The following is a 110198-nucleotide window of genomic DNA, read 5'->3' as shown; positions in this document are numbered from 1 at the left end:
CACTGCCGCGCCAGCGCAAAGCCCAACGCTTCGCACTCAACGTGCTCATCGGTTTTCTGCCGGCCGTGGTGCTGGGCCTGCTGTTCGGCAAGGCCATCAAGGCGCACCTCTTCACGCCCACGGTGGTGGCCAGCACCTTCATCATCGGCGGCTTCATCATCCTGTGGGCCGAGAAGCGCCCACCCGGCGCCGTGCGCGTCGAACATGTGGACGACATGACGCCGCTGGATGCGCTCAAGGTGGGACTGGTGCAGTGCTTCGCCATGATCCCCGGCACCAGTCGCAGCGGCTCCACCATCATTGGCGGCATGCTGCTGGGCCTGTCGCGCAAGGCGGCGACCGATTTCTCTTTCTTCCTGGCCATTCCGACGTTGATCGGCGCGGGCGTCTACAGCCTCTACAAGGAGCGCGCACTGCTGTCCGTGGCGGACATTCCGATGTTCGCGGTGGGCCTGGTGTTCTCCTTTGTGAGCGCCTGGCTGTGCGTGCGCTGGCTGCTGCGCTACATCTCCACCCACAGCTTCATTCCCTTCGCCTGGTACCGCATCGTGTTCGGCCTGATCGTGCTGGGCACGGCCTGGAGCGGGCTGGTGGTGTGGGCGGATTGAACGGCGCGGGGCGGGTTATCGCGCCTCGGCTTCGACAAGCTCAGCCCGAACGGTTGTGGGGCGCATAAGCCGGTGTAGCGCGCTTCCATGAGTCTTCACATGAAGTGCCAATAAAAAAGCCACCGGTTGCAGGCCGGTGGCTTTTGTCCTTTGGAGCACCGCGCAGTGCTCGTCGACCCGACGCGCCCGGGGGTCGAGCAGGTCCTCAGAGCAGGTTGCGCAGCGTGGCCTCGATGGCGGCTGCCGTCGCGATCGGCTTTTCCATCGGAAAGAGGTGCGTGCCGTCCAGCATGCTGATGCGCCCGCGCGTCAGGCGCAGCGTCGCGGCCATGCCGGCGCGCTTCATCTCCACCGACTGGCGCCCGCCGATGAAGGCGCAGGGGCATTGCAGGGGCCGGCGGCGCAGCAGGCTGCCAATGTTGTCGGGCAGGTTGTCGTAGATCGCCGTCTCGACGTCGCGGTCGAAGGCCAGGGCGCGCGCATCGCCGTGAACGAAGGTGCCGTGGTCGATGTAGTCGTGCAGCACCTGCGGATGCCAGCGCGCGAAGGCCTTCTTGTGGCGGAAGTGCTCGAACACGGCCTCGCGGTCTTCCCAGCTGTCGCGGCGCTTGCGGCTGACCATTCCGGGCGACACCCGGCGCATCAGCGGCGTGCGCTTGACCAGTCCCAGTGTGCCGGCGCGCCAGCCGTCGATGATGGGCGAATCGATCATCACCACGCCTCGCGCCAGCAGCGGATGCTGCGAGGCGCACATCACGCTCAGGATGCCGCCCAGTGAATGGCCGACCAGGAACGGGGCGGTGCCCGCTCCATCGGCGATGGGCGCGGCGAACTCGGCGAGTTGCTCGACCAGGTGGGGCCAGTTGTTGGTGACCGGAAAGCGCGGGTCGTGCCCGAACTTCTCGATGGCGTGCACGGCGAAGCCGCGGGCACGCAGGCTGTCGAGCATCACCCGGTAGGTGCTCGCCGGAAAGCTGTTGCCGTGCGAGAAGACGATGGGCGGCAGCGTGGCTGCGGCGGAAGACGGGGGCGCTGAAGCAGGCACGGAAGAGTGCAACTCAGATCAGCTTCTCGTCCCGCGTCGAGATCTTGCGCAGCGCGCCGTGGCGGCCGGCCGGCATCTTCAGCGGGTGCGCGGTGTGGTCATCGTTCCAGACCGGGTCTTCGAGACTGTCGAATACCTCTCGCAGCTTGCGGCCCCAGCCGTCGCGGATCATGCGGAAGTAGGGGTTGTCGGCGTCGATGCAGATCACCTTGTCGGTCTGCAGGCGGTTGGCTTCGTACACCACCAGGTCCAGCGGCAGACCCACCGACAGGTTGGACTTCATGGTCGAGTCCATCGACACCAGCGCGCACTTGGCGGCCTCGTCCAGCGGCGTGTCGGGCGTAAGCACGCGGTCGAGCACCGGCTTGCCGTACTTAGCCTCGCCGATCTGGAAGTAGGGTGTCTCGGGCGTGGCCTCGATGAAGTTGCCGGCTGAATAGACGAGGAAGAGCCGCATGCCCTCGCCCTTGACTTGGCCGCCCAGGATGAAGCTCACGTTGAAGTCCACGCCGGCCGCCTTCAGTGCCTCGCCGTCGCGGTCGTACACATGGCGCACGGCCGAGCCAAGCACGCGTGCGGCGTCGAACATGCTCTTGGCGTTCCAGATGGTGATGGGCGGGCCTTCGCGGCCGCGCTCCTCCAGCTCTTCGATCTGCAGGATCTCGCGCACCGACTGCGAGATCGACAGGTTGCCGGCCGATAGCAGCACCATCACCCGGTCGCCGGGCTGCTCGTAGACGATGGTCTTGCGGAAAGTGCTGATGTGGTCCACACCGGCGTTGGTGCGGGAGTCCGACAGGAAGACCAGGCCGGCGTTGAGTTTGATGCCTACGCAGTACGTCATGATGATGCGCGGTCGGCGGGCGGGCCGCGGAGGCTTCAGTCCCGACGCTCGCGTTGGTGCAGCTTTTTGAGTGTGTAGAGCGCTTCGAGCGCCTCCCGGGGGCTCATCGCATCGGGGTCGAGCGTGGCCAGCGCGGATTCTACGGGGCTCTCCTGCGGCGTCTGGGCTGCGGGCGGCGGCGCGAACAGGTCCACCTGGGCCTGCGCCTGCGTCTGCTGCGACTCCAGGGCTTCCAGCGCGCCGCGGGCATGGTGAAGCACCGCCGCCGGCATGCCGGCCAGCCGCGCCACCTGGATGCCGTAACTGCGGCTGGCGGGGCCGGGCTGCATCTCGTGCAGGAAGACGATGTCGCGGCCGCTCTCGGTCGCGCTCACGTGCATGTTGAGCGCGGCGCGGTGCGTGGCCGGAAACTCCGTCAGCTCGAAATAGTGCGTGGCGAAGAGGGTGAAGGACTTGGCCTTGTCGTGCAGATGCGCCGCGATGCCCGCCGCCAGCGCCAGGCCGTCGAAGGTGCTGGTGCCGCGGCCGATCTCGTCCATGAGCACCAGCGAATGCGGCGTGGCGCTGTGCAGGATCTGCGCAGCCTCGGTCATCTCCAGCATGAAGGTGGACTGGGCATTGGCCAGGTCGTCGGCCGCGCCGATGCGGGTGTGGATGGCGTCGATGGGCCCGAGCCGGCAGCTCGCGGCCGGCACGCAGGAGCCGATGGAGGCCAGCAGCACGATGATCGCCACCTGCCGCATGTAGGTCGACTTACCGCCCATGTTCGGGCCGGTGATGACCTGCATGCGCTGGCTGGGCCCCAGGCGCGTGTCGTTGGCGATGAACGCGCCGCTGGATTTTTCGGCCAGGCGTGCCTCCACCACGGGATGGCGGCCCTGCTCGATCTCGATGCAGGGATGGGCCACGAAGCTGGGCGCGTTCCAGTTCAGCATGTGCGCCCGCTCGGCCAGGGCCGCGAGGGCGTCGAGCGAGGCCAGCGCGGCGGCCACACGCGTGAGGGCCGGCACATGTGGCTGCATCTGATCGAGCAGCTGCTCGTAGAGCCACTTCTCGCGCGCCAGGGCGCGGTCTTGCGCCGACAGGGCCTTGTCCTCGAAGGCCTTGAGTTCGGGCGTGATGAAGCGCTCGGCGTTCTTCAGCGTCTGGCGGCGGCGGTAGTGCTCGGGCACGCGCGACAGGGCGCTCTGCGTGATCTCGATGTAGAAGCCATGCACGCGGTTGAACTGCACTCGCAGGTTGGCGATGCCGGTCAGGGCGCGCTCGCGCGTCTCCAGCTCCAGCAGGAAGCCGTCGCAGTTCTCGCCGATGGCGCGCAGCTCGTCCAGCTCGGCGTCGAAGCCGGTGGCGATCACGCCGCCTTCGCGGATCAGCGCGGCGGGTTCCGGCTGGATGGCACGCGCCAGCAGCTCAGCGCAGCCCGGTGGCGGCACCAGCTCTTCGGCGAAGTAGCCCAGCAGCGGCGCGCCCTTCGGCAGCAGCGGCCCCAGGCGCTCGCACTTGGTGAGCGCCAGTTGCAGCGCGACCAGCTCGCGTGGCCGCACCTGGCGCAGCGCGACGCGCGCGGCGATGCGCTCCACGTCGCTGGTGTTCTTGAGTTGTTCGCGCAGCAGCTTCCAGGGCGCGGCGGTCTCACCGGGCGCCGGCGCGCGAAGGGCGCCGACGGCGCCCAGTCGGGCCTGGGCCTCGGCCCGGTCGCGGCGCGGCGCCAGCAGCCAGCGCTTGAGCATGCGGCTGCCCATGCCGGTCATGCAGCTGTCCAGCAGCGAGAAGAGGGTGGGCGATTCCTCGCCGCGAAGCGTCTGCACCAATTCGAGGTTGCGCCGCGTGGTGGCGGGCAGCTCGATCAGCTCGCCATCGCGCTCGACGGCCAGACGCTGCAGGTGCGACAACGTGCGGCCCTGCGTGTGTTCGGCATAGCCCAGCAGTGCGGCGGCGGCGGCATGGGCCTGGCCCAGCGAGTCGGCGCCCCAGGCCGCCAAGCTGGCAGCGCCCAATTGCTCGCGCAGCTTGCGCTCGCCCAGGCCGGGGTCGAACTGCCAGGCCGGCCGCACCGACAGCGTGAAGCCGCCCGGCTCGCGCTGCAGCTTCAGGCGCTGCTCGAAGGCGGGCGTGACCTCGGCGCTGTAGAGCAACTCGCTCGGGCCCACCCGCTGCAGCCAGCCTTCGAGCGCATCGGCTTCGCATTCGGCCAGGTGCACCTCGGCGCCGGTGACGCTGAGCCAGGCCAGGCCGCAGGCGTTGCGAGGGCCGGCATGCACCGCCATCAGGATGGCATCGCTCTTGTCGGCCAGCAGTTCGGCGTCTGTGAGCGTGCCGGGTGTGACCACGCGCACCACCTTGCGCTCGACCGGCCCCTTGGCGGCGCCGACCTCGCCCACCTGTTCGCAGATCGCGACCGACTCACCCAGCTTGATGAGGCGCGCGAGGTAGGTGTCGACCGAGTGGAAGGGCACGCCGGCCATGACCACCGGCGAGCCCGCCGACTGGCCGCGTGTGGTGAGCGTGATGTCGAGCAGTCGCGCGGCCTTCTCGGCATCGGCGTAGAACAGCTCGTAGAAGTCGCCCATTCGGTAGAAGAGCAGTGTCTCGGGATGGTCGGCCTTGAGGCGCAGGTACTGCGCCATCATGGGCGTGTGATGCAAAAAGTCCGGTGTCGTAGATGCTTGATCTTGCGGGCTTTTTTCTTGCAAGTGCTTGTCGGTATTCACAAAGGTCCGGGTTCGATGTCGCCGACTCACGCTAACCGCACTCATCCGCGCTTCACTACACTTGGGCAAACGGCGTAGGTTTTAGCCCTGGTTTTTCAAAAGCTACACCAGGTGGTGCGGCGAGCCTCCGGGAAATCTACGCCAAGGATTTCCCATGCCGTTCGATGCGCGCGAGGCAAAGCTGCTGCAGCCTGGCCAGACGATTATCGTGCCCGAGTCTCCAGGCCTGCGCCTGGCGGCCAGCACCTCGCGGCGGTCCTGGGTGTACCGCTACAAGGCTGCCGATGGCCGGATGCGGCAACTGACCATCGGCCAGTGGCCGGCGATGACGCTGGCCAAGGCCCAGGCGCTCTGGGAAGACCTGCGAGCCGGCCGCAAAGGGGGAGTCGATCCCGTCGACGCCAAGAAGGCCGCGAGGGCGGCCGCGGCCGCGCCAAAGCGCCGCGCTGCTGGCTATCCAGTGCGGCAGTTGGTGCAGGACTACTTGGGTGGCCACATTGACGTCCACCGCAAGCCGAAAGGGCGTGCAGAGGTCCGGCGCCTGCTCGAAGGCTACCTAGGCGCAATCGACGACCACCAGGCCGCCACGCTCAAGCGAGCCGACGCATTCAGCCTGCTTGAGGGCTTGGCCAAGACGCCGGTGCTCGCCGGCCAGATTCGGCAAGAACTGGGCGCGGCATGGGACTACGCGCTCGACGCCGGCAGACTGCCCGAGGAAACGCCCAACTGGTGGCGTCTCATCATGCGCGGCCGCCTGCGCAGCAAAGGCAAGCTGGTACAGGGGGAGCGCATCACTGCCAAGCGGGTGCTCAGCGACGTCGAGCTCGGCCTGCTACTGCGCTGGCTGCCCAACTTCACCAGCCTGATCGACGACGGCCTAACGCTCTACCTGTGGACCGGTGCGCGAGGCGCCGAGATCGTGGCCATGGAGGCCAGGGAGATCTCCGAGGAAAACGACGGCCTATGGTGGACGGTGCCTAAGGCCAAGACAAAGACCAGCCGCATCGAGCACGCCACAGATCTACGCGTACCGCTGGTTGGCCGGGCCGAGGCAGTCGTCCGCCGGCGGCTGGCCAACACGCCGAGCGGTTACCTGTTTCCGAAACGGCCGCCGGCGGAAGGGCCGGTCGACCAGAAGGTGATGGGCGTGGCGGTCTGGTACCACATGCCTTACTCGAAGACGCGGCCGGACGTCCTGCGGCCGCGTTTGCCGGTGGAGCACTGGGCGCCCCACGATTTACGCCGCACCGTTCGTACCCAGTTGGCGGCGATGGGCTGCCCTGATGCGGTGGCGGAGGCTGTACTGGGCCATCTCCCGCCCGGCATCCAAGGTGTTTACAACCGCCACTCTTATGACGTCGAACGCCGCATTTGGTTGGAGAAATGGTCCGCTAGACTTGAGGAGCTCGCACAGCAATAGGGTATCGGAGTTATGCCAGAAAATCCACACGCGACATTCTTAGACAGAGATTTAGCGGAGGCCGATGTCAAAGCTTACTACTCTGCTCAGGTCGATATGCTGGAGCAGCTGGTCAATTATGGATCGAATCTAGTGCCAAGAGCGTTAGCTTCGTGTCCCGCTACGGATAAACACATTCTCATTTGCGGTACGTTGCTGAAGCAGGTTGTAATGATGCTAGACGCAGCGCATGTGCTTATTTCGCGCTGCTGCTGCGATGCGGCGTTCGTTCCGCTTCGAGCCGCTTTTGAAGCCTCCCTTTATCTCGAATGGATGATTGCTGATACTACGGACGAAATCGCGTCGGCATATCAGGTTGCGCAATGGAGAGAGCAGCGGATCTGGGCGGAACGAGTTATTCCTTCTACAGAGGAAGCTCAAGAATACAGAAGGGCGTTTGCCTCTTGGGTCGATGAGGGGCCCGTGGTCACTGACGCGCAGCTTGAACAGCAGGCATCCGAAGCCATTGCAATGCTTGATCAGCATCTTGCTTCAGAAAAATACGCTCCGATAAATATCAAATTCCAACAAGCCAAAGATAAGCGAGGGGTTGAGACCGATTGGTTTAAAGTCGCGGGTGCGCCCTCTATCGCGGCAATCGCGAAAAGAATAAACAAGCGTGAAAAATACTCGTTTTTCTATGGGAAGGCGTCAAAGCTGGTCCACGCAAGGGACATGAGCACTGCCGTCATTGTTGAAGCGACGCGCGTGCGATTGACGCCAATAAGAAATATTAAGAGCTTTAATGAGTTGTTTATATATTTCACTTCGGTCGCGTTCGATAGTTATTTTGCAATACTGAAAGAATACAGGTCTGGAGAGATCGCCGCGTTCAGAAAACAGTACACGACTGATTGGCGGCCGGCAATGCTCTCAATACCTTCAATTAATTTCAGTTTTCGCGATCCTGGTTAACTTTTCTTCGGCAAGTGTTGGAAGGAGGCGGCAGATCCGCGACTGGTCTACTTTCCGCCCACTCCATCACCTCTCGAAGCAGATAGCCGACGCGCTGCTTGCTCAAGAGCCGCGGTTTGGGGAATCGACCCTGGCGGATCTCTTCTTCGATGGTGCTGCGCGAAAGCGCGGTCGCTTCCGGCAGCTCTTCCTTGCTGAGATAGAAGCGCGGCACGGTCATGTCACCGCTCCTGCAAGTCCCTGCATCACGCGGCCGCCGGTGCAGCGAATCTCGGCTTCGACGCGCACCGCAACTTGGCGGAACTCGCTGTAGCTCAGCTGCTGCAGCTGGAACTCGTGCAAGTCGACGGCCGTGTCGATGCGCTCGATCTCGTCGACGTGCAACTCGGGCGGCAGCCAGGCGCCGCTGACCATGGCGCGCCGCTGGATCTCGCGCAGGGCCACTTCGGCGCCGTGCACGTGCTCGCTGAGGCCGCGCACCACGCCCTGGTGTTCGATGCCCTGGGCCACGTTCATGGCGCTGGCCGCGGTAAACCAGTCCATTTCCGTGGCTACGCCACGGGCGAGTGCGCGCGCGGCCGCGCGCAGCGGGTCGATTGCGCTGGCGATCTCGGGCGGCGTCAGCCGCGTGGCGCCGTTGCGCGCCAAGCGCACCGGGTCGAGCGAGATCCGCCGCGGCCGGCGGGGCTTGCGGCCATGGGTCATTGTTGACCTCCTCGGCCGTTCCATCGAATGGCGGCAGTCGGGCCCGGCCAGCGCGGGCGCAGTGATTGGATGTAGCCAGAGGCGTAGATGCACGGCTCTGCGTGGACTTTGAGCAGTAGGCCCCTCGGGCGAGCGAAGAACCCGTAGAGCGGAACACCGCGCCGGGTCGGTGAAAGAGGCGTGTTCAAGCTAAACCGCCTTCCGATATGCGCGGAACCTGGCGGCTGACGCGCCACGCGGTCCAGGCGCGTCCGGCGACGAAGCCGGCCGAGAAGATGAAGGCCGCGCTGCCGAGCGTTACCAGGGCGAGGAAGGTCTCGGGGCTCACGGCAGCACCTCCAGCTCTTCGGCGCCGAAGGTGGACTCGCAGGCCTCGTGCTTGCCATCGGCCGGGAAGGCGATGACCCAGCCGTCAGCCTGCAGGCGCATTGCCTCACCGGTGCGCCACTCGAATGCCGCGCGCTGCATCGTCAGGCCAGTGCGCAGCACGCGCACCTGGCTGCCCGGCAGGACGTCGGCCAAGTAGGGGTCGATGTGTTCGACCAAGATCATGACCGTGTCGCTCGACCGCGGCCCATACACAAGTTGCACGCGGCCATCGTTGGTGGTGCCCGTGATTCGGCCGACCCTTCCACGGACATTGCGACGCAGTACGTCTATGTCGCGCACGCGCACCAGGTCGCCGATTTGAAAGACGCGTGGCGATAGGACCTTCTCTGTGGTCGGGAAGGGCCACGCCTGCGTCAGCTTCAATGTGGGGTGCGCGGCGTCCGGCGCGGCGAGTGCCGCGCCTTCCTCTTCTGCCGCGGCCGCGGCCGCCTGGCCATGCGATGCGGCAGCTGCCGCAGCGCCCTCCAGCCCTGCGCCGTCAGGCGCCTGGTTATGACTCCCTTCCGCAGCGCGCAGCGCATCGGCGATGCCGGCACGGGCCTCGGATTCACGGGTCTTTCCAGCACGGGCCTTGCCCCTCGCGGAAGCGGCGGGCGCCGCAGGCGGGGCGGTTGCGGCGGATGCCTTTTGGGCCTTGGCCGCGGCCTTCTCGGCTTTCTTGGCCTCGGCCGCTTCCATGTCGGCGGCGCGGTCCTCGCTTTCCATCTCGCGATGCACGTCGGCCTGTACTGCGGCGAGGTCGACGCCGGCCATGTGGATCAGCTCGAAGAGCGGCGTGCGTGGGCCTTGCTGGGCTTGGGCGTCCTCGTCCCATGCGTCGTAGCCGTCCTCGGCGTCCCAAAGCATCCAGCGCAGGAAGATGGTCGGCAGCTCGGCCTCGGGGGCCATGCGCAGGCGCTCGGTGGCCTGGTCTTCATCGAACTCGTCGCCCAAATCCAGCGCGGGCCCGAACGACGATTCGTTGTAGCCACTGAGTTTGTCGAGCAGAAACGCGCGCAGCAGCTCAGCGGGGATCGCGTCCATCGTCTTGAGCTTGGCATCGGCCGCGGCCAGCACCTGCCGCCGCCACCGCTCTTCATACTCGGGGCGCTCATCGATGGGCTTGCGGCGCTCGACCTTCTTCACTTCTGCCGCATCGGCCTCAGTCTTGGCCGCGCGCTTCGCCGTCCGTGTCAGGCCGTGCTCTGCAATCAGGCTCTTCACCTTGTCGACGGTCAGCACTTCGTGCACGGCGCCCGTCGTCGGATGCTTGACCAGCACGGGCGGCGGGCAGTGCTTGCCCAGCGCTCGGCGCAAGGTGGTGCCGTCGACGTCAAGCTGGTAGTCAGGATGGGCGTCGAGGTCGTAGTGGCCTGCCAGCCACTTCCCGCCGTAGGAGCCGGCTCCGGCCAGCTTCTCAGCCTTGGCCGCCTCGATGACCTTTTTGCCCTCGCGCTGTGCCTCCTCGAACCGCCGGTCATCGTGGTCCTTCTCCTTGGCCCGATAGCACGTCGTGTCGATGCACAGATCCGGGCTGTCGACGTCGGCGAACACGTCGGGCTGCGCGCCGGTGCGCTTGGGGCAGGACATGCAAGCGCCGGCGCCGGCGTTGAGCGTAGCGTCCTTGATGTCGAACTTCGTGCGCTTGAGCGACAGCATCACATTCGTCTGCACCCACTGCTGCAGCTCGACCTTGCTCATGGGCGAGCCGTACCGCTCTTCCCCCGTGGCCTGGCCCAGCGCTTTGATCTGCAGCTTGTCGTTCGGGATGCGCGCCACGATGAGGGCCTTGCTGAAGTCCAGCTTGCCTTTGCGCAGCGCCTCGCGTCCGGCGGGGTTCAGGTCCAGCAGCTTGAGGCGCTGGTACACGTAGCTGCGCGAGCGGTCCACGCGCTCGCCGATCTCTTCCTTGGGCACGTGCGCCTGCTCGACCAGGCGGTGGTAGGCCTCGGCCTCCTCCAGCTCGCTGAGGCCCTTGCGCTGCAGGTTCTCGACGATCTGGATCTCCAGCACCTCGGTGTCGTCGAGCACGCGCACCATAGCCGGGATGGTCTTCAGCTCGGCGAGGCGGGCAGCACGCCAGCGGCGCTCGCCGGCGACGATCTCCCAGCCCGGGCGGGGCCGGCCAGCGTCCCTGCGGGCCGTCTCGTCCAGCCGGTTGGCCGGCAGCACGCGCACGATGATCGGCTCCAGCACGCCCAGCCGGCGCACGCTGGAGACCAGCTCCAGCATCTCGGGCTCGGTCTCGTCGATGTGCCGGTTGGTGAGGCTGGGCACGATTTGATCGACTGGCAGCTCAGCCGGTGCGCCGGCGTCTGCGGCCGCGGCGGTGCGCGGAGTGGACTTGGCCTTCATGAGCTGCATGCAGGCCTTGCAGTGCCGCTGCAGGCCATCGGCGTTGCTGGCGTTCTTGCTGAACTCGTCGACCGGCTTGGCCGTCTTGCAGGCCGTGCACGTCTTCGAGTCGACGGGGGTGGCGATCTCAGCCATTGGCGGCTCCTTCCTGGTGGGCCTGCAGGTCGGCCTGCAGCTGGGCCAGGGCCTGGCCGGCGCGCTCGTAAGCGCGCACGGCCTCGGCCAGGCTGGTGTTGAGGGTGGTGATGGAGGCGGCAATAGCTGCCGCGTGGGGCGTCATCGCCTCGGGCGGCCGATCCTGCGCGACTCGGTCAGGCATGGGAGAGAGCGCAGCTGCAGGCGATGCCGCGACTGTCTCGGTGGGTGGCGTCCATCCCGGCAGGGCCAACACCAGGTTGTCGCCGACACGGTGGCGCATCAGCGCGCCGCCGAGGAGCGCGGCCTTGCAGATCGCGGTGAGGTGCCCGGCATTGGCGCCGGTCATGGCTGCGGCCGCGGAGTACGTCACGCACCCGCCGTTTGCGCGAAGGTGCTGCACGATGACGTGCGGCACGCTGCCATGCCGCGGCGTGTAGGCCGTGATGCCGCGGCCCTTGATCGGCGTCAGTGACCGCGGCGCGCCGGCAGCCTGCGCGCCGGCTTCGGGCTTGCTGTTGGTCGTGCTGCGGCCCTGCTTGAACACCTGGCCCGGCACGGTGGCCACCGGGGGGGGCGCTTGCTCGGCAACGGGCAGGGGCGAGGGGATCGGCGGCGGAGAAAGAGGAATCGGCGCGGCCGTCGCGCCCTCGGGCACGGCCACGCTCGTGACAGCTCGCGAGGGCAGCGGCATGGCGGGCAGCGGCGCCGCCAACTCGGCGCGCATCTCCGCGCGCGACAGGCGACGATCACCCATGCGGCTCGGAATGCTCATCGCGTCATAGGCACCCGGGCGCGCGCTCTGGCGCGCCAGGTCCTCGCCCGTGTACGTGCCGGTGGGGACGTAGCGGCTCATCGCGCAGTCTCCAGCTCCATGAACGCATCGAACACCAGGCGCTGCAGGTGGGCGATGTCATGGCTGTTGGAGAGCACGACGCTGGGGTGGAAGGCGCTGCCGTCCGTCGCGCTGACGTGATGGCCTTCGGTCGTGGTGCTGGCCTCGATGCCCGGGCGCGTCACCTGCCAGATCCTGCCGCCGGCGCCGTGGATGCAATCGGCTTCGTTCGCGAAGCGGCAGTCCGTCACCACCATGCGGTCGTGGCCCGCGCGGGCCAAACCGGCCAGGCGCGCGGCCAGCTGCCGGGTCCAGTAGTTGGCTGACTGGCGCCGCCGGTACTCGGTGCCCCACCACTGCATCACCTGGCGCGGCGTGCGTGCCTGCTCGAGCCATGCCTGGGCCAGCATCCCGCGGCCGTCGCGATGCTCACTGCCGATGGTCAACGCCACCGCCCCGACGAACCCCAGCGGCGCCCGTGCCATCGCGAGCGCCGGCGTGGGCAGGTGCTTGGTTCTGGGGTCCGACAGCGTGGCCATGTCCACGTCGAAGGCCTCGGCCACCTCGGCGCGCAGCGCGTCGCCGAAGGCCAGCTTGACGAAACCCAGGTGCGTCACCAGCAGGTCGGCGACGGTATCTTTGCCCACGCCAGCGAAGCCGGTGAGCGCGATGATGTGCTGTTTGCGGGCCACGTCAGGCCTCCTTCGTATGGATGGTCTGCACGCGCGGAAAGATCACGCGCGTGCCAGCCCAGGGGGTGGTCAAGGTGATGTGCGTGCCCTTGCGCAATGCGCGGGCGCGCTCTTCTGCCAGTGCCAGGGTGGTCTCGGTGTAGACCTGCTCGGCGTGGTAGTGGTGGCCTGCCGCGGACAGCGGTTCGATCTCCAGGCACAGCACCGGCACGGTGTGCTGACCATCGCCGGCGGGTTTGTGGCGGATCTGCGCATCCTGCGAAAGGCGGCCGCGGATCTCGATGGTCACGGTGCCGTCGCCGAAGAGATCGGCGCCAGGCGCGGACGCGTGGGCAGCGGGGGACGTCAGCTCCATGGCCACATCCGAGCAGTGAGAGCACACACCGACAGCAGCGTGACGAGCACGATCACCATCAGCACCAGCCCGATGGCGATGTCGCACGCACGGCCGCTATTGGGATGGTCGTCGGGGTCGTAGAGGCGGCGGACCTCATCCATGGCCGCGAGGCGTTCGGCCCGCTCCAGCAGCTCGGCGCGCTCGCTGGAGCGCGATTCGGATTGACTCATGCGTGTCTCCTGAAAGCGCGCGTCATGTCGCCATCGACCGCATGGCCACGCCGCAACATGGCCCGCGCGATGGCGGCCTGTTCCTTGATCGATGAGCCGGCCTGGCGGACCTGGCCGAAGTAGCTGTTGCCCGTCGCGTAGAGCTTCCCGGGCGGCAGGGTCTCCAGGCGAGTCAGGGCCGTGCGCAGCGTCCGCGGCCGCGTGGTGCGGCGCCAGGGCTTGATCAGCTGGCCCACGAAGTCGATGCCCCGGCTGACCGGCTGCAGGATCGTCTTGCGGGGGTTCAGCTGCAGCCGAAGCGCGTCCAGCTTGGCCTCGATGCGCGCATGCGCCTCGTTGAGCCATTGGGGGCTGTCGTGCAGCAGCACGAAGTCATCGACGTAGCGCACGTAGTGCGGCGCGCGCAGCTGGTGCTTCACATGCTGGTCAAGCCCGTCCAGCAGTACGTTCGCGAAAAACTGGCTCGACAGGTTGCCGATGGGCAGGCCGCAATGCGCCGGCGCGTTCATCAGCCGCTTGTGCTCAGGCACCAGGGCCAGCTCGTGCGGGCGGGCCCGCAACAGCACGTCCTGCCGCGGGTCGTGCATCAGCACGGTCTGCGTCAGCCACATCCACCACGGCTCGGTCACCTGGCGCTGCAGCGCCGCCAGCAGCACCCGCTTGTCGATGAAGACGAAGAAGTTGGAGAGGTCGCATTTCAGGTAGTGGGCCGGACGGCTCCAGTTGTGCGTGACGCTGCGGACCTGGTGCTCCAGGCGCCGGGCCGCGTAGAGGGTGCCGCGCCCCGGAATGCAGGCGCAGCTGTCGGCCACGAAGCGCGCGTGAAAGCGCGGTGCGATGTGGTTGTAGAGAAGGTGATGCACGACCCGGTCGCGAAACTCGGCCGCCCACACCTCGCGCGGCCGCGGACGGGTCACGACGAAGCAGATCGAGCGGCCAGGCCGGTAGCTGCCGCTGCTCAGTTCCTCGTGCAGCGAGTACAGGTGGTGCTCGGCCCGGGCCTCGAAGGCCTGCGCACTCGCGCTGTTGCGTTTCGTGCGCCTGCAGTCGAGCCAGGCCGTCACAAGCTTGGCGAACAGGTCGGAATCTGCGGACGGCAACGGCGGCCAGCTCGGCCGACTGGTGGTTGTTGTTCTGGTTGCCGTTGTTGAAGTTGCAGTTCCACGCGTACGAGGCGTCATCGCGCTATGGAGGCCGTCCTGCCGAAGGCTTGCGCCGATCAGCGGGGCGGCTGCACCGGACGCACCGCGCGCAGGCGCGGCCGTATCCGTGGCGTGCATGTCGGTGGGCTTGTGGCCCAGCGGCGCGACCAGATTCACCTGGCGCACGGGCATGAGAGTCGTGACCGTCATGCTGCAGGCGCCTTCCTGTCCGCGGACTTGAGCCATCCACCCGCCTGCCGCCCGATGCTCCCGAGCAGCTCCACAGACTCAGCCCAGAGCTTGGGTGAGAGCCGCCGCATGTCGAACACCACGCGCAGCATCACGGTGACGGCGCGCTGCTTGGTGAGCAGCGCCTGCAGGTACTCGGCGCGGTGCTGCTTCTGGGCTGCGTTGGCCAGCGCCATCAGCTCCAGGATGTCGACGCAGTTCTGCGTGATCTTGTCGCCCATCTGCCGCTTGAGTTCGCGCGGCATCTGGACCTGTGCGCGCACTGCCAGGTTGAGCAGCTGCACGCCGGTGCGATAGATGGGGAGATCCGAATGGATGGCCATGGGGCTCAGCTCGAAAGGATCAAAGGACCGAAGGACTCAGCGAATCCTGCGGACGGCAACGGCGGCCAGCGCGGCCGACTGGTGGTAGTAGCTCTGGATGCCGTTGTCGAAGTAGCAGTCCCACGCGTACGAGGCGTCGTCTTCGTGGACCTCGCAGGACCAATGGCTGCGGCCGAGGAGATGCGGCTTGCAGTTGGCAAAGAGCAGGGCCTGTTCCTGCCGCGTGGGCAGTTCGCCGCCCTGGGCTTCGGCCCATGCCCGGGCCTGCTTCCAGCCCACGTCAGTGGCCACGCCGGCCATGAGCATGAGGTGATGCAACACCTGGCCGTCGTCGTCGATGACGGCGCCGGCGTAGCGCTCGCCCTGCTTGAGTGCGATGGAGGCGCCGGCAATCTCCACGACGCGGCTGGACTGCTCGGCCTTGTACTGCTGAACCATGCCCGCGACTTCGTCGAGGCGGGCTTCGATGGCTTGAAGGGTGATGGTCATGGCGTCACGCTCCAAGCATCAAAGGATCGAAGCACTGATCGGAATCTGGCGGACGGCAACGGCGGCCAGCTCGGCCGACTGGTGGCTGGTGCTCTGGTGGCCGTAGGCGAAGTAGCAGCACCACGCGTACGAGGCGCCATCGGGCTCGCTGGTCCAGTGCCAGGTGCGCGGCAGCTGGTCTTTGACGTGGGTGAAGAGCAGCAGCGCCACGGCGCGCGACGGCAGCTCGCCGCCCTGTTCCTTGGCCCACGCCTGCGCAGCGGGCCAGTCCTTGCTGTCGGCGCGGCCGGGCAGCAGCACGACAGCGAAGTGCTGACCGGCCTTGTCGGTGGTCAGGCCGGCGAAGATGCCGCCAGCCAGCGCGGCGCCCAGTGCGGGCAGCACGGTGGGCGCGAGGGTGTTCTCGGACGTGGACATGGGAATCCTTTCAGGGGTTGCGGAGGAAGGGTGTGCACCTGGGTGCACGGGGTGGGAAAGCGGGGGAGCGGTCAGCGCAGCGGGCCACCGAGCGCGAACGCCGGGCCCTCGCGCTCCAGGTCCTCGGCGACCTGGGCGGTGATCGCCAGGGCGTCGGTCTCGTCGGGTAGATCCAGCACATTGGCCACGGCTGGCAGCACGCCAAACAGGATGAAGACCAGCGCACCGATGGCCCAGGAAGGAAGGGCGGCCGGGTTCATCGCTGCTTGTCCCGACGAGCGTGGCGGATGACTAGACTGGCGCCATCACCATCACTGCCGGAGGGCGTCCATGTCAGCTGAAAGCCGAATCGACGAAGCAGACTTTGCGCATGCCGTACGAATCGTGGCGGCGCAGGTTGTGGCTGAGCAGCTGGAGAAGGGAGCAGGGGAGCACTGGCTGGAGACGCGGCTGCTTGCTGCGTACGAGGCGGTGCAGAACGCACGGGCGCAGATTGCGAAGCTGGAGGCAGAGACGCCTGAGCGTTGATGCTGCCGGCCGGGCGCTGATAGCCCCAGGCAGTGATGCCTGCGATGCTGCGCTTGACGTGCTTCCAGCCCTGCTCTTCCAGCCAGAGGCCGACCGCGCGGTCCATGCTGGCTGAGCTGGTGGCGGCGCCGATGCCCAGCGCCCGCGTCACCTGGCCCAAGGTGACGAAGTCCGTGCCCGAATGCACTCCGCCAGCGGGCGCTGCATCCGGAGTCCTGGAAAGCACCTCCCTCAGCGCCGAATCCAATGCGGGGTGCATCCGGTTCTGTCGCTGCATCGGCAGGAAGAGCCGCGCCTCCTGCTCCTCGTTCGGCCAGTACGGCGCCCCGATGCGGTACTGTGCAACGGCCTCGGCGAAAAGCTGATCGCGATTGGCGCGCACCCACTCCACGTCGATATCCGCTACTACGGGCACAGGCCAGAACCGACGATTGCCCGCAGCGTTGAGGTAGTCCGTCGACCCGGTCGTGGCGATGAACACGCATTGCCGCGGCTGCTGCACGAAGTGGCCGCGATACGCCGGACGGTAGGCGTCGGCCGTGCTGGAGATCTGCTGCTTGAGCGCCGCCAGTTCGTGCCCGCGCATCGCAGACAGTTCGGACACCTCATACAGCCAGCAGTCCTTCAAGACCGGCCCCAGCGGCTCGGTGGGGTCGAAGGCCGCATCGGCATACCACGTCGCGCCGGCCAGCGCCTCCACCAGCGTGGACTTGCGCGAGCCAGGCCGGCCCTGCAGCACCACGCAGTAGTCGAATTTGCAGCCGGGGTGCATGGCGCGCTGAACCATGCCCAGCACCAGGTACCGGCCGACCAGGCACAGGTAGTCGTAGGTGTCGGCGCCGACCGAAGCCGGCGTGTGATGCAGAGCCAGGGGGAGCCAGCTATCGAGGCGCGACTGGCCGTCGTGCTGCAGGCCTTGGAGATAGGCCTGCACGGGGGTGCCGGTGTCCACCGGTGCGGTGTTGCGGGCGCTCATGGCGGCGCCTCAGGCCTGGACGGCGTCTTCGAGTCGCTGGGCCTCGGTCACCGGGCAGCCGGTGACGTGGTGGGCCTTGCGCAGGGCGTCCTCGGCATTGGTGGCCTGCAGCTGCACGAAGGGCAGCACGCCGGCCTCGGCCATGGTGGGGGAGCCCAGCTTGTCGAGCGGGGCGTAGAAACAGCGGTAGGTTGTCACTTGGCTCTCCTGCGCACATCGTGTGCGGCGGAGAGAATACTAAGCGGGCCGCTTTATATGGTCAAGCAGGATGCTTGCAAAAAAATACGCGGGCCGCTTCATACGGTTGCCCGGAGTCGATCCGCTCAGAAATGGAAAAGCCGCCTAGTGGCGGCTTGGCGGTGAGCATGACGCACGATCAAAAAACGTGCGCGAACACACGGCGTCCGAGCGGCCGAGGTGCGACGTGGTTTGGGTGTCCATCTGCGGTCGACTGTTCCCGCTCACACATCATGGTCAGCGTCTTGAGCGGCGGAGGTGCCTTGCTCACCAGCTCAGCAAAGTCGGCCGCCCACGTGGCGGTATTCGCCGCGGTCAGCTGCCCGGCCGGAACCGATTCGATGGATCGCACGATGCCGGCCGCACGCTCGGCCATTTCTTTGTGCAGCTGCTTGCGGTCTCCGTAGGAGAAGACGAGTGCCATCAAGCCGATGGCCGAGATGGCTGTGCCAATCCATGAAACCGACTTGCCGACGTAGGGACCAAACAACGATGCGCCAAGCACTAGCGTGAGTGCCTTTGTTGCACGGTCCACTAGGTCGAAGAAGCGCTGGCGCTTGCGGTGGTAGCGCACCTGCACCCAGGATTTGTAGAGGATGTCGCAGCGCTTGTCCCAATCGGAGTCCGCTGCTGTCTTGGCTTCCACTGGTTCCATAGTGGGAGCCATTTTGCTTGCCTATTTGCTTGGTGGTCTAGGAGGTGGCGGCGGAGGCGGCGTGTAGTAAACCCGATCACCCTTGTGATTCGGCGTGATTGGCCGCGATGGCGGCGGCGCAGGCGGCCGCGGCGGGGGCGATGGCGACTTTGGATTACTCATTCGTTTCTCCTCACAACTTCCTGCCGTTCCAGGCCCAAAGGACGCGGCCCAAGATGCTCACCTGGGTGTCCCCCTCCAGCACGTCCACGGTCTTGACTGCTGGGTTGTCGCTGCTGATCTCGTGGCGACCGTTGATGCGCTGGCGCACGCGCTTGATGTAGAGCCGGTCATTGGCGCTAATGACGTAGACGCCGTCCACTTTCACCTCTGCCACGCCCGTATCCACCAGCAGCACGTCGCCGTCCAGAAAGGTGGGTGCCATCGAGTCGCCATAGCCGTGGATGAACCGCAGGGCTTGGAGCTTCGTAGGTTTGAGCGTTCGCAGCGCCCATTCGGGTGAAACGGAAATGCGGCCAACCACCACGTCGTCGGGCAGTTGATCGGAGCCGTCGCCCATGGCGCCAGAGTTGGCCAGCAGTGGCACGACCAGCTCTTCAAAGCCTGGCAGGTAGGCAGGAGAAGGCGTCACGGATAGGGGCGGGGCTGTCGGCGCATCGTCGTGGTCCACATCCATCCATCCTTCCGGCTTAGCACATCCGCCCTCAAGGCGGCGCGCCATCGCGCTACCCATTTCGCGCGGCTTGCCCGACGCCTTGTCGATAGCCTGGTTTCGGACTTGGCTTAGGTAGATGGAAGTGCTGCCGGCCGCCTCTGCGACAGCCTCAAGGGTTCCCCTCTCGCGCACGAGAAGTTCGAGGTTCTCGCGACGAATCGTTCCCACTGTTTTCATGTGTGGATTGCAAGCGAGGCGCTTAGATTGGTGAAGAAGCAGCCTGCTTGCGGCAATAAAGCGGCCCGCTTAAGATCGCGCTATGAACCTCCTCGACTACGTCACGAAGTCGCGCGGCCGACAGAGCGCGATTGCCGCCGCCATCGGCTGTCAGCCGGTGCTCGTCAGTCAGTGGGCCAACGGGGTGCGCCGCGTCCCCGCCGAACGCTGCCCCGCCATCGAGCGGGCGACGGGCGGCGTAGTCCGCTGCGAAGACCTTCGCCCAGACGTCGCATGGGACGTACTGCGAGCGCAGGCAGTTCCGGCGTCGGTTCCCTCGCAGGAGGGCGCCCATGCCTGATAGGTGGCCTAACTCCAGGCGGGACCGAGGCAGCGCAGAGTTTCTTGGAAGGCCTCGATGTTTCGCACGTACATCTCCTCGGCGGGACCTTCGACTGACGGTCCATGAGCCAGTCGCTTCGCCAATTGCGATTCCAGCAGATCCACTATGTGCGGGGCCTCGATGAGTAGAGCGGACACCAGGACTTCTTGGATCAACTGCATCGCTTGCAGCGTTCCCTGCATTTGGAAGGTGAGTTCGGCCAAGCCGGTGAATGCCCGCGTTTCCGCTTCGTTCATGTCTGCCCCTCCAGGGGATGGTTGTTGTGGGACTTCCATTCTGCCCCTGGGGGGTGCAGGCGCCTGCCCATCCATTCAGGAGAAAAGCTATGCGTAAGCGAGTCGCACGTCGACCTTCCACCAAGCCCTCCGAGCGCATCCGACGGAGAGGAGATCGGTTCGGCAGCAAGGAAACCGTGACGTTCATCCACAGGTCTGTGTACCAGCCGGATGTCTGGCCCACAGTCTTTACCAGTTCCGCCGGTCCGAAGCGAACGCAGCGGCCGCAGCTGGGCAAGGTTGCCGCCGCCGAGATCAAGCGGGCGTTGGTAGACGCGGCCGGGCGCAACTCCACGGCGCTCCCGATGCGCTTGGCCGATGAACTGCTGACGGCACTTGCGCTCGTGGATTCGTGCGTGGTCGAAAAAAAGCCCGGCGCTTGAAGTTGGCCTGCGTGCTTCATCTTTTTGCACCCGGCCGCCGCGACATCCGGCGCGCCGTTCAACGTCTCCTCCCTCCTTGTGCCTGGCCGTGGTTGGCGGCCTTGGCGCGACTGGGGCGGCTGGGTGGTTTTCTTCATTCGCTGCTGCATGTCGGCAGTCTCTTTTTTTTGCCCGCCGCGGGCATTCCGAAAGGTTCCGAAAAATTCGGAACGCTTCGGAACCCCGCGTGACAACGACTTAGGAGGAGTCCGTGGAACCCAAGCTGTTCTATGACGATGAGATCGACGCCCTGCGCGCTCATGTGCAGGCCATGGGCGGCACCAAGGAAGTGGCCGCGCGGATCTGGCCCGACAAGACACCGATGGCCGCACAGCGTCAGCTGTCCGACTGCCTCAATGCCAACCGCAGCGAGCGGCTCAGCCCTTCGCAGCTGCTGCTGCTGATGCGATTGGGGCGTGAGCAGGGCGTGCACATCCTGGCCGAGTACCTGATGGGTGAGGCCGGCTACTCGCGCCCAATCCCGCTCGATCCCAAGGACGAGGCTTCGCAGCTGCTCGCGAAGTTCGACGAATGCATGTCGCTGGCCGGACAGCTCGCCACGCGTATGGAGCGCATGCGGGCCTTCGGTGGCCTGAAGGCGGTCGGGTGAGGCCGGCGGGAGAGGTCAGCCAGGCCTTGCTGCAGGCCGCCGCGGCCCTGGCCACCGAGGAACGGGCACCCACGCAGCGCGAGCTGGCGATGAAGGCGCAGGTGGGTTTCACGGCCACGCGCTTGACCATCAAGAACCTCGTGCGTGCGGGCCATCTCGTCAGGGTGCGGGCGCGCGCCGTGGCGTACTGCAACAAGCCAGTGGCCGAATACGCGCCGCCAAGACTTGCGCAGCGGGGCAGCGGGTCGCCCGCTGAGCTGGGCCGCGTGCTGGCCGGCTGGGGCGCTGCGGCGTAGAGGTTCGATGACTTCTCGCGAACCGCTGCCCCCCATCAACTACGGGGCGCTGGGCAAAGCCTTGCTGCCGATGGCCGAGACACTGCTGCCCCAGTGGCTGCCTGGTGGTCATCGGCGGGGGCCAGAGTACGTGTGTGGCTCCGTGGCGGGCGGCAAGGGCCGAAGCTTCTCGGTCAACGTCATCACCGGCAAGTGGAGCGACTTTGCGGCCAACGACAAGAAGCTGACGGGGGGCGATCTGGTCGGCCTGTACGGTGCGATCCATGGACTGGAGAACTGGGAGGCCGCGCTGGAGCTGGCCGACCAGTTCGGGCTGCATGACATTGCCGGCATCGTCAAGCGCGGCAAGGACGTTGCGGCACCGCGGCCACCGCCCTCGGCGCCCGTTGCAACGGCGTCAGCGCAGCCAGACAAGGAGCGATGGACGCCCATCGTGCCGGTGCCGCCTCATGCCGCGCAGCCTACCTTCTGGCATTACGAGCGGAAGAACCCGGTGCACCGTGCGGCCTATCGGGTCGATGGTGACCTGTTCGGCTTTGTGGTGCGCTTCATCGACTCCAGCGGCCGCAAGGTCACGATGCCGTACGTCTACGCCAGCAGTGATCGTGACGGTTCACAAAAGTGGCAGTGGCGGGGGTGGGAGGAACCGCGGCCGCTGTTCTATCCATCAGGCCAGCAGCCGGGGGCCCGCACCGTCATCGTGGTCGAAGGCGAGATCAAGGCCGAAGTGCTCCAGGCGCTGCTGGACGCGCATGCCCCCGGCATCTATTGCGTCGTGTCCTGGCCCAACGGCAGCAAGTCTTGGCGGATGGCCGATTGGTCCTGGCTCGCTGCCAGTACCGTCCTTCTCTGGCCCGACTGCGACAGCAAGCGCGTCCAGCTGACCAAGCAGCAGCGTCAGGAATGTGGGGGCGACGAGGCGCGACTTGCCGAAGCCATGGCACTGCAGCCGTTCATGGCGGCGCGCGAGCAACCAGGCATGGCGGCAATGCTGGGTATCGGTGCGCTGCTGCGTGACACGCACGGCTGCGCCGTCTCCATGCTGCCGTGCGAGCCGCCGGGCGTGCTTCCCGATGGCTGGGACGCGAGGGACGCCATCGAGGTCGACGGCTGGGGCTTCGACGAGGTCATGGCGTTTTTCGCGCGCGCGACAGTGCTGACCGCGTCGACGCCCAGTCCGCCGCCCCCTCCACCCGGCCCACCACCGCCCGCCAGCGACGGCCCCGCTGACGCTGGGGGTGATGATGAAGACGACGGCATTCCGACTTGGCTAGAGCCGTTCTACGATTTCAAGCGCCGCAGCTGGCGGGTATCACGCAGCCTGGTCATCGCGGCGCTCGAGAACGACCCCAAGCTGCAGGGATGCCTCGGCCGCAACTTGCTCTCCAGCCGTATCGACGTTCTCAAGCCTTGGCCGTGGCCGCATGGCGAAGCCGGGGCGCTCAGTCGCGATGCAGACCTGATGCTGGGCGACTACTTCACGTCGCGCTATGGCATCCCCAGCATCTCACGGCCGTCGCTGTATGAGGCCATGGAGACAGTGGCCAGCAAGTGCCGCTTTCACCCCGTGCGCCAGTACCTCGAAGGCCTGCAGCACGATGAGAAGCCACGGCTGGATAGTTGGCTCATCTACGTCATCGGCGAGAAGCCCGAAACCCTGACTGAGTCGATGACGCGCTACTTGCGCCTGGTGGGCCGCTTCTGGCTGCTGGGCATGGTGTACCGCGTGATGCAGCCGGGCTGCAAGTTCGACTACTGCCCGGTGCTGGAAGGAAAGGGCGGCCTGCGGAAGACGACGATGGTGGAGGCGCTCGCATCCACCGACTGGTACAGCGCCACGCCCTTCGACGTCGGCAAGGGTAAAGAAGGCCAGGAGCAGGTGCAGGGCGTGTGGTGCTACGAGCTCGGCGAGCTGGCCGGCTTTGGCAAAGCGGCCATCCAGTTGATCAAGGCGTTCATTTCGGAGAAGGTTGACCGCTACCGGGCGGCCTACGCGCGCGACGTCGAGGCCTTCCCACGCCAGTGCGTCATGGTGGGCACCACCAACGAGAAGACCTACCTGCGCGATCGGACCGGCAACCGGCGTTTCTGGCCGATCCCGGTGCGGCACCAGATCAACACCGACTGGATCGTCCGAAACCGCGACCAGTTGTTCGCCGAGGCCATGGCCTTCTACCGGAAGGGTGAACGGTACGCGCCCACGCCGCAGGAAGAGGCCGAGCTGTTCGTGCCACGGCAGGAGCTGCGCATGGTGGAGACCACCGTGCAGAGCGAGCTGCTGCGCCTGCTGACGCGCGACCCTGACGGTACCGAGTCCGGCAAGGTCATCAACAACCTGGCGGAGTTCGTCACGCTGGGCCAGCTGACCAAGGCGCTCGGCGCCGACCCCGCGAAGAGCGGCGCCGGCCTGGACCGCGAGGTCGCCGGCTGGATGGAGGCCGAAGGCTGGGAGCGGTGCAAGAAGCAGATCAACGGGGTACGTGCCTGGGGCTACCTGCGGCCGAGAGACTGGCCACCGGAAAGCCGCCAGGACGATGAAGAGGAGTTCGTGCAGGCATCGCACGGCAGCCAGGTGGACGCGCCGCGTGCCCCTGCGGCGCCGGCGCCTGCACGCAACCAAGGGCCACATGATCAGTGGGGCGCCGATGACGAGCCATTCTGACCAGCGAGCGGTGCGGCCAGCACCGGAAAAGGTCGTGGCTCGGGAATCGCGCCGCGTGGCAATGACTGCGGGAGGCGAGATTCGCGGCAGTCGTTGCGGCGCGGTAGCGGGGACATCGATGCACGGCCCCATGACCTAGGTGTCCATGTGTCCACGGTGGCCATGGGTTTCCTGCGAGCCCATGGGTACTGCTCTTCCCTCAAAACCGAGGGTTGAGGCTGCTGCATTGCCACCCTGGACCGACTCGCGACCTCGCCCTTACTGCGGGCGCAGGCGCATCGGCGTGCACCCAGGTGCACGCTCGCGCGCGCGGCTGCCCCCGATCTCCCGTATCTATTCCCTGAAAGAGCATGGACACCATGGACACAAGGCCACCAGAAAGACGCAGCCCGGCCCAGGTCGAGCAGCTCAAGACCGAGATCAAGGAGCGGATGCCCGAGGTCTATGCCGCCATCCAGCAGAAGGCCAGGGTGGTCGGCAAGCAGGCATTCGCGTGGGTCACGCTGGGCTTGCGCGGCGAACCGAATTGCTTCTACGCCATCGAGCGCGGCCGGGTCGTGGGCACTCCCTTCGACCAGGCGGTAATGGCCGACGTGGCGGTCGCCATGGTCCAGTTCGGTTGCAGCTTCGTCTGCATCTGGCCCGATGCGCAGAAGGGCAGCGATGGCGCGGCTTGACTGGGTGCACTCGCGGCTGAAGAACTGGGAGCGGTGGCACTGCCAGCAGCGTGCTGGTGGGCTGGGCTTCGCCACGCAGTCGGTGTTCCTGAATGAGTTCCCCGGCGCTGACCGCGTGTCGCGCATCCCCATCGATGAGGTCGAGGCCTCGATTACGAACGATGCTGTCGAGGCGCTGAAGGCACCGCGGCCCGTCCTGTACCAGACGCTGTACCTGGTGTATCCCTTGGGCCTGGGCCCGACCGGTGCGGCGAAGCGCATCGGCTGCCATACGTCCAACATCCATGCGAACCTGGGTGTTGCAGACCGTGTGCTGGCTGCCTGGTTCACTGAGCGGGCCGAGAAGCAAGCTCGCCTTCGGGCTGACGTCCAGGCTGCATACGCGCGGGTCAGGGGTTTTAGTACATAGACGGTTTTGGTAAATTCCGGCAACCCTGTGTGACACCTGAGCGCAAGGAAAGTGAAACCCGCCCGCGGCAACGTTGGCGGGTTTTTTGTTGGTCAAACCCAGCACGCAACCCCACGCGGCCTGCATCCTTGCAGTGCTCTGCGTGATGTGCTGGCCCCAGCGCGCGGTGGGCAAACCGCGCGCCACCGTAACGCCCGCCGGCCACTGACGCTGCGCCTTTCTCCTGCAGCAGCCGGCGGGCGCGCCGGATCACCCCATGCCCTTCGCCGCTCCTCGTCCCTGCTCTCATCCTGGCTGCCGCTCCCTCGCGGTCAAGGACGGTCGGTGCGCTGATCACCAGCGGCAAGCCTGGGCGAAAAAGGCCGGCGCCACGAAGCGCATCACCGGCCGGCGCCTGCAGGCAATGCGCGCCGCGCTGTTCGAGCGCGATCCTCTCTGCGCCAGCTGCAAGGCGGCTGGACTGGTGGTCCTGGCGACCCAGCGCGACCACATCGTGCCGCTCGAAGAGGGCGGCGCAGACGACGCCAGCAATGAGCAGGGCCTCTGCACCCAGTGCCACGACGAAAAGTCGCTTGGGGAGCGCCTGCGGGGCCTCCGAGGGGCATTCCCGAGGGGGTCGCGCGGGTCGGTCGACCCGGGGGTGGGTCGAAAGTCTGGCGCTGCCGGCCGGAAACCGAGCGGTTCCCCGTGAATTTATGGAGAGGGATAACTACCCCCCTGGGGTTTGAGTAGAGGTGGTCATGGAAGATGAACCGAGCTTCTCGGTCGCGCTGCCTGCGGTCGGGAATGCCCGCGCGTCATCGCGCACCGATGTGATTTCCCCCGAGCCGCCGCCCATGCTCAAGCTTTCGAGCGAAGAGCTGGTGCTGTTCGAGCACATTTGCTCCACGCTGCGCGAAGCGGGCGTCGAGCACCTCACGGCGGGCCTGCCCATCGTGATCATCGTGCGCACGTTCGCCGACTGGATCAAGGCGGCCCGGAAGTGCGAAGAGGATGGCCGCACGCAGACCTCCAAGACCGGCTGGGTGACCCCCACGCCGTGGGCGGACGACGAGAAGCGGCTGAAGATGGAGTTGGGCCAATGGCTACCAAAGGCGTGCTTGACCATTCCGTCGCTGGCCCGCGTGCGCAAGGACACGGGCGAACAGGGCAAGCAGGACGACCTGTTCGCCGATCTCGTAAACCACGCCACTGCCTCACCCGGGCTCGTGTCAAGGCACTGACGCCGGCGCACCCGGAGGCCTGGGACGAAGCCTACGGCCTGCCCGTGCTGCGCGGCGAGATCGTCACCGGCCGCCTGGTGTACCTGGCGGTGCGGCGGCACTACGAGGACCTCGTGGCCGGGCCGAAGCGCGGCCTGGTGTTCTCGCCGCCGCACGCGTTGCACGTCATCCAGTTCATCGAACGGTTCTTCGTCCACATCAAGGGCCCGCTCGCTGGCCAGGCCATCCTGCTGGACCCGTGGCAGCAGTTCTGGACGGCGGTGCTGTACGGCTGGCGTTACAAGGACACGGGCCTGCGCCGCTTCAGCAAGGGTTACGAGGAGGTCGCCCGCAAGAACGGCAAGAGCACATGGAAGGGGCCGCAGGGCGCCTACCTCTTCATGATGGACGGCGAGGTCGGCGCCGAGGTCTACGCCATGGCCACCACGCGCGGCCAGGCCATGACCGTGTTCAAGCCGGCCTTCGACAACATGAAGCGCTGGGTGCGCCGCTCGGGGGGCATGGCGCGGTCGCTGCGCATCTATAACGGCCTCAACCAGGAGAAGGCCGAGCTGGACGGCAGCGTGTTCGAGCCGCTGCCGGCCAACGCGGAGAACCAGGACGGCAAGAACCCCTCCGCGGTGCTGTACGACGAGCTGCACGCCGCCCCGTCGCGCGAGGTGTGGGACGTGATGGAGTCGGCCTTCGGCGCCCGGGCGCAGCCCCTGCTCTCGGCGATCACGACGGCAGGCTTCATCCTCGACGGCATCTGCACCGAGGTGCGCGGCTACCTGATCTCAGTGCTGGAGGGCAAGCGTCAGGACGACAGCTTCTTCGGCTACATCTACACGCTGGACCCGGGCGATGACCCCTTCGACGAGCGCGTGTGGCCCAAGGCGAACCCCGGCCTCGGCAGCGCGAAGCGCATGGAGTACATGCGGGGCATGGCGCGCAAGGCTGCGGCATTGCCCGGCGCGAAGGTCAACTTCCTGACCAAGGACCTGAACGTCTGGTGCAACAGCGCCGACGGCTGGTTCGAGCCGGACGTCTGGGACAAGGGCGCCGCGTCCTTCGTGCCGGCAATGCTGCGCAAGCGCCGTTGCTTTGGGGGCCTTGACCTGGCGAGCACGCGCGACCTGACGGCCTTCGTGCTGATCTTCCCGCCGGACGAAGAGGACGGGGAATGGCATGTGCTGGTGTGGACCTGGTGTCCCCAGGCCAAGGTCGACGTTCAGGAGCACGACGACGTTGCGGCCTACAAGCGCTGGGCCGAAGAGGGCTGGCTGACCCCGACGCCCGGTGACGTGACCGACTACGCCCCGGTCAAGGAAGCCATCCTGCAGGCGGTGCAGGACTTCGACGTGGAGTCCATCGGCTTCGACCCGTGGAACGCCCAGCAGCTGTGCAACGCCCTGATGGACGCAGGTGTGCCGCTCGTGGAGATCCCGCAGAACACCGGCGGCATGTACCCGGGCTCCAAGCTGCTGGAGGCACTGGTCTACAGCCGGCGCCTACGGCACTCGGGCAACCCGGTGCTGCGCTACTGCGCGATGAATGTGGCGCTGCTGTTCGACACGAACGGCAACTACCGCCCGGACAAGAAGAAGAGCCAGCAGCGCGGCCGCATCGACTGCGTCGTGGCGCTGGTGATGGCCTTGAGCCGCTTTGTGAAAACGGATGGGGAGCCGGACGTGTCCGGCTTCTTCTCCAACCCTGTGGTGCTGAACCGATGACCAACCGATCCAAGCCGCCGATGCTCGCGCGCATGGCGACGGCCGTGCGCGCGATGGCGGGCGGCGTGAGCGTCGGCGACGTGGCGGGCACGCGCCGCATCCTCGGCGATGCTGGCGGCGGCGCTGGCGTGCGCGTGGACCACCAGTCCATGCTGACGCTGTCGGCCGCGTGGGCCTGCGTGCGGCTCATCTCCGAGACCATCGCCACGCTGCCGCTGGGCATCTATGAGCGCGGGCCGAATGGAAAGCGCGCAGCGCCGCAACACCGGCTCCACTTCATCCTTCACGACCAGCCCAACGTCGACAGCACGGCCTCCGTGTTCTGGGAGGCGGTCGTTGCTGCCATGCTGACGCGTGGCCGTGCCCGTGCCGAGAAGCTCAAGCTGGGCGACCGTGTCGTCGGCCTGCGCTTCCTGGCGCCTTCCCGGTTGAGCGAGTCCAAGCGCCTGGACGGAACGACCGTATGGCGCTACGCCGAGAAGGACGGCCGCCAGCGCATCATTCCCGACGCGGACGTGTGGCGTATCCCGGGCTTCTCGCTGGATGGCGAAGAGGGCGTATCTGTCATCCAGTACGGCTCTGCGGTGTTCGGCGGTGCGCTGGCGGCGGACAAGGCGGCCAACAACGCCTTCCGCACGGGGCGCATGCAATCGCTCTACTACAAGGTCGCCACGTTCCTCACGAAGCCGAACCGGGATTCGTTTCTGGCCCACCTAGAGGAAACGCGACTCAAGGGCGGCATCCCGCTGCTCGAAGGCGGCACCGACATCGGCGACGTCGGCATGTCCGCCGCCGACGCCCAGCTGCTCGAATCCCGCGGCTACAGCGTGGAGGAGGTGTGCCGCTGGTTTCGCGTGCCGCCCTGGATGGTCGGCCACACCGAGAAAACCACCAGCTGGGGCAGCGGCATCGAGCAGCAGATGATCGGCTTCCTCACTTTCACCCTGGGGCCGTGGCTCAAGCGCATCGAGCAGGCCATCAGCAAGGACCTGCTGTCGCCCGCCGAGCGGGTGCGCTTCTACGCCAAGTTTGCCGTCGAGGGCCTCCTGCGCGCCGACACCGCTGCGCGCGCCGCGTTCTACACGGCCATGGTCAACAACGGCATCTTCACCCGCGACGAGATCCGCCAGTTGGAGGACCGCGAGCCCCTGGGCGGTAACGCTGCAGTGCTCACCGTGCAGTCCGCCATGACCACCCTGGACGCCATTGGCCAGGGCACCAACGACTCCCAGCAGGTCCGCGCCGCGTTGCGCGCCTGGCTGGGCCTTCCCGACGAGCCGCAGAAAGGCTGACCCATGAGCTTGAAGACCCTTCCGGGCGCCCCGCAAGGCCGCCCGAGCGCCGGCGTGCGCAGCGAGATCCTGCCGCGTGCCCTCGACCGCTGGCAACCCGGCATCCGGGCCGCCGCCGATGGCGCAGGCGAAGACCGCACCATCAGCATCTACGACGTCATCGGCTACGACTACTGGACCGGCGACGGCGTCACGGCGAAGCGCATCGCCGGCGCGCTGCGCAACCTGGGAAAGGGGCCGGTCACCGTCAACCTCAACAGCCCAGGCGGCGACATGTTCGAGGGCCTGGCCATCTACAACCTTCTGCGCGAGCACGAGGGGGAAGTGACGGTCAAGGTGCTGGGCTTGGCGGCCTCAGCCGGCTCCATCATCGCCATGGCGGGCGACAACGTGCAGGTGGCGCGCGCAGGCTTCTTCATGGTCCACAACAGTTGGGTCATGGCGGCCGGCAACAGGCTCGACCTGCGCGAGATCGCCGACTGGCTGGAGCCCTTCGACGCCGCCATGGCCGACATCTACACGGCCCGCACCGGCCTCAAGACCGACGCCGTTGCCAAGCTGATGGACGCCGAGTCATGGATCGGCGGCAGCGCCGCCGTCGACCAGGGCTTCGCCGACTCGCTGCTGCCCTCCGACCAGGTCGGCAAGGGCGACACCAAGGCCAGCGCCTCGGCCGTGCGCCGGCTGGAGGCCGCGCTGCGCGCCGGCGGCATGCCCAAGTCCGAGGCGATGCGCCTCATCTCCGAATTCAAGTCCAGCCCGGGCGATCCGGCTGGCAGCGGTGAGGGTGATCCCACCGGACGTGTCCAGGGCGACCCGGGCGCTGATGTTCTCGCGGCCCTCCAGGGCTTCTCTCTCTCCCACTGATCTCCTCCAACTGAAAGGAAACCCTCTCCATGCAACGCAAGTTCCTGGCGGTCGCCGTGATCGCCCTCTGTGCCATTGCCATCGGCGCCCAGGCCATGGGCGTCGACGTGCAGGGCGTCGCCCACGCCTTCGTGCTCGCCCACCCCGAGATCGCTCTCGGCCTTGCCGGTGCCGCCTTCATGGGCGACACGCAGAACTTCAACCCGACCGAGATCAAGGCCGCGCTCGACAAGATCAGCGGCCAGGTCAAGGAAGCCGGCGAGAAGGCGCTGGCCGAAGCGGCCAAGGGCATCCAGATGTCCACGGCCAACAAAGAGAAGGTCGACGAGCTGCTCATCAAGCAGGGCGAGCTGCAGGCCCAGCAGCAACAGGTCGAGCAGCTGCTCGCCAAGGTCCAGACCGCTGCCGCCGGCCATCAGCCGCGCCTGTCGCTGGGCCAGCAGTTCGCGGCCGACGAGAAGGTCAAGGCCTTCACCGGCCAGGCCACGCCGCGCGGCCGCGTGGACATGACCGTCAAGGCGGCCATCACCTCGGTGACCACCGACACCGATGGCGCCGCCGGCGACCTGGTGGTGCCGACGCGCCTCGCGGGCATCCTGTCGCTGCCCGAACGCCGCCTCACCGTGCGTGACCTGATCACGCCCGGCCGCATGGATGGCAATGCGCTGGAGTACGTCAAGGAAACGGGCTTCACCAACAACGCCGCGCCCACGGCGGAAGGCGCCAAGAAGCCCGAGTCCACGATGAAGTTCGACCTGGTGTCCACCACGGCCAAGGTCATCGCCCACTTCGTGAAGGCCTCGCGCCAGATCATGGACGACGCCTCGCAGCTGGCCAGCCACATCGACGGTCGCATGATGTACGGCCTGGCCTTCAAGGAAGAGCAGCAGCTGCTCAAGGGCGACGGCACCGGCCAGAACCTGCTGGGCATCATCCCGCAGGCCACGGCCTTTGCGGCGCCCTTCGACCCCGCCGGCACCGAAACCGCCATCGACAACATCCGTCTGGCCTTCCTGCAGGCCGAGCTGGCCGAGTACCCGTCCACCGGCGTGGTGATGAATCCCATCGACTGGGCGCGCATCGAGCTGCTGAAGGACACGACCGGCCGCTACATCATCGGCAACCCGCAGGGCGTCATCGGCGCCACGCTGTGGAATCGCCCGGTGGTGGCCACCCAGGCCATTGACGTGGACAAGTTCCTGGCCGGCGCGTTTCGGCTCGGCGCGCAGGTGTTCGACCGCTGGATGGCGCGCGTCGAGATCGCCACCGAGAACGAAGACGACTTCGTCAAGAACCTGGTGACCATCCTCGCGGAAGAGCGCCTGGCCCTCGCGGTCTACCGCCCCGAGTCCTTCATCTATGGCGACTTCGGCTACGTCACCTGATCCCTGGCCCTACGGCGGCGGCGGGGCGCGAGCCCCGCCCGCCTGCAAGGAAAAACCCATGCTCATCAAGTTCAAAGCCCCCGACCCGCGCGCCGGCACCACGGCCGACATGGACAGCAGCCGCGGCCAGTACTTCATCGACACCGGTGCCGCCGTCCGCGTCAAGGCCGATGGCACCGAAGAGGTCGCGCCGGCCCCCCGAGCCCCGGCTCCGCCTGCCGGCGGCAATGCCAAGCCATCGGATGGCCTCACGGTTGCCGAGATCAAGGAGGCCCTGGCCGCGCGCGAGATCGCCATCCCGGACGGTGTCACCCTCAAGGCTGACCTGGCCGCGATGCTGGACAACGCACCTGCGTCCTGATGCTGCTCGACCTGGCCACCGCCCGCCGTCACCTGCGGGTGGACGACGACTACCCCGAGGCGCAGGTGCTGCCCTACCTGCTCGCGGCGGAGGATGCGGCGCAGCAGTTCCTCAACCGCGCCGTGTACGCCACGCAGCAGCAGCTCGACGATGCCCGTGGCACCGTCACGACGCTGCTGACGGGCGCCGTGGCGACGCGCGAGGCCGCCTACGCTGCGGCCGACGCCCAGGCGGACGAGGATGTGCGCTGCATGCTGCGCGGCCAGGCCGTGCACACGTATGCACAAGCCAAGACCGACGCCCAGCGCATCGCCCTGGGCATCGTGCTCAACGACAGCATCCGCGCGGCCGTGCTGCTCACGCTGGGCCACCTGTTCGAGCACCGCGAGGACGTGGCGGCAGCTCTGCAGGAACTGCCCAAGGGCGCGCGCTCGCTGCTGTGGCCCTACCGCATCGGGCTGGGGGTGTGATGGACATCGGCAAGCTGAAATGCCAGGTGCAACTGCAGCGGCGCGTATCGGCGACGGACGAGGCGGGCCAGCCGATTCACACCTGGCAGGCGCTCGCCACTGTCTGGGCAGATGTTCGTTTCCCTGGCGGCCTCGAAGCCATCCGAGCGGATGCGCAGCTGACTGTCACACGCGCGAGCGTCCGCATCCGGTATCGCACCGATGTTGACGCGGCCTCGTGCCGGCTGCTGTTCAAGGGGGCCGTCTACGACATCCAGGCCGTGCTGCCCGATGAGGCTCATCGCCAGTACCTGGACCTGGTCTGCGAAAGCGGCCAGAACGATGGCTGACCTGACGTTCCGCGCGGATCTGTCCGATCTGGAGGCCGACTTCGACGTCATCGCCGAAGACGCCCTCACCGCGGTGCGTCCATCGGCCCAGGCAGGTGCACAGGTCCTGTACGAAGAGGTTCTGTTGCGCGTGCCGATGAGCCCGAATGGCCACTGGTTCTACGGTACGGCCGCCAAGAAGGCGCCGCCGGGCCAGAAGCGGCAGTTTGCCTACTGGTTCGAGTCGGGGTCGCTTCGGCGCTCCATCTACCAGGCCTATTCCAAGGACCACAGCGGCCCTGCGTTGGCCACATATCACATCAGCTGGCGGCAGGCAGACGCGCCCTACGCCTTCATGGTCGAGTTCGGCACCGCCACCGCGCCCGCGCATCCATTCCTGCGCCCCGCATGGGACGCGAAGAACGTCGCCGCAGCCGAAGCCATGTGGGCCAAGTTCCGAGAGCTGATGAAAGGAGCCATGTCTTGAGCATCGTCGCCACCATCACCAGCACCCTCAGCGGCTTGGTGCCCGCCCCTGGCGCGGAACCGTCCCACCGCTGCTACGCCGACGTCATGCCCGAGTCGTCGAAGGCGCCGGCCGTGCCTGCCATCGTGTTTCAGCGCGTCGGCGGCGGCTCCATCGTGCTGCTGGAGCAGGAAATGCCCGACCTGCGCAACGCGCGCATCCAGATCACCAGTTGGGCCACCACGCGCCTGCTGGCCGAGCAGCTGGCCGACCGCGTCGAGGAAGCCATGCGGCTCTCTCCCGACCTGCAGGCCACGCCTCTCGGCGAGCCCATCGACCGCTACGACAGTGACACCAAGTTGCGCGGCAGCACCCAGGACTTCTCGGTCTGGTTGCCGCGCTGATCCGTTCCCACCCCGCCCCTCCGGGCACCACCCTTCGAGGTTTGCACCATGAGCAAGTTCGCTGTGCCCAACGGCACCATCATCCATCTCTCCACCGCCTTTGGCTCGGCCATCGCCATGACCGACGTCAGCAATGACAACCCGGCCGAGGCCACGCTGGCCGCGGCGCATGGCGTCCTGGCCGACGACTACCTGGAACTCATCTCGGGCTGGTCGGGCATCGATGGTGCGCTCACCAAGGTCGCGGCGGTGGCCACCAACGACGTGACGCTTGGTGGCATCAACACCGACACCGACGAATACCCGGTGGGCCAGGGCGCCGGCTCGGTCCGCAAGATCACCGCCTGGCAGCGCGTGAAGCACGTCATGACGCCCCAGGCCGGTGGCGGCGAGCAGCAGTACTTGACCTTCCAGTTCCTGGAGGACCTGAAGCAGCGGCAGCAGAAGACCTTCAAGAACCCACTGACCTTCACCTTCATGGTGGCCGAGGGCGATTCCGCTGCCCGCGCCGCGCTGGAATCGGCAGACGGTGACACCGACCAGCGCGCCCTGCGCCTCATCCTGCCCAAGGGCATCGGCGAGATCCTGCTCAGCGGCCAGGTGTCGTTCAACAAGATGCCCACGCTGACCGTCAACGAGCTGATCGGCAACGCGGTGAGCGTGGCCGTGACCGCCATCACCCGCATCTGACGCCATGGCCAAGTTCCGACTTAAGGCCGCGCCGACCTTCGACGCGGCCGTCAAGATCCCGCTGCCCGGCGGCGAAGTGGGAGAAATCGTCTTCACCTTTCGCCACCGCACCAAGGCGGAACTCGACGCCTTCATGGCCCGCCTCCAGACGCTGACCGATCCCGAGGCCATCCTGGAGATGGCAAGCGGCTGGGATCTCGAAGAGCCCTTCACCATCGAGAACGTCGTGGTGCTGCTCGACAACCACTATGCGGCGCCCCGCCAGGTGGTCGACGTCTACGTCAGCCAGCTGTTCCAGGCCAAGGAAAAAAACTCCGCGAGCTCGCCCTTGCACTAGTCATGCCCGGACCGACGCCGGAAGCGGCGGCGGTCTGGGGCCTGACGCTCGAAGAGGCGAGCGGAGACCCCTACGACATCTGGCCCGACAACGCGGAGATCTTCCGCGTGTTCGCGGAGATGGAAACCCAGTGGAACGTCGGCTTCGCCGGTGCCACTGGATTGAAGTACGAGAGCCTGCCCATCGTGCTGCGCATGCTGGGCATCCCCCGCGCGACGTGGCCCGACCTGTTCCAGGGCCTGCGCATCATGGAATCGACCGCGCTGCGTTACTACGCGCACGAACGCGAGCAGAACCGCCCCCCTGAAAGCCCCGCATGACCGATCTGAAGAAACAGATGTCGGTCGGCCTGGACGTGTCCGACGTCGAGGCCGGCACCGCTCGTGGCAAGAAGTCGCTGCAGGACTTTGCCACTGCGGCCACCAGCAGTGGCCGGCAGGCCGCGACGGGCGTGGCTCAGGTGGGCAAGGCGACGGACGATGTCTCGCGCAAGGCGGCCCAGGCCGCCAAGGAGACAGAGCAGTCCACCCGGAACATCATCCAGTCCATCCAGCGCAAGATTGCGCAGGAAGAGGCGGGCAGCAGGAGCGCCGCTTCGTATTTCGAGTCCATTGCCCGGCAGCGCAACGCGGACGTGGCGGCCCTGCGCCCCTACCTGGCCCAGCTGGATGCCGTGGTCGAGAAGAACAGGGCAGCGGCCAGTGCGCTCGAGGCCTCCGGCCCGGCCATGCAGCGCGTGGGGGTCTCTGCGGCGCAGACGGCAGCCGCCATGCGCATGGTGCCGGCGCAGTTCACCGACATCGTGGTGGGCTTGCAGGGCGGGCAGGCGCCGCTGACGGTGCTGCTCCAGCAGGGCGGCCAGCTCAAGGACATGTTCGGCGGCATCGGCGCCGCCGCTCGGGGCATCGGCGGCTACGTGCTGAGTCTGGTATCTCCGCTGACGGTGACGGCCGCCGCGGTCGCCGCGCTGACGTTGGCGATCTACCAGGGCTCGCAGGAGAACGGCGCGTATGTCAAGAGCCTGATCCTCACTGGCAACAGCCTGGGCGTCACGAGCAGCCAGCTGCAGGAAGCCGCGCAGCGCGTGAGTTCGGTGGTGGGCACCCAGCACGAGGCCGCCGGCGCGCTTGCCGCCATCGCGGAGTCCGGCAAGATCCCGCGCGACGTGATGGTCGAGGTCGGTTCGGCCGCCGTTGCGATGAACCGCGCCCTCGGCACGGAGATCGGCAAGGCGGTCGAGACCTTCACGAAGCTGGCCGACGAGCCGACCAAGGCCTCCGAGAAACTCAACGAGTCGCAGCACTACCTCACCCAGGCGACCTACGAACGCATTCGTTCGCTGGAAGAGCAGGGCAAGAAGGAGGAGGCCGCCGCGGTCGCCATCTCCAGCTACGCCGAGGTGGCCGTGGGCCGCATGCAGGCCATCGAGCGCCAGGGCGGTGTTCTGAGCCGGATGTGGAACGACATCGCCCGGGACGCCAAGGAGGCCTGGGACATGATGATGGGCCTGGGCCGGCCCAAGACCGCTGGCGAGGCATTGGCGGACGCTCGGCAGCGTGTCCAGAACGTCACCAATCCCAACTACGCGCCGAACGCTGGTGTGTGGGACAGCATGCGTCTGGCGCTGGGTATGGGCTCCACCGTGCAGGCCGAGGCGCGCACTGCGCTGGCCGAGCAGTCCCGCAAGGCACTGCGCGACATGGATGCCGCCTGGGCGCAGGGCGAGAAGGCGCGCGACGAATCAGCCAAGATCGCTGCGACGGACCGCCTTGCAACGCTGGCCAAGGAGATCCAGTCCAACGCCGACAAGCGCAAGAAGGCCATCGAGCAGCTGCAGGCCGACTACAAGCGCCTTGGCGAAGCCGGCTTCCTGAAGGTCACGGGCGGCAAAACCCTTGCCGAAATGATCGACGCCGCGAACGAGAAGTTCAAGGACCCGAAAGAGCCGAAAGGCAAGGCGTACCAGGACGATGCCGCCACTCGCTTTCTGGAGACCCAGCGCCAGGCCGAAGCCGCCCTGCGCGGTCAACTCGCTGGCGAGTCGAAGCTCACCGAAGCGGCGCGCGAGCAGCTCAAGTTCCAGCAGCTGATTGCCGACCTCAAGGACAAGAAGGTCCTCACAGCCGACCAGCGCAGTCTGCTGGCGGCCAAGGATGCCATCGCCCAGCAGCTGCAGCTCAACGTCGAGCTGTCGAACCAGGTCGAGTTCGAGAAGAAGATCGAGGAGATCGTCCGGAAGTCCAAAGAGGAGGCCATCGAGTTCGGTCGCCAGATGCAGGCGATCAACCTCTCGATTGCCGACTCGGCGAAGAACAGGGGCGAGCAGTACGACCGCACGCTCGGCGCCTTCGGCCTGGGGAACCGGGCCCGCGAGGAGGTCGCGGCTCAGAAAGAGATCTACCGCGAGTTCGAGCGTTACCGCCTGGCGGCCACCAAGCAAGCCGCCGAGAAGAATCAGCTGGGCAGCGATGCCTACGCCGACGAGCTGTCCAAGATCAACCAGGCGCAAGAAGATGCGCTGCGCAGTCAGGGCGAGTACTACGCCCGTCTGCGTGAAAAGCAGGGCGACTGGACGCTCGGTGCGCGCGAGGCCTTCGCGAACTACTCCGACTCCGCCAGGAACGTCGCGGAATCCACACGCTCGGCGTTCGAGCGGGCCTTCGGCGGCATGGAAGACGCTCTGGTGTCCTTCGCCACGACGGCCAAGGCGGATTTCAAGGGGCTGGCCAACAGCATCATCGCGGACCTGATTCGCATCCAGGTGCGTGCGGCAATGGCAAGCATCCTCGGCGATGGCAAGGGCGGCGGCTTCAACCTCGCGGGCCTGTTTGGCGCGGCTGTTGGCTCAGCCGCTGGCGGGGGCGGAGGGGCCGGTATCACGGCAGTGATGGGCATGCCCGGAGCCACCTGGGGTGGCGGTGGAGGCATCACGGCTGCTATGGGTATGCCCGCCGCTGCTTGGTCGACGGGCGGCTACACCGGCGCCGGCGGCAAGCTTGAACCCGCCGGCATCGTGCACCGCGGCGAGTACGTCATCAACGCCGACAGCACCTCCAAGATCGGCTTGGCAACGCTGGAGCGCATCAACCGCTACGGCTACGCCGCTGGCGGGCTGGTGGGCGCGTCTGGCCCTGCCGGCAACGGTGCGCCCATGGCGCTCAACCTCATCAACCAGTCGAGCGTACCCATGACCTCTGACAACGTCAGCTTCGACGCGCAGACGCGCACGCTCATCATCCGAGACGCCGTCAGCGCGGCCGCGGCGCAGTGGCTGGACCCCAACAGCCGCATGCGCAAGAACTACGAGCGCGGCTACCGCGCGCCGAAGAACCGGCCATGACCACGCCCCGCATCCCTCGCGGCCTGCGGCTGGTCACGTCGAACTATTCGGCGGGCGACCCCGGCGGCGTCCGGCGTACGGCCGTCGCCGGCGGAGCGCCCCGCTATGCCCAGGACTACGCCCGTGGCACGCAGCAGTTCCGCGCCTCGATGATCCTGACGGCGCCGCAGTACGCGATCTGGACGCTGTTCTACATGCACAAGATCGGCCGCGGCGCCATCGGCTTCGAGATGGACCTGGACAGCGGCCAGGGCGTGCGTGCACACGTCTGCAACATCGTGCCGGGCAGCTACTCGGCGGAGCCGGCCGGTGGGCGCGTCTGGACCATCACCTTCGTGCTGGAGGCCGAGCCGAGCGTCTATGAGTTCGATGAGGAAAGCGCCTCCGACGTGCTGGAGCTGTGGGACGAGGTCGGTCCGGATCTCGATGCGCTGCTGCGGCGCCTGGCCCGCTTTGCGCTCTCTGATACCCGCGTGCTGGAGTTCTGACCCATGTCCCTCGACATCGAGCAGCGCCTGCGCGTGTTCTTCGCGTCGGCGCCTCAGACGGTGCACGCCATCCAGACGGTGGAGCTCTCCCACTCGGCCATGCCGCAGGTGTGGCGGCTGTGGCGCGAGCCGTACGCGGGGCAGATCGCCATCGAGGACGGCACGCTGGTCGACGTGCTGCCGCTCAACCTGCAGGTTGGGCTGGCCGACGTGCAGGGCAACCTGGACCGCAAGTACGACATCCACCTGGACACCACCGATGTGCAGGACCAGTTCCGCGAGTCGATGGCGGCCATTCCGCTGGACACCGACGAGAAGGTGCGCTGCGTGTACCGCGAGTACCTGAGCGACGACCTCACCGCGATCCAGGCCTTTGCGGTGCTGGAGGTGGAAACCGCCAGCTACCAGGTGGGCGCTGCCACGCTGAGCGCGCTCTATCCCCGCTGGAATGTCACCCGCACCGGCATCCTCTACACGACGCGCGACATCCCCATGCTGCGAGCATTCCTATGAACATCGCCACCTACCTCGCTCGCGTGTACCCGGATCCACCGTGCTGGGCGCTCGTCGCCGATGTCTACACGGCCGAGCTGGGCCAGCGCGTCGACGAGTACCGCACCATCAACAACAGCACGCGCGCCGTGGCCAGGGCCTTCCGCTTCGCGCTGCATGCCAGCCAGCACGGTTTTGCGCAGATCGCCGAGCCGCAGGAGTGGTGCGTGGTGCTGATGGGAAAGAGCGCGTCCCTGGGCCTGCACCACGCGGGCGTTTTCGTCGAGGGCAAGGTGCTGCACGCGCTGCCCGAGGGCAACCTGCACCAGGACTTGGCCAGCCTGCAGGACGGTTACCCGCTCATGGAGTTCTGGGCACGATGACCACCACGATCCGGCTCTACGAGCATCCGTTCGCGCCGACCGAGCCGCGCATCTTCCGCGCGGACAGCCTGGCGGAGTGGCTGCTGGCCCACTACGGCGCGAAGCCCCGCTGCGCGCTCCAGTTCTACGCCGGTGAACCCAGCGCCGACGCCGAGGTCGAGCAGACCGCGGAGGCCGTGATGGCGGCGCCGGCGGGCGTCTACACCGTGCTGCAGTCGCCGGGTGACCCGGGGTCGGCGGCTGCGGTTGGCCAGTTCCTGTTCACCGCAGTGGTGGGGCTTGCGGTGCAGGCCATCACGGCCCCGTCGCCGACGATGCCGAACAACGTCAACCGGACGCAGGAGAGCCCCAACAACGCGCTCGGCCAGCGCGAGAACGGCGTGCGGCTTTTGCAGCGCTGGGAAGACATCTACGGCACGGTGCGCGCGGTGCCCAGCCAGCTGATGGCGACCTACCGCAAATACATCGGCAACGAGGAGGTGGAGTTCGGCTACTACTGCATCGGCCGCGGCTACTACGACGTGACCGACGTGCGCGATGCCGACACGCTGCTGAGCTACATCCGTGGCGCCGGCTGCAGGGTCTATGCGCCGTTCACCTCGCCGAATAGCGGCGCGCCTCAGCTGAGCATCGGCGAGGCGATCACCGACCCGGTGCTGACGGTGCGCCGCTCGCAGGAGGTCGACGGCATCACGCTGTTCGCGGCCAACCAACTCCAGCTGGCTCCCAATGCGCTCTACCTGCTGGCCAGGTCGGGCCCGGCGCGCGTTGTGTCGTCGTCCATCGCCGGCGGCACGTACTCGATCCCCGCGTCCAGCTACGACCAGATCCTGCAGCTGCAGCCGCAGCCGAACGTGGGCTCGATCTCGGAGATCGGCCAGACAGTCACCATCGCCGGCGTGCCGGACGAGCCTGTGGTGACCGAGCGCACCGACGCGGTCAAGGTCGACGCGGACACGCGCACCTACACCGTGTTCGGCTTCACGGGCGGCGAGGCCCGGCCTGGCGACTCGATCACCTTCTCCGGCCTGGCCACGCCCGGCAACAACGGCACCTTCACTGTGCAGTCGGCCAGTGGCAGCGATGTGACGGTGGTGGAGGGCGGCCAGACCACGACGACGGGGTTTGAATACGACGTCGACATCACGGTGACGCACCCAGTGCCCAGCTTCAACGGCTCGCGCATCATCCGCGCTGTGGAAGACCAGCGCCTGGAGCTGACCACTGCAGTGTGGGAAGTGGACCGCCTCTTCGAGGTCGATTCGCCCGTCACGATCACAGTGCTCAACGGGCTCACGGACTGGACGGACTGGTTCACCATGCCCGCCACAGACCGGAACCGCGTGTGGGCCAACTTTCTGTGCGCTCAGCTGTACGCGGAGAACGGCGGCAAGTTCGTCACGACCGTGGGGTACGAGGTCCAGGTCGAGCGGCTGGACGGTGCGCTGAATCCTACGGGCCAGGTTGAGACCTTCAGCTCGGCCATGTCCGCGGCCAGCACCGCGCAGCAGGCCGAGACGGTGGAGCACTACACCGGCTGGACGGGCCCAGCGCGCGTTCGGGCCCGGCGCACGACGCCGTTTTTGTACGCCTGGCGCGGCACGCTCGTCGACGAGGTGAAGTGGGTCGACCTTTTTAGCGTCAGCCCCGTGGCCAAGGCGCATTTCGGCGCGATGACCACCGTGCACACGATGACGCAGGCCACGACCCGCGCCACGTCGCTGCGCCGGCGGCAGCTCAATGCCCTGGTGACGCGCCGCATCCCGGTGTGGACCGGCAGCGGCTTCAGCGGTGCTTTCGATGCGGAAGGTCGCCATGTGTCCGGCGAGATCTACGGCACCGGCTACCTGCGCGACGTGCTGGCAGCCGTCTCCCTCGATCCGGTCTTCGGCCGGCGCGCGCTGGCCGAGATCGACATGGCCCAGATCAGCGCGACGGCCGCGCAGGTGGCGGCGATGCATCCCGAGGCGGCGAACTTCAGCTACACCTTCGACAGCGACGAGATCGGCTACGAAGAGGCGGTGTTGATGATCGCCAGGGCTTGCTTCTGCGAGCCGTATCGCCAGAACGGCCGCCTGCGCATCGCCTTCGAGCGGGCGCAGGCGGCGCCGGTCGCGATGTTCTGCCACCGCAACAAAGAGCCCAACGCCGAGACGATCACGCGCACCTTCGCCAACGATGCCGATTACGACGGGATCGAGCTGGTGTACCAGGACCCGGACACCGAGCAGGCAGAGACGATCCGCCTGCCCGTGGGTGGCAACTACTCGAAGCTCAAGAAGATCGAGCGCCCGGGCATCCGCAGCTTCGCGCAGGCCTGGCTGCACGCCTGCCGCGAGGAGCGCAAGCTCAAGGGCATGCGCCAGACGCTGGAGAGCAGCGTGACGGCGGACGGCCGCGCGCTCATCCCGCTGTCGCGCTTCGACTCCGTCGACAACACGGTCTTCAAAAGCTACGACGGCGAGGTGATCGGGCAGGCCGGCCTGGTGCTGACGCTCAGCCGGCCGGTGGTCTTCGAGGCCGGCGAGCAGCACAGCATCCTCCTGCAGCGCCGCGACGGCTCGGTGCAGTCGATCCTGGCCACGCCGGGCCCGACGGCCCGCCAGGTCGTTCTGCAGGCCGTGCCCGACGAGGCGCTGGTGCTGGTGCCCACGCCGGAGGAGGGCATCCGCACCAGCTTCAGCTTCGCCAGCAACAGCACGCGCCTGGCCCAGGCTTGGTTGCTGCAGGAGATGGACCTGAAGGGTGACCCGTACGTCCGCCTGATGGCGGTGAACTACTCGGACAGCTACTACGAGATGGACACGCAGCCCATCCCGAACAAGGAAGCGGTCATCAATTGACCGCGACAACAACGCCACCAGGCCGCTCTTGAGCGGCCTTTTTCATTCTTAAGGACCATATGGCCGGATTGACTTTCCAGACCTTCGACGACGGTGCAAAGGACCTGAAGCACATCGAGGATCTTGCAACGTCGCCATCGCCCACGGCGACTGACCGCAAAGGGCAGACCAAGAAGACATGGGCCGGCATTGAGCAGGACCTGGGTGCTGATTACGCACAAACTGTGACCGGCGCCAACCGTCTCGCAAGTGAGGTCGCAGCGGGGCAGGCCACAGACGCCGCAACGGTTTCACTCTCAACCGTGAACATCAAGGCATCTAAAGCGCAGGCGCTGGCAGATCTGCCGGACGAGGGTGTTGCCACGATTCTTGCGGCAGGCGTGGATGGCCTCACGCGGACGACCACATATGTCAAGCGGGGCGGCCAGCTGGTGCCGGTTCTGGATCCTCTCAGCGGAAGTGAATTCGATGGCCTCATCGGTCAGCGTCCCGGTGGGGGCATTACGAATTTCGTCGCTCAAGACGGTACGACATCCGTCGCAGGCGTCACCAAGGATTCCTTCCAGGCGGCAGCATTCGACGTCGGCGGCAAGCTCTACGGTACACGGCTCCTGCATTCCAGCGAGCCGTTGATCGTGACGGGTGCCGACGGATCCAGTGCGGTCAGGTTCGGGCGGCGGGGCGTGGAAGCCACTTATGCCGCGCTCAGCGAAGTAGAGACAAAAGTGCTGCGCGCCCGCCGTTTCGCCCCCCGGGTAGCACAGGCCTTCCCGGCCGAGATCTGCCACATCATCATGTACGGCCAGTCGCTGTCCATGGGCGAGCGTTCTTTGGTGGGCGCAAGCGCGGCCATCAGCACCACGCAGCCATTCGATAGCCTGATGTTCTCAAGCGGCACCCGCCCTGATGTGTACGGGGACGCGTCTCCCTATGCATCGCTCGTGCCGCTGGTGGAGAGCGTCCGCGTTGGCATTGATGTGGCTGCTGCCGGCATCTCAAACCCAGGCGAAACGCCACTGTCTGGCTGCTGCGACCAGATCAAGCGCGAGCTGCTGGCCGATGGCGTCGCACCGGGCGACTACCCCTTCCAGCTCCTCGGTTCCTGCGCTGGCCGCGGCGGCACCCCGCTGACTGGTCTGGTGAAAGGCACCGCACCCTATGCCCGCCTCATTGCCCAGGTGACGGCAGCCAGAAATCTGGCGACGACGCAAGGCAAGACATACGTGCTGCTAGCCGTCCCATTTCTGCAGGGCGAGAACGGTCCATTCGACCGAACCGAATACAAGAACATGCTCCTGCAGCTCTTCGCGGACATCGACGCCGACGTGAAGGCCATTACCGGCCAAGTGCAGGAAGTCCTGTTCCCGATGTATCAGACCGCGGGCGTCTACAACTTCGGAGCGGCCGGCGCGCAAGCCGACGTCGCCGAGGAGCTGCCAAATGCATTCGTGGCGACTCCCGTGTATCCGCTTCAGACCGTGCTTGCGCCTTGGAACGATGGCGTTCACCTGTCGGCCGAGAGCAGCCGCCTCATGGGTGCTCACATCGGGCGGGCCATCAAGGCGCATGCCATCGACAGCCGGGTCTACACGGGACTTCGTGCCTCCGCCATCCGCCGCGCAGGTCGAATCATCACCATCGACCTCGACGTGCCGGGCAGCAAGGCCGTCATCGAGACCTGTGACACGGCTACTGGCAACCCGCGCCGCGGCTTCGCTGGCTTTGAGTTGGCGGTTGATGGAACGCTTATCGAGTCGGTCTACATGGCATCAGCCAAGCGGATCGTCATCCGCTGCACGGCGGATGTGCCAGTGGGTGCGCGCCTCCTATATGGCCGATTGGGGGGCAACGTCCGGGACGACTCAGGCGATGTCGAAACTGTACTGATCGACGGTATCGCCGTTCCGCTGGACAACTACCTCCAGTGCTTCGACATCACGTTTACCACCTAGGAGTAACGCATGCAGATCATCACTCGTACGCCAACTTTCCAGAACCCTGTCGCGTTCGCGAAGCCACCGTTAGACGTTGCCGCTGCATTCAGCGGCGCCTGGGCGGGCGAGGGCTCGCTCAGCAGGTCGTTGAGTTTGGGAGGCGTGCCTAGTTTTTATGGCGGAGGCCCTGTCGTCTTTGAGGATTTTGGTGTTCGCCTCACAGGCCCGGCTGCGATCAATCTGGCAACGCCAATCGTGACGGCTTCCTATTCCGCGTGCACGGTCTTCAACTCCGATTTCCCTTCCGGCGAATCGTCGGTGCGGCTTCCCGTGTCGACGTGGGACAACGTAGGAGGCTGGAGTGGTCTGATGGTAGCCCCAACGGGCAATGCGTCGATTGGCGTTCGAACAGGAGACACAACCGACGAAACGATTGACACCAACGTGCGCGTTGCGGGTCGCGACATCTTTGCTGCGCTGGTGGTGTCCGGCACCAGCCTGACGTTGTACGTCGGCAATGGCGGTCGCCTGCAAAAGTACCTTTACTCGTCCACGGCGCCGCAGATTGCGCCGCGCGGACCGTTCCGCGTCAACGGCCTGGCTCAGACCAGTGACAAGACCTTCATCAGCCGGGCCGTCGAGGTGTATGCCGGCGCTCTGTCTGAAGCGCAGGTGCTCGGCCGCTACAAGAGCTGGCGGCTCTTCTTCCTCGACAACCTCGATACCCTCATCTGAGGGCGGGCCGATGCACATCAAACATCTGACACCGGAAGTTCTGCGCGGCTTGAGCGCCGCTGCTGTGCCGACGCCCGAGCAGCAGGACCGCCTCGAAGTGCGCCTGCTGACGGCCTTCGTCACGCTGTCCTTCATCAACGACCTGGCCGGTCCCATCACCTACATCTTCCGGCTCGCGCCGTCGATGCTGCACAAGGTGGCGGCGCTGGAGCATGGCCTGCCGGGCGCACACGCCATCGGCTTCGCATTCATCGTGTCGCTGCTGCTGATCGTGCCGCATGCCGTGGCTCTGGCGTTCTTCCCTGGCTCGCTGGCAATCCGCTGGCCTCGCAAGCTGGCCACGCTGGCGGCCGTGATCTCGGCGTTCACCTGGGGCTATCTGGGAGTGTTGTCGCTGCCCCTGCAGACCAGCGGCGCGCTGTTCTGGCTTTACGAGCGCCAGGGCATCGAGAGCGTCGGACTGGCCTTCATCTACGCCATCTCTCTCAACGCGCAGCTGCTGCGCGCCATCTACAAGGCTGTGAACACATGAAGCACCGGCTCTTCGTCAACGTGGCCATGTGCATCTGCTTCTATGCCCTCGCCCGCTTTGCCTCCGCCGCGACCTTCGCGCAGGAGGTCTACATGTGGGACTACGAGAGCCTGGTCACGGCCGCGGTGGGCGGCCTGTTCGGCGGCGTCTTCAAGACCATCTTCACGCTGGCCAACGACAACCGTGCCGTCTTCCTCGTGTTGAAGGAGTCGCGCCGCGACCTGGTCACAGCGCTGCTCGCAGGACTGGCGGTCTACGTGCTCATGATCATGGTGGAGTCCAAGTGGCCCGGCACGGTCACGCGCGAGCTGCGATTCGGCGGCGTTCTGATCGCGGGGTGGATGGGCAATGCCTTCTTCACATGGGTGCGCACTTTGGCCAAGGCCAAGCTGGACCAGCAGGCCGGCCGGCTGCGGGCCGGCGTGCCGCTCGATGAGCCGCCGTCGTCCGCGGTGGTGCCCCTGGCCGACAACCCGCCGCCCACGGCGTCGACGATCAAGGAAGGCTGAGTTCCATGGCTACCGATGATGGGCCCAACGCGGATCGCCGCGTTGGCGAGGATTGCCACGTCCTCAATCACTACTACGAGGCCTGCAGGCTGCGTGCGTACCCGGATCCAGCGTCACCGCTGTTTGCCGCGCTGCGCCGCGCCGGCATCGACCCTTACAACCTGTCCGGGGTTCCGGCTGGCTTCGCCGGCGTCAGCGGCGTGCCGTGGACCATCGGATGGGGCGACACGCAGGACGTGAGACCGGGCCTGGTCATCAGCCAGGCCGATGCGGACGCGCGCTATGCGCGGCGGATCGTGCGCGACTTCGAGCCGGCCGCTCGAGCTGCGGTGCAGGTCGACCTCGACCAGCGGCAATGGGATGCGGTGGTCTCCACGGTCTACAACACGGGCCCGGGCGGCCGCGGCCGCGATGGCATCCTCTTCCTGGCCGATGGCCGGCCGAGCACCTTCCTGCGCAAGCTCAACGCCGGCGATGCACAGGGTGCTGCCGACGAACTGCCGAAGTGGGTCCGAGCTGGTGGCCAGGTGCTCAAGGGCCTGCAGCGGCGCCGGCACGCCACGCGCCTGGTGTTCCTGGGCTTGCCCGCGCGCGACGCTATCGCGGCCGCCGAACTGGCCTTTCCATGACTGCCGCGATGCAGGCGCTTCTGGTGGCTCTGGCCATCAGCGTGGCCGGCAACGCCGGCATGGGTTGGGCTTGGCTGCAGGCGCGCACCGCGGCCACCGAGCTGCGTGGCCAGCGCGATGAAGCGCGAGGCGATGCTTCGGCCTGCAGCGATGCCACGCAGGATCTGCGCGACCTGGCCGACCAGCGCGCTGCGGCCGCGAAGAAGGACCAGGCCGCAGCGGCCGCCAAGGCGCGCGCGCACCAGGCTCTGGCGCAGACGATCCTGTCCACGCCGCCGGCCGTGCCCGGCGATGCGTGCGCGAGCGCCCAGGCGCGCGTCGACGCCTGGTTGAGGGGAAGGGCTGCGCCATGACCCGCGTGCTCTTCCTGGCCCCGCTGACGGCCGCGCTGGTGGCATGCAGCACGGCGCCGTCCACCCGAGTCAGCGTGCCGCTCCCGGTCGAATGCCGGGTACAGGCGCCGCCGCGGCCCGTCATGCCGACCGATGCGCTTCGGTCGGGCGTCGACGTCGACCACTGGGTGCAGGCGGCTCAAGCTGAGCTGCTGCTGCGTGAAGGATACGAATCCGAGCTGGAGGCGGCGTTGGCCGCGTGTACTGCGCCCCTGGGGCGCTAGATCGAGTCGGGCGGCAGCAGCCCGATCCGCTCCATGTACTCCCGAGAGGATCGCATGCGCCAGTCCTCTCGCGCCGCCGGTGCCGGCGGCGCCGGCGGCGCAACCGGGTCGGCTGCCTGCATCTCATCGAAGAGCACGGGCAGACACCACCAGGTCTGCGCAAAACGCTCTCGCCGGATCGTCTTCGGCTCGTACGACGACTCGCGCAGCTCGAAGCCGGTGATCAGCACCCCGCGGTCGATGATCTTGACGACCCTGGCCAGCTGCAGCGGCGGGATTACGAAGCCCTCGCGTGAGTCTGGCCAGCCAAGATAGGCGGACATGCGCTTGCGCGCGGGCCGAGGGTCGAAGTCTCGCTCTTCCATGCGCAGCCGGCCGACGTGGACGTCTGCTGCGATCCACGTCTTGTCCATTCGGGTGCCGCGAAGGCGAAGTCGGTGTACTGCCCACATACTGATAATCCGTACAGTATTCTAGGGCGGTTTCGAGGTTCGGCGGGTGCCTGTCGTGGCGTAGCTTTTGGCGTAGGTCTGCTGACGAGGCGTGCTTTTTCAGAGTAGCGCACGCCCCGCCATCATCGGCGTATGGGCGGAGAAGTCGGCGCTGGCCGGCGGCGGCAGGGCGGTGCTCGGGTCTTGCAATTGCTTGTCGATGTCCAGGGGCCGCGCATGCCTGCTGCCGGATGGCGAATGCGGTGCGCGAGGTCGGCCCGCTGCGGTGCGGGATGACGAAGGGCGTGGATTATCGACCCGGGCGCCCTGTCCTCAGCGCCACAGGTTCGTGCGCGCCAGCTCCACCACCTCGTCCCCACGCCCATTCATGATGGCCTTGAGCAGGTACAGCCCGAAGCCCTTGGCCTGCTCCGCCTCGATCTTGGGCGGCAGCACCAGTTCCTGCTTGGCGGTGACGACGTCCACCAGCGCCGGGCCGTCGTGCGCGAAGGCGGCGGCCAGGGCGCCGTCCAGCTCCGTCGAATCGGTGACGCGGATGCCGCGCACACCCATGGCCGTTGCCATGGCCGCGAAGTCCGGGTTCGCCAAGTCGGTGCCGGTGTCCAGGTAGCCGCCGGACTTCATCTCCATGGCGACGAAGCCCAGGCTGCCGTTGTTGAAGACGATCACCTTCACCGGCAGGCCCAGCTGCACCAGGCTCAGGAAGTCGCCCATCATCATGGTGAAGCCACCATCGCCCGAAAGCGAGACCACCTGCCGTCCGGGCGCTGCCGCCTGCGCGCCCATGGCCTGCAGCATGGCGTTGGCCATGGAGCCGTGGTTGAAGGAGCCGATCAGCCGGCGCCGGCCGTTCATCCTGAGGTATCGCGCGGCCCATACCGTGGGGGTGCCCACATCGGCCGTGAAGACGGCGTCGTCGGCCGCCATGGCGCTCACCCGCTGCGCCACGTACTGCGGATGCAGCGGCCGGCCGGTACCGGCAGGCACGGCCAGGTCGTCCAGGCCTTCGCGCGCCTTCGCGTAGTGGACCAGTGCGCCGTCGAGGAAGCGCCGGTCGTCGTGGTCCTGGAGTCGCGGCAGCAGTGCGGCGATGGTGTCGCCCGCGTCGCCGACCAGGCCCTGCGCCAGCGGCGCCCGGCGGCCCAGGGCGCCGGGGTCGCGGTCGATCTGCACGATGTGCGCATCCTTCGGATAGAAGGCGCGGTACGGAAAGTCGGTGCCCAGCATGAGTAGGGTGTCGGCGTTCTCCATGGCGTGGTAGCCGGAGGCGAAGCCGATCAGGCCGGTCATGCCCACATCGTAGGGGTTGTCCCATTCCACATGTTCCTTGCCGCGCAGTGCATGAACGATGGGCGCCTTGAGCCGCTCGGCCAGAGCCACCACAGCGTCGTGATGGCCGGCGCAGCCGCTGCCGGCCAGAATGGTGATGGCGCGGCTGCCGTTCAGGTGGGCGGCGAGTTCGTCAAGCGCGGCGTCGGGCGGCACGATGCGCGGCCGCGGTGCTAGGGGGACGCGGGGCGCCGCGTCGACCGGCGCAGCGGCCAGCGCCACATCGCCCGGGATCACCAGCACCGCCACGCCCCCACGCCCCACGGCCGTCTGGATCGCGCGGTGCAGCACGGCCGGCATCTGCGCGGGGTTGGAAATCAGCTCCACATAGTCCGCGCATTCGCGGAACAGCTCCTGCGGATGCGTCTCCTGGAAGTAGCCCAGGCCGATCTCGGATGACGGAATGTGCGCCGCGATGGCCAGCACCGGCACCCGGTTGCGCTGGCAATCGAACAGGCCGTTGATCAGGTGCAGGTTGCCGGGCCCGCAACTGCCGGCGCAGACCGCCAGCCGGCCGGTCAGCGCCGCCTCGGCGCCTGCGGCGAAGGCGGCCGATTCCTCGTGCCGCACATGCATCCATTCGATGCGGCCCAGCCGGCGCAGGCTGTCGTTCAGGCCGTTGAGGCTGTCGCCCGTCACGCCCCAGATGCGCTCGACCCCGAGGTCGGCAAGGCTGTGGGCGAGGAGGTCGGCGACGGTGAAGGGCATGGCAGCTCCGGAATCAAGGGTAAATGCGAATGGACGCGCATTCATCCTAAGAATTTGGCCGGGGCGTTGGCGTAGGAACGGAGCGACAGGGGGACTCGATGTCCGCCGCGTGCGGGCACGGCGGCTAGACCCGTGGCGCCGCGGTGCCTCCGCTCCGATGACGCTGGCCGCTGGCGCCTCGCGCGTTCAGGACCAGCCCACGCGCCCCTGCGCTGCATCCGTGATGGCCGCCTTCAGCGCGGCCGCCGCGTCGTCGACCACCTCGAAGCGAAGTCGCACGAGGCTGTCGTGGGTCACCTCCAGAAGAGCAGCACCGGCGTGCGCCAGTTCGCGGCGGACGGTCCCTTCCAGGGCATAGGGCACTTCGCAGCTGAGCGTGACGCGCCGCTGCAGCGGCACGGTCTGCGCGGCCTTCAGCGCCTGCGCGACGGCATCGGTATAGGCGCGGACCAGGCCGCCCGCGCCCAGCTTCACGCCGCCGAAGTAACGCACGACCGTGGCCAGAACGCCTTCGAGCTCATGATGGCGCAGCACCTCCAGCATCGGCCGGCCGGCGGTGCCCGTGGGCTCGCCATCGTCCACGGCAGCGGACTGGCCGCCCGCCATCAAGGCCCAGCAGACGTGGGCCGCATCCGGATGCTGCGCCCGCAGTTGCGCCACGATGGCCTGCGCCGCAGCCCGGTCGGGCACCGCCTGCACGCAGGCCAGGAAGCGGCTTTTGCGTACCAGCAGTTCGAAGGTAGCAGGCGCCGCGATGGAGAAAGGCATGGGAAGGCGGGCGACAGGCTTGGTGACGGGAGGGTCGGCGATGATGCCGCAGGCCGAATGGCGGTCGAGAGGAAAGAGAGAACAACGTGATCGGAAACCTGCTGACGGCCCTGGTGGCCCTCATCCACGTCTACATCCTGGTGCTGGAGATGTTCTTCTGGGATACGCCGCGCGGCCACAAGGCCTTCGGCCTGACGCCGGACTTCGCGCGGGCGACCCGCGTGCTTGCGGCCAACCAGGGGCTCTACAACGGCTTCCTGGCGGCGGGCCTGTCCTGGGGCCTGTGGCTCGGCGCCGCGGGCATCGCGGTCAAGCTGTTCTTTCTGGCCTGCGTGGCGGTGGCAGGGTTGTATGGCGCTGCCACTTCGAGCCGCAAGATCCTGTTCGTGCAGACGGTGCCGGCCCTGCTGGCGATGGCGGCGCTGTTGCTCGGCTGAGACGGGCAGGGTCGGCACTTGCGGTGCTCCCAGTGGCGTGAGGCCCGTTCGCTGCCTCGACTCAGCCCAATGCCATCACCCCCGTTCGCGCAGAGCCTGTCGAAGCGCCAGCGCGGGGCTTCCACAGGCTCAGCCCGAACGGCGTTGCGCGATCACAGGGCAATGGTGGCAGCTGTTCCCTACACGGCTGCTGCCCGCGCGAGCGCCTGCTGCGTCCAGCGGACGATGTCCGCGGCGCCCATCGCCCCGGGCTGGCGGGCGATCTCCCGGCCACCAACGAACAGGGCCAGCGTCGGGATGCTGCGGATGTTGAAGCGTGCGCCCAGCCCAGGCTGCGCCTCGGTGTCGACCTTGGCCAGCCGCACCTGCGGCTCCAGGGTGCGGGCCGCCTGTTCGAAGGCCGGGGCCATCTGCCGGCAGGGGCCGCACCAGGGCGCCCAGAAGTCCACCAGCACCGGCAACTGACCGCGGCCCACGTGGCGCTCGAAGGCGGCGGCATCCAGCGCCACGGGATGGCCGGTGAACAGGGGCTGGTGGCATTGGCCGCAGTCGGGCGCGCTGCCGAGCTGGGCCGTGCGCACGCGGTTGGTGGTCTGGCAGTGCGGGCAGACGACGTGCAGGCTGTCGGCGGGGGTGGTGGTCATGGCGGGGTGTCCTTCCTGCGGCGGCAATGGCGGAGACAAGGCGGAGTCGTGGCGGCACGGGCCGCACAGTCAGGCGCCTGACTGGCCTCCGGCCTTTTCGCCCGATGGGGCGGCACCCCCGCGGGCGCGATCCTGTACGCGGGCGATGGCGGCGCGGGCGCTCTGCTCGGCCGCGAGTGCCGCTTCCAGCGGCGCCCGGCACAGGCCGGCGTGCTGGTAGCGCAGGTTCTCGTAGATGGCCGCTGCGGCGGGCGACGCCTGCAGCAGTGGCTGCAGAACGTCCGTGTCCTGGACCTGGTCCAGCGCGGCGGCCAGCCGCTGCGCCACGAGCCGGTACTGGCCGGCATCGGGGTGGCCGCGCTCCATCCGCTCCAGATCGTGAGCGAGCAGCACGGCATGGGGGGTGTGGGTGCGAGAACTGTTCATGCCCTCGAGTTTTGGGGCGTGCAGGCGCTTTGCAAGAGGCGCCCCCCGCGCTGCTGCAGGCGCGCGGGGCGCCTGCGGCTGTGCCTCAGGCCAACTGCCGCAACGGTTCCCGCACGGCGTCGGCCGATGGGGGGCGCACCACGCGGGCCACTTCCAGGCCGTCCTTGAGGAAGACCAGCGTCGGCCACAGCTTGACGCCGAAGGCCCGGCCCAGCGGCCGGCCACTGCCGTCTTCCACCTTGATGTGGCGCAGGCCTTCGGGCGCCTCGGCCAGGGCTTCGGCAATGGCAGGCTGGGCGCCCTTGCAGATGCCGCACCAGTTGGCGCCGAATTCGAGGACGGTGGGGCCGGTGAGGGCGGCCACCTCGTCCTGGCGCAGGCTTTCGGGTTCGTAGGGTCGTGTCATGGGGCGAGTGTGGCAGCGCTGCGTGGGTGGTGTGTGCGGCCGTGCCGGCGAGCGATGTCGGCCGCGGCGTCGGACGACTTCGGGCGGACGGTGTTCTGGAACGTTGGAACCTTCACGACGCGCTCAGCCGCCGCGCCGCCCCAGCTTGCGGTAGACCGTTGCCCGGCTCACGCCCAGCAGCCGGGCCGCCTCGGCGACGTTGCCCTGGGCCTCGTCGACCGCCTGGCGGATCCACGCGTTCTGTGCCTCCTTCAGCCGCGGGCGCGCGGCGGCGCGCGGGCCGATGCTGCCGCTTCGCGTGGCACGAACCTGGGTTCGCAGACCGCTCCACAGCGGAACTTCCAGTGGCGTAGGGCCGCGACCGGCCGCATCGAAAAGCAGATGCGCCGGTGCAGCGAACACCTCGTCCGCCGGCCAGGGCCCCGTGCCCTGCAGGCCCAGCAGTTGCCGCGCGAGCGCGTTCGCACCAGTGATGCGGCCGTCGACGTCGAGCGCCAGCAGCCCGTCGCCGTCGGCGCCCTCGACCGGGGCCAGGCAGCCGGGCCAGTTCAGCTGCAGCAGCAGCGCATGGGGTTGCGCGCGCAACAGCCGGTTGCCGATGGCCTGGACCGCGTGGCGGGCCAGATGCTGCAGCTCGGGCCGCTCGTCCACCTGCACGCCGGTCAGGTCCAGCATGCCGATGCAGCGGCCCTGGGGGTCGAACAGCGGTGCGCCGGCGCAGGTGTAGACACTGGTGTCGTCGAAGAAGTGCTCGCCGCGGTGCAGCCAGACCGGGGCCTGCTCGGCCAGGGCCGCGCCGATGGCGGTGGTGCCGACGGCGCGCTCCGACAGGTCGACGCCGACGCGCGCGATGTCGGCGATGGCGCGCTCGTCCTGCGCCGGCAGCGTCCCCACTTCGAGCACCATGCCCTGGGCATCGGTCAGCAGCGCGAAGTAGCGGGTGGCGGCAATGGCGCGCGAGAGCCGGTCCATCACCGGCCGGGCCGCCTCGACCAACTGTCGGCTGCCGTCGGTGGCCTGGCGCAGCCGAGGCGCCGAGACGGGCTCGAACTGCACCCGCTCGCCCGGCTGGCGGCCGGCGGCCAGGCAGCGCTGCCAGGAGCGCGTGATCCAGGGTTCGATGGGGGGCGCATGGCGTCCCTGTGTGCCATGCAGCCAGTGCCCACGCGCCAGCGCGATGGCGCCGGCACGGTCGGGCGCGGGACGGACCGATGTCTCCATGGGGGGCTTTCGTGGGGGTGTTCCATTTTGAGAATTTCGGGCCCGACCGTCCATCGCGCTAGGGTTTTGCCTGAGCGCTGCCCCTGGGCGGGCGCGGAACATGCGACGCTTCGGCCCTCGTGCCACCCAGCCATCCCCTCGAATGGAGACAGCCAGCATGCAGGTATCCCTCAGCGTCAACGGCCGCGCCGTCAATCTCGACGCTCCGCCCAACACCCTTCTCGTCACCGCCATCCGCGAGCATCTGCAGCTCACCGGCACCCATGTGGGTTGCGACACCGCGCAGTGCGGTGCGTGCACGGTCCACATGAACGGCCGCGCGGTGAAGTCCTGCAACATCCTGCTGGCCCAGGCGGCCGGCGCCGACATCACCACCATCGAGGGCATCGCCCAGCCCGACGGCACCCTGCATCCCATGCAGGCCGCCTTCAAGGAATGCCATGGCCTGCAATGCGGCTTCTGCACGCCCGGCATGGTGATGAGCGCCATCGACCTGTGCCAGCAGCATCCCGGCGCCGACGAGCAGGAGATCCGGGAGCTGCTCGACGGCAACCTGTGCCGCTGCACCGGCTACCAGAACATCGTCAAGGCCGTGAAGATGGGCGGCCAGGTCATGGCCGAAGGCCAGTCGGCCACCTCATCCGCCACCGCGACGGCTTGAGCGAAAAGGAGTCCGCCATGGGTGCTTCCGACTTTTCCAAGCTGCCGCACATCGGCGAGGCCATCCGCCGCAAGGAAGACCTGCGCTTCCTGACCGGCGCCGGCAACTACACCGGCGACGTGGTGCTGGCCAACCAGGCGCATGCCGTCTTCCTGCGCTCGCCGCATGCGCATGCGGCGATCAAGTCCATCGACATCGCCGCCGCGAAGCAGATGCCGGGCGTGGTCGGCATCTTCACCGGCGCCGACATCGACGGAAAGATGGGCGGCCTGCCCTGCGGCTGGCAGATCAACAACCCCGACGGCTCGCCCATGAAGGAGCCGCCGCATCCCATCCTGGCCATCGGCAAGGTGCGCTACGTGGGCGACCACGTGGCCATGGTGGTGGCCGAGACGGTGGAGCAGGCGCGCAATGCCTCCGAGGCCATCGTGGTCGAGTACGACGTGCTCCCCGCCGTGGTGAGCCTGGTCGACGCGGCCAAGAAGACCGGCCCCGCCATCCATGAGGCCGCGCCCGACAACCAGTGCTACAAGTGGACGCTGGGCGACAAGGCGCAGGTGGATGCAGCCTTCGAGAAGGCCGCGCATGTCACCAAGCTGGACCTGGTCAACAACCGCCTGATCCCCAACCCCATCGAGCCGCGCGTGGCCGTGGCCGGCTACAACCGTGCCGGCGACGAATACGTGCTGTACGTGGCCAACCAGAACCCGCACGTCGAGCGCCTGCTGATGACCGCCTTCGTGCTGGGCCTGCCCGAACACAAGGTGCGCGTGATCGCGCCCGACGTGGGCGGCGGCTTCGGCTCCAAGATCTTCCTGTACGCGGAAGACGTGGCCCTGACCTGGGCCAGCAAGCAGCTCAACCGCAACATCAAGTGGACCGCCGAGCGCTCGGAATGCTTTCTGTCGGACGCCCATGGTCGCGACCATGTGAGCCATGCCGAGATGGCCATGGACAAAGACGGCAAGTTCCTGGCCATGCGGGTGCACACCGACGCCAACCTGGGCGCCTACCTGTCGACCTTCTCGACGGCGGTGCCCACCATCCTGTACGCCACGCTGCTGGCGGGCCAGTACACCACGCCGCAGATCTATGTGGAGGTGGATGCCTGGTTCACCAACACCGCGCCGGTCGATGCCTACCGCGGCGCTGGTCGGCCCGAGGCCACCTACCTGCTCGAACGCCTGGTCACCCGCTGCGGCTGGGAGATCGGTCTGGGGCAGGACGAGATCCGTCGCCGCAACTTCATCCGCGAATGGCCGTACCAGACGCCCGTCGCACTGCAGTACGACGTGGGCGACTACGAGGCCTGCATGAAGCGCGCGCAGGAACTGGCCGAGGTGAGCGGCTTCGACGCCCGCCGCGCCGAGAGCGAGAAAAGCGGCAAGCTGCGCGGCATCGGCTACTCCAGCTACATCGAGGCCTGCGGCCTGGCGCCGTCGAACATCGCCGGGGCGCTGGGCGCGCGGGCGGGCCTGTTCGAGGCCGGCGAGGTGCGGGTGCATCCCACCGGCAGCGTGACGGTGTTCACCGGCTCGCACAGCCACGGCCAGGGCCACGAGACCACGTTCGCACAGGTCGTGGCCGCGCGCCTGGGCATTCCAGTCGAGAACGTGGACATCGTGCACGGCGACACCGGCCGCATTCCCTTCGGCATGGGCACCTACGGCTCGCGCTCGATCAGCGTGGGCGGTGCGGCCATCATGCGGGCGCTCGACAAGATCGAGGCCAAGGCCAAGAAGATCGCCGCCCACCTGATGGAAGCGAGCGATGCCGACATCGACTTCGAAGGCGGCGAATTCAGCGTCAAGGGCACCGACAAGAATATCCCCTTCGGCCAGGTGGCGCTGACGGCCTATGTGCCGCACAACTACCCGCTCGACAAGCTGGAGCCGGGCCTGAACGAAACCGCTTTTTACGACCCCACCAACTTCACCTACCCGGCCGGCACCTACATCTGTGAGGTGGAGATCGACAAGGCCACGGGCGAGGTGCGGGTGGACCGGTTCACCGCGGTGGACGACTTCGGCACCATCATCAACCCCATGATCGTGGAAGGCCAGGTGCAGGGCGGCATCGTGCAGGGCATCGGCCAGGCGCTGCTCGAGAACTGCGTCTACGACAACGAGACCGGCCAGTTGCTCACCGGCAGCTTCATGGACTACGCCATGCCGCGCGCGGCCGACTTCCCCAACTTCAAGCTCGACACCATCTGCACGCCCTGCACCCACAACCCGCTTGGCACCAAGGGTTGCGGCGAGGCCGGCGCCATCGGCTCGCCGCCTGCGGTCATCAACGCCGTGCTGGACGCGCTGGCGCCCATGGGCGTGAAGGAGTTCGACATGCCCGCCACCCCGGCCCGCGTGTGGGAAGCCATGCAGCGCGGCAGCACCACGCCCCAGCAGCAACCGCAGACGCCCTCGCTGGCGGCCAGCACTCAGGGCCGTCCGGCCGCCTGAACCCCCGAAGGAAGGAGCCTTTTCCATGTACGCATTCACCTTCGAACAGCCCGCTGCGCTCGACGACGCACTGGGCCTGGTGGCCGCTGGCGGCAAGCCGCTGGCCGGTGGCCAGACCCTGCTGGCCTCGATGAAGCTGCGCCTGTCGGCCCCCGAGCAACTGGTCGACCTGGGCCGCTGCAAGGAGCTGTCGGGCATCGGCCTGCAGAACGGCGAACTCGTCATCGGCGCCATGACGCGCCATGCCGAAGTGGCCGTGAACCCGCTGGTGCGGGACAACTATCCGGCGCTGGCCGACCTGGCCTCGCGCATCGGCGACCGCCAGGTGCGGGCCATGGGCACGCTGGGCGGCTCGGTGGCCAACAACGACCCGGCCGCCTGCTACCCGAGCGCCGTGCTGGCCTCGGGCGCGACCATCGTCACCACCCAGCGCGAGATCGCTGCCGACGACTTCTTCCTGGGCCTGTTCGCCACCGCGCTGGAGGAGGGCGAGCTGATCAAGGCGATCCGCTTCCCGGTGCCCAAGCAGGCGGCGTACGAGAAGCTGCGCCAGAAGGCTTCGCACTTTCCGCTGGTGGGCGTGTTCGTGGCCCGCTTCGACGACGGCGTGCGCGTGGCGGTCACGGGCGCGGGCAACGGCGTGTTCCGCCACGCGGGGCTCGAGCAGGCCCTGTCGCAGTCCTTCACAGCGCAGGCGGCGGGCGGCGTGGAGATCGACGCCAGCGAGCTCAACAGCGACCTGCACGGCACGGCGGCCTACCGCGCCAACCTGATCAGCGTGCTGGCCCAGCGCGCGGTGATCAAGGCGAGCCGCTAAGCTCGGCACGATGACCGACGCCGCCCGCCTCCCACCTGCGCCCGACCTTTCCTCCATCGACGCGCTGGAACGGGGGCTGGCGTCGCGCGGCTACCTGGCCGACCGGCGGCTGGCGACGGCCGTCTTCCTGGCCCTGAAGCTGCAGCGGCCGCTGCTGCTGGAGGGCGAGCCCGGCGTCGGCAAGACCGAACTGGCCAAGGCGCTGTCCAGCCTGCTCGGCCGACAGCTGCTGCGCCTGCAGTGCTACGACGGCCTGGAGCAGCGCGAGGCGCTGTACGAGTGGAACTACGCCGCGCAGTTGCTGCACCTGCGTGCCTCCGAGGCCGGTGACCATGCGAAGGACGAAGGCGCGCGCGACGTGGAGGCCGAGGTCTACCAGTCGCGCTACCTGATCCAGCGCCCGCTGCTGCAGGCCCTGCAGTCACCGGCGCCGGGCGCGGTGCTGCTGATCGACGAGGTGGACCGCGCCGACGAGCCCTTCGAGGCCTTCCTGCTCGAATACCTGGGCGAGTACCAGGTCAGCATTCCCGAGTTGGGCACGGTGCGCGCCGCGGTGCCGCCGGTGACCCTGCTCACCAGCAACCGCACACGCGACCTGAACGACGCCGTCAAGCGCCGTTGCCTCTACCACTGGCTGGACTACCCCGAGCGCGAACGCGAGCTGGCCATCGTCCGCGCCCAGGTGCCGCAGGCCGGCGAGGCGCTGTCGGCGCAGGTGGCGGACTTCGTGCAGCGCGTGCGTGCGCAGCCCTTCGCCAACGCCTTCCAGCGTGCGCCCGGCATTGCCGAGAGCGTGGAATGGGCGCGTGCGCTGGTGGCGCTGGACACGGTGGTGCTCGACCCCGAAGTGGTGGTCGACACCGCCGGCATCCTGTTCAAGCAGCGCGACGACGTGGCGGCGCTGAACCACCAGCTGGCCACCGAACTGCTCGCGCCCGAAACCGCCTGAGCGCAGGCTTTCAGCCATGCAAGGCATCCAGCAACTCGGCGACGCACGACGCGGCAAGCTGGCCGGCCACCTGATGGGCTTCGGCCGCGCGCTGCGGCGGGCCGGCGTGCGCATCGACCCGTCGCGCATCGCGCTGGGCCTGGAAGCCGCGCTGCTCGTCGGCATCGAGCAGCGCGCCGATCTGCAGGCCGCGCTGGAATCGGTGCTCGTCAGCCGCGAGCAGGACCGGCTGGTCTTCCGCGAACTCTTCGATGCCTGGTTCCAGGACCCGGCCCTCGCCCAGAAGATGCTGGCGCGCATGCTGCCCAACGCCGAGGGCCGCGCCGAGCCGGTGCAGCGCCGCAACCGCGTGCGCGAAGCCCTGGCCGCGCCCACCACGCTCAAGCCCGCCCCGCAGGACGAGGAACTGCAACTCGACGCCGCCATGAGCGCCGGCACGCGCGAGCGCCTGCAGCAGGCCGACTTCAACAGCCTGGGCGCCGCCGAGTACCGCCTGGTCGAACGCCTGGCGCGCGAGAAGGCGCTGCCCGTGCCCACCTATGCCTCGCGCCGCCTGCGGCCGGTGGCGCAGGCCGGGGGCGCGGCCCGCATCCACTGGCCCGGCGTGTGGCGCCAGGCTGCGCGGCATGGCGGCGAGATCCCGCGCCTGCCGCGCCAGGTGCGCCGCGCACGGCCCCGGCCGCTCCTGGTGCTGGTCGATGTCTCCGGCTCCATGGAGCGCTATGCGCGGCTGCTGCTGGCCTACCTGCATGCGGCCACGCGGCCGCTGGTGGGCGAGGGCGCGCGGCGCGACGTCTTCGCCTTCGGCACCGGGCTGACCGACCTCACGCCCGCCTTCCGCCATGCCGACACTGACGTCATGCTGGCCGAGGCCGGCCGCGCCATCGCCGACTTCGCGGGCGGCACGCGCCTGGGCGAGGCCCTGGCCCAGTTGCGCCGGCAGCATGCGCGTCGCCTGGTCGGCCGTCGCACGCTGGTGCTGCTGATCAGCGACGGGCTGGACACGGGTGAGCCGGCCGAGCTGGACGCTCAGTTGCAATGGCTGCGTCGCCACACGGGCGCGCTGCTGTGGCTCAATCCCCTATTGCGTTTCGCCGGCTATGCGCCGCTGGCACGCGGCGCCGCGTTGCTGGACCGGCATGCCGACGCCATGCTGGCCGTGCACAACCTGCAGGCGCTGGACGAGCTGGCCGACAGCCTGGCCGCGCTGCTGCGCCGACTGCGCTGAATCATCATTTCTTTCCTCTGGAGACCCACATGGACATGCAAGGCAGCCGCCCCCTGGGCGTGACCCAGCAACAGGCCTGGGAGGCCCTCAACGACCCCGAGACGCTCAAGCGCTGCCTGCCCGGTTGCGACAAGTTCGAGGCCACGGGCGAAGGCCAGTACACCGTCACCATGGCCGTGAAGGTGGGCCCGGTGTCGGCCAAGTTCGCGGGCAAGGTCACGCTCAGCGACATCCAGCCGCCCGAAAGCTACCGACTCAGCTTCGAAGGGCAGGGGGGCGTTGCCGGCTTCGGCAAGGGCGCGTCTTCGGTGTCGCTGGCACCCACCGACACCGGCTGCACGCTCAGCTACACGGTGCAGGCGCAGGTGGGCGGCAAGATCGCGCAGCTGGGCCAACGCCTGATCGACGGCGCGGCCAAGTCCATGGCCGACGACTTCTTCAAGCGCTTCGATGCCGAGATGCAGCGCCTGCACGGTGTGCCGCCCGCCGCCGGCGAGCCGGCGGAGGAAGCCAAGACCGGCGCCGTCGCCGGCCTCATGCAGAAGATGGGCTTCGGCAAGAAGGACAAGTCCGAGGAGGGCTGAACACGATGGAAAACCTCGACGTGATGGTGCTGCGCCAGCTGCGCGACTGGCGCCAGGCTGGCCGCCGGGCGCTGCTGGCGACGGTGGTGCGCACCTGGGGCTCGTCGCCGCGGCCTGTGGGTTCCATCATGGCGTTGGCGGAAGACGGCGCGGTGGTCGGCTCCGTCTCCGGCGGCTGCATCGAGGACGACCTGATCGCCCGCCACAGCCGCGTCGGCCAGCAGGCCATGCCCACGGGCGCGCCTGCGCAGGTCAAGTACGGCATCACCGCCGATGAGGCGCATCGCTTCGGCCTGCCCTGCGGCGGCACGCTGGAGCTGGTGCTGGAGTTCGACCCCGACGCGGGCCAGCTGGCCGAGCTGGTGCAGCGGCTGGCGGGCGGCCAGCTCACCCAGCGCATCGTGCGACTGGCCGACGGCGCGGTCACGCTCGAAGCCGCTCACGCCCCGGCCGAGCTCGTCATCGACGACACACGGCTGGTGAACACCTTCGGCCCCGAGTACCGCATGCTGCTGATCGGCGCCGGCCAGCTTGCCGAATACCTGGCCACCATGGCCAGCTTCAGCGGCTTCGCCGTCACGCTGTGCGATCCGCGCGAGGAATACCGCGGCGCCTGGTCGCTGCCCAACGTGCGCCTGTCCACCGAGATGCCCGACGACGCCGTCGCCGCCTTCCGGCCCGACCGGCGCAGCTGCGTGGTCGCCCTTACGCACGACCCCAAGCTCGACGACCTGGCCCTGCTGGCGGCGCTCGAGACGGACGCCTTCTACGTCGGCGCCATCGGCTCGCGACGCAACGCGCAGGCGCGCCGCGAACGGATGATCGAGCACTTCGACCAGACGCCCGAGTCGCTCGCCCGCCTGCGCGGGCCCATCGGCCTGTACATCGGCAGCAAGACGCCGCCCGAGATCGCCGTGAGCGTGATGGCCGAGATCCTGGCCGTGAAGAACGGCGTGGCCCTGCCGCGCGAGATGGAAGTGGCGCAGGCCAAGGAGCAGTTGCAGGCGCAGCCGGGGTAGGCGCCGACCCCATCGGCGCCGCTCTGGGGTGCCGGCCCGCGCGGGGCACTGGGCGCGCGCCTGCAAGCCCGCAACCGTCGCGCTACAGTGCCGGGCTTTTCCGCTTCAGCTCTTTCCCGCCATGCAACGCATCCAGCTCGGTCGCAGCGATCTGCACGTCACGCCCATCTGTCTGGGCACCATGACCTTCGGCGAACAGGTGGACGAGCCCACCGCGCACGACATCCTCGACCATGCGGTGGCCCGCGGCGTCGACTTCCTGGACACGGCCGAGATGTACGCCGTGCCCGCCCGCAAGGAAACCTACGGCGCCACCGAGACCATCATCGGCAACTGGTTCGCCAAGAACCCCGGCCTGCGCCAGAAGCTCACGCTGGCCACCAAGGTGGCCGGCCCCTCGCGCGGCATGCCCTGGGTGCGCGAAGGAGGTGGCATGACGGCCGCGGACATCGTGGCTTCCTGCGAAGGCAGCCTGCGGCGGCTGCAGACCGACGTCATCGACCTCTATCAGATCCACTGGCCCGAACGCAACGTGCCCGCCTTCGGCACGATGTACTACGACCCCACCAAGGAACGTACCCAGACCTCGATCCACGAGCAGTTGGAGGCGCTGGCCGGCCTGGTGAAGGCGGGCAAGGTGCGCTACATCGGCCTGTCGAACGAGACGCCCTATGGCGTGCACGAGTTCGTGCGTCTGGCCGAGCAGCACGGCCTGCCGCGCGTGGCCACGGTTCAGAACGTCTACTGCCTTCTCAGCCGCGCGCTGGAGAACGGCCTGGACGAGACCATGCACCGGCTGGATGTCTCGCTGCTGGCCTATTCGCCGCTGGGCTTCGGTCTGCTGACCGGCAAGTACGACGCCAGCGGCACCGAAGGCCCGGATGCGCCCAAGGACGGCCGCATTGCCCGCTACGAATCGGTGCGCAAGCAGCGCTGGGGCCGGCCCGAGGCGCTGGCCGCCGCGCGCCGCTACAACCAGCTGGCCCGCGACCACGGCATGACGCCCGCGCGCCTGGCGCTGGCCTTCTGCTACACCAAGTGGCAGGTGGCCAGCACCATCATCGGCGTCACGACCAAGGCCCAGCTGGACGAGGACCTGGACGCCTGGGGCACCACGCTGTCGCCCGAGCTGCTGGCCGAGATCGACAGGATCCGTTGGGAGATGCGCGACCCCGCGAACTGAGATGGCCAAGAAGGACAAGGCCCACGTGTCGGAGACCCCGGCCACCGCCGTGCTGCGCGCGGCGAAGGTGGCCTTCACCGAGCATCCCTACGAGTACCTGGAGCATGGCGGCGCGCAGCACAGTGCGGCGGTGCTGGGCTTCGATCCCTTCACGGTGGTCAAGACGCTGGTGATGCAGGACCAGGACGCCAAGCCGCTCATCGTGCTGATGCACGGCAACCGCACCGTGTCGACCAAGAACCTCGCGCGGCAGATCGGCGCCAAGTCGGTGGAGCCCTGCAAGCCCGAGGTGGCCCAGCGCCACAGCGGCTATCAGGTGGGCGGCACCTCCCCCTTCGGCACGCGGCGGGACATGCCGGTCTACATCGAGTCGACCATCCTCGACCTGCCGCGCATCTGCATCAACGGCGGGCGGCGCGGCTACCTCGTTGGCATCGATCCGCAGGTGTGCGTGCAACTGCTCGGCGCGCGGCCGGTGCAGTGCGCGCTGGCAGAATGAGGCGCGGCCCGAACCGGGCCGCCTCTCTCGCGTCTTCCACGATTCCCGAATGCCAAGACGCCGCCCTCCGAGCGGCGCGCAGCGGCCGCGCATGAGGCGGTCGGCCGAGGTCCTTCCATGAGCCTGTCCATGTCCTCCATCCTCGTCATCATTGCGGCCTACCTGATCGGCTCGCTGTCCTTCGCCGTGATCGTCAGCCGCCTGATGGGCATGGACGATCCACGCAGCTATGGCAGCGGCAACCCGGGCGCCACCAATGTGCTGCGCTCCGGCCGCAAGGGCGCGGCCCTGGCCACGCTGCTGCTGGACGCCGCCAAGGGCTGGCTGCCGGTGTTCCTGGTGCGGCGCTTCGGCGCGGCCTACGGGCTCGACGAGAGCGTGGCGGCACTCGCCGGCCTGGCGGCCTTCCTGGGCCACCTGTACCCGGTGTTCTTCGGCTTCAAGGGTGGCAAAGGCGTCGCCACCGCAGCCGGCGTGCTGCTGGGCATCGACTGGATGCTGGGCCTCGCGACCGGGCTGACCTGGATCATCATCGCCTTCTTCTTCCGCTATTCGTCGCTGGCCGCGCTGGTGGCGGCCTTCTTCGCGCCGGCCTACTACCTGCTGGGCGGCGGCATCGCCTGGCGGCTGCATCGCGGCGTGCTGGCGGCCATCGTGGTCATGGGCCTGCTGCTGGTGTGGCGCCACCGCGAGAACATCCGCCGGCTGCTGGCCGGCACCGAATCGCGGCTTGGTTCCAAGGCGAAGGCCAAAGCCAAGACTTCCTCGTCCTGATTAGGATTTCCTCATGGCAGAACTCAAGCGCTTCCACGTCGGTCCCCGTCTGTCGGAGATGGCCGTCCACAACGGCACCGTCTACCTGGCCGGCCAGGTGCCGGACGACACCACGCAGGACATCCGCGGCCAGACGGCCCAGGTGCTGGCCATGGTCGACCGCCTGCTGGCCGAGGCCGGCAGTGACAAGACCCGCATCCTGATGACGCAGATCTTCCTGACCGATGTCAGCGAGATCGGCGCCATGAACGAGGTGTGGGACGCCTGGGTGCCCGCCGGCCACACGCCGCCGCGTGCCACCGTGCAGGCGGCGTTGGCCAATGCGGCCTACAAGATCGAGATTGTCGTCACGGCGGCACTGGCCTGATCTTCAGGCCGGCGACGGCGCGCGAGCGCGCTTTCGGGGCGTGAAGGCTTCGGACGGCGATGCACGGCAGCAGCCCGGATGACGATGCACTGAAGGTCGGCCCACCCCAGCGCATCGACCGCCTGTGGGCCTGGATGGAAGGCCGCCCCCTGCGCCGCGCGGTGGTGGGCGCGCTGATCTTCCTCGTGTGCTTCAGCGGGCTGTTCGCCTCGTGGATCGGGGTAGCGCTGTGGCGCGGCTCGACCGACCGCAACGCCGCGGCCGTAGCGCTGCTGTATGTGCTGGTGCCCTTCATCGCCGTGGTCATGCTCTTCATGATCCAGCGCATGATGTACCGGCTGCTGTGGAACCAGGAACGCGCCATCGCGCGCGGTGAATGGCGGCCGGGGGACCGGGTGCCGCCGCCCGGTCCGCGATCCACGCCCCCGGCGCCCCCGGTGCCCTGGCCGTGGTCATTGCGGGCCCGGCATGCGCTGCTCTACGTGCTCACCATCGGCGGCCTGTTGTACGGCTTCATGCCCTATGAACACCAGGTCGAGCTGGTGCGCCTGATCTGGCAACTGGGCTCGGGCAGCGCCACGCGGCGGCAACTGCCGTTGCTGCTCTTTGGCTATCTGCCCTTGGTCCTCTTCGGATTGCTGGCCGTCGCGCTGACCCACCGCCAGCGGCGCTGGCGGGACGCAGGACAACTCGACACCCGCGCGCGCTTGGTGCTACGGGCCGAGATGAACTGGCTGTGGGCCTTCGCGACGGCGGCCGCGATGACCATCCTGATGCTGCAGCTCTTCGGCCAGCTCATCGTCGCCAAGCTCTGAAGCGCCGCGGGCGACAGCGGCCGGGCGAGTCAGTAGCGCCGCTCCAGCACCATCTGGTCGGCGTCGCGCCGCATCGAGAAGCGATTGATGAAGCTGTTGCCCAGCAGCACGTACGGCATCGGCTGGGGCGAGACGATGGCATCGACGTCGTAGACCGTCACGTCGCCCACCTTCACCGACTCCAGCTTGACGCGCCAGCCTGGCACCGTGCCGTTGGCGGTGTTCATCGTCACCGGCTGACCGCGTGTGGGATCGAGGCCGATGCGCTGCGCGTCGGCCATGGACATGCCCACCGAGGTGGCGCCCGTGTCCAGCATGAAGGTGACCGGCCGACTATTGATCCCGCCGGCCGTCACGAAGTGGCCCCGGCTGTCCGCCGTCAGAACGATGCGGCTGCCGCCGCCTCCGCCACCCCCTGAGCCACCGACGCTCGCCGGTGCGCCCATGCGCAGCGTGAGCCGCTTGCCGCCGGACTCCACGATGGCCTGGCCGTCCTGCACGCTCACCAGCCGCACGCCCTGCAGACTCTCTCCGGCCGCCAGCGTACGAGGTGCGCCCCCGCCCACGATCAGAATCGCGCGGCTGCCGATGGTGCCGGTCAGCGTGATCGATTGGGTTTGAGCCTGCGCTTGCGCCTGCACGGTGACAGCAAGACCCGTTGCCATGATTGCAGCGAGAACGTGTGCGCGTGTCCGTTTCCATCGCCCCGATCCGCCGCAACGCATCGACACCGCCGACGGCGCAGCATCGCCCCGCGTGCCGAAGGCCGCGGAGCAGGCCATGCCAGTGCACCCCAGGAACTGGCTTTGCCAGGCCTGCGGGTGCGCCCCCCTCCAAGCCGAAGGCGCCAGAGAGGGGGGAGCCGCGAAGCGGCATGGGGGGTTCAAAAGTCAGTCCCTGAAGTTGTCAAAAGAGACCGGCAGATCGGCCACATCCTTGCGGATCAGCGCCATCGCCGCCTGCAGGTCGTCCCGCTTGGCACCGGTCACGCGCACGGCATCGCCCTGGATGGCCGCCTGCACCTTGAGCTTGCTGTCCTTGAGCAGGCGCTGGATCTTCTTGGCGGTGTCCGAGTCGACACCGCTCTTGACCTTGAAGACCTGCTTGACCTTGTCGCCGCCGATCTTCTGCACGTCGCCCTTGTCCAGGAATCGTACGTCGACGTTGCGCTTGGTGAGCTTGCCGCGCACGATGTCCTCGATCTGTGCCAGCTGGAAGTCGGCGTTGCCGATCAGGATGATTTCCTTGTCCTTCAACTCGACCGATGCGGGCGTGCCCTTGAAGTCGAAGCGGGTGGCGATTTCCTTGGCGGCGGTGTCGATGGCGTTGCGCACCTCGACCATGTTGGGTTCGCAGACGGTGTCGAAAGAGGGCATGGGGTGTTCTCCTGAGGGTGTCGCGCCCGGGCGCGGTGCCGGGGGCGGAAGAGGGCGCCGCCCGCAAGCGCGGGCCCGAGGCGGCCGGATGCGAAAATTCTCCCATGATCGCCGAGCGCAACGTCCCCCTTCAACCCCACAACAGCTTCGGCATCGTCGCCCGCGCCCAGCAGCTCGTCCGCATCCGCAGCGAGGACGACATCGCCGAGGTGCTGGCCCGCGAGGACTGGCGCGAGATGCCCAAGTTCGTGCTCGGTGGCGGCAGCAACATCGTCATCACCGGTGACGTCAAGCCGCTGGTGCTCAAGGTCGAGATTCCCGGCCGCCGCGTGGTCGAAGACACGCCGAAGGGCTGCATCGTCGAGATAGGCGCCGGCGAGCTGTGGCACGACACCGTGCGCTGGACGCTGGAGCAGGGCTGCCCCGGTCTGGAGAACATGGCCATGATCCCGGGCACCGTGGGCGGCGCTCCGGTGCAGAACATCGGTGCCTACGGCGTCGAATTGCAGGATCGTTTCGAGTCGCTGGACGGCATCGACCTGGAAACCGGCCGCTGCTTCACGCTCGACGCGGCCCAGTGCGCCTTCGGCTACCGCGATTCGGTGTTCAAGCATCCACCCGGCACCGGCCCCAACGACTTCGGCCTGGCCGGCCGCGCGCTCATCACGCGGGTGCGGCTGCGCCTGCCGCGGCCCTGGAAGCCGGAACTGGGTTATCTGGACTTGGCGCGCAAGGCGGCCGAGAGCGGCATCGACGAGCCGACGCCCATGCAGGTCTTCGACTGGGTCTGCGCCATCCGCCAGGCCAAGCTGCCGGATTGGCGCGTGCTGGGCAATGCAGGAAGCTTCTTCAAGAACCCGACGGTCACGCCGGAACAGTGCGCGGACATCATCGCCCGCGAGCCGCGCATCGTGCACTACCCCATGCCCGACGGCTCGGTGAAGCTGGCGGCGGGCTGGCTGATCGACGCCTGCGGCTGGAAGGGCAAGTCGGTGGGGAATGCCGGCGTCTACGAGAAGCAGGCGCTGGTGCTGGTCAACCGCGGGGGAAACACGCACCCCGCCACCGGCGGCGAGGTGATGACACTGGCCAAGGCCATCCAGACCAGCGTCTACGAACGCTTCGGCATCCGGCTGGAGCCGGAGCCGGTCGTCGTCTGAATGTTCGTTCAGCCGAAGTGGCAGATGTAGCTGTAGGGCTCGCCGCTCACGCGGATATCGAACTTGGCGTTGCCGGGGATGCTGAACTTCTCGCCGGCGGCGGAGCGCTTCCAGTCGCTCTCGCCCTCCAGGCGGTATTCGCAGCTGCCGCCGGTGCACTCCATGATCTCGGGCGCGCCGGTGCTGAAGGTCAGCGAAGACGGCAGGATCACGCCCACGGTGCACTTGCGGCCATCGGCCAGCGTCACGCCATGCGAGACGCATTTGCCGTCGAAATACACATTGGCCGTGGTGGCGACGGAGACGCCGTCGAGGGTCTTCTGGATGCTCATGGACTGCAGCAGTGAGGAGGATGGAAAAGGGCCGCGGATTCTAGAAGCGCGCCGTGCGCTGCCCATTCCAGGCCAAGTCGCTCACCAGCGCCGGTGCCAGCCGCGCGAGTAGCCGAAGTTGAGCGACAGGCCCACCGGCGGGTACACGTAAGGCGCCGGGTAGGTGTAGACCGGGGCAGCCACGGGCGCCGGGTAATAGACGGGTGCGGGGTACGCGGTCGTGTAGACCGGATAGCCCGGCGCCACCACCGCCTGCGGCGCCGGAGCCGGCATCGGTGCATTTGACACCACCACCCCGGGCTCTGGAGCCACCTGTTCCCAGGGCGCGCGGGTCGCATAGGTGTTGCCGTCAGGAGGCGGGACCTGGCCGGTCTGCATGCTCGGCTGCGGCGCGACCGGGTAGGTGCTGACCCCCAGATCGCTCACCTGCAGGCCGATGGTTTGGCCGGGCGGCGTGTCGGTGCGCGTGGTGTAGGTGCGGCCGTTGTACTCGTAGCGCACGCTGTAGCCTATGCGGCCGTTCTCGACGACGGGAGTGCTCGACAGCACGCGGCCCTCGGCGTACTGGGGCTGGCTCTGGGCGAAGGCCGGAGCGGCAAGGCTTGCGACCACGGCCAGAGCCAGGGCGCCGAGCGACGGACGGGGGAAGGTCATGGACATCTCCTGCGAATGAAAGCGGCAGATGCGCCGCAGCCTCGATTGGACGTCGCCCGCTGCTGCGGGTTCAATCCCTCAACGTCCGACGCGGGTCTTCCAGTCCTCGACGTCGAAACCAACGGTAACCGCGCCGTCCGGCCATTCGACGACCGGGCGTTTCACCAGACTCGGATGGGCGCGCAGCGCGGAGGCGGCCGATCCGGCGTCGACCACGGACTGCCGGGCAGCTTCGTCCAACTGCCGCCAGGTGGTGCCGCGGCGGTTGACCAGCGGTTCCCATCCCACGGCCGCGAGCCAGCGGGCAAGAGCGGCTTCCGGCACGCCCTGCTTCTTGAAGTCGTGGAAGGTGTAGGCCTGGCCTTCGCTGTCGAGCCAGGTGCGGGCACGCTTGACGGTGTCGCAGTTGGGAATGCCGTAGACGTCGATCATGGGGCGCGATGATGCCTCACGAGTGCGCTGCCTCTTGAAAGCAGGCTCGGCACGGCCGCGCCGCGGCGAAAGGTGCCCGGGCATCTCCCGCCTGCCCGGCGGTGATTGGACGGGAGCCGCAAAGCACGCGGAGGGGCTCGGCGACAATGCCGCCCTCCTATGAAGACCCTCGCCGACTGGCTCGCCTACGCCGAGCAACTGCACGCCAAGAACATCGCCCTGGGGCTGGACCGGGTCCAGGCCGTGGCCCGGCGCATGGGCCTCGCGCTGAAATGCCCCGTCATCACGGTCGCCGGCACCAATGGCAAAGGCTCCACCTGTGCCATGCTGGAAGCGATCCTGGCTCAGGCCGGCTACCGAATCGGCGTTTACACCTCGCCACACCTTGTGCATTTCGAGGAGCGCCTGCGCATCGGTGGCCAGTCGGTCGATGGCGAAGCGCTGTTGCCGCATTTCGAGGCCGTCGAGGCGGCCCGCGCTGCGGGTGGCGAGGCGGTGGCCCTGACCTACTTCGAATTCACCACGCTGGCCATCCTTTCGTGTATGGCGGCCTCGGGCCTCGATGCCGCGATCCTGGAGGTCGGACTCGGCGGCCGCCTGGACGCCGTCAACATCATCGATGCCGATTGCGCCGTGATCACCAGCGTGGACATCGACCATATCGAGTTTCTCGGCACCGACCGCGAGAGCATCGGCGCGGAGAAGGCCGGCGTGCTGCGCGCGGGCCGGCCGGCCATCGTGAGCGATCCGGTGCCGCCGCGCAGCGTGGTGGCCCGGGCCGAGGAACTGGGCGCCGACCTGTGGCTCTCTGGCCGTGACTTCACGGTCAGTGGCGACAAGCAGCAGTGGGCCTGGTCCGGCCGGGGCCGCCGCTACGCAGGGCTGGCCTATCCCGCTCTTCGAGGCGCCAACCAGCTGATCAACGCGGCCGGGGTGTTGGCAGCCCTGGAGGCGCTTCGTCCACGGTTACCGGTGACGGCGCAGGCCATCCGCCAGGGTTTCGCCACGGTCGAACTGCCGGGACGCTTCCAGATCGTGCCCGGCCAGCCGACGCTGGTGCTGGATGTGGCCCATAACCCCCATTCGGCCGCGGCGCTTGCCGAGAACCTGGACGCGATGGGTTTTTTCCCCGTCACGCATGCGGTGTTCGGTGCAATGGCGGACAAGGACCTGGCGCCGATCTTCGAACGCCTGGGCCCGCTGGTGGACCGCTGGTACTTCACCGACCTGCCCACGCCCCGGGCGGCCCGGGCGACCGACCTGATGCGGATGTGGACGGCGCTGAACCGCCGCGCGGACGCCAGCGCATCGATGCATGGCGACCCCATGGCGGCCCTGTCGGCGGCCACAGGGGCGGCGGACCCGGCTGATAGAATCGTCGTCTTTGGTTCTTTCTTCACCGTCGGCGGTGTTCTCGCGCACGGTGTGCCCCGGCTGACAGCCCGGCATCTGCAGCCGGGAACCTGATCCGGTCGCTGCGGCGCTATTCGCCCTTCGTCCGCCAGGCAGCCGCTCCGCTCGGGGATTCGACGTCCACATGGCTTTCTTCAAGCTTCGATCCAAAGGTTCTCCGGGTAAGGAAGGCCGCGGCAACGTCTCGGCTGCACCTGCCGAGAGCGTCGAGTCGCTGCGGCGCCGTGCGCGCCATCGCCTCGTCGGTGCCGCCGTGCTGGTGCTGCTGGGCGTGATCGGTTTTCCTCTTCTTTTCGACACGCAGCCGCGGCCCGTGGCCGTCGACATTCCCATCGAAATGCCTGACCGCGGCAAGGTCCGGCCACTGGCCCAGGCCGAGGCGCCCGCGGCCGACACGTCCCGCAGCGCCACCGGTGCAATCGCCATGCCGCCACCGGCTGGCGGCGTGATCACGGAACGCGCCGATGGCAGCGAGGTGACGGCAGCTGCGCCGACGGCCAAGGTGGCGCCAGCGATGGAGACGCGTCGCGAAGCCGTGGCCAGCACGGAGTTGGCCAAGGGCGAGGCGCCGCGCCCGGACTCCCCGCGCGTCGAAGCCAAGCCCGAAGCGGCCAAGGTCGAGGCAAAGCCCGAACCAGCCAAGGCGCCGGTGACGAAGCCCGAGGTCCCGAAGATCGAAGCCAAGCCTGAGTCCAGGACGGAAGTCGCCAAGGCGGAGCCGTCCAAACCCGAGCCTGCCAAGCCAGCAACCCCGACGCCGGGCCGTGACGATGGCGCACGCGCCCGCGCGCTGCTCGAAGGCAAGCCCGCGCAGCAGGTCGTGGCGCAGGCGCAACCCGCGGCCGCTGTGTCGGCCGAGGCCGCGGGCCGTTTCGTGGTCCAGGTCGGCGCCTTTGCCGACGCCGCCAAGGCCCAGGAAACGCGCCAGAAGCTGGAGCGCGCCGGACTCAAGACCTATACCCATGTGGCCAAGACGCCGCAGGGTGACCGCACCCGCGTACGGGTGGGGCCGTTTTCTTCGCGTGCCGACGCCGACAAGGCGGCCGCCCGCATCAAGGCGCTGGCGTTGCCGGCTGCCGTGCTCACACTCTGATCGCGCTGCGCCATGGCGCTCTTCGACTGGATCGCCGTGATGCTGATCGCGGTGTCGCTGCTGATGGGCCTGTGGCGCGGACTGGTTTATGAAGTGCTGTCGCTGGCGGGGTGGGTCGCGGCCTTCCTGTGTGCGCAGTGGCTGGCGGGGAGCCTGGCTGCGGTCTTGCCTTTCGGTGAACCGGAGGCACCTTGGCGTTATGGGGTGGCGTTTGCGCTCATCTTCGTCGTCGTCGCCTTCGTAGGCGGTGCCATTGCGTCGATGACGCGCCGCCTGGTTACCGTGGCCGGACTGCGGCCGGTGGACCGTTCGCTCGGTGCGCTGTTCGGCGTCGGCCGTGCCGCTGTGGCGCTGCTGGCGATCGCGGTGGTGGTTCATGTGATGGCCTGGCACGACCAGGCTTGGTGGCGCGAGTCGGCCGGCGCGCCCTTCATCGATGCGGCATTGCAGGGCCTCAAGCCCGCGCTGCCGCAGAAACTGGCCAGCTACCTTCCGTAGTTCAGGAAATCAAGGATCTCCCATGTGTGGAATCGTCGGCGTTTTCAGCAACGCGCCCGTCAACCAACTGCTCTATGACGCCATGCTGCTGCTGCAGCACCGCGGCCAGGACGCCGCCGGCATCGTGACGATGCTGGAGCGCAAGTTCTTCATGCACAAGGCCAAGGGCATGGTGCGCGACGTGTTCCGCACCCGCAACATGCGCGCGCTGCCGGGCACCACCGGCCTGGGCCAGGTGCGCTATCCGACGGCGGGCAATGCCTACAGCGAGGAAGAGGCCCAGCCCTTCTACGTCAATGCGCCCTTCGGCATCGTGCTGGTGCACAACGGCAACCTCACCAACGCGCATGCGCTGCGGGCCGAGCTGTTCTCCACCGACCATCGCCACACCAACACCGAGAGCGACTCCGAGGTGCTGCTCAACGTGCTGGCGCACGAGATCGAGCGCGCCACGCGCGGCGTGCCGCTGCACATCCAGGACATCTTCACGGCCGTCGAGGCGGTGCACCGCCGGCTGCGCGGCTCCTACGCCGTCATTTCGATGATTGCGGGCCATGGCCTGCTGGTCTTCCGCGATCCGTACGGCATCCGCCCGATGTGCCTCGGCCGCAGTGCCGACGGCGGCGTGATGGTGGCCAGCGAATCGGTGGCGCTGGAAGGCTCCGGCTTCACCTTCGAGCGCGACGTGCTGCCGGGCGAGGCCGTCTTCATCGACCTGCAAGGCCAGGCGCATGCCCGCCAGTGCGCGCCCGATGCCAGCCTGCATCCCTGCATCTTCGAGTTCGTCTACCTGGCGCGGCCCGACTCCACGCTGGACGGCATCTCGGTCTACCAGGCGCGCCTGAACCTGGGCGAGACGCTGGCGCAGCGCGTGGTCTCCACCGTGCCGCCGAGCGAGATCGACGTGATCGTGCCGATCCCCGAATCCAGCCGCCCGAGCGCCACGCAGCTCGCGCACCTGCTGGGCGTGCCGTACCGCGAGGGCTTCGTCAAGAACCGCTACGTGGGCCGCACCTTCATCATGCCGGGCCAGGCGGTGCGCAAGAAGTCGGTGCGCCAGAAGCTCAACGTGATCGCCAGCGAGTTCAAGGACCGCAACGTGCTGCTGGTGGACGACTCCATCGTGCGCGGCACCACCAGCCGCGAGATCGTGCAGATGGCCCGCGACGCCGGCGCGCGGAAGGTCTATATGGCCAGCGCCGCGCCGCCGGTGCGCTTTCCCAACGTCTACGGCATCGACATGCCGACCAAGGACGAGCTGGTGGCCCATGGCCGCACCATCGAGGAGATCCGTCAGATCATCGGCTGCGACGCCCTGATCTACCAGGACGTGGACGCCATGAAGCGCGCCGTGATGAAGGCCGCGCCCAAGACGCCCGGTGCCGTGCCGCTGGGCGGCTTCGAGGCCTCCTGCTTCGACGGCGTGTATGTCACCGGCGACATCGACACCGAGGCCATCACGCGCATGAACGGCAACCGTCCGCGCATCGAAGAGACCGACATCGATTCCTCGCGCCTGACCCTGCCCAACCACACCGAATGACCATGAGCCCGCAAGATCGCGAACTGCCGGCTGGCCTGCATCCCGAGACCGAGGCCGTGCGCCGCGCCACGGCGCGCAGCCAGTACGGCGAGAACTCCGAAGCGCTGTACCTGACGAGCGGCTACGTCCAGCCGTCGGCAGAGTCCGCCGCCCGCCGTTTCGCCGGCGACGAGGAAGGCTTCACCTACGGCCGCTACGGCAACCCCACCGTCGCCAGCTTCGAGCAGCGCCTGGCTGCGCTCGAAGGGGCCGAGGCGTGCATGTCCACCGCCTCCGGCATGTCGGCCATCCTGATGATGTGCATGGGCCTGCTCAAGGCGGGCGACCACGTGGTGTGCTCGCAGTCGATGTTCGGCTCGACCATCAAGCTGATCGGCTCGGACCTGGCCAAGTTCGGCGTCGAGTCGAGCTTCGTGCCGCAGACAGACATTGCGGCCTGGAAGGCCGCCGTGCGGCCGGGGACCACGCGGCTGCTCTTCGCCGAGACGCCCACCAATCCGCTGACCGAGGTGTGCGACATCGCCGCCCTGTCAGATCTGGCGCACGAGAACGGCGCGCTGATGGCGGTGGACAACTGCTTCGCCACGCCCGCGCTGCAGCGGCCCATGGCCATGGGTACCGACATCGTCATGCACTCGGGCACCAAGTACCTGGACGGCCAGGGCCGCGTGATGGCCGGCGCCCTGTGCGCCAGCCAGAAGATGGTGACGGAGAGGTTCCTGCCCGTGCTCAAGAGCGCCGGCATGACGCTCGCGCCCTTCAATGCCTGGGTGGTGCTCAAGGGCCTGGAGACGCTGGACATCCGCATGAAGGCGCAGGCCGCCAAGGCCATGGAACTGGCGCGCTGGCTGGAGGCGCATCCCGGTGTCGGCCGCGTGTACTACCCCGGCCTTGCCAGCCATCCGCAGCATGAACTGGCCATGGCCCAACAGTCGGGCAGCGGCGGGGCGGTGCTGTCCTTCGACGTGAAGGCGTCCGACCCTGAGCAGGCTCGGCGCCGCGCCTTCCATGTGCTGGACGCGATGCAGTGGCTGTCGCTGGCCACCAACCTGGGCGACACCAAGACCATGTGCGCGCACCCGGCCAGCACCTCGCACGGTCGCCTGACCGAGGCGCAGCGCCAGGCCGCTGGCGTGGGCCAGGGCCTGATCCGCGTGGCCGTGGGCCTCGAACACACCGACGACGTTGCCGCGGACCTCGACCGCGGCCTGAGCTCTCTTCCCGCATGACGAACGCACGCACCCGGACCCGCTTCGCCCCCTCGCCGACGGGCTTCATCCACCTGGGCAACATCCGCTCGGCGCTGTACCCCTGGGCCTTCGCCCGCTCCACCGGCGGCGACTTCATCCTGCGCATCGAGGACACCGACCTCGAGCGCTCGACCCAGGCCGCCGTCGACGTGATCATCGAAGGCATGGCCTGGCTGGGCCTGGACCATGATGAAGGTCCCTTCTATCAGATGCAGCGCATGGACCGCTACAAGGCGGTGCTGGCGGACATGCAGGCCCAGGGCCTGGTCTATCCCTGCTACATGAGCGTGGCCGAACTCGACGCCCTGCGCGAGCGCCAGATGGCCGCCAAGGAAAAGCCGCGTTACGACGGCACCTGGCGGCCCGAGCCGGGCAAGACGCTGCCGGTAGTCCCCGAGGGCGTGCAGCCGGTGCTGCGCTTCAAGAACCCCATCGGCGGCGTCGTGGCCTGGGACGACAAGGTCAAGGGCCGCATCGAGATCCGCAACGACGAACTGGACGACCTGGTCATCGCCCGGCCCGACGGCACGCCCACGTACAACTTCTGCGTGGTGGTCGACGACATCGACATGGGCATCACCCATGTCATCCGCGGCGACGACCACGTCAACAACACGCCGCGGCAGATCAACATCTTCCGTGCCCTCGGCAAGGAGCCGCCGGTCTATGCCCATCTGCCCACCGTGCTGAACGAGCAGGGCGAGAAGATGAGCAAGCGCAACGGCGCCAAGCCGGTGACGCAGTACCGCGACGAAGGCTACCTGCCCGACGCCATGGTCAACTATCTGGCCCGTCTGGGCTGGAGCCACGGCGACGACGAGATCTTCAGTCGCGCGCAGTTCCTGGAATGGTTCGACCTGGACCACCTCGGCCGCAGCGCCGCCCAATTCGACGAAGCCAAGCTGCGCTGGGTGAATGCGCAGCACCTCAAGGCCATGGCCGACGACCAGATCGCACCGCTGGTGGCGGCACAGCTCGCCAAGCGCGGCATCACGTCTGACGAGCGCCTGCCGGCCATCTGCGGCCTGTTCAAGGACCGCTGCGACACGACTGTGGCGCTGGCCGACTGGGCCGCTGCCTTCTACGCGCCCATCACCGCCAGCGAGGCGGACCGCGCGCAGCACATCACCGACGCCGTCCGCCCGGCCATCGCTTCGCTGGCCGAGAAATTGACCGGATTGGCCGCTTGGGACAAGCCTTCCATCGCCGCGGCGATCAAGGAGGTGTTGGCCCAGCACGGCCTCAAGATGCCCGCTCTGGCGATGCCGGTGCGCGTGCTGGTGATGGGCACGCCGCAGACGCCGTCCCTCGACGCGGTGCTTGCGCTTTTTTCTGCAGACACGGTGCACGAAAGGTTGCGGAACGCTTAAAAGCCTGCATATAATGCAAGGCTCGACACCTGACGGGGTCGGCGTCAAAAGCGTCGGTCGAAACGGGGGTATAGCTCAGCTGGGAGAGCGCTTGCATGGCATGCAAGAGGTCATCGGTTCGATCCCGTTTACCTCCACCATCAAGGTGTCGTCGTAGAGAGTCGCAAGACTTTCGTCCAAGGTTTTGACCCTATCGTCTAGAGGCCTAGGACATCACCCTTTCACGGTGAGTACCGGGGTTCGAATCCCCGTAGGGTCGCCAAGTTCGTAGCACTTGGCTCTGGCAACAGAGCGCAACGCTGCCTGCCAGGAGTGGTAGTTCAGTTGGTTAGAATACCGGCCTGTCACGCCGGGGGTCGCGGGTTCGAGTCCCGTCCACTCCGCCAGATTCCAGTTCGCAGGCGCAAGCCTTCGATCTCAAGGTCTTGGTGAAAGCCAGGATCAGTGGGGGTATAGCTCAGCTGGGAGAGCGCTTGCATGGCATGCAAGAGGTCATCGGTTCGATCCCGTTTACCTCCACCACTTCAAACCAGTCCAGGTTTTGACCCTATCGTCTAGAGGCCTAGGACATCACCCTTTCACGGTGAGTACCGGGGTTCGAATCCCCGTAGGGTCGCCAAGTTTGTGGCACTTGGCATCGTTCTTCTCGGAGAACGTTGCAAACGTCGCACCACTGCGGAGTGGTAGTTCAGTTGGTTAGAATACCGGCCTGTCACGCCGGGGGTCGCGGGTTCGAGTCCCGTCCACTCCGCCAGTTATTCGAAGCCCTTGCAGCTTGCTGCAGGGGCTTTTTCTTTGGGTGGTGCGCATGGACGCATTGCACGGCTCGGTTCCCCTCAGAGTCTCAGTGCCTGCGCATAGCCAGTCATCTCCAGGTAGCCGCGGCCCACGCGCTGGCCGGCCGAATCGCGCAGGTCGCTCAGGCCCTCCCAGTAGATGGCTCCAGTCGAGGCGCGGCTGTCCAGTTCCTGATCGTCGAGCAGGGCACGGACCTCGAAACGGCCGGCTGGTGTAGAGACTCGGCACTGCACCGGATAGCGTGCACGCGAGAGCGGGCTCGTCCAGAACCGGAGCGGCTCGAAGCGCACTTCGTCATGTTCGAAGGCCCGTGCTTCCCCGCCCGCCGGTCGCCAGGAGCCGCCGGCCCACAGAGCGCTGCCATCGGTCCGCCTTAGACGAAAGGCCGTGAGGGCGCTTCCGTCAACCAGGTTCATGCCGATCCAGTCCCAGCCCACTGCCTCTGGATGCAGGAGCGCGTCGCTCCATTCGTGGTCCAGCCAGGCCTTTCCACGGACCTTCATGGGCGGCCGCCCGGTGAGGGCGATGCGGCCTTCCACCGCCAGCTGCGGCTGGCTGTAGTAGTAACTGGCCTGGGACGCCTGCGGACCTTTGCGCGAAAGGCCTGCCTGCCCCTGCAGCAACAGGGCTTGTGTCGGTTGCAGGCGCAGCGACAGACCGAAGTCGACGCCCGGCGCCTCAGCTGCGTAGATACCGCTGCGGGAGTCCCTTGCCAGCGACCAATCACGCAGCCGAACCCGCGTGTCGTCTTCGGCCGCGTCTGCAATGCCGAAACCGGCACGGGCGATGCGCTGATCATGGTGCAACTTGCCTTCTTGCAGATCCGTCAGCGCGGCATGGGCAAACACGAGCTGACGCGCGGCGAATGCAGAAGGCAACGTCTGCGTTCCTTCCACCCGTGAACGGAAGAAGGTGATCTGGAAGCCGTAGGCATGGCCACCCTCGGCCTCGGCATGACCCGTGGCATACCACCATTCCGTTCGCAGTTCAGGATGGCTGCCATGGTCCCGCGGAAAGCGCAGGATCCGCATCGGAAGCGCCTGCGCCGCTGGCACCGGCAGCAGGCTGGCGGCCAGAAGGCCGAGCCAGCGTCGACGGGCCATTGGTGCCGGATGGCGGGCGGCCAGCAAAGCAGGAAGAAACGCAGCGGGCAACATCGCCAGCATGATCGCCGATGGGGCCGACGTTAACAGTCGGCCTGGCTCCTGATGGTCAGCAGCGATGGGCGCATTCGGCGCCCGGGCTGGGCCCCTCCCCGGGTGGCCCATCGGCCTGCCTTCAGCCGTGCAGCGCGGCCTCGATTCCCCGGACTGCTTCCGCGCAATCACCGAAGCGGTCGTCGACCCAGCGCGCGTCGTGGTACGTCGCGAGATAACGCTCGCCCGAGTCACACAGCAAGGACAGGACCGAGCCGCGCTGCCCCTGCTCCAGCATCTCATGCGCCAGTGCCAGCATCCCGACGAAGTTGGTGCCGGTGGAAGGGCCCACCTTGCGGCCGAGCAGGTTGGAGAGCACCCGCATGCCAGCGATGGAGGCGATGTCCGGCATCGGAATCATGCGATCCACGACGCTGGGGATGAAGCTGGGCTCCACCCGTGGACGGCCAATCCCCTCGATGCGTGAGCCGCTGCCTTCGCAGTCCCAGTCGCCCGTGGCATGGAACTCGGCGAAAGCGGAGCCTTCAGGGTCGACCACGGCCAGCTGTGTCGCATGGCCGCGAAAACGCACATAGCGGCCGATGGTCGCGCTGGTGCCGCCGGTGCCTGCGCCCACCACGATCCAGGCCGGCACGGGATGCCGCTCCTGCGCCATCTGCTGGAACATGCTGTCCGCGATGTTGTTGTTGCCCCGCCAATCGGTGGCCCGTTCGGCGTAGGTGAACTGGTCCATGTAATGGCCGCCGCATTCGTGGGCCAGATCCTGCGCCTCGTCGTAGACCTCCCAGGCATGGTCGACGAAATGGCAGCGGCCGCCATAGAAGGCGATCTGCGCCACCTTCTCGGCCGACGTGCTGCGCGGCATCACCGCCACGAAGGGCAGGCCCAGCAGCCGTGCGAAGTAGGCTTCGCTCACGGCCGTCGAGCCGCTGGAGGCCTCGATCACCGTGGTGCCTTCGCGCACCCAGCCGTTGACGAGCGCATGCAGGAACAGCGAGCGCGCCAGCCGGTGCTTGAGGCTGCCGGTCGGGTGGGTGGATTCGTCCTTGAGATAGAGGTCGATGCCGGCCGCTTCGAAGGCAGGCAGCGGCAGCGGGATGAGGTGCGTGTCGGCGCTGCGCTGGTAGTCGGCCTCGATACGGCGCATGGCGTCGTTCAGCCAGGCACGGGCGCTGTCTTGCGAGAACTTGCTGCTCATTTGGGCAGGGGTTTGCAGAAGGCCTGAAAGCCTTCCAGCGTGTTGGGGAAACCCTTTTCGCGCGCCAGCTCCCAGGGGCGCTCGCAGCGCCGGCTGCTGTCGCACCAGACGTAGCCTGCGGAGATCTTGCAACTCTGCGGGCCGTCGGCAGCGGCATCGCCGTCGTCGCCAACCAGTCGCGGCGGGGGCGGTGCCATGGGCATCGACGCGACAGGCGGCGGCGCGTCTTCAGGCGTGGCGCAGGCGGCCGTCAAGGCCGTGAGCGCGCACAGGGTGAGGAGTCGGAGGCGCATCGTGTCAGTCCACCTCGGCGATCAGTTCGATCTCGACGCAGGCGCCCATCGGAATCTGTGCCACGCCGAAGGCGCTGCGGGCGTGGGCACCCCGCTCGCCGAACACGGCGGCGAACAGCTCGCTGGCGCCATTGGTGACCAGATGCTGCTCGGTGAAGGTGGGCGCCGAATTGACCAGGCTCATCACCTTGACGATGCGGCGCACGCGCTCCAGATCGCCAAGGGCCGCCTGCAGCGTACCCAGCAGGTCGATCGCAACGCCACGCGCGGCCTGCTTGCCTTCTTCGGTGGCGAGGTTCACGCCCAGTTGGCCGACCCAGGGCTTGCCGTCCTTCTTGGCGATGTGACCGGAGAGGAAGACCAGGTTGCCGGTCTGCACGAAGGGGACGTAAGCCGCGGCAGGCACGGCCACGGGCGGCAGGTCGATGCCGAGTTGCTTGAGCTTGTCTTGGATGGACATGGAGGACTCCAGAAGGGGAGAAGGAGAGGGAGGCCCGACCGGCCTGCGGCTGCCGGTGGATGCCGTCGCGGCACGACGGCGTGTGGTCAGCGATTGTCCGGCATGGGCACCGGCCGGCCGTCGTCGCGGTCCGAGGCGTCAGCCAGCGGCGGCAATACAGGCGCAGTGGGCGATGATGCTCTGGCCGGCGCGGCCGCTGGATCCGGAACCAGGCCTGCCGCCAGGGCCTCGCGGCGCGCCGCCGGCAGTTCGTCGAAGGGCTGCACCGTGACGCCCACATCCAGCACATGGCGCGCGCCGCCATGCAGCACGCCCCGCATGGGCGACACGTCGGCAAAGTCGCGGCCGACGGCCAGCACGACGTAATCGGGGCCTGGCTGACGGCCGTTCGTCGGATCGAAGCCAGCCCAATCGCCCAGGCCCGAAGCCGGGTGCTGCGCATCGCTGCCGGTCCCGGGCAGGTACACCTCGACCCAGGCATGCGACGCGTCCGCGCCCACCAGGCGCGGCTGGCCCGGCGGCGGTTGCGTCAGCAGGTAGCCGCTCACATAGCGCGCGGGCAAACCCAGCGCACGGCAGCAGCCGATCATGATGTGGGCGAAGTCCTGGCAGACGCCGCGGCGCTGCGCCAGGGCTTGCACGGCCGGCGTGTTGATCTCGGTGCTGCCGCTGGCGTATTCGAAGTCGCGGTAGATGCGCAACGTGAGATCCATCGCCGCCTCGAACAGCGGCCGTCCCGGCGGAAAGCTGGCCCGGGCATAGGCCGCGAAGTCGTCGTGCGGCGGCACGTGGCGCGAGGGGAACACGAAGTCGGAGGCTGCATCGTCATGCTGGCCGGCGCGGTAGCGGAAGCGTTCACGCACCACGTCCCAGGCCAAGCGCGCGTCGGCACGCGGCGAGAGGGCCGGCTGTGCGGTGCGGACCAGGCTCTCGGCCGTGACCACCAGTTGGTCGTGCGTGGACTCGAACGCAAAGAAGGTGCGGCGATTGCCGTAGATGTCGTCCGACTCGCGGCGGTGGACCGGCGCGGGCGAGATGACCAGCCGATGGTCCAGCACCGCCTGCCAGCCGAGGTCGCGTGGGCGCAGGTGTGCCATGTGCTGCGCCGTCTCGACGGCGGGCGCGTAGTCGTAACGGGTCTCGTGGGTGACGTGCAGCAGCATGGTCAGGCACCCACCGACCGCACGGTCTCGAAGGTGAGGGTGAAGTAGCGCACACCGATGGCGTCGGAGACGTGATAGGCCGCCGTCTCGCAGCGTGCGAGCGTCTGCATCAGCATGCCGTACTGCCCGGCCGGCGCCGGATCGCACAGCCGCTCCAACGCCCACTCGTCCGGATTGGGCAGTTCGTACGACAGGGCCGTGAGCCGATCGGGCGCGCTGCCGGCCAGCTTGGCCAGGCGCTTGCGCAGCGTGTGCGTGACCCAGGCCAGCGAGCGTGGGTTGTCGCCGTCCTGCACCAGCAGGTCGACGAGCGAGGCCACGTCGCGCCGCTGCTGATAGCGGGCATGGAAGGTGATGGTGCTGTCGAACAGTCCCACCAGCGCCTCGAAGCCGCTGGCCTCGTGCACCGTGCCATGTTCAAAGCCAGCCCCCAGCGCGCTGGCAAGGAAGGACAGTCGCTCGATGTGCCGACCGATGGACAGCAGTCGCCAAGCGTCGTCGCGCGTCATGCGGTCGGTCTGGGCGCCGGTGATGGCCGCGAGCGCGGCGCTCGTCGCCTCCAGCGTGCGCAGCGTGGCGCCCACGGCATAGCGGCCTTCGCCGCTTTCGCCGGCCTGTTCCTGGCAGCGGCGCACGAGGTCGGCCTCGGCGCGCACGATGTGGTTCCAGTGCTCCTGCGACAGGCGCTCGCGCACGGCCTGCGCGGCCTCGCGCAGGCAGCGCAGGTTGAAGCCCACGCTGCGGCCGTTCTGCGACTGGCCGAGTTCGGCGATCAGTGCGCGCTCGAACAGCCGCCTGCTCTGGGCGGCACGGGCGCCTTCCTGCTGGCGCGCCAGGCCCGGCACCTCGCGAGGCACCAGCGCATTGCGCAGGGCCATCTCGTGCAGCCACGCCACCAGCGGGCGTGAGAACTGGTCCTCGCCGGACAGGTTCTCGAGCGTGAGACGCGCCAGACGCAGCGTGTTTTCCGCGCGTTCGGTGTAGCGGCCCAGCCAGTACATGTTCTCGGCGGCGCGGCTGGTGACGGGTGCACGATGGCGCTGCAGCGAAGCGGGCGTGCTCTGCGGCGCCAGGCGGGTGCTGCGGTCCACCTCGCCCTCGGTCTGGACCCACACGTCGGCGCTGCTGCCGCCGCGCTGCATCGAGGCGATCTGCGCATCCTGCCCGGCCAGTCTGGCCAGACCGCCAGGGAGCACACGCCAGCTCTGCGAACCGTCGTTGACGGCGAAGACGCGCAACATCACGGCCTTTGGCGCGATGCGCCCGGGCCCCAGTTCATGCGACCAGGTGGGCATCTGCGACAGCGGCAGGTAGCTCTGTACCGTGTGGGCATCGCTCTGGCGGATGATGCGGCCGGCCCATTCGTCCAGGGCGCGCTGGTCAAGCTGGGTGCCGAGCACCGCCTCGAAGCTGGGATGGATGGTCGAGCCGGGATAGGTCGGCTTGACCGCGCATTCGGCCAGACGGGGAAGGGCGGCTTCCATGGCGGCCCGCTCGCCGCACCACCAGGTGGGCAGGGCGGGCAGGGCCAGTTCCTCGCCCAGCAGGCGCCGCGATAGCGCCGGAAGAAACCCCAGCAGCGCGGGCGATTCGAGGAAGGCCGAGCCCGGCATGTTGGCGATCAGCAGGTTCCCGGCGCGGATTACCTGGAGCAGTCCGGGCACGCCCAACGTGGAGTCAGGACGAAGTTCCAGCGGATCGAGGAAGGGATCGTCCAGTCGCTTGATGAGGCCGTGCACCGGGCGCAGGCCCTGCAGCGTCTTGAGATAGAGGCGCTCGTCGCGCACCGTGAGGTCGTTGCCCTCCACCAGCGTCACGCCGAGGTATCGGGCCAGGTAGGCGTGCTCGAAGTAGGTTTCGTTGTACGGGCCGGGCGTGAGCAGCGCGATGTGCGGGGGTGAGCCCGCCGGACACATGCGCTGCAGCCCTTCCATCATGGCGGTGTAGGTGGCGGCCAGGCGCTGCACCTGCAGGGACTCGAAGGCCTGCGGGAATTGCCGCGACACGGCCAGACGGTTCTCCAGCAGATAGCCAAGGCCAGAGGGCGCCTGGGTGCGCTGGGAGACGACCCACCAGTTGCCGTCCGGCCCGCGGGCCAGGTCGAAGGCGGCGATGCGCAGCCAGGTGTCGCCAGGCGGTTTGACCCCATGCATCTGGCGCAGATAGCCAGGATGGCCCCGCACCAGCGCGGCGGGCAGCAGGCCCTCTTGCAGCAGGGTCTGCGGGCCGTAGACGTCGGCCATCACCCGGTCGAGGATGCGCACGCGCTGAAGCACGCCCGTTTCGATCTGCGCCCAACTGCCGGGCGGCACGATCAGTGGAAACAGATCCAGCGACCAGGGCCGCTGCGGGCCATCGGTGTCGGCGTAGACGTTGTAGGTGACGCCGTTGTCGCGGATCTGCCGCTCCAGGCTGAGGGCGCGGCGTGGAAGGTCGGCAAAACCCTCGGGACCGAGTTCCTCGAAGAACTGGGTCCAGGCCGGTGTCAGGGGTTCGGCGTCTTCCGTGCGATCTGTGGGGGCAGCGTCGGTCGCCTCGGCTTCGTCGTCCGCCGCAACCTCGGCCGTTGCCAGGGTGAGTGCGGGCGCCGTGGGGGCGGCCGCTGCGGCCGAGGGCGGACGCAGCGGACTGGTGCGCCCGCGCAGCTCGTCGAAGTGGCCCGGTTCGGCCGCGGGCGCCAAGGCGGCCGCGAAGGCGGCTGGTGTTTCCAGGCCCTGGGCGTCGAAGAGGGAGTCGTTCAGCGGGTCCACAGCCGGCGGATTGTCACATTGGATTCACAGGCGGCCGTGGACCGCCAATGCCCGCAACCCGGAGCGTGAACGATTTCACGACGCGGGGTGCGTTGGGCTGCACCGCGTCGTGACGTCGACGGCCGCGCGCGCTGCCCAGGGGCCAGGCTGCGGCCGTTGCGGTCATCGCCGCAGGTCCAGCGTGAACGGGAATTCGCGGCTGCCCACCACCTCGATGTTGGCCGGCGGCGTGCGCAGCATGCCGGGCGTGTGGCCCATGCGCGAGAAGCGCGCCAGGCGCCGGCTTTCGGCCTCGTAGGCATTGACCGGGAAGGTGGTGTAGTTGCGTCCGCCCGGGTGGGCGACGTGGTACTGGCAGCCACCCAGCGAGCGCTTCATCCAGGTGTCGACGATGTCGAAGGTCAGCGGCGCATGCGGATGAATGGTCGGGTGCAGCGACGAAGGCGGGTTCCAGGCCTTGTAGCGCACGCCGGCCACGTACTCGCCGGCCACGCCGGTGGGCTGCAGCGGCAGCACCTTGCCGTTGACCGTGACGGCATAGCGGCTCTGGTTGAGGCCGGTGACGCGCACCTCCACCCGCTCCAGCGAGGAGTCGACATAGCGCACCGTGCCGCCGGGCGCGCCCTGCTCGCCCATCACGTGCCAGGGCTCCAGCGCGTTGCGCAGCGACAGCTCGACGCCCATGGCCTGCACCTCGCCGACCAGCGGGAAGCGGAACTCGAAATGCGGCGCGAACCATTCCGCCTGGAATGGGAAACCGGCTTGGCGCATCTCGGCGATCACGTCGTCGAAGTCCATCTTGACGAAGGTCGGCAGCAGGAAGCGGTCGTGCAGCTCGGTGCCCCAGCGGGTGGCAGGCGCCTGGTAGGGCGTGTCCCAGAAGCGGGCGATGAGGGCGCGCAGCAGCAACTGCTGCACGATGCTCATGCGGGCATGGGGCGGCATCTCGAAGGCGCGCAGCTCCAGCAGGCCCAGGCGGCCAGTCGGGCCGTCGGGCGAGTAGAGCTTGTCGATGCAGAACTCGCTGCGGTGCGTGTTGCCGGTGACGTCGATCAGGATGTTGCGCAGCGTGCGGTCCACCAGCCAGGGCGGCATGCTCTGGCCATAGAGTTCGCGGTTGCGCACGATCTCCTTGATGGCGATCTCCAACTCGTAGAGCTGGTCGTTGCGGGCCTCGTCCACGCGCGGCGCCTGGCTGGTCGGGCCGATGAACATGCCCGAGAACAGGTACGACAGCGACGGATGGTTGTGCCAGTACAGCACCAGGCTGGCCAGCAGCTCGGGCCGGCGTAGGAAAGGGCTGTCGGCCGGGGTGGCACCGCCCAGCACGAAGTGGTTGCCGCCGCCGGTGCCGGTGTGGCGGCCGTCGGTCATGAACTTCTCGGCCGTCAGGCGCGTCTGGAAGGCGGCGTCGTAGAGGAACTCGGTGTGCTGCACCAGCTCGCCCCAGTTGTGCGCGGGGTGGATGTTGACCTCGATCACGCCCGGGTCGGGGGTGACCTGCAGCATCTTCAGGCGGGCGTCGCGCGGCGGCGGGTAGCCTTCGAGCACGATCTGCATGCCCAGCTCCTCGGCCGTGGCCTCGACAGCGGCGAGCAGGTCGAGGTAGTCCTCCAGGAAGGCCAGGGGCGGCATGAAGATGTAGAGCACGCCAGAGGCCTTGCCGACCTTCTCGGCGGCCGGGCCGTTGGCGCGGCGCGGGTCGCGCGCCTCCACGCACAACGCGGTGCGCGTGATCCAGTGGGCGGATTCGCCGCGGCTCGGAAACCGTACGTTGGCGCCTTCGGCCACATGGCGGGCGCTGCCGTCGCCGGGAGCCACGTCCCCGCCGGACGCGCCGGTCGCACTCGGCGGTTGCAGGCGCACGGTGGCACTGGCACTGGCGCTGCGCGGCGTACCTTGCACATAGGCCACGTCACCGGCTGCGGCGCCCATGCCGCCCTGCCTCCAGGCTTCGGCATAGCGGGCCCGCAGTTCGGCGGCCGGGGGCAGGGCCGTCTGTGGGCCGTGGGGATCGCGGTCGACCAGGTAGGGAAAGTCGCCCTTGGTCACCCAGGGCTGCGAATCCAGCGGCAGGCGGTAGCCCATGGGCGAATCGCCGGGGATGAGGTACATGCGGTCGTCCCGCAGGAACCACGGGCCGGTCTTCCAGCCAGCGCCGGCCAGGGCCGGGCTGCCGGTGGCATCGGACGCGGGCTCAAGCGGCAGCACGTAGCCGATCACGGCATCGAGCTTCTGCGTGAACACGCGGCGCAGGCGGGCGCGCTCCAGTTCGTCGTCGAGGTTGGACTCGAAGGGGTCGACGTTGACCGGTAGCCGACGCTCGCGCCAGAGGTAGTAGTAGACGTCCTCGTAGCCCGGCTGGATGAAGCGCTCCGAAAGGCCCAGTTTGCCCGCCAGGGTGCGGGTGAAGCGCTCGGCATCTGCGCTGGTGTAGCTGGCAGGCTTGCGCTCGTCGGCAAAGAGCGCGGGGTTGTGCCAAATCGGCTGGCCGTCGGCCCGCCAGAAGATCGACAGCGCCCAGCGGGGCAGCTGTTCGCCCGGGTACCACTTGCCCTGGCCGAAATGCAGGAAGCCGCCGTGGCCATATTCGGCGCGCAGGCGGTCGACCAGTTCGGTGGCGTAGCCGCGCTTGGTGGGGCCCAGGGCGTCGGTGTTCCATTCGGCGGCGTCGCGATCGCTGTTGGCCACGTAGGTGGGCTCGCCGCCCATGGTCAGGCGCACGTCGCCGGCCGCCAGGCGGGTATCGACCGCCTCGCCCAAGGCCAGCACTTCGGCCCACTGGTCGTCGGTGTAGGGCTTGGTGACACGCGGCGATTCGTAGATGCGGCTGACCACCATCTCGTGGTCGAACTCGACCTCCGCCTCGTCCACCAGGCCTTCAATGGGCGCGGCGCTCGAGGGGCTGGGCGTGCAGGCCAGCGGGATGTGGCCTTCGCCGGCCAGCAGGCCGGAGGTGGCGTCCAGACCGATCCAGCCGGCGCCGGGCAGATAGACCTCGCACCACGCGTGCAGATCGGTGAAGTCGACCTCGGTGCCGCTCGGGCCGTCGAGCGACTTGACGTCGGGCGTGAGCTGGATCAGGTAGCCCGACACAAAGCGCGCCGCCAGGCCCATGTGGCGCAGCAGTTGCACCAGCAGCCAGCCGGAGTCGCGGCAGGAGCCGCTGGCCTTCTCGAGCGTCTCTTCCGGCGTCTGCACGCCGGGCTCCATGCGGATCAGGTACTTGACGTCCTGCTGCACCTGCTGGTTGATCTGCACCAGGAAGTCGATGGTGCGCTTTTCGCTGCGGTCGATCTTCTCGAGGTAGGCCGCCACCAGGGGCGTGGCCGGCTCGGTGACGAGGTAGGGCGCCAGTTCCTCGGCCTGGGCCGGGGTGTACTTGAAGGGCACCGTCTCCGCGTGCGGCTCAAGGAAGAAGTCGAAGGGGTTGTAGACCGCCATCTCGACCACGAGGTCCACCGTCACGGTGAACTCGGTCGTCTTCTTCGGGAAGACCAGCCGTGCCTGGTAGTTCGCGAAGGGATCCTGCTGCCAGTTGACGAAATGCTCGGCCGGCTCGACGCGCAGCGAGTACGAGATCACATTGCTGCGGCAATGCGGCGCGGGGCGCAGCCGCACGACCTGCGGACCGAGCTGGACGGGCCGGTCGTACTTGTAGCGTGTGACGTGGTGGAGGGCGGCGTGGATCGACATGTGGCTGGGAGGTTTGGGCTTATTCTGGTGGCGGCGCACGTGCAGCAATGACGGGCCCGAGGGGCGCATGCTAGCCGAGAAGCAAGCAAGGACTGCGCCATCGGTACCCCCATGCGGCGGGCCGTTCAGGGAGAGAAAAGGCTTGAAGACAGGCAGGGCGGCGGTACGCGCACGAGGGTGCCTGCGTGCCGTGATGGGTGCATGGCGGGGCATGGGTTGGCAGGGCGCGATGGCGGCGCTGGCCGCCTCCGTGGCCGGCGTGGCGCTGCAGCTTCGGCAGCCGGTGCTGTGGCCCGGACGCACTTATGTCGCAGTTGCACTTCTCGGCGTGGCGGCCTGGCTGCTGTCCGGCCTGCCGCATGCACGGTTGCGTCGTGCCGGTCTGCTGCTCGCCCTGGCCGCAGGCGCAGCCCTCGGCTTTGCGCAAGCGGGCTGGCGCGCCGGCCAACGTCTGGCCGATGCGCTGCCACCCGCCCTCGAAGGCCAGGAGCTCGTCCTCGACGGGCATGTGACGGGCATGCCACAGCGCCGCGACGGCGGTCTGCGCTTCGAATTCACGCCGGCGGGTGGCGCGCCCCTGTCCGGCCGCGCCATCCTGTTCTGGCCGGAGGCGGTTGCGGCACCGCTGCCCCTCCATGTCGGCGAACGGTGGCGCCTGCCCGTGCGGCTGCGCGCGCCGCACGGGACGCTCAATCCGCATGGCTTCGATTACGAGCTCTGGTTGTTCGAGCAGGACATCCAGGCGACTGGCGCGGTACGGCCTGCGCCCGCTCCTGTTCGGCTCAGCGGGCCGTCTTGGTGGGCATGGCCGTTGGAGCGTGCGCGCGAATCGGTGCGCGATCGCATCCTCGAACGCACCGGCAGCAGCAGCGCGGGAAGGGTGGTGGCGGCCCTGGTCACTGGCGACCAGTCAGCCATCGCGCCGGCGGACTGGGCCGTCTTCCGCCTGACCGGCGTCGCGCACCTGATGAGCATCTCGGGCCTGCACGTGACCATGTTCGCGTGGCTGGCCGCCGCTGTGATCGGCCGTCTCTGGCGGCTCGGCGCGTGGTTGATGCTGCGCTGGCCTGCGCAGCATGCGGGGCTGGTCGGCGGCGTGCTGCTGGCGGCGCTGTATGCCGCCTTCAGCGGCTGGGGTCTGCCATCCCAGCGCACGGTGTGGATGCTCGGGCAGGCCGTCCTGCTGCGGCTCTCGGCCCGGCGTTGGCCCTGGCCAGTGGCGTGGCTGGTGGTCTTCGCGCTGGTGGTGGCGATCGATCCATGGGGGCTGATGCAGGCGGGCTTCTGGCTCAGCTTCGTGGCGGTCGCCGTGCTGTTCGCCACCGATGCCGGACCGGGTGTGGCCAGCCCGGGGCGGGGTGCGGCATTGCGGCGCCTGCTGCGGGAGCAGGGCGTGGTCACCATCGCCCTGGCCCCGCTCGGCTTGCTGCTGTTTCAGCAGGTGTCGGTGGTGGGGCTGGCGGCCAACCTGGTCGCGATCCCTGTCGTCACGCTGGTCGTCACGCCGCTCGCAATGGCGGGCATCGCGGTGCCTGCCTGCTGGGACCTGGCAGCCGGGGCGGTGGACGCGCTGCGAAGCGCGCTCGGCTGGGCGGCGACGCTGCCCGGCGCGACCTTCAGCGCGGCCGCGCCACCGCTGTGGGCTGCGGCGGCGGGCGTGATGGGCGGCATGTTGCTGGTCATGCCCGGCCCCTGGCGCTGGCGGCTGCTCGGCTTGCCGCTCGTGCTGCCGGTGCTGATGTGGAAGGCCGAGCCCATCGCGCCCGGCGAATTCGAGGTGCTGGCGGCGGATGTGGGGCAGGGCAGCGCGATCGTCGTGCGCACTTCGGGCCATGTGCTGCTCTTCGACGCCGGTCCGCGCTACGGTCCGCGCAGCGACGCGGGCGAGCGCGTGCTGGTGCCGTTGCTGCGTGCCCTGGGCCTGCGGCTGGACCGGCTGCTGCTGAGCCACCGCGACACCGACCATACCGGCGGTGCCGAGTCGGTGCGTGCCGCCCATCCCGCGGTGGCCGAGTTCGGCGCGCCCTGTGCACGCGGCCTGCGCTGGCGCTGGGAGGGCGTCGACTTCGAGGTGCTGCATCCCGTACCCGAGGCGGCTCAGCCGCTGGCCCAGCGCAACGCCGATTCCTGTGTGCTGCGAATCTCCAATGGGCAAGCGAGTGCGCTGCTGACAGGGGACCTGGAACAGGCGCAGGAGCTGCAGCTCGTGCAGGCCGTCGGCGATGGACTCCAGGCCGACCTGCTGATGGTGGGCCACCATGGCAGCCGCAGTTCGTCCAGCCTGTCCTGGCTGCGGGCAGTGCGGCCGCGCGTCGCCATCGCCCAGAACGGCTGGCGCAACCCGTATGGCCATCCGGCGCCCGAGGTGCGGGCGCGCTTCGGCGCGGAAGGCATCGCTTTCCATGAGTCCGCCCGCTGCGGTGCCGCCCGCTGGCGCAGCGCCGAGCCGGCTGCCGTCCGGTGCGAACGCCAGGAGTCGGCCCGCTATTGGCACCACCGGCCGCCGGCGACGACGGTCGAAGAATGAAAACTTTTGCGTGCGACGGGCCCGGGAGATGGCCTTGAACTTGCTAAGCTATGGCTCAAGGAGATTGGTCGTTCCATGCACAAGTTCGATGAAATGTATGAGCGGCTCCCCTATGAAGGGGCCGCGATCCGACAGCACTACCAGCGATACGACCAATGGCTCGCGAAGCAACCCCCCGAGGTGATGCTTTCGCGCCGTGAAGAGGCGGAGATGATCTTCCGCCGGGTCGGCATCACCTTTGCCGTGTACGGCGCGAAGGACGAGGACGGCTCGGGCACCGAGCGGCTCATCCCCTTCGACCTGCTGCCGCGCATCATTCCGGCCGACGAGTGGGCGTCGATGGAAAAAGGGCTGGTGCAGCGCGTCACTGCGCTCAACCGCTTCATCCATGACATCTACCACGACCAGGAGATCGTCAAGGCCGGCATCGTTCCGGCCGAGCAGATCCAGGGCAACGCACAGTTCCGCCCCGAGATGATGGGCGTGAACGTGCCCAACAACATCTATTCCAACATCTCCGGCATCGACATCGTCCGCGCGCCCGACAGCAGCGGCAAGGGCGAGTACTACGTGCTGGAGGACAACCTGCGCGTGCCCAGCGGCGTGAGCTACATGCTCGAGAACCGCAAGATGATGATGCGGCTCTTCCCTGAGCTGTTCGCGCAGAACCGTGTGGCGCCCGTCGCCCACTATCCCGACCTGCTGCTGGAGACGCTGCGCGCCAGCGCCCCGCCCGCCACGGCCGAGCCGACGGTGGTGGTGCTCACGCCCGGCATGTACAACAGCGCCTACTTCGAGCATGCCTTCCTGGCCCAGCAGATGGGCGTGGAACTGGTCGAGGGCCAGGACCTGTTCGTCAAGGACGATTTCGTCTACATGCGCACCACGCGCGGCCCGCGCCGGGTCGACGTGATCTACCGCCGCGTGGACGACGACTTCCTCGACCCCGAGGTCTTCCGCCCCAACTCCACGCTGGGCTGCGCCGGCCTGATGCGGGCCTACAAGGCGGGCAATGTGGTCATCTGCAATGCGGTGGGCACCGGCATCGCCGACGACAAGTCCATCTATCCCTATGTGCCCAAGATGGTGGAGTTCTATCTCGGCGAGCAGCCGATCCTGAAGAACGTGCCCACCTGGATGTGCCGCAACAAGGCCGACCTCGATTACGTGCTCGCGCACATGGAAGACCTGGTCGTCAAGGAAGTGCATGGCGCCGGTGGCTACGGCATGCTGATCGGCCCGGCCTCCACCAAGGCCGAGATCGACGAGTTCCGCGAGGTGGTGCGTGCCAAGCCCGACGGCTACATCGCCCAGCCCACGCTGAGCCTGTCCTCGTCGCCCACCTTCGTCGACGCCGGCATCGCGCCGCGCCACATCGACCTGCGGCCCTTCGTGCTGTCGGCCAAGGAGGTGCAGATGGTGCCCGGCGGCCTCACGCGCGTGGCCCTCAAGGAAGGCTCGTTGGTCGTCAACTCCTCGCAGGGCGGTGGCACCAAGGACACCTGGGTGCTGGAGCCCGACCGCCGTTTCGCCGGCAAGAACGGCCAGAGCCAGTCGCAGACGCAGAACGGCCAGGGGCAGTCGCAGTCCCAGGGCCAGTCGATGACCTCGTCTTCTTCCGCGGCCTGAGGCAGCGCCACCCGATCCCAGAAAGACAAGACCCATGCTGTCCCGTACCGCCGACCACCTCTACTGGATGTCGCGCTACACCGAGCGGGCCGAGAACACGGCGCGCATGCTCGACGTCAACTACCAGACCTCCCTGCTGCCCCAGTCGGCCGAAGTGGCCCAGCTGGGCTGGCAGGGCGTGCTGTCCATCAGCGAGCTGCGGCCCGCGTACTTCCAGAAGCACGACGCCATCACGCCGGAGGGCGTCATGGAATTCATGGTGAAGGACGAGAACAATCCGTCCTCCATCGTGTCCTGCCTCAAGGCCGCCCGAGAGAACGCCCGCGCCGTGCGCGGCGCGCTGACCACCGAGTCGTGGGAGACGCAGAACACCACCTGGCTGGACGTGGTCCGGATGTTGCGCCAGGGAGAGTTCGAGCGGGACCCGGGCCAGTTCTTCGAATGGGTCAAGTTCCGCTCGCACCTCTCGCGCGGCGTCACGCAGGGCACCATGCTGCAGGACGAGGCCTATCACTTCCTGCGCCTGGGCACCTTCCTGGAGCGGGCCGACAACACCGCCCGTCTGGTGGACGTGAAGTTCCACGCCATGAACAGCGAGTTCTTTGGTGGCGGCACCGAGGAGCACCAGGAATACGACTTCTATCACTGGAGCGCGATCCTGCGCAGCGTCTCCGCCTTCGAGGTCTACCGCAAGGTCTACCGCAACGTGATCAAGCCGGAGCGGGTGGCCGAGTTGCTGATCCTGCGTGCCGACATGCCGCGTTCGCTGCATGCCAGCCTGGTCGAGGTGGTCAACAACCTGAGCAAGGTGGCCAACGACCAGAGCGCCGAGACCCTGCGCCGCGCCGGCAAGCTGCTGGCCGAGCTGCAGTACGGCCGGGTCGATGAGATCCTGGCGACCGGGCTGCATGCGTACCTGACGCAGTTCCTGGATCGCATCAACGAATTGGGGATGCGGGTGAGCCAGGACTTCTTGGTGCCGACGAATTAAAGGCGCCCCGCCCCAGATGCCATTCAGTTGACCCGTTCGCCCTGAGCGTGTCGAAGGGCTTGCGCCCCGGCTTCGACAGGCGCAGCCCGAACGGTCTTGGGTCAACTAATTTGCGTCGCTTCCCGGCGCGTCGCTTCGAGGCGCTCGCTCAACCCGCCGTCGCCTGCCGCACGGCATGCTCCCACCGCGCCATGGCCGTTTCGGCCTGTGTGCGGCTGAGCGTGGGCAGGAAGCGGCGCTCGGCCTTCCACAGGGCCGACAGTTCGTCGGTGCCGGCGTAGACGCCGCTCGACAGGCCCGCCAGGAAGGCGGCGCCCAGGGCGGTCGTCTCGACCACGGCGGGACGGACGACCGGGATGCCCAGCAGGTCGGCCTGGAATTGCATCAGCAGGTCGTTGACGCAGGCGCCACCGTCCACACGCAGTTCGGCCACGGGCGTGCCGCCCGCGGCTTCGACGTCGCGGCTCATGGCGGCGAGCAGGGCGGCACTCTGGTAGGCGATGCTCTCCAGGGCGGCGCGCGCGATATGGGCGACGGTCGTGCCGCGCGTGAGGCCGGTGATGGTGCCGCGCGCATCGGCGTTCCAGTAGGGCGCGCCCAGGCCGGTGAAGGCCGGCACCATCATCACGCCGCCGGCATCAGGCACGCTCTCGGCCAGGGCCTGGACCTCGGCGCTGCCCTTGATGGCGCGCAGGCCGTCGCGCAGCCACTGCACCACCGCGCCGCCGACGAAGACGCTGCCTTCCATCGCGTACTGGACGACTGCGGCCCGGGCGACTGCTGCGCCCGGCGCGCCGTTTCTGGCGACGAAGCCGTTCTGGATCTCAGTGCCCTTCAGCGCTGCGCCAGGGCCGGCCGGAGGTGGCGCCAGCTGCGCAGCGCTGGTCACCACCAGGCCATTGGTCGAAGGCTGGAAGCGCTCCCCCGTGTGCATCAGCAGGAAGCACCCGGTGCCGTAGGTGTTCTTGGCCATGCCGGCGTCGAAGCAGGCCTGGCCGAAGAGGGCGGCCTGCTGGTCGCCGGCCACGCCGCCGATGGGCAACGCGGCGCCCAGCAGCGCTGCATCCGTCTCGCCGAAGAAGCTGCTGGAGGGCTGCACCTGCGGCAGCAGCGCGGCAGGAATGTCCAGCGCGGTCAGCAGCGCGTCGTCCCAGACGTTGCGATGCACGTCGAAGAGCATGGTGCGCGAGGCGTTGGTCACATCCGTCGCATGCACCCGGCCGCCGGTCAGCTGCCAGATGAGCCAGCTGTCCACGGTGCCGAAGGCCAGCTCGCCGGCCTCGGCCTGGGCGCGCAGGCCGGGCACTTCGTCGAGCAGCCAGCGCAGCTTGGTGGCGGAGAAGTAGGCGTCGATCACCAGGCCGGTCTTGCGCTGGATGACCTCCTGCATGCCTCGGCCGCGCAGCTCGGCGCACAGCGGCTCGGCGCGGCGGTCCTGCCAGACGATGGCATGGTGCACCGGCTGGCCGGTGCGCCGGTTCCATAGCACGGTGGTCTCGCGCTGGTTGGTGATGCCGATGGCGCGCACGTCGGCCGCCTCGAGGCCGGCCTTGGCCAGCGCATCGCGGGCGGTGGAGAGCTGGCCGCGCCAGATCTCCATGGGGTCGTGTTCCACCCAGCCGGGCTGCGGGTAGATCTGCGGCAGCTCGCGCTGTGCCATGGCCACGATGCGGCCGCCGCGGTCGAACACGATGCTGCGGGAGCTGGAGGTGCCCTGGTCCAGGGCAAGCAGGTAGTCGTTTTGGGATGCCATGTGTCGTCTCCGTTGGATGATTGGCGCTGCGTCGCGGCCGTTCAGGCGATCTCGCAGCGAACCTGCGCCTGCGTGAGCAGTGCCGGGAAGGGCGCGGGTGGCTCGGCGTCGGTGAACAGCCGGTCGATGGCCGCGAGCGGTGTTACCTGCACCATCGCCGGCCGGTGGAACTTGCTGGCGTCCGCTGCCAGCCACACCTCTCTGGCCTGGCCGATGATGGCCTGGGCCACCTTGACCTCGCGCAGGTCGTAGTCGCGCACAGTGCCGTCCTGTTCGATGCCCGAGCAGCCGACGAGGGCGATGTCGACCTTGAACTGGCGGATGAAGTCCATGGTGGCCTCGCCGACGACGGCGCGGTCGCGGGCGCGCACCGTGCCGCCGGCCACGATGACCTCGCAGGCCTCGTTGCCGGCAAGGATGTGGGCCACGTGCAGGTCGTTGGTGATGACGCGCAGCCCGCGGTGCTTCAGCAGGGCGTTGGCGATGGCCTGCGTCGTCGTGCCGATGTTGAGGATCAGCGAGCAGTCGTTTGGCACTTGCGCCGCGACCGCGCGTGCGATGCGTGCCTTGGCATCGGCATTCAGCATCTGCCGCTGTGGGTGCGCGATGTTTTCGATGGTCGACATGGGCACCCGCACGCCGCCGTGAAAGCGCGCGAGCAGGCCGGCGTCGGCCAGTCGCTGCACGTCGCGCCGTACCGTCTGCAGCGTCACGCCCAGTTCCTCTGCCAATTCATCCACGGTCGCACTGCCGCGGGCGCGGACGGTGTCGAGCAACTGGACTTGGCGGGGGTTGGAATGGTTCACGCGCGTCGATCCGAAAACAAACGAAATGATAAGGGCAAGAATTTACGGCAGAATTGGGTCAAAAGGAATCGAAATGAACGAATCCGAAAGCATTCGCGCCGCCAACCTCGACCATCAACCCGCTCAGTGCGACATCCTGGTCGTGGGCGGCGGCATCAACGGCTGCGGCATCGCGCGCGATCTGGCCGGTCGCGGCTTCAAGGTGATGCTGTGCGAGCAGGACGACCTGGCCGCCCATACCTCGTCCGCCTCCACCAAGCTGATTCACGGTGGCCTGCGTTATCTGGAGTACTACGAGTTCTCGCTGGTGCGCAAGGCGCTGGCTGAGCGCGAGGTGCTGCTCAAGAGCGCGCCCCACATCATGTGGCCGTTGCGCTTCGTCATGCCGCACGACCCGGCCATGCGCCCGGCGTGGATGATCCGTGCCGGCCTCTTCCTCTACGACCATCTCGCCAAGCGGGAAGTGCTGCCCGGATCGCGCAGTGTGGACCTGCGTCGCCATCCCGCGGGTGCACCGCTCAAGGCGCGCTACAAGCGCGGCTTCGTCTACTCGGACGGTTGGGTGGACGATGCCCGGCTGGTGGTGCTCAACGCGCTGGATGCACGGGCCAAGGGCGCGCAGATCCTCACGGGCACGCGCTGCGTGGCGGCCCAGCGTGACGCCGAGGGCTGGACCTGCACCCTGGAGGCGGCGGGCCACCCGCCCCGTGCCGTGCGGGCCAGGGCGATCGTCAACGCGGCCGGGCCCTGGGCCGAGGCTTTCCTGCGGGGGGCCGCCACGCCGGCGGGCGGCGAATCGTTGGCCAAGCGCAGCCTGCGGCTGGTGCAGGGCAGCCACATCGTCGTTCCGCGGATGTTCGAGCATGACCATGCCTACATCTTCCAGAACCCCGACCAGCGGATCATCTTCGCCATTCCCTACCAGCAGGACTTCACGCTGATCGGCACGACCGACCTTGAACTGGAGGGGCACGATCCGCGCGCCGGCCGGATCACCCCCGGCGAGATCGACTACCTCTGCGAGCAGGCCAGTCGCTACTTCGAGCGTGCCATCACGCCGGCCGATGTGGTGTGGACCTATTCCGGCGTGCGTCCGCTGCTGGACGACGCCTCGGGCGACCCCTCCGCCGTGACGCGCGACTACCTGCTGGAGCGCCACACCGAGGCCGCCCCGCTGCTGTCGGTCTGGGGCGGCAAGATCACCACCTTCCGCAAACTGGCCGAGGACGCTGCCGACGCCGTCGGCGAAATGCTGAACGACCGCCGCCCGTCCTGGACCGAAGGCGCAGCCCTCGCCGGCGGCGACCTGGCAAGCTGGCTGCCCGCCGAGGAGAGGCGCCTGCCGCCCGACGCACAGTTCGAGCGATTCGTGCAGGAAATCCTGCGGCGTCATCCCTGGCTCGACGCCGCACTGGCGCGCCGGTGGGCGCGGGCCTACGGGACGCGCATCGCCCTTGTGCTGGGCGATGCGGCGAGCATGGCGGATCTGGGCACGGCCGTGGCTCCGGGCGTGTTCGAGCGGGAGTTGCGTTACCTGGCCGACGAAGAGTGGGCGCGAACGGGCCAGGACGTGCTATGGCGCCGCTCCAAGCTGGGCCTGCACCTCAGCGCGTCAGCGCGCGAAGATGTGGAAGCGTGGATGCGCCAGCACACCGACGAGTTGGCGCGCGCCGGCGCGCACTGAGGTCGCGCGCGGATCGGTTCCAGCGAAGGTCCGTCGGACGTCAGGATGCCGGCCCGCCCGGCGACACCGGGTGGGTCGATGCGGCCCAAAGCTCAGGCCAGCTTCGCGGTTTGAGCCGGGGTGCCCCAGTGCGGCGGACTCTGGACGCCCGGGCCGCTGTCGGGCCAGCGGATGAGGACCTCCGTGCCTCGATCCACCACGCTGCTGACCTGCAATGCGCCGCCGCCTTGCTCTGCGAACTGGCGGGCGATGGCGAGCCCCAGTCCGGTGCTGTGCGCGCGCCCTTTGCCATTGCTGTAGCCGCGGTCGGTGCACACCGCCACTTCCTCTGGCGTCATGCCGACGCCTTCGTCGCGCACCGCCATCCACACCCAGCCGGGTTGTGCGTCGCGTCCGCTAGCCAGCGTGACGGTGCCGCCTGGCCGGCTGAACTTCATTGCGTTGTTGAGCAGGTTGCCGGCCACACGCAGCAACTCCCCGCGACCGACCGCCACGTGGCCGCCACTGTCCAGATGGGTCTGCACCCGCAGGCCGTCGCGCGCCGCAATGGGCTGCACCATGCGCGCCACGTCCACCAGCACCGCATCCAGCGCCAGAGGGGCGGCCGCGGTCCCGTCCTGAGCCGGGGCGGTGTCCTCCGCCTCCTGCTGGGCTGCGCTGACCGCGCCGAAGGGGACGGAGGTTGCTACCTGCGCATCGGAAGCGGCCGCCGCGGGAGCGTCCCGGCGCGCCAGGCGGCGGCCGTTCAGTGCGCCGACCAGTTCGCGCAGCATGTCGGTCGCATGACCCAGGCCGGCCAGGGCGTCGGCCTCCCCTGGATGCCGCTTGCGAAGCATGGCCAGGCTCAGCTGGAGCGAGAGCATGGGCGTGGCCAGGTCGTGCAGCACGTTGGCGACCAGCGTCTCGCGTTCGAGCACGAGTTCGGCCTGGCGCTGCATGTCTTCGCGGGCCACACGCAGCGCGGCACGCAGGGCGAATTCGCGCTCGATGGACTGGGCCATCGCCTCGAGCAGGTCAATCTCCTGCTCACCCCAGCGGCGTGGCACCTGGTCGATCACGCACAGGCTGCCCACGACTTGCCCCTGATGGCGCACCGGCACGCCGAGGTAGGCGGCAACGCCGAGCGTGCGCACCGTGGGCACCTCGCGCCAGGGCGCCTGTGCCCGTGTGTCCTCGATGGCGAGCGTCCGGCCGAGCGCATGGGTGTAGTGGCAGAAGGTGCGTCCCGCCATGGTGCGGGTCTCCGCCAGCGGAGCGTCCACCCCTTCGATGGACTTGTAGTGATCCACCTCCGGCCCCACGGCGCCGAAGAAGGAGACAGGGGCGCGGGTCAGCTTGCGCACCAGGGCCACCGCGTGTGCCACTGCCTCGTCCATGTCGCGGTCGAGCAGTCCGAGAGCGGCCGTGAGCGCGAGGCGGGCGGGCGCGCGGGCCGCCCGGTCGATGTCGGCCTCGGACGGCAGGAGCGGTGCGGCCTGCGCTCCGGTGATGCGATGAAGATCCGCGCCAGGCGTCGGGCGGAAGGAGGCGTCGGCGCTCATGAGTAGGTCGGGGGGTCCGTAGGCGGGGCGTGGATGACGCCTTTGTAGGACATTGCCCGGGGTTTGCGCCATGGGGGGGACGCTGAATACCTTCGTTCGAGTGGGACGACAGGCCGAACATGTCGGCAAAGGAGCGTCCTGGGCGCCGTCGTCAGCCTGCGACGGCGCCAGCGAGGTTCCGCCTCGCCTGGGCCTCGCGTGCTGCGCGGAGGGGCGCGGTGAGGTACAGCGGCTGACGGGCGAGGAAGCCACCCATCAGTTTCCGGCGCCGTGGCTCGAACACCTCGGGCGGCACATGGGCGTATTCGGCGCGGATCTGGCGCTCGTACTCGGCGTAGCGCTGAGGGTCTGCGCCAAGGATGGCCAGGTCGACGTCGAGCAGCAATCGGGTGTCCGGCGTCTCGGGTAGCGGCAGGTCGGGCAGGCCGTGACGCGTGGACATCACGAGCGCATGCACACGGTCGGCGACCCCGGCCGAAGCGGCACCCCCACGAAGTGCATCACGCGCCCAGTCGGCGCTGCGGGCCTCGTTGTCGCCGGCGTGCACGTCGTACACGGCGTCGTGGAACCACAGCGCCAGCGCCACCTCGGCGGGCCGTTCGGCCACGTCATGGTGGGCGGCGAGCAGGGCCAGACATTCGTCCAGGTGCTGCAGCGAGTGATAGTGACGATGGGGCTCTGCGTACCGGGTGCAGAGCTGCTCGAGCAGCCCGGCCGGTGCCTGGACGCCGGCTCCGGCCCAGGCCTGCAGCCAGACGGCGCGGTGGCGGTCAAGAAAGGTATGGCAGTCCATGCCCTCGGCTCCTGCGGTCACTGGGCCATCGCGGCGCGCACGGCGGCGCCCAGCTCCAGCACCGCCATGGCGTAGTAGCTGCTCCAGTTGTAGCGGGTGATGACGTAGAAGTTCTGTGTGCCGGCGACATAGCTCGCCGGGGCGCTGGGCCCGTTCTGCAATTCGATCAGCGCCAGCAGTCCGCGATGGCGCAACCCGTCGGCGTCGAGTTGCGCACCGCCGGCCACGAAGGCGTCGGCGCTGAAGCTGGGCACGATGTCCGGGGCCAGCAGCACCGGCAACTGGGCACGGGCCGCGTCCACCCGCACGCCGTAGATCGCTGGAAGACCGGGCTGCCAGCCGAAAGCCTTGAAGTAGTTGGCCACCGAGCCGATCACGTCCTGCGGATCGTTCACCAGGTCGATGCGACCGTCGCCGTCGTAGTCGACTGCGTACTTGGCGATGCTGCTGGGCATGAACTGCGGCATGCCCATGGCCCCGGCGTAGCTGCCGACGGGGGCCGTCGGATCGGCATGGGTGCGGCCTTCCTGCGTCAGGAAGTTCTCCAACTCGCCGCGGAAGAAGGCCTGGCGCTGGGCCGCGCGCGGATGGGCCTGTGGAAAGTCGAAGGCCAGCGTGGCCAGTGCATCCAGCACGCGGAAACTGCCCATCTGCCGCCCGTAGATGGTCTCGACGCCGACGATGCCCACGATGATCTCGGCCGGCACGCCGAAATCGCGTTCGGCCCGCGCCAGAGTGGCAGCGTTGTCGCGCCAGAAGCGCACGCCGGCGCCGATGCGGATGGGCTCGACGAAACGGCTGCGGTAGGCGGCCCAGTTCTTTGCGCCGCTTCCCGCTGGCGCGGGCAGCATCAACCGCGGCACATTGGGCAGCAGGCGGGCCTGGCCGAGCGTGGCGCGGACCCAGGCGGCGTTCAGGTTCTGGCGGGCCGCGATGTCGTCGGCAAAGGCCATCGCGTCTGCACGGCCGGCATAGCTTTCGCCGACGGCCGCGGTGCGCTTGGCCGCCTGCTTGGTGGCGCGAGGAACGTCGCCACGCTTGGCGGCGGCACCGGCATCGAAGGCCGGCAAGGCCAGCGACGCGCACAGCGCGAGCGGCAGGAACGGGAAGGAGCGCATCGGCCGATTGTGCCGAAGGGTGGGTATCCCTCACCCCGGCCAGCGCAGGCGGCGGAAGTCACGGCGCAGGACGGCCAGGCCCTCGCTCGGATCCCGCGCATAGCGCTGGGCTTCGAGCCGCAACAGCCAGTCGCGCACTGGCCCGGCCGCGTTCCCATGGCGCGCGGCCGCAAGTTCCGCCAGGCGCCGAGGCGGACTGCCGGCCGGCGCCGCCACCCCGGCGCGTCCGAGACGGTTGCGCGCGCGCGCCAGCAGGCGCAGCCAGGCATCCGTGCGGCGACGCTCACGCCACGCCCAGATCGCGCCGCCCAGGCTCGCTGCCACCAGCGCGAGAAGCAGCACCCGCGCCAGGTCGGCCGGACTGGGACTGTCCATGCCAAAAGCCTTGAGCAGGTCCAGCTGCCGGCTCTGCGTGTAGTTGAGCACCCGCTGGTTCCAGGCATTGTTGACCGCCTCCCACAGCGCCCGGGCGTGTTGTATCAGCGTGGGGCTCATGGCGCCGATGGCACCCGCGAAGAAGCCGGGTGGCGGCGCCAGGCGCTGGAACTGGCCGACCCGGCCGGGCGAGACGGCCGCCGTCGGGTCGACGCGCCACCAGCCCTTGCCTTCTTCCCAGACCTCGGCCCAGGCGTGGGCGTCGCTGTTGCGCAGCGTCCAGTAGCCGTCCACGGAGTTGATCTCGCCGCCCTGGAAGCCGGTGACGATGCGCGCCGGCACGCCGGCGGCCCGCATCAGGATCACGAAGGACGAGGCGATGTGCTCGCAGAAGCCGGCCTTGCGGTCGAACCAGAACTCGTCGGCGGTCTGCGCGCCGTAGAGGCCGGGCTCCAGCGTGTAGACATAGCCACCCGTGCGCAGCCGCTGCAGCACGGCATCGACCAGCGCCGGCGTGCTGCCGCCGGTCTGCGCCTGCAGTTGCCGGGCCAGCTCGGCCGTGCGCGGGTTGCTGCCGACGGGCAGCGACAGCATGAAGCCGGGCACGCTGGCGCGGCGCACCGGGCCGCTCGTGAAGTCGAGGTGGCTTTGTCCGCGGTAGCGCAGCAGGTCGCCGATGGGCCGATTCGTGCTCCATTGCAGGTCGCCGCTGGGCAGCGCGCGCAAGCCCTCGGGCAGTGCGGGCGCGTCGCGCATGGCGTCCAGCGCCAGCAGCCACGGGCGGTTGCTGGGCTCCAGCGTGATCTCGTAGTCCACGGGCGCGCCCCGGGTGCGCAGCAGGGGCAGGCCGCGCTCCCAGGGCTGTGCCGAAGTCCACTCGACCCCGTCGAAGCGCGCCAGCACCGGCCCGCGGAAGTACAGGGCGGTGCGCGGCGGCGGCTCGTTGCCGTCGAAGCGAACGCGGGCGGCGATGCCGTCGTCCAGTGCCAGCTGCGCGATGGTGCCCACGCGCATGGTCGACGACAGGCCGCTGCGGCCCGTCATTCCTTCGTTGGGCGTGCCCCACAGCGGGGCCAGGCGCGGGAAGAAGAGAAACAGGGCCAGCATCACCGGCGCGCCGGCCAGGGTCATGAAGGCCGCGATGCGCGCCGACTGGGCCAGTGGCGGCCGGCCCACCGGCATGTGGGCGTTGACCAGCGCCGTCAACAGCCCCATCAGCGCTGCCAGCATCAGCACTGCCGTCATCAGCGACTGCGACTGGAAGAAGCTGGTGAGCATCACGAAGAAGCTCAGGAAGAACACCACGAAGGCATCCCGGCGCGCCCGCAGCTCCAGCATCTTGAGCGCCAGCAGCACCACCACCAGCGTGACGCCGGCCTCGCGGCCGATCAGCGTGCGGTGACTCAGCCAGGTGGCGGCCAGGGCGACCAGCAGCATGCCGACGCGCCAGCGACGCCCCGGCAGCGGCGCGGACTGCCAGGCAAGCCGGCCGCGCCACACCAGCACGGCGCCCACCATGGCACTGGTCCACATCGGCAGCGAAGGCAACTGCGGCAGCAGCACCAATGCGATGACGACCAGCAGAAAGAGCGTATCGCGGGCATCCCGCGGCAGGCCGGCGGCTTGGGAGCGAAGGCGAAGGGGCAGGGTGGTCACGGCGGCGTCAGGGTGCGAGGGCCAGGGCTTCGAGGCAGGCGCGTCGGTGGGCCTCGCCGCGCGACGGCCCCAGGCTGCGGCCGCCGATGCGCAGGCCGTAGTCGAGTTCCAGCCGGTCGGCCTGCAGCACCCAGGCGGTCAGTCGCGTCAGGCGCGCCTCGGCGTCGGGCAGGCCGGTGGCCGCGGCGTCCAGCCAGAGCGAATGGCGCGAGGACTGCTGGCTGTCGCGGCTGACCAGTTCTTCGGAGCCGGCCGCCTGGGCCCGGGCCACGCGCTTCCACACCAACTGGCGCAGCGGGTCGCCGCGCTGGTAGGCGCGCACCCCTTCGAAGCCACTGCCGCCGGCCTGGCGCCGTGCCGGGCTTGCGTTGTCCGCATCGGCGGGGCCGGTGGGCAGCGGCGGCGCACCCACCTCGGTGGCAGGCCAGATCAGCAGTTGCGCTGCCGGGCGCCAGACGGTCCACACGCGGAAGGCGCCCATGGGGAATCGCGTCTCCGCCGTGAGCACGGGCACGGCATGCAGCCCGCGGCGCGGTGGCAGGAAACCAATGTCCACCGTGGCCTCGCCCTGCGCGGGCACGTCCGTCCACGACCAGTGCCCGCTGCCGCGCACGGCCAGGCCGATGCCGAAGCGTGTGCGCCGGCCCGGGTTGTGCAGCACCACCCGCAGAACGGCCGCCGTGCCGGCATGGCTGGGCGTGGGCGCGAGCAGGTGCATCTGCAGCCCGCGCAGCGTGCCATGGCCCACATGCATGCCGGCCACTGCGCAGCCGGCGATCAGGAAGGTCAGCAGGTAGCCCAGGTTGAGCTGATAGTTGATCGAGGCCACCAGCAGCACCATCAGCGTGGCGGCCAGCAGCAGGCCGGCGCGGGTCGGCAGGATGTAGACCTGCCTTTGCGTGAGCGTGACCTGGTCGCTGGGCGCGCGGCGCGCGAGCAGCCAGGTCTCCATGCGCTGGCGCAGGGCGGCGCGCATGGGGCTCAGGGCAGCGGCACGGCGGCCATCATGGCGCCTACCTGCTCGACGGCGCCGCGGCCGGCATCGCCGACCGGGTTGAGCCGGTGGGCGATGGTCTGCGGCAGCACGGCCTGGATGTCGTCCGGCGCCGCGTAGTCGCGGCCGGCCAGCAATGCCTGGGCCTTGGCAGCGCGCAGCACGGCAATGCCGGCGCGCGGCGACAGCCCCTGCAAAAACCAGCGGCCGGACCGGGTGGCCTCGATCAGGTCCTGCAGATAGGCCAGCAGTGCCGGCGCGGCGTGCACCTGCAGCACGCGCTGCTGGATCGCGCGCAACTCTCCGGCCGTGAGCAGCGCCGGCAGCGTGCCGAGCATCTGGCGGCGGTCGGCGCCGGATAGCAGCTCCAGCTCGGCCGCGCGGTCCGGATAGCCCAGCGAGATGCGCATCAGGAAGCGGTCGAGCTGCGATTCGGGCAGCGCGAAGGTGCCGAGCTGATCCAGCGGGTTCTGCGTGGCGATGACGAAGAAGGGCTCGGGCAGCGGCCGCGTCTGGCCTTCGATGGTGACCTGCTTCTCCTCCATGGCTTCGAGCAGCGCGCTTTGCGTCTTTGGGCTGGCGCGGTTGATCTCGTCGGCCAGCAGCACCTGGGCGAACACCGGCCCGGGATGGAACACGAAGCCCTGCTGGCCGCGGTCGTAGATGGACACGCCGGAGAGGTCGCCGGGCATCAGGTCGGCGGTGAACTGCACCCGCGAGAACTGCAGTCCGAAGGTATGGGCCAGCGCGTGGGCCAGGGTGGTCTTGCCTACACCGGGCACGTCCTCGATCAGCAGGTGCCCGCCGGCCAGCAGGCAGGCCACGCCGTCGCGCACCTGCGCGGCCTTGCCGACGATCACCGTGTTAAGCTGACTCAGCAAGGCGGCGAGCTTGGCGGCCACGTCCATTTTGGTATCCATCCGCAGAAGATAGCGCATGCGTCCCGGCCGGCCGCCGCCTGGGGCCATGCACGACAAGACGAGACATGGGCAACACCGGCTACTACACGCACCGCGACTTCTGGAAGCACGAGATGGGACGCGGCCACCCGGAGTGCCCCGAGCGCCTTAACGCGATCGAGGACCGCCTGCTCGTCACCGGCGTGGCCGACGCGCTGGAGCGCCACGACGACGACATTCCCCTGGCCACCCTGGCCCAGATCACGCGGGCCCACAGCGCCGAACACATGGAGCGGCTCGAAGCCCTGGCCCAGCGCCTGGTCGCCGACGCGCCGGCCGGTGGTCCCGACCATGCGCCGGTCGATCCCGACACGTCCCTTTGCCGCGGCACGCTGCTGGCGGCGCGCCGCGCCGCCGGCGCCGCCATCGCGGCCACCGACGCGGTGATGGCCGGTCGGCTGCAGAACGCGTTCTGTGCCGTGCGCCCGCCCGGCCACCATGCGTGCCGCGAGCAGGCCATGGGCTTCTGCTTTTTGAACAACGTGGCCATCGCCGCTCGGCACGCGCTGGACGAGCACGGCATCTCCCGCGTGGCGGTGGTCGATTTCGACGTGCACCATGGCAATGGCACCGAGGACATCCTGGCCGGCGATCCGCGCATCCTGATGGTGGGCATCTTCCAGCATCCCTTCTACCCGTTCAGCGGCACCGACCAACCGGCCGACAACATGGTCAACGTGCCCATCCCGGCCTACACCCGTGGCATGGATGTGCGCGAGATGATCGAGGCGGTGTGGATGCCCCGGTTGGAGGCCTTCCGGCCCGAGCTGCTGATCGTGAGCGCCGGCTTCGACGCCCACCGCGAGGACGAACTGGGCCAGCTCGGCCTCAACGAGAACGACTACATCTGGATCACCAGCCGCATCCGCGAGGTGGCCGACCGGTATGCCAAGGGCCGCATCGTCTCGATGCTGGAAGGTGGCTACAACCTCGACGCCCTGGCCCGCAGCGTCGAGGCGCATGTGCGGGTGCTGGCCGATCTCTGAGCGCCGACGCGCTCAGGCTTGCCACACGCCGTAGCCGGCCTCGCGCAGGCCGATGGCCAGTTCCACTTCCATCTCGGCAGCAGCGCGATAGGGCATGGGGTTGTAGGCCTCGTACAGCTCGGGCATGAGCCGCACACCGTACTTCAGCACGAAGCGATTGGCCTGCACGCCGGCCATGTGGCGGTCGAAGCGCAGGTCGGGGTCCAGGCCCGTCATGCCGACGTAGACGCAGGGCTTGAGGATGTCGTGGTCCGGGTTGGCGCGGCGGAAGGCCGGCTCGTTCCACACGCGCTCGGACAGCAGCACGACGTAGACGTGGTGGTGGTCTCGTGAGCGGCGGCGCGGCATGGGGCGGGCATTGTGCGTCGACGTCGGCCTGCCGAGCCAGCGCCGCTTGTTACCCTCGCCAATCCCGCAACTCCCGTGATCTTCCCCTGCCGGGGGAAGCCGCCAGCGCATGCTCGACTGGAATGGATTCGTACAGCGCCTCGCCGAGGTGCATGCCCGCACACTGTGGATCGAGATCGCCGCGCTGGTGCTGTGCCTGCTGCTGGCCTGGGGCGTGACCCGGTGGTTCGGACGCGACCAGCCGGGCGACTCGCTGTGGTTCGGCGAGAAGAGCTTCGACGGCCTGCTTTTTCCGCTGCTGGCGCTGGCCTTCACGGATCTGGCGCGGCGGCTGTTGCTGACGGTGCAGCCCACGCTGCTGCTGCGGGTGGCGGTATCGATCTTCCTGGCGCTGCTGGCCATCCGGCTGTTCGCGCGGGTGTTGCGGCGTGTGTTCCCGGCCTCGGCGCTGGTGCGGCTGGTCGAGCGCACCATCTCGTGGGTGGCGTGGGCGGCTGCCATCCTCTGGATCGTGGGGCTGCTTCCCCCGGTTCTGGCCGAGCTGGAAGCGATCAACCTCGGTTTCGGCAAGACGCGGGTCAGCCTGCGGACGCTGTTCGAAGGCGTGCTGTCATGCGGTGTGGTGCTGATGATCACCCTGTGGATCTCGTCCACCATCGAGAAGCGGCTGCTCACGCCGGCAGTGAGCGACCTGTCGATGCGCAAGGTGGCATCGAACGCGGTGCGTGCCGGGCTGCTGCTGATCGGGCTGCTGTTCGCGCTGTCGGCCGTGGGCGTGGACCTGACCGCGCTATCGGTGCTCGGCGGTGCGCTGGGCGTCGGCCTGGGCTTCGGTCTGCAGAAGCTCGCGGCCAACTATGTGAGCGGCTTCGTGATCCTGCTGGAGCGCTCCATCCGCATCGGCGACAGCGTGAAGGTCGACACCTTCGAAGGCCGCATCACGGACATCAAGACCCGCTACACGTTGATCCGCGCAGGCAACGGCCGGCAGGCCATCGTGCCCAATGAGTCGATCATCACGGGCCGGGTCGAGAACCTGACGCTCGCGGACCTCAAGACCAATCTCAACACCGTCATCGCCGTGGGCTACGACAGCGATCCGGTGCAGGTGCAGACGATCCTGTGCGAGGCGGCCGCCGCGCAGGACCGGGTGCTGGCAGACCCGAGGCCGGTGGCCTTCCTGACCAACTTTGGTGCCGACGGGTTGGAGTTCACGCTCAACTACTGGATCAGCGATCCCGACAAGGGTAAGGACAGCGTGCGCTCGGCGGTCAACATCGCGGTGCTGGACGGGCTGCGGCGGGCCGGCATCGACATTCCTTTTCCGCAGCGGGTCGTGCGGGTGGCGTCGCTGCCGTCCGGTGCGGGCCTGCCGACGTCACCGGGCGGGGGCGGCGACAGCCAGCCCCTGACTTTGGGCCGGGACGCTACCGGAGGCGCCTGAACGGGGCCGTTGCGGGCTGCGACGGGGCGATGGGCCGGTGATGAACGGCCTCTGCAGCGCCGGCCTTGTCCCTCGGCTCGTGTCGCCAATGCTTCAGTGCACGGGCAATCCGTCACTATAATCTTCAAAAAAGCACGATCGTTCTTTTTGCCGCTCGGGCGGTGGCGCTTGCCTCCCGCGTCGCCTCAGCCGTCAAAGAACGCTCGCCGAAGGGGTCGCCCTAGAATGTTTTGCTGAGTTGCGCAGCAACACGCCTTTTGCAATCAACGGAGTCAAGCCAATGAAGATTCTGGTCCCCGTCAAGCGGGTCGTCGACTACAACGTGAAGGTGCGCGTCAAGAGCGACGGCAGCGGTGTGGACATCGCCAACGTCAAGATGAGCATGAACCCGTTCGACGAGATCGCCGTCGAAGAGGCCGTGCGGCTGAAGGAGAAGGGCGTGGCCACCGAGGTCATCGCCGTCAGCTGCGGCGAGGCCAAGTGCCAGGAGACGCTGCGCACCGCCATGGCCATCGGCGCCGACCGCGGCATACTGGTCGAGACCACCGAAGAGCTGCAGCCCCTGGCCGTGGCCAAGCTGCTCAAGGCGCTGGTCGACAAGGAACAGCCCGCGCTCATCATCCTGGGCAAGCAGGCCATCGACGACGACGCCAACCAGACCGGCCAGATGCTCGCCGCCCTGGCCGACCTGCCGCAAGCCACCTTCGCCAGCAAGGTCGAGGTCGAAGGCGACAAGGTTAAGGTCACGCGCGAGGTCGACGGCGGCCTGGAAACGATCAGCCTGAGCCTGCCGGCCGTGGTCACCACCGACCTGCGCCTCAATGAGCCGCGCTACGTCACGCTGCCCAACATCATGAAGGCCAAGAAGAAGCCGCTGGACACCGTCAAGCCCGAGGACCTGGGCGTGGACGTCAAGCCGCGCCTGAAGACCCTGAAGGTCGCCGAGCCGGCCAAGCGCGGCGCCGGCGTGAAGGTGCCCGATGTGGCCACCCTGGTCGACAAGCTCAAGAACGAAGCCAAGGTAATCTGAAACCATGACCGCACTCGTCATCGCAGAACACGACAACCAGTCGATCAAGCCCGCCACGCTGAACACCGTCACGGCCGCTGCCGCCTGCGGCGGTGATGTCCACGTGCTGGTGGCCGGCCAGAACGCCGCCGCCGCCGCCCAGGCCGCCGCGCAGATCGCCGGCGTGGCCAAGGTGATCCATGCCGACGGCGCGAGCCTGGCCGAGGGCCTGGCCGAGAACGTCGCGGCCCAGGTGCTGGCCCTGGCCGGCGACTACAGCCACATCCTGTTCCCGGCCACCGCCGCCGGCAAGAACGTCGCCCCGCGCGTGGCCGCCAAGCTGGACGTGGCGCAGATCAGCGACATCACCAAGGTGGACAGCCCCGACACCTTCGAGCGCCCGATCTACGCCGGCAATGCCATCGCCACCGTGCAATCGGCCGACGCCAAGAAGGTGATCACCGTGCGCACCACCGGTTTCGACGCCGCCGCAGCCACCGGCGGCAGCGCGCAGGTCGAGACCAAGGACGCCGCCGCAGACAGCGGCAAGAGCGCCTTCGTGGGCCGCGAGGTGAGCAAGAACGACCGTCCGGAGCTGACGGCGGCCAAGATCATCGTCTCGGGCGGCCGTGCGCTGGGCAGCAGCGAGAAGTTCCAGGAAGTGATGACGCCGCTGGCCGACAAGCTGGGCGCGGCCATCGGCGCCAGCCGCGCCGCTGTGGACGCGGGCTACGCGCCCAACGACCTGCAGGTGGGCCAGACGGGCAAGATCGTGGCGCCGCAGCTGTACGTGGCCGCCGGCATCTCTGGCGCCATCCAGCACTTGGCCGGCATGAAGGACTCCAAGGTGATCGTGGCGATCAACAAGGACCCCGAAGCGCCGATCTTCAGCGTGGCCGACTACGGCCTCGAAGCCGACCTGTTCACGGCCGTGCCGGAGCTGGTCAAGGCGCTCTGAGGCTTTAAGCCCGCGACAGCACGCACCCGAGGGCATCGTTCGCGATGCCCTTTTTTCTTCGCCGGGCGCGCCTTCGCGCAGCCCGCGCGGCCGCATGCCGGACGCGGCGATGCGGCGCACCGTTCCATTCGCCATCGTCATTCGAGGAGACACCCATGAGCTACACCGCGCCCATCAAGGACATGCTGTTCGACATCCAGCATCTGGCGCGCATCGACGAGATCGCCCAGATGCCGGGTTTTGGCGACGCCGGCCTGGACACTGCCGCTGCCGTGCTGGAAGAGTGCGCCAAGCTGACGCAGGACGTGATCGCGCCGCTGAACGTGACGGGCGACCGCGATCCCTCGTCCTTCAAGGACGGCGCGGTGCGCACCACGCCCGGCTTCAAGGAAGCCTTCCGCCAGTACGCCGAGGGCGGCTGGCAGGGCCTGCAGCATCCCGTCGACTTCGGCGGCCAGGGTTTGCCCAAGACCATCGGCGCGGCCTGCGGCGAGATGGTCAACAGCGCCAACCTCAGCTTCGCGCTGTGTCCGCTGCTGACCGACGGCGCCATCGAGGCACTGCTCACGGCCGGTTCGGAGCAGCTCAAGGCGACCTACCTGGAAAAACTGGTGAGCGGCGAATGGACCGGCACCATGAACCTCACCGAGCCGCAGGCCGGCAGCGACCTGGCGCTGGTGCGCACCCGCGCCGAGCCGCAGCCCGACGGCAGCTACAAGGTCTTCGGCACCAAGATCTACATCACATACGGCGAGCACGACATGGCGCCGAACATCGTGCACCTGGTGCTGGCCCGGGTGAGCGGCGCGCCGGAGGGCGTCAAGGGCATCAGCCTGTTCGTGGTGCCCAAATTCATGGTCAACGACGATGGCTCGCTGGGCGCGCGCAACGACGTGCACTGCGTGAGCATCGAGCACAAGCTGGGCATCAAGGCCAGCCCGACCGCCGTGCTGCAGTACGGGGACAACGGCGGCGCCATCGGTTATCTCGTGGGCGAGGAGAACCGCGGCCTCGAATACATGTTCATCATGATGAACGCCGCCCGCTATGCGGTGGGTGTGCAGGGCATCGCGGTGGCCGAGCGGGCCTACCAGCATGCGGTGGCCTATGCCCGCGAGCGCGTGCAGAGCCGTCCGGTCGATGGCTCCATGACGAAGAGCGCGCCGATCATCCACCACCCCGACGTGCGCCGCATGCTCATGACCATGCGCGCCTACACCGAAGGCTGCCGCGCCATGGCCAGCGGGGCCGCAGCGGCCTACGACGCCGCCCACCACCACGAGGACGCCGAGGTGCGCAAACAGAACCAGGCCTTCTATGAATTCCTGGTGCCACTGGTCAAGGGCTA

At 68.2% G+C, this 110198-nt stretch carries 114 protein-coding genes and 6 tRNA genes (1 of these 120 running past the window's edge); 71 read left to right on the top strand and 49 right to left on the bottom strand.

Annotated elements, in window-relative coordinates; translation table 11 throughout:
* Positions 1-608: the 3' portion of an undecaprenyl-diphosphate phosphatase gene (locus BXA03_RS14090; RefSeq protein ID WP_076508822.1), read on the top strand. 217 nt of this gene lie to the left of the window's left edge; the window shows 608 of its 825 coding nt (coding positions 218-825); the start codon falls outside the window, past its left edge; it ends in the stop codon at positions 606-608.
* Positions 609-813: 205 nt separating this feature from the next.
* On the opposite strand, the gene BXA03_RS14085 is transcribed toward BXA03_RS14090, so the two are convergent.
* The 3 genes from BXA03_RS14085 to mutS are packed head-to-tail and all read right to left on the bottom strand — an operon-like array spanning position 814 to position 5127.
* Positions 814-1614 (bottom strand): alpha/beta fold hydrolase, encoded by an 801-nt coding sequence (locus BXA03_RS14085; protein ID WP_076509316.1) that lies wholly within the window; start codon positions 1612-1614, stop codon positions 814-816.
* Between the two features lie 52 nt (positions 1615-1666).
* On the bottom strand, positions 1667-2497 hold the full coding sequence (locus BXA03_RS14080; protein WP_076508820.1) for a proteasome-type protease: 831 nt from the start codon (positions 2495-2497) through the stop codon (positions 1667-1669).
* Between the two features lie 35 nt (positions 2498-2532).
* Positions 2533-5127 carry a DNA mismatch repair protein MutS gene (gene mutS / locus BXA03_RS14075; protein WP_076508818.1) on the bottom strand — a complete coding sequence of 865 codons (2595 nt, stop codon included), beginning with the start codon at positions 5125-5127 and terminating at the stop codon, positions 2533-2535.
* 235 nt (positions 5128-5362) lie between these two features.
* Here mutS and BXA03_RS14070 point away from each other — a divergent pair, with 235 nt between their 5' ends.
* Entirely contained in the window at positions 5363-6628 is a 1266-nt protein-coding gene (locus BXA03_RS14070) for a tyrosine-type recombinase/integrase (RefSeq protein WP_076508816.1), read from the top strand.
* A gap of 12 nt (positions 6629-6640) precedes the next feature.
* Positions 6641-7582 carry a DUF5677 domain-containing protein gene (locus BXA03_RS26565; RefSeq protein WP_143476313.1) on the top strand — a complete coding sequence of 314 codons (942 nt, stop codon included), beginning with the start codon at positions 6641-6643 and terminating at the stop codon, positions 7580-7582.
* On the opposite strand, the gene BXA03_RS14065 is transcribed toward BXA03_RS26565, so the two are convergent.
* The 17 genes from BXA03_RS14065 to BXA03_RS13990 all read right to left on the bottom strand — a co-directional run bounded on the left by BXA03_RS14065 (position 7560) and on the right by BXA03_RS13990 (position 19148).
* Complete coding sequence (locus tag BXA03_RS14065; protein ID WP_076508814.1) at positions 7560-7802, bottom strand: helix-turn-helix transcriptional regulator; 243 nt, start codon at positions 7800-7802, stop codon at positions 7560-7562. The genes BXA03_RS26565 and BXA03_RS14065 overlap by 23 nt on opposite strands.
* Complete coding sequence (locus BXA03_RS14060; RefSeq protein ID WP_076508811.1) at positions 7799-8287, bottom strand: hypothetical protein; 489 nt, start codon at positions 8285-8287, stop codon at positions 7799-7801. The genes BXA03_RS14065 and BXA03_RS14060 overlap by 4 nt, the downstream gene beginning before the upstream one ends.
* 184 nt (positions 8288-8471) lie before the next feature.
* Positions 8472-8615 carry a hypothetical protein gene (locus BXA03_RS26875; protein ID WP_159444720.1) on the bottom strand — a complete coding sequence of 48 codons (144 nt, stop codon included), beginning with the start codon at positions 8613-8615 and terminating at the stop codon, positions 8472-8474.
* The gene (locus tag BXA03_RS14055; RefSeq protein WP_076508808.1) at positions 8612-11146 is read right to left on the bottom strand and encodes a ParB/RepB/Spo0J family partition protein; all 2535 of its coding nucleotides are present in this window, start codon (positions 11144-11146) and stop codon (positions 8612-8614) included. The genes BXA03_RS26875 and BXA03_RS14055 overlap by 4 nt, the downstream gene beginning before the upstream one ends.
* Positions 11139-12002, bottom strand: a complete 864-nt coding sequence (locus BXA03_RS14050; protein ID WP_076508805.1) for a hypothetical protein — start codon at positions 12000-12002, stop codon at positions 11139-11141. The genes BXA03_RS14055 and BXA03_RS14050 overlap by 8 nt, the downstream gene beginning before the upstream one ends.
* Positions 11999-12673 (bottom strand): nucleoside/nucleotide kinase family protein, encoded by a 675-nt coding sequence (locus tag BXA03_RS14045; RefSeq protein ID WP_076508802.1) that lies wholly within the window; start codon positions 12671-12673, stop codon positions 11999-12001. The genes BXA03_RS14050 and BXA03_RS14045 overlap by 4 nt, the downstream gene beginning before the upstream one ends.
* Before the next feature lies 1 nt (position 12674).
* Positions 12675-13028, bottom strand: a complete 354-nt coding sequence (locus BXA03_RS14040) for a hypothetical protein (RefSeq protein ID WP_076508800.1) — start codon at positions 13026-13028, stop codon at positions 12675-12677.
* Complete coding sequence (locus BXA03_RS14035; protein ID WP_076508798.1) at positions 13019-13240, bottom strand: hypothetical protein; 222 nt, start codon at positions 13238-13240, stop codon at positions 13019-13021. The genes BXA03_RS14040 and BXA03_RS14035 overlap by 10 nt, the downstream gene beginning before the upstream one ends.
* Positions 13237-14340: an RNA-directed DNA polymerase gene (locus tag BXA03_RS14030; protein WP_234983688.1), complete on the bottom strand. Its 1104-nt coding sequence runs from the start codon at positions 14338-14340 to the stop codon at positions 13237-13239. Before BXA03_RS14030 ends, BXA03_RS14035 begins: the two co-directional genes overlap by 4 nt.
* 248 nt (positions 14341-14588) lie before the next feature.
* Entirely contained in the window at positions 14589-14954 is a 366-nt protein-coding gene (locus BXA03_RS14025) for a four helix bundle protein (protein ID WP_076508796.1), read from the bottom strand.
* A 36-nt stretch (positions 14955-14990) separates the two neighbouring features.
* Complete coding sequence (locus tag BXA03_RS14020; protein WP_076508794.1) at positions 14991-15443, bottom strand: Lcl C-terminal domain-containing protein; 453 nt, start codon at positions 15441-15443, stop codon at positions 14991-14993.
* Positions 15444-15461: 18 nt separating this feature from the next.
* Complete coding sequence (locus BXA03_RS14015) at positions 15462-15860, bottom strand: Lcl C-terminal domain-containing protein (protein WP_083716083.1); 399 nt, start codon at positions 15858-15860, stop codon at positions 15462-15464.
* A 71-nt stretch (positions 15861-15931) separates the two neighbouring features.
* Positions 15932-16120 carry a hypothetical protein gene (locus BXA03_RS14010; protein ID WP_076508792.1) on the bottom strand — a complete coding sequence of 63 codons (189 nt, stop codon included), beginning with the start codon at positions 16118-16120 and terminating at the stop codon, positions 15932-15934.
* A complete protein-coding gene (locus BXA03_RS14005; RefSeq protein WP_076508789.1) occupies positions 16117-17364 on the bottom strand; it encodes a virulence-associated E family protein in 1248 nt (415 codons plus the stop codon). The genes BXA03_RS14010 and BXA03_RS14005 overlap by 4 nt, the downstream gene beginning before the upstream one ends.
* 9 nt (positions 17365-17373) lie before the next feature.
* Complete coding sequence (locus tag BXA03_RS14000) at positions 17374-17562, bottom strand: hypothetical protein (protein WP_076508787.1); 189 nt, start codon at positions 17560-17562, stop codon at positions 17374-17376.
* A 178-nt stretch (positions 17563-17740) separates the two neighbouring features.
* Positions 17741-18256: a hypothetical protein gene (locus BXA03_RS13995; RefSeq protein ID WP_143476312.1), complete on the bottom strand. Its 516-nt coding sequence runs from the start codon at positions 18254-18256 to the stop codon at positions 17741-17743.
* Between the two features lie 172 nt (positions 18257-18428).
* Entirely contained in the window at positions 18429-19148 is a 720-nt protein-coding gene (locus tag BXA03_RS13990; RefSeq protein ID WP_234983687.1) for a S24 family peptidase, read from the bottom strand.
* A gap of 82 nt (positions 19149-19230) precedes the next feature.
* On the opposite strand from BXA03_RS13990, the gene BXA03_RS13985 reads away from it, so the two are divergent.
* A complete protein-coding gene (locus BXA03_RS13985) occupies positions 19231-19488 on the top strand; it encodes a transcriptional regulator (protein WP_076508779.1) in 258 nt (85 codons plus the stop codon).
* Positions 19489-19496: 8 nt separating this feature from the next.
* On the opposite strand, the gene BXA03_RS13980 is transcribed toward BXA03_RS13985, so the two are convergent.
* Entirely contained in the window at positions 19497-19766 is a 270-nt protein-coding gene (locus BXA03_RS13980) for a hypothetical protein (protein ID WP_076508777.1), read from the bottom strand.
* Positions 19767-19942: 176 nt separating this feature from the next.
* Here BXA03_RS13980 and BXA03_RS13975 point away from each other — a divergent pair, with 176 nt between their 5' ends.
* The 32 genes from BXA03_RS13975 to BXA03_RS13820 all read left to right on the top strand — a co-directional run bounded on the left by BXA03_RS13975 (position 19943) and on the right by BXA03_RS13820 (position 46897).
* Positions 19943-20188: a hypothetical protein gene (locus tag BXA03_RS13975; RefSeq protein ID WP_076508774.1), complete on the top strand. Its 246-nt coding sequence runs from the start codon at positions 19943-19945 to the stop codon at positions 20186-20188.
* Between the two features lie 250 nt (positions 20189-20438).
* On the top strand, positions 20439-20837 hold the full coding sequence (locus BXA03_RS13970) for a hypothetical protein (RefSeq protein WP_076508771.1): 399 nt from the start codon (positions 20439-20441) through the stop codon (positions 20835-20837).
* Positions 20834-21133, top strand: coding sequence for a hypothetical protein (locus BXA03_RS13965; protein ID WP_076508768.1), 300 nt, complete (start codon positions 20834-20836; stop codon positions 21131-21133). Before BXA03_RS13970 ends, BXA03_RS13965 begins: the two co-directional genes overlap by 4 nt.
* A 7-nt stretch (positions 21134-21140) precedes the next feature.
* Entirely contained in the window at positions 21141-23795 is a 2655-nt protein-coding gene (locus tag BXA03_RS13960) for a VapE domain-containing protein (RefSeq protein ID WP_076508765.1), read from the top strand.
* 350 nt (positions 23796-24145) lie between these two features.
* The gene (locus BXA03_RS13955) at positions 24146-24472 is read left to right on the top strand and encodes a hypothetical protein (protein ID WP_083716081.1); all 327 of its coding nucleotides are present in this window, start codon (positions 24146-24148) and stop codon (positions 24470-24472) included.
* Positions 24459-24881: a hypothetical protein gene (locus tag BXA03_RS13950; protein ID WP_076508762.1), complete on the top strand. Its 423-nt coding sequence runs from the start codon at positions 24459-24461 to the stop codon at positions 24879-24881. Before BXA03_RS13955 ends, BXA03_RS13950 begins: the two co-directional genes overlap by 14 nt.
* Before the next feature lie 256 nt (positions 24882-25137).
* The gene (locus tag BXA03_RS13945; protein ID WP_083716080.1) at positions 25138-25572 is read left to right on the top strand and encodes an HNH endonuclease; all 435 of its coding nucleotides are present in this window, start codon (positions 25138-25140) and stop codon (positions 25570-25572) included.
* Positions 25573-25621: 49 nt separating this feature from the next.
* Positions 25622-26104: a hypothetical protein gene (locus tag BXA03_RS27220; protein ID WP_143476311.1), complete on the top strand. Its 483-nt coding sequence runs from the start codon at positions 25622-25624 to the stop codon at positions 26102-26104.
* Positions 26105-26148: 44 nt separating this feature from the next.
* Entirely contained in the window at positions 26149-27816 is a 1668-nt protein-coding gene (locus BXA03_RS13935) for a terminase large subunit (protein ID WP_076508759.1), read from the top strand.
* Positions 27813-29108 carry a phage portal protein gene (locus BXA03_RS13930; RefSeq protein ID WP_076508756.1) on the top strand — a complete coding sequence of 432 codons (1296 nt, stop codon included), beginning with the start codon at positions 27813-27815 and terminating at the stop codon, positions 29106-29108. The genes BXA03_RS13935 and BXA03_RS13930 overlap by 4 nt, the downstream gene beginning before the upstream one ends.
* A gap of 3 nt (positions 29109-29111) precedes the next feature.
* The gene (locus tag BXA03_RS13925; RefSeq protein WP_076508753.1) at positions 29112-29975 is read left to right on the top strand and encodes a head maturation protease, ClpP-related; all 864 of its coding nucleotides are present in this window, start codon (positions 29112-29114) and stop codon (positions 29973-29975) included.
* Between the two features lie 29 nt (positions 29976-30004).
* Positions 30005-31360, top strand: a complete 1356-nt coding sequence (locus BXA03_RS13920) for a phage major capsid protein (protein ID WP_083716078.1) — start codon at positions 30005-30007, stop codon at positions 31358-31360.
* Positions 31361-31418: 58 nt separating this feature from the next.
* Positions 31419-31721: a hypothetical protein gene (locus tag BXA03_RS13915; protein WP_076508751.1), complete on the top strand. Its 303-nt coding sequence runs from the start codon at positions 31419-31421 to the stop codon at positions 31719-31721.
* The gene (locus BXA03_RS13910) at positions 31721-32191 is read left to right on the top strand and encodes a head-tail connector protein (protein WP_083716077.1); all 471 of its coding nucleotides are present in this window, start codon (positions 31721-31723) and stop codon (positions 32189-32191) included. Before BXA03_RS13915 ends, BXA03_RS13910 begins: the two co-directional genes overlap by 1 nt.
* Positions 32191-32520, top strand: coding sequence for a phage head closure protein (locus tag BXA03_RS13905; protein WP_076508746.1), 330 nt, complete (start codon positions 32191-32193; stop codon positions 32518-32520). Before BXA03_RS13910 ends, BXA03_RS13905 begins: the two co-directional genes overlap by 1 nt.
* Entirely contained in the window at positions 32462-32986 is a 525-nt protein-coding gene (locus BXA03_RS13900) for an HK97-gp10 family putative phage morphogenesis protein (protein WP_083716076.1), read from the top strand. Before BXA03_RS13905 ends, BXA03_RS13900 begins: the two co-directional genes overlap by 59 nt.
* Positions 32983-33369, top strand: coding sequence for a tail completion protein gp17 (locus tag BXA03_RS13895; RefSeq protein WP_159444719.1), 387 nt, complete (start codon positions 32983-32985; stop codon positions 33367-33369). Before BXA03_RS13900 ends, BXA03_RS13895 begins: the two co-directional genes overlap by 4 nt.
* A gap of 48 nt (positions 33370-33417) precedes the next feature.
* On the top strand, positions 33418-34059 hold the full coding sequence (locus tag BXA03_RS13890; RefSeq protein WP_076508741.1) for a phage tail tube protein: 642 nt from the start codon (positions 33418-33420) through the stop codon (positions 34057-34059).
* A gap of 4 nt (positions 34060-34063) precedes the next feature.
* Complete coding sequence (locus BXA03_RS13885) at positions 34064-34396, top strand: phage tail assembly chaperone (protein WP_076508739.1); 333 nt, start codon at positions 34064-34066, stop codon at positions 34394-34396.
* 2 nt (positions 34397-34398) lie between these two features.
* On the top strand, positions 34399-34716 hold the full coding sequence (locus BXA03_RS13880; protein WP_076508737.1) for a DUF1799 domain-containing protein: 318 nt from the start codon (positions 34399-34401) through the stop codon (positions 34714-34716).
* On the top strand, positions 34713-37736 hold the full coding sequence (locus BXA03_RS13875) for a phage tail tape measure protein (RefSeq protein ID WP_076508735.1): 3024 nt from the start codon (positions 34713-34715) through the stop codon (positions 37734-37736). The genes BXA03_RS13880 and BXA03_RS13875 overlap by 4 nt, the downstream gene beginning before the upstream one ends.
* Positions 37733-38224 (top strand): hypothetical protein, encoded by a 492-nt coding sequence (locus BXA03_RS13870; RefSeq protein ID WP_076508733.1) that lies wholly within the window; start codon positions 37733-37735, stop codon positions 38222-38224. Before BXA03_RS13875 ends, BXA03_RS13870 begins: the two co-directional genes overlap by 4 nt.
* Positions 38225-38227: 3 nt before the next feature.
* The gene (locus BXA03_RS13865; protein WP_076508731.1) at positions 38228-38737 is read left to right on the top strand and encodes a hypothetical protein; all 510 of its coding nucleotides are present in this window, start codon (positions 38228-38230) and stop codon (positions 38735-38737) included.
* Positions 38734-39099, top strand: coding sequence for a hypothetical protein (locus BXA03_RS13860; protein ID WP_076508729.1), 366 nt, complete (start codon positions 38734-38736; stop codon positions 39097-39099). Before BXA03_RS13865 ends, BXA03_RS13860 begins: the two co-directional genes overlap by 4 nt.
* Positions 39096-41942: a host specificity factor TipJ family phage tail protein gene (locus BXA03_RS13855; protein WP_076508727.1), complete on the top strand. Its 2847-nt coding sequence runs from the start codon at positions 39096-39098 to the stop codon at positions 41940-41942. The genes BXA03_RS13860 and BXA03_RS13855 overlap by 4 nt, the downstream gene beginning before the upstream one ends.
* Positions 41943-42001: 59 nt before the next feature.
* Positions 42002-43894: a hypothetical protein gene (locus BXA03_RS13850; RefSeq protein WP_076508725.1), complete on the top strand. Its 1893-nt coding sequence runs from the start codon at positions 42002-42004 to the stop codon at positions 43892-43894.
* Between the two features lie 9 nt (positions 43895-43903).
* On the top strand, positions 43904-44611 hold the full coding sequence (locus BXA03_RS26560; protein WP_143476309.1) for a hypothetical protein: 708 nt from the start codon (positions 43904-43906) through the stop codon (positions 44609-44611).
* Positions 44612-44621: 10 nt separating this feature from the next.
* Positions 44622-45143 (top strand): hypothetical protein, encoded by a 522-nt coding sequence (locus BXA03_RS13840; protein WP_076508721.1) that lies wholly within the window; start codon positions 44622-44624, stop codon positions 45141-45143.
* On the top strand, positions 45140-45652 hold the full coding sequence (locus BXA03_RS13835) for a hypothetical protein (protein ID WP_076508719.1): 513 nt from the start codon (positions 45140-45142) through the stop codon (positions 45650-45652). Before BXA03_RS13840 ends, BXA03_RS13835 begins: the two co-directional genes overlap by 4 nt.
* Before the next feature lie 5 nt (positions 45653-45657).
* A complete protein-coding gene (locus tag BXA03_RS13830; protein ID WP_076508717.1) occupies positions 45658-46281 on the top strand; it encodes a lysozyme in 624 nt (207 codons plus the stop codon).
* On the top strand, positions 46278-46634 hold the full coding sequence (locus BXA03_RS13825; protein WP_234983686.1) for a hypothetical protein: 357 nt from the start codon (positions 46278-46280) through the stop codon (positions 46632-46634). The genes BXA03_RS13830 and BXA03_RS13825 overlap by 4 nt, the downstream gene beginning before the upstream one ends.
* On the top strand, positions 46631-46897 hold the full coding sequence (locus BXA03_RS13820) for a hypothetical protein (RefSeq protein ID WP_076508713.1): 267 nt from the start codon (positions 46631-46633) through the stop codon (positions 46895-46897). Before BXA03_RS13825 ends, BXA03_RS13820 begins: the two co-directional genes overlap by 4 nt.
* On the opposite strand, the gene BXA03_RS13815 is transcribed toward BXA03_RS13820, so the two are convergent.
* From BXA03_RS13815 to BXA03_RS13805, 3 genes are all read right to left on the bottom strand, one after another.
* Positions 46894-47310 carry a hypothetical protein gene (locus BXA03_RS13815; protein ID WP_076508711.1) on the bottom strand — a complete coding sequence of 139 codons (417 nt, stop codon included), beginning with the start codon at positions 47308-47310 and terminating at the stop codon, positions 46894-46896. The two genes, BXA03_RS13820 and BXA03_RS13815, sit on opposite strands and share 4 nt — an antisense overlap.
* Before the next feature lie 351 nt (positions 47311-47661).
* Positions 47662-49386, bottom strand: a complete 1725-nt coding sequence (gene poxB / locus BXA03_RS13810; protein WP_076508709.1) for a ubiquinone-dependent pyruvate dehydrogenase — start codon at positions 49384-49386, stop codon at positions 47662-47664.
* A gap of 186 nt (positions 49387-49572) precedes the next feature.
* Entirely contained in the window at positions 49573-50154 is a 582-nt protein-coding gene (locus tag BXA03_RS13805) for an IMPACT family protein (protein ID WP_076508707.1), read from the bottom strand.
* A gap of 89 nt (positions 50155-50243) precedes the next feature.
* Here BXA03_RS13805 and BXA03_RS13800 point away from each other — a divergent pair, with 89 nt between their 5' ends.
* The gene (locus tag BXA03_RS13800; RefSeq protein ID WP_200803384.1) at positions 50244-50591 is read left to right on the top strand and encodes a DUF1304 domain-containing protein; all 348 of its coding nucleotides are present in this window, start codon (positions 50244-50246) and stop codon (positions 50589-50591) included.
* A 179-nt stretch (positions 50592-50770) separates the two neighbouring features.
* Here the strand turns inward: BXA03_RS13800 and trxC are convergent, their stop codons facing one another.
* From trxC to BXA03_RS13780, 4 genes are all read right to left on the bottom strand, one after another.
* Positions 50771-51235: a thioredoxin TrxC gene (gene trxC, locus BXA03_RS13795; protein ID WP_076508703.1), complete on the bottom strand. Its 465-nt coding sequence runs from the start codon at positions 51233-51235 to the stop codon at positions 50771-50773.
* A gap of 69 nt (positions 51236-51304) precedes the next feature.
* A complete protein-coding gene (locus BXA03_RS13790) occupies positions 51305-51661 on the bottom strand; it encodes a hypothetical protein (RefSeq protein WP_076508701.1) in 357 nt (118 codons plus the stop codon).
* An 85-nt stretch (positions 51662-51746) separates the two neighbouring features.
* The gene (locus BXA03_RS13785; protein ID WP_076508699.1) at positions 51747-52067 is read right to left on the bottom strand and encodes a thioredoxin family protein; all 321 of its coding nucleotides are present in this window, start codon (positions 52065-52067) and stop codon (positions 51747-51749) included.
* Positions 52068-52190: 123 nt separating this feature from the next.
* Positions 52191-53288 carry a GAF domain-containing protein gene (locus BXA03_RS13780; protein WP_083716074.1) on the bottom strand — a complete coding sequence of 366 codons (1098 nt, stop codon included), beginning with the start codon at positions 53286-53288 and terminating at the stop codon, positions 52191-52193.
* 157 nt (positions 53289-53445) lie between these two features.
* On the opposite strand from BXA03_RS13780, the gene BXA03_RS13775 reads away from it, so the two are divergent.
* The 12 genes from BXA03_RS13775 (at position 53446) to BXA03_RS13720 (ending at position 64643) form a co-directional block, all read left to right on the top strand.
* Positions 53446-53949, top strand: coding sequence for a (2Fe-2S)-binding protein (locus tag BXA03_RS13775; protein ID WP_076508693.1), 504 nt, complete (start codon positions 53446-53448; stop codon positions 53947-53949).
* A gap of 17 nt (positions 53950-53966) precedes the next feature.
* Positions 53967-56408: a xanthine dehydrogenase family protein molybdopterin-binding subunit gene (locus tag BXA03_RS13770; RefSeq protein WP_076508690.1), complete on the top strand. Its 2442-nt coding sequence runs from the start codon at positions 53967-53969 to the stop codon at positions 56406-56408.
* 25 nt (positions 56409-56433) lie between these two features.
* Positions 56434-57225: an FAD binding domain-containing protein gene (locus BXA03_RS13765; RefSeq protein ID WP_076508688.1), complete on the top strand. Its 792-nt coding sequence runs from the start codon at positions 56434-56436 to the stop codon at positions 57223-57225.
* Between the two features lie 10 nt (positions 57226-57235).
* Positions 57236-58174 (top strand): AAA family ATPase, encoded by a 939-nt coding sequence (locus tag BXA03_RS13760; protein ID WP_076508686.1) that lies wholly within the window; start codon positions 57236-57238, stop codon positions 58172-58174.
* Positions 58175-58190: 16 nt separating this feature from the next.
* Complete coding sequence (locus BXA03_RS13755; RefSeq protein ID WP_076508684.1) at positions 58191-59402, top strand: vWA domain-containing protein; 1212 nt, start codon at positions 58191-58193, stop codon at positions 59400-59402.
* Between the two features lie 29 nt (positions 59403-59431).
* Positions 59432-59986, top strand: coding sequence for a CoxG family protein (locus tag BXA03_RS13750; protein ID WP_076508682.1), 555 nt, complete (start codon positions 59432-59434; stop codon positions 59984-59986).
* A gap of 5 nt (positions 59987-59991) precedes the next feature.
* Positions 59992-61005 (top strand): XdhC family protein, encoded by a 1014-nt coding sequence (locus BXA03_RS13745; RefSeq protein ID WP_076508680.1) that lies wholly within the window; start codon positions 59992-59994, stop codon positions 61003-61005.
* A 121-nt stretch (positions 61006-61126) separates the two neighbouring features.
* Positions 61127-62188 carry an aldo/keto reductase gene (locus BXA03_RS13740; protein WP_076508677.1) on the top strand — a complete coding sequence of 354 codons (1062 nt, stop codon included), beginning with the start codon at positions 61127-61129 and terminating at the stop codon, positions 62186-62188.
* Between the two features lies 1 nt (position 62189).
* On the top strand, positions 62190-62687 hold the full coding sequence (locus BXA03_RS13735) for an aminoacyl-tRNA deacylase (protein ID WP_076508675.1): 498 nt from the start codon (positions 62190-62192) through the stop codon (positions 62685-62687).
* Positions 62688-62804: 117 nt separating this feature from the next.
* The gene (gene plsY, locus BXA03_RS13730; protein WP_076508672.1) at positions 62805-63461 is read left to right on the top strand and encodes a glycerol-3-phosphate 1-O-acyltransferase PlsY; all 657 of its coding nucleotides are present in this window, start codon (positions 62805-62807) and stop codon (positions 63459-63461) included.
* A 13-nt stretch (positions 63462-63474) separates the two neighbouring features.
* Positions 63475-63828, top strand: coding sequence for a RidA family protein (locus tag BXA03_RS13725; protein ID WP_076508669.1), 354 nt, complete (start codon positions 63475-63477; stop codon positions 63826-63828).
* A gap of 59 nt (positions 63829-63887) precedes the next feature.
* Positions 63888-64643, top strand: a complete 756-nt coding sequence (locus BXA03_RS13720) for a hypothetical protein (protein WP_076508667.1) — start codon at positions 63888-63890, stop codon at positions 64641-64643.
* 29 nt (positions 64644-64672) lie between these two features.
* Here the strand turns inward: BXA03_RS13720 and BXA03_RS13715 are convergent, their stop codons facing one another.
* Positions 64673-65308, bottom strand: a complete 636-nt coding sequence (locus BXA03_RS13715) for a retropepsin-like aspartic protease family protein (RefSeq protein WP_076508664.1) — start codon at positions 65306-65308, stop codon at positions 64673-64675.
* A gap of 225 nt (positions 65309-65533) precedes the next feature.
* On the bottom strand, positions 65534-66019 hold the full coding sequence (locus tag BXA03_RS13710; protein WP_076508661.1) for a YajQ family cyclic di-GMP-binding protein: 486 nt from the start codon (positions 66017-66019) through the stop codon (positions 65534-65536).
* A 104-nt stretch (positions 66020-66123) separates the two neighbouring features.
* On the opposite strand from BXA03_RS13710, the gene murB reads away from it, so the two are divergent.
* Positions 66124-67179, top strand: coding sequence for a UDP-N-acetylmuramate dehydrogenase (gene murB, locus BXA03_RS13705; protein ID WP_076508659.1), 1056 nt, complete (start codon positions 66124-66126; stop codon positions 67177-67179).
* An 8-nt stretch (positions 67180-67187) separates the two neighbouring features.
* Here the strand turns inward: murB and BXA03_RS13700 are convergent, their stop codons facing one another.
* The 3 genes from BXA03_RS13700 to BXA03_RS13690 form a co-directional block, all read right to left on the bottom strand.
* Positions 67188-67511 carry a pyrimidine/purine nucleoside phosphorylase gene (locus BXA03_RS13700; protein WP_076508656.1) on the bottom strand — a complete coding sequence of 108 codons (324 nt, stop codon included), beginning with the start codon at positions 67509-67511 and terminating at the stop codon, positions 67188-67190.
* 81 nt (positions 67512-67592) lie between these two features.
* On the bottom strand, positions 67593-68165 hold the full coding sequence (locus BXA03_RS13695; protein WP_143476308.1) for a hypothetical protein: 573 nt from the start codon (positions 68163-68165) through the stop codon (positions 67593-67595).
* Between the two features lie 78 nt (positions 68166-68243).
* A complete protein-coding gene (locus BXA03_RS13690; protein ID WP_076508650.1) occupies positions 68244-68597 on the bottom strand; it encodes an ArsC family reductase in 354 nt (117 codons plus the stop codon).
* A gap of 159 nt (positions 68598-68756) precedes the next feature.
* Between BXA03_RS13690 and folC the strand changes: the two genes are divergently transcribed.
* From folC to BXA03_RS13630, 12 genes are all read left to right on the top strand, one after another.
* Positions 68757-70064: a bifunctional tetrahydrofolate synthase/dihydrofolate synthase gene (gene folC / locus BXA03_RS13685; RefSeq protein ID WP_076508647.1), complete on the top strand. Its 1308-nt coding sequence runs from the start codon at positions 68757-68759 to the stop codon at positions 70062-70064.
* 70 nt (positions 70065-70134) lie between these two features.
* On the top strand, positions 70135-71103 hold the full coding sequence (locus BXA03_RS13680; RefSeq protein WP_076508644.1) for an SPOR domain-containing protein: 969 nt from the start codon (positions 70135-70137) through the stop codon (positions 71101-71103).
* A gap of 12 nt (positions 71104-71115) precedes the next feature.
* Positions 71116-71601: a CvpA family protein gene (locus tag BXA03_RS13675; protein ID WP_076508641.1), complete on the top strand. Its 486-nt coding sequence runs from the start codon at positions 71116-71118 to the stop codon at positions 71599-71601.
* A gap of 22 nt (positions 71602-71623) precedes the next feature.
* Positions 71624-73144 carry an amidophosphoribosyltransferase gene (purF, locus tag BXA03_RS13670; RefSeq protein ID WP_076508638.1) on the top strand — a complete coding sequence of 507 codons (1521 nt, stop codon included), beginning with the start codon at positions 71624-71626 and terminating at the stop codon, positions 73142-73144.
* Positions 73145-73146: 2 nt separating this feature from the next.
* Positions 73147-74373, top strand: coding sequence for an O-succinylhomoserine sulfhydrylase (locus tag BXA03_RS13665; protein ID WP_076508636.1), 1227 nt, complete (start codon positions 73147-73149; stop codon positions 74371-74373).
* Positions 74370-75764, top strand: a complete 1395-nt coding sequence (gltX, locus tag BXA03_RS13660) for a glutamate--tRNA ligase (RefSeq protein ID WP_076508633.1) — start codon at positions 74370-74372, stop codon at positions 75762-75764. The genes BXA03_RS13665 and gltX overlap by 4 nt, the downstream gene beginning before the upstream one ends.
* Positions 75765-75828: 64 nt before the next feature.
* Positions 75829-75904, top strand: a tRNA-Ala gene (locus BXA03_RS13655).
* A 46-nt stretch (positions 75905-75950) separates the two neighbouring features.
* Positions 75951-76026, top strand: a tRNA-Glu gene (locus tag BXA03_RS13650).
* 47 nt (positions 76027-76073) lie between these two features.
* Positions 76074-76150: transfer RNA gene (locus BXA03_RS13645), tRNA-Asp, on the top strand.
* 60 nt (positions 76151-76210) lie between these two features.
* Positions 76211-76286: transfer RNA gene (locus tag BXA03_RS13640), tRNA-Ala, on the top strand.
* Between the two features lie 21 nt (positions 76287-76307).
* Positions 76308-76383: transfer RNA gene (locus BXA03_RS13635), tRNA-Glu, on the top strand.
* A gap of 58 nt (positions 76384-76441) precedes the next feature.
* Positions 76442-76518: transfer RNA gene (locus BXA03_RS13630), tRNA-Asp, on the top strand.
* An 82-nt stretch (positions 76519-76600) separates the two neighbouring features.
* On the opposite strand, the gene BXA03_RS13625 is transcribed toward BXA03_RS13630, so the two are convergent.
* The 7 genes from BXA03_RS13625 to BXA03_RS13595 all read right to left on the bottom strand — a co-directional run bounded on the left by BXA03_RS13625 (position 76601) and on the right by BXA03_RS13595 (position 87279).
* Entirely contained in the window at positions 76601-77719 is a 1119-nt protein-coding gene (locus BXA03_RS13625) for a lipocalin-like domain-containing protein (RefSeq protein WP_076509302.1), read from the bottom strand.
* A 121-nt stretch (positions 77720-77840) separates the two neighbouring features.
* Positions 77841-78917, bottom strand: a complete 1077-nt coding sequence (locus tag BXA03_RS13620; RefSeq protein ID WP_076508631.1) for a PLP-dependent cysteine synthase family protein — start codon at positions 78915-78917, stop codon at positions 77841-77843.
* The gene (locus BXA03_RS13615) at positions 78914-79210 is read right to left on the bottom strand and encodes a hypothetical protein (protein ID WP_076508629.1); all 297 of its coding nucleotides are present in this window, start codon (positions 79208-79210) and stop codon (positions 78914-78916) included. Before BXA03_RS13615 ends, BXA03_RS13620 begins: the two co-directional genes overlap by 4 nt.
* A gap of 4 nt (positions 79211-79214) precedes the next feature.
* On the bottom strand, positions 79215-79670 hold the full coding sequence (locus BXA03_RS13610) for a RidA family protein (RefSeq protein WP_076508627.1): 456 nt from the start codon (positions 79668-79670) through the stop codon (positions 79215-79217).
* Positions 79671-79756: 86 nt separating this feature from the next.
* A complete protein-coding gene (locus BXA03_RS13605) occupies positions 79757-80833 on the bottom strand; it encodes a transglutaminase family protein (protein ID WP_076508625.1) in 1077 nt (358 codons plus the stop codon).
* A gap of 2 nt (positions 80834-80835) precedes the next feature.
* On the bottom strand, positions 80836-83583 hold the full coding sequence (locus BXA03_RS13600) for a circularly permuted type 2 ATP-grasp protein (RefSeq protein WP_076508623.1): 2748 nt from the start codon (positions 83581-83583) through the stop codon (positions 80836-80838).
* 162 nt (positions 83584-83745) lie between these two features.
* Positions 83746-87279 (bottom strand): transglutaminase family protein, encoded by a 3534-nt coding sequence (locus tag BXA03_RS13595; RefSeq protein ID WP_076508621.1) that lies wholly within the window; start codon positions 87277-87279, stop codon positions 83746-83748.
* A gap of 211 nt (positions 87280-87490) precedes the next feature.
* Between BXA03_RS13595 and BXA03_RS13590 the strand changes: the two genes are divergently transcribed.
* The 3 genes from BXA03_RS13590 (at position 87491) to BXA03_RS13580 (ending at position 92426) form a co-directional block, all read left to right on the top strand.
* Complete coding sequence (locus tag BXA03_RS13590; RefSeq protein ID WP_083716099.1) at positions 87491-89806, top strand: DNA internalization-related competence protein ComEC/Rec2; 2316 nt, start codon at positions 87491-87493, stop codon at positions 89804-89806.
* A 75-nt stretch (positions 89807-89881) separates the two neighbouring features.
* Positions 89882-91435 carry a circularly permuted type 2 ATP-grasp protein gene (locus BXA03_RS13585; protein WP_076508617.1) on the top strand — a complete coding sequence of 518 codons (1554 nt, stop codon included), beginning with the start codon at positions 89882-89884 and terminating at the stop codon, positions 91433-91435.
* 34 nt (positions 91436-91469) lie between these two features.
* The gene (locus tag BXA03_RS13580) at positions 91470-92426 is read left to right on the top strand and encodes an alpha-E domain-containing protein (protein ID WP_076508615.1); all 957 of its coding nucleotides are present in this window, start codon (positions 91470-91472) and stop codon (positions 92424-92426) included.
* Positions 92427-92574: 148 nt separating this feature from the next.
* Here BXA03_RS13580 and glpK read toward each other — a convergent pair whose 3' ends face one another.
* Positions 92575-94179: a glycerol kinase GlpK gene (glpK, locus tag BXA03_RS13575; protein WP_076508613.1), complete on the bottom strand. Its 1605-nt coding sequence runs from the start codon at positions 94177-94179 to the stop codon at positions 92575-92577.
* Positions 94180-94220: 41 nt separating this feature from the next.
* A complete protein-coding gene (locus tag BXA03_RS13570; protein ID WP_076508611.1) occupies positions 94221-94985 on the bottom strand; it encodes a DeoR/GlpR family DNA-binding transcription regulator in 765 nt (254 codons plus the stop codon).
* A 73-nt stretch (positions 94986-95058) separates the two neighbouring features.
* Here BXA03_RS13570 and glpD point away from each other — a divergent pair, with 73 nt between their 5' ends.
* On the top strand, positions 95059-96669 hold the full coding sequence (glpD, locus tag BXA03_RS13565; protein ID WP_076508609.1) for a glycerol-3-phosphate dehydrogenase: 1611 nt from the start codon (positions 95059-95061) through the stop codon (positions 96667-96669).
* A 92-nt stretch (positions 96670-96761) separates the two neighbouring features.
* Here glpD and BXA03_RS13560 read toward each other — a convergent pair whose 3' ends face one another.
* The 6 genes from BXA03_RS13560 to BXA03_RS13535 all read right to left on the bottom strand — a co-directional run bounded on the left by BXA03_RS13560 (position 96762) and on the right by BXA03_RS13535 (position 104054).
* Entirely contained in the window at positions 96762-98210 is a 1449-nt protein-coding gene (locus BXA03_RS13560) for a sensor histidine kinase (protein WP_076508607.1), read from the bottom strand.
* A gap of 151 nt (positions 98211-98361) precedes the next feature.
* Positions 98362-99003 carry an HD domain-containing protein gene (locus tag BXA03_RS13555; RefSeq protein ID WP_076508605.1) on the bottom strand — a complete coding sequence of 214 codons (642 nt, stop codon included), beginning with the start codon at positions 99001-99003 and terminating at the stop codon, positions 98362-98364.
* A 17-nt stretch (positions 99004-99020) separates the two neighbouring features.
* Positions 99021-100121 (bottom strand): lytic murein transglycosylase B, encoded by a 1101-nt coding sequence (gene mltB, locus BXA03_RS13550; protein WP_076508603.1) that lies wholly within the window; start codon positions 100119-100121, stop codon positions 99021-99023.
* A 30-nt stretch (positions 100122-100151) separates the two neighbouring features.
* On the bottom strand, positions 100152-102152 hold the full coding sequence (locus BXA03_RS13545; RefSeq protein WP_234983685.1) for a transglutaminase TgpA family protein: 2001 nt from the start codon (positions 102150-102152) through the stop codon (positions 100152-100154).
* A gap of 7 nt (positions 102153-102159) precedes the next feature.
* On the bottom strand, positions 102160-103128 hold the full coding sequence (locus BXA03_RS13540; RefSeq protein WP_076508601.1) for a DUF58 domain-containing protein: 969 nt from the start codon (positions 103126-103128) through the stop codon (positions 102160-102162).
* Between the two features lie 5 nt (positions 103129-103133).
* Complete coding sequence (locus BXA03_RS13535) at positions 103134-104054, bottom strand: AAA family ATPase (protein WP_076508599.1); 921 nt, start codon at positions 104052-104054, stop codon at positions 103134-103136.
* 77 nt (positions 104055-104131) lie between these two features.
* On the opposite strand from BXA03_RS13535, the gene BXA03_RS13530 reads away from it, so the two are divergent.
* Positions 104132-105091, top strand: a complete 960-nt coding sequence (locus BXA03_RS13530) for a histone deacetylase family protein (RefSeq protein ID WP_076508597.1) — start codon at positions 104132-104134, stop codon at positions 105089-105091.
* Between the two features lie 12 nt (positions 105092-105103).
* Here the strand turns inward: BXA03_RS13530 and BXA03_RS13525 are convergent, their stop codons facing one another.
* Positions 105104-105439, bottom strand: a complete 336-nt coding sequence (locus BXA03_RS13525; protein ID WP_058643553.1) for a hypothetical protein — start codon at positions 105437-105439, stop codon at positions 105104-105106.
* Positions 105440-105548: 109 nt separating this feature from the next.
* On the opposite strand from BXA03_RS13525, the gene BXA03_RS13520 reads away from it, so the two are divergent.
* The 4 genes from BXA03_RS13520 to BXA03_RS13505 form a co-directional block, all read left to right on the top strand.
* Positions 105549-106883: a mechanosensitive ion channel family protein gene (locus BXA03_RS13520; RefSeq protein WP_076508594.1), complete on the top strand. Its 1335-nt coding sequence runs from the start codon at positions 105549-105551 to the stop codon at positions 106881-106883.
* A 280-nt stretch (positions 106884-107163) separates the two neighbouring features.
* Positions 107164-107913, top strand: a complete 750-nt coding sequence (locus BXA03_RS13515) for an electron transfer flavoprotein subunit beta/FixA family protein (RefSeq protein WP_076508592.1) — start codon at positions 107164-107166, stop codon at positions 107911-107913.
* 4 nt (positions 107914-107917) lie between these two features.
* Entirely contained in the window at positions 107918-108850 is a 933-nt protein-coding gene (locus BXA03_RS13510) for an electron transfer flavoprotein subunit alpha/FixB family protein (RefSeq protein ID WP_076508590.1), read from the top strand.
* A gap of 155 nt (positions 108851-109005) precedes the next feature.
* On the top strand, positions 109006-110198 hold a 1193-nt coding region (locus BXA03_RS13505), incomplete at its 3' end, for an acyl-CoA dehydrogenase family protein (RefSeq protein WP_076508588.1).

It is taken from the genome of Pseudacidovorax sp. RU35E, from assembly GCF_900156165.1.
In the GTDB taxonomy this organism is placed as follows: domain Bacteria; phylum Pseudomonadota; class Gammaproteobacteria; order Burkholderiales; family Burkholderiaceae_C; genus Xenophilus.
The sequence above is the reverse complement of the archived record's forward strand: the minus strand, read 5'-3'. Positions and strand labels throughout refer to the sequence as shown.

What these genes read in the sequence shown, in the direction of transcription:
- BXA03_RS13595 (WP_076508621.1), bottom strand. Translation starts at nt 87,279, where the DNA reads ATGTCGATCCACGCCGCCCTCCACCACGTCACACGCTACAAGTACGAC.
- BXA03_RS13555 (WP_076508605.1), bottom strand. Translation starts at nt 99,003, where the DNA reads ATGGACTGCCATACCTTTCTTGACCGCCACCGCGCCGTCTGGCTGCAG.
- BXA03_RS13725 (WP_076508669.1), top strand. Translation starts at nt 63,475, where the DNA reads ATGGCAGAACTCAAGCGCTTCCACGTCGGTCCCCGTCTGTCGGAGATG.
- BXA03_RS14015 (WP_083716083.1), bottom strand. Translation starts at nt 15,860, where the DNA reads ATGTCCACGTCCGAGAACACCCTCGCGCCCACCGTGCTGCCCGCACTG.
- BXA03_RS13955 (WP_083716081.1), top strand. Translation starts at nt 24,146, where the DNA reads ATGGACACCATGGACACAAGGCCACCAGAAAGACGCAGCCCGGCCCAG.
- BXA03_RS13700 (WP_076508656.1), bottom strand. Translation starts at nt 67,511, where the DNA reads ATGAGCATCCAGAAGACCCTCGACGGCGTCTCCGTCGCCACCACGGCC.
- purF (WP_076508638.1), top strand. Translation starts at nt 71,624, where the DNA reads ATGTGTGGAATCGTCGGCGTTTTCAGCAACGCGCCCGTCAACCAACTG.
- BXA03_RS13690 (WP_076508650.1), bottom strand. Translation starts at nt 68,597, where the DNA reads ATGATCGACGTCTACGGCATTCCCAACTGCGACACCGTCAAGCGTGCC.
- BXA03_RS13780 (WP_083716074.1), bottom strand. Translation starts at nt 53,288, where the DNA reads ATGGAGACATCGGTCCGTCCCGCGCCCGACCGTGCCGGCGCCATCGCG.
- folC (WP_076508647.1), top strand. Translation starts at nt 68,757, where the DNA reads ATGAAGACCCTCGCCGACTGGCTCGCCTACGCCGAGCAACTGCACGCC.
- BXA03_RS13995 (WP_143476312.1), bottom strand. Translation starts at nt 18,256, where the DNA reads ATGGAACCAGTGGAAGCCAAGACAGCAGCGGACTCCGATTGGGACAAG.
- BXA03_RS26565 (WP_143476313.1), top strand. Translation starts at nt 6,641, where the DNA reads ATGCCAGAAAATCCACACGCGACATTCTTAGACAGAGATTTAGCGGAG.
- BXA03_RS13620 (WP_076508631.1), bottom strand. Translation starts at nt 78,917, where the DNA reads ATGAGCAGCAAGTTCTCGCAAGACAGCGCCCGTGCCTGGCTGAACGAC.
- BXA03_RS13865 (WP_076508731.1), top strand. Translation starts at nt 38,228, where the DNA reads ATGTCCCTCGACATCGAGCAGCGCCTGCGCGTGTTCTTCGCGTCGGCG.
- BXA03_RS13855 (WP_076508727.1), top strand. Translation starts at nt 39,096, where the DNA reads ATGACCACCACGATCCGGCTCTACGAGCATCCGTTCGCGCCGACCGAG.
- BXA03_RS13735 (WP_076508675.1), top strand. Translation starts at nt 62,190, where the DNA reads ATGGCCAAGAAGGACAAGGCCCACGTGTCGGAGACCCCGGCCACCGCC.
- BXA03_RS13840 (WP_076508721.1), top strand. Translation starts at nt 44,622, where the DNA reads ATGCACATCAAACATCTGACACCGGAAGTTCTGCGCGGCTTGAGCGCC.
- BXA03_RS13580 (WP_076508615.1), top strand. Translation starts at nt 91,470, where the DNA reads ATGCTGTCCCGTACCGCCGACCACCTCTACTGGATGTCGCGCTACACC.
- BXA03_RS13830 (WP_076508717.1), top strand. Translation starts at nt 45,658, where the DNA reads ATGGCTACCGATGATGGGCCCAACGCGGATCGCCGCGTTGGCGAGGAT.
- BXA03_RS13835 (WP_076508719.1), top strand. Translation starts at nt 45,140, where the DNA reads ATGAAGCACCGGCTCTTCGTCAACGTGGCCATGTGCATCTGCTTCTAT.
- mutS (WP_076508818.1), bottom strand. Translation starts at nt 5,127, where the DNA reads ATGATGGCGCAGTACCTGCGCCTCAAGGCCGACCATCCCGAGACACTG.
- gltX (WP_076508633.1), top strand. Translation starts at nt 74,370, where the DNA reads ATGACGAACGCACGCACCCGGACCCGCTTCGCCCCCTCGCCGACGGGC.
- BXA03_RS13680 (WP_076508644.1), top strand. Translation starts at nt 70,135, where the DNA reads ATGGCTTTCTTCAAGCTTCGATCCAAAGGTTCTCCGGGTAAGGAAGGC.
- BXA03_RS13870 (WP_076508733.1), top strand. Translation starts at nt 37,733, where the DNA reads ATGACCACGCCCCGCATCCCTCGCGGCCTGCGGCTGGTCACGTCGAAC.
- BXA03_RS13755 (WP_076508684.1), top strand. Translation starts at nt 58,191, where the DNA reads ATGCAAGGCATCCAGCAACTCGGCGACGCACGACGCGGCAAGCTGGCC.
- BXA03_RS13885 (WP_076508739.1), top strand. Translation starts at nt 34,064, where the DNA reads ATGGCCAAGTTCCGACTTAAGGCCGCGCCGACCTTCGACGCGGCCGTC.
- BXA03_RS14020 (WP_076508794.1), bottom strand. Translation starts at nt 15,443, where the DNA reads ATGACCATCACCCTTCAAGCCATCGAAGCCCGCCTCGACGAAGTCGCG.
- BXA03_RS13920 (WP_083716078.1), top strand. Translation starts at nt 30,005, where the DNA reads ATGCAACGCAAGTTCCTGGCGGTCGCCGTGATCGCCCTCTGTGCCATT.
- BXA03_RS13760 (WP_076508686.1), top strand. Translation starts at nt 57,236, where the DNA reads ATGACCGACGCCGCCCGCCTCCCACCTGCGCCCGACCTTTCCTCCATC.
- BXA03_RS13525 (WP_058643553.1), bottom strand. Translation starts at nt 105,439, where the DNA reads ATGCCGCGCCGCCGCTCACGAGACCACCACCACGTCTACGTCGTGCTG.
- BXA03_RS13605 (WP_076508625.1), bottom strand. Translation starts at nt 80,833, where the DNA reads ATGCTGCTGCACGTCACCCACGAGACCCGTTACGACTACGCGCCCGCC.
- BXA03_RS13980 (WP_076508777.1), bottom strand. Translation starts at nt 19,766, where the DNA reads ATGAACGAAGCGGAAACGCGGGCATTCACCGGCTTGGCCGAACTCACC.
- BXA03_RS26560 (WP_143476309.1), top strand. Translation starts at nt 43,904, where the DNA reads ATGCAGATCATCACTCGTACGCCAACTTTCCAGAACCCTGTCGCGTTC.
- BXA03_RS13530 (WP_076508597.1), top strand. Translation starts at nt 104,132, where the DNA reads ATGGGCAACACCGGCTACTACACGCACCGCGACTTCTGGAAGCACGAG.
- BXA03_RS13945 (WP_083716080.1), top strand. Translation starts at nt 25,138, where the DNA reads ATGCCCTTCGCCGCTCCTCGTCCCTGCTCTCATCCTGGCTGCCGCTCC.
- BXA03_RS13770 (WP_076508690.1), top strand. Translation starts at nt 53,967, where the DNA reads ATGGGTGCTTCCGACTTTTCCAAGCTGCCGCACATCGGCGAGGCCATC.
- BXA03_RS13510 (WP_076508590.1), top strand. Translation starts at nt 107,918, where the DNA reads ATGACCGCACTCGTCATCGCAGAACACGACAACCAGTCGATCAAGCCC.
- BXA03_RS14050 (WP_076508805.1), bottom strand. Translation starts at nt 12,002, where the DNA reads ATGAGCCGCTACGTCCCCACCGGCACGTACACGGGCGAGGACCTGGCG.
- BXA03_RS13590 (WP_083716099.1), top strand. Translation starts at nt 87,491, where the DNA reads ATGGGTTGGCAGGGCGCGATGGCGGCGCTGGCCGCCTCCGTGGCCGGC.
- BXA03_RS13765 (WP_076508688.1), top strand. Translation starts at nt 56,434, where the DNA reads ATGTACGCATTCACCTTCGAACAGCCCGCTGCGCTCGACGACGCACTG.
- glpK (WP_076508613.1), bottom strand. Translation starts at nt 94,179, where the DNA reads ATGGCATCCCAAAACGACTACCTGCTTGCCCTGGACCAGGGCACCTCC.
- BXA03_RS14065 (WP_076508814.1), bottom strand. Translation starts at nt 7,802, where the DNA reads ATGACCGTGCCGCGCTTCTATCTCAGCAAGGAAGAGCTGCCGGAAGCG.
- BXA03_RS13805 (WP_076508707.1), bottom strand. Translation starts at nt 50,154, where the DNA reads ATGCCTTTCTCCATCGCGGCGCCTGCTACCTTCGAACTGCTGGTACGC.
- BXA03_RS14040 (WP_076508800.1), bottom strand. Translation starts at nt 13,028, where the DNA reads ATGGAGCTGACGTCCCCCGCTGCCCACGCGTCCGCGCCTGGCGCCGAT.
- BXA03_RS13740 (WP_076508677.1), top strand. Translation starts at nt 61,127, where the DNA reads ATGCAACGCATCCAGCTCGGTCGCAGCGATCTGCACGTCACGCCCATC.
- BXA03_RS13720 (WP_076508667.1), top strand. Translation starts at nt 63,888, where the DNA reads ATGCACGGCAGCAGCCCGGATGACGATGCACTGAAGGTCGGCCCACCC.
- BXA03_RS14070 (WP_076508816.1), top strand. Translation starts at nt 5,363, where the DNA reads ATGCCGTTCGATGCGCGCGAGGCAAAGCTGCTGCAGCCTGGCCAGACG.
- BXA03_RS13790 (WP_076508701.1), bottom strand. Translation starts at nt 51,661, where the DNA reads ATGAACAGTTCTCGCACCCACACCCCCCATGCCGTGCTGCTCGCTCAC.
- BXA03_RS13860 (WP_076508729.1), top strand. Translation starts at nt 38,734, where the DNA reads ATGAACATCGCCACCTACCTCGCTCGCGTGTACCCGGATCCACCGTGC.
- BXA03_RS13990 (WP_234983687.1), bottom strand. Translation starts at nt 19,148, where the DNA reads ATGAAAACAGTGGGAACGATTCGTCGCGAGAACCTCGAACTTCTCGTG.
- BXA03_RS13820 (WP_076508713.1), top strand. Translation starts at nt 46,631, where the DNA reads ATGACCCGCGTGCTCTTCCTGGCCCCGCTGACGGCCGCGCTGGTGGCA.
- BXA03_RS14060 (WP_076508811.1), bottom strand. Translation starts at nt 8,287, where the DNA reads ATGACCCATGGCCGCAAGCCCCGCCGGCCGCGGCGGATCTCGCTCGAC.
- BXA03_RS13960 (WP_076508765.1), top strand. Translation starts at nt 21,141, where the DNA reads ATGACTTCTCGCGAACCGCTGCCCCCCATCAACTACGGGGCGCTGGGC.
- BXA03_RS13675 (WP_076508641.1), top strand. Translation starts at nt 71,116, where the DNA reads ATGGCGCTCTTCGACTGGATCGCCGTGATGCTGATCGCGGTGTCGCTG.
- BXA03_RS13625 (WP_076509302.1), bottom strand. Translation starts at nt 77,719, where the DNA reads ATGTTGCCCGCTGCGTTTCTTCCTGCTTTGCTGGCCGCCCGCCATCCG.
- BXA03_RS13560 (WP_076508607.1), bottom strand. Translation starts at nt 98,210, where the DNA reads ATGAGCGCCGACGCCTCCTTCCGCCCGACGCCTGGCGCGGATCTTCAT.
- BXA03_RS14035 (WP_076508798.1), bottom strand. Translation starts at nt 13,240, where the DNA reads ATGAGTCAATCCGAATCGCGCTCCAGCGAGCGCGCCGAGCTGCTGGAG.
- BXA03_RS13535 (WP_076508599.1), bottom strand. Translation starts at nt 104,054, where the DNA reads ATGGACGTGGCCGCCAAGCTCGCCGCCTTGCTGAGTCAGCTTAACACG.
- BXA03_RS13825 (WP_234983686.1), top strand. Translation starts at nt 46,278, where the DNA reads ATGACTGCCGCGATGCAGGCGCTTCTGGTGGCTCTGGCCATCAGCGTG.
- BXA03_RS13905 (WP_076508746.1), top strand. Translation starts at nt 32,191, where the DNA reads ATGGACATCGGCAAGCTGAAATGCCAGGTGCAACTGCAGCGGCGCGTA.
- BXA03_RS13930 (WP_076508756.1), top strand. Translation starts at nt 27,813, where the DNA reads ATGACCAACCGATCCAAGCCGCCGATGCTCGCGCGCATGGCGACGGCC.
- BXA03_RS13775 (WP_076508693.1), top strand. Translation starts at nt 53,446, where the DNA reads ATGCAGGTATCCCTCAGCGTCAACGGCCGCGCCGTCAATCTCGACGCT.
- mltB (WP_076508603.1), bottom strand. Translation starts at nt 100,121, where the DNA reads ATGCGCTCCTTCCCGTTCCTGCCGCTCGCGCTGTGCGCGTCGCTGGCC.
- BXA03_RS13750 (WP_076508682.1), top strand. Translation starts at nt 59,432, where the DNA reads ATGGACATGCAAGGCAGCCGCCCCCTGGGCGTGACCCAGCAACAGGCC.
- poxB (WP_076508709.1), bottom strand. Translation starts at nt 49,386, where the DNA reads ATGCCCTTCACCGTCGCCGACCTCCTCGCCCACAGCCTTGCCGACCTC.
- BXA03_RS13925 (WP_076508753.1), top strand. Translation starts at nt 29,112, where the DNA reads ATGAGCTTGAAGACCCTTCCGGGCGCCCCGCAAGGCCGCCCGAGCGCC.
- murB (WP_076508659.1), top strand. Translation starts at nt 66,124, where the DNA reads ATGATCGCCGAGCGCAACGTCCCCCTTCAACCCCACAACAGCTTCGGC.
- BXA03_RS13585 (WP_076508617.1), top strand. Translation starts at nt 89,882, where the DNA reads ATGCACAAGTTCGATGAAATGTATGAGCGGCTCCCCTATGAAGGGGCC.
- BXA03_RS27220 (WP_143476311.1), top strand. Translation starts at nt 25,622, where the DNA reads ATGGAAGATGAACCGAGCTTCTCGGTCGCGCTGCCTGCGGTCGGGAAT.
- BXA03_RS13850 (WP_076508725.1), top strand. Translation starts at nt 42,002, where the DNA reads ATGGCCGGATTGACTTTCCAGACCTTCGACGACGGTGCAAAGGACCTG.
- BXA03_RS13950 (WP_076508762.1), top strand. Translation starts at nt 24,459, where the DNA reads ATGGCGCGGCTTGACTGGGTGCACTCGCGGCTGAAGAACTGGGAGCGG.
- BXA03_RS13540 (WP_076508601.1), bottom strand. Translation starts at nt 103,128, where the DNA reads ATGCGCGCCGCCCTGCGCCAGCGCATGGAGACCTGGCTGCTCGCGCGC.
- BXA03_RS14080 (WP_076508820.1), bottom strand. Translation starts at nt 2,497, where the DNA reads ATGACGTACTGCGTAGGCATCAAACTCAACGCCGGCCTGGTCTTCCTG.
- BXA03_RS14005 (WP_076508789.1), bottom strand. Translation starts at nt 17,364, where the DNA reads ATGAGCGCCCGCAACACCGCACCGGTGGACACCGGCACCCCCGTGCAG.
- BXA03_RS13745 (WP_076508680.1), top strand. Translation starts at nt 59,992, where the DNA reads ATGGAAAACCTCGACGTGATGGTGCTGCGCCAGCTGCGCGACTGGCGC.
- trxC (WP_076508703.1), bottom strand. Translation starts at nt 51,235, where the DNA reads ATGACCACCACCCCCGCCGACAGCCTGCACGTCGTCTGCCCGCACTGC.
- BXA03_RS13665 (WP_076508636.1), top strand. Translation starts at nt 73,147, where the DNA reads ATGAGCCCGCAAGATCGCGAACTGCCGGCTGGCCTGCATCCCGAGACC.
- BXA03_RS14010 (WP_076508792.1), bottom strand. Translation starts at nt 16,120, where the DNA reads ATGAACCCGGCCGCCCTTCCTTCCTGGGCCATCGGTGCGCTGGTCTTC.
- BXA03_RS13875 (WP_076508735.1), top strand. Translation starts at nt 34,713, where the DNA reads ATGACCGATCTGAAGAAACAGATGTCGGTCGGCCTGGACGTGTCCGAC.
- BXA03_RS13515 (WP_076508592.1), top strand. Translation starts at nt 107,164, where the DNA reads ATGAAGATTCTGGTCCCCGTCAAGCGGGTCGTCGACTACAACGTGAAG.
- BXA03_RS13910 (WP_083716077.1), top strand. Translation starts at nt 31,721, where the DNA reads ATGCTGCTCGACCTGGCCACCGCCCGCCGTCACCTGCGGGTGGACGAC.
- glpD (WP_076508609.1), top strand. Translation starts at nt 95,059, where the DNA reads ATGAACGAATCCGAAAGCATTCGCGCCGCCAACCTCGACCATCAACCC.
- BXA03_RS13695 (WP_143476308.1), bottom strand. Translation starts at nt 68,165, where the DNA reads ATGACCTTCCCCCGTCCGTCGCTCGGCGCCCTGGCTCTGGCCGTGGTC.
- BXA03_RS13785 (WP_076508699.1), bottom strand. Translation starts at nt 52,067, where the DNA reads ATGACACGACCCTACGAACCCGAAAGCCTGCGCCAGGACGAGGTGGCC.
- BXA03_RS13815 (WP_076508711.1), bottom strand. Translation starts at nt 47,310, where the DNA reads ATGGACAAGACGTGGATCGCAGCAGACGTCCACGTCGGCCGGCTGCGC.
- BXA03_RS13915 (WP_076508751.1), top strand. Translation starts at nt 31,419, where the DNA reads ATGCTCATCAAGTTCAAAGCCCCCGACCCGCGCGCCGGCACCACGGCC.
- BXA03_RS13615 (WP_076508629.1), bottom strand. Translation starts at nt 79,210, where the DNA reads ATGCGCCTCCGACTCCTCACCCTGTGCGCGCTCACGGCCTTGACGGCC.
- BXA03_RS13900 (WP_083716076.1), top strand. Translation starts at nt 32,462, where the DNA reads ATGAGGCTCATCGCCAGTACCTGGACCTGGTCTGCGAAAGCGGCCAGA.
- BXA03_RS13880 (WP_076508737.1), top strand. Translation starts at nt 34,399, where the DNA reads ATGCCCGGACCGACGCCGGAAGCGGCGGCGGTCTGGGGCCTGACGCTC.
- BXA03_RS13715 (WP_076508664.1), bottom strand. Translation starts at nt 65,308, where the DNA reads ATGGCAACGGGTCTTGCTGTCACCGTGCAGGCGCAAGCGCAGGCTCAA.
- BXA03_RS13710 (WP_076508661.1), bottom strand. Translation starts at nt 66,019, where the DNA reads ATGCCCTCTTTCGACACCGTCTGCGAACCCAACATGGTCGAGGTGCGC.
- BXA03_RS13610 (WP_076508627.1), bottom strand. Translation starts at nt 79,670, where the DNA reads ATGTCCATCCAAGACAAGCTCAAGCAACTCGGCATCGACCTGCCGCCC.
- BXA03_RS13985 (WP_076508779.1), top strand. Translation starts at nt 19,231, where the DNA reads ATGAACCTCCTCGACTACGTCACGAAGTCGCGCGGCCGACAGAGCGCG.
- BXA03_RS14055 (WP_076508808.1), bottom strand. Translation starts at nt 11,146, where the DNA reads ATGGCTGAGATCGCCACCCCCGTCGACTCGAAGACGTGCACGGCCTGC.
- BXA03_RS13890 (WP_076508741.1), top strand. Translation starts at nt 33,418, where the DNA reads ATGAGCAAGTTCGCTGTGCCCAACGGCACCATCATCCATCTCTCCACC.
- BXA03_RS13520 (WP_076508594.1), top strand. Translation starts at nt 105,549, where the DNA reads ATGCTCGACTGGAATGGATTCGTACAGCGCCTCGCCGAGGTGCATGCC.
- BXA03_RS14025 (WP_076508796.1), bottom strand. Translation starts at nt 14,954, where the DNA reads ATGGCCATCCATTCGGATCTCCCCATCTATCGCACCGGCGTGCAGCTG.
- plsY (WP_076508672.1), top strand. Translation starts at nt 62,805, where the DNA reads ATGAGCCTGTCCATGTCCTCCATCCTCGTCATCATTGCGGCCTACCTG.